Below are 82,695 nucleotides of genomic sequence, written 5' to 3'. Positions count from 1 at the left end.
GTCAATTATAGTGGCACAGCAGAAGACAAAAAAGAAGTTCAGTCTGCCCCCGCTTCCCAGTGAAACCGAATCCGTAATATCGTGAGCCTATCCCTGAGCTGATGCAGGGCCTGTGTTGAACATTCCCAAACGGTGAGCATGATGGCAAACAACAGACGCAGCAAAGCGGTCACCGAAGGCTTTCAGCGCGCCCCCAATCGGGCCATGTTGCGGGCGGTCGGCTTTGAGGACGGGGATTTCGACAAGCCCATTGTCGGTGTGGGCAACGCCCATAGCACCATTACCCCCTGCAACATCGGTATCGGTGCCCTGGCGCAGCGGGCCGACGAGGCCCTGCGCGCCGCCGGCGCCATGCCGCAGCAGTTTGGCACCATCACCATCTCCGATGGCATCTCCATGGGCACCGAGGGCATGAAGTATTCGCTGGTGTCTCGAGAGGTGATCGCCGACGCCATCGAGACGGTGGTCCAGGGACAGAGCATGGATGGCATCCTCGCCACCGGCGGCTGCGACAAGAACATGCCGGGAGCCATGATCGCCCTGGCCCGCATCAACGTCCCGGGCATTTTCGTTTACGGTGGCACCATCAAGCCAGGCAGGTACAAGGGACAGGATCTGACCATCGTCAGTGTTTTTGAAGCGGTGGGCCAGTACGCCGCGGGTAACCTGAGCGATGAGGATCTGCAAGGGGTGGAAAAAAATGCGTGCCCCGGGGCGGGCTCCTGTGGCGGCATGTACACTGCCAACACCATGTCCAGTGCCTTCGAGGCCATGGGCATGAGCCTCCTGGGTTCCTCCACCCAGTCCGCAGAGGACAAGGAGAAGGGCGATTCCGCCGCACGTTCTGCCGAGGTGTTGCTCGAAGCCATCAAGGCGGATCGCAGACCCCGACACATCATGACCCGAAAGGCTTTCGAGAACGCCTTCGCCGTGACCATGGCCCAGGGCGGTTCCACCAATGCCGTCCTGCATCTCCTGGCCATTGCCAATGCAGCAGAAGTGGACTTCTCCATCGACGACGTCGAAGTGATCCGCCGCAAGGTACCGGTGCTATGCGACCTCAAGCCCTCGGGTACATACGTTACCAGCCAGTTCCATGCCGTGGGGGGCACGCCCGTGGTCATGAAGATGCTGCTGGAGGCCGGACTGATTCACGGTGACTGCCCCACCATCACCGGTCAGACCCTGGCCGAAACCCTGGCAACGGTGCCCGCGACACCGCCAGCTCATCAGGACATCATTCGCCCCATTGATACGCCGCTATACAGTCAGGGTCATCTGGCCGTGCTCAAGGGAAACCTGGCCGAAGAAGGTGCTGTGGCAAAGATCACGGGACTGAAAAAGACTGCCATCACCGGTCCTGCGCGGGTTTTCAACTCCGAAGAGGAGTCCATGGAGGCCATCGTCAATGACAGGATCCGACCCGGCGATATCCTGGTCATCCGCTACGAGGGGCCCAAGGGGGGGCCGGGAATGCGCGAGATGCTCTCTCCCACCTCGGCCATCATCGGCGCCGGCCTGGGCGATGAGGTGGGCCTGATCACCGACGGGCGCTTTTCCGGTGGAACCTACGGCATGGTGGTGGGCCATGTGGCACCAGAGGCCTATGTGGGGGGCACCATCGGCCTGGTCGAGGAAGGCGATACCATCACCATTGATGCTGAGCAGAACCTGCTGCAACTCAATGTCCCTGACGCTGAGCTGGCTCAGCGGCGGCAACGGTGGCAAAAGCCCGAACCACGTTACCGCCGGGGCGTGCTGGCAAAGTATGCCAAGCTGGTTTCCTCGGCCAGCCAAGGTGCCGTAACCGACCGGGATCTGGAACTCTAAGGCGCCTGATCCACCGTCAGTCAATCAGGTCCATGCGCAGCTTCCCCCCGGCCTCCCACTGCTGCAGACGCCGGATTGCCTGGTCCTCATCGATCCCCTCATGCGCTGCCAGGATCTCGGCCAGGGCTGCACGCACGCCCTGCCCCAGGCTCCCCGCATTGCCGCACACATAGATCACCGCGTCACGCTCCAGGGCCCAGACCATCAACTCATCGGCGGCGGCATGCAGCCGGTCCTGTACATAGCCGCCCCCGTCTGGATCCCGGGAAAAGACTGCATCCAGCCGGTTTAGATGCCCGGCCTCATGCCAGGCCTGCAGCTGCTGCCCATAGAAGAAATCCCCGGCCCGCTTGCGATTACCGAAGATCAGCCAGGTGGGGCCCGGGCGTCGCAGACAGGCCTGCTCGGCCATAAAGCCCATAAACGGGGCAATCCCGCAACCAGCGGCCAGCATGATCATGGGCTGCTTGGCATCCTCGGGAGGATTGAAGTCCGGATGGGCGCGCAGGTGCCCCTCCAGCACATCCCCCTCCTGGAGTTGCCGGCACAACAGACCCGAGGCCTTGCCCAGACGCTGCGACCCGTCTGTCTGCCGATGGGTCACCAGGGCCACGGTCAGCAGGATGGACCGGGGATCCTCCTGCGGTGTGCTGCCGATGGAATAGGGCCGCGCCGGTTCACCGGCTTCGGGCCGCACCAGCAGCAGGTCCCCCGGCCGGAACGCCAGCGGCTCGGGACTTTCAAACCGCAGGCTCCAGACCTCGTGGGTCTGCGGATCGTTGGGATCATTGAGTTGATGCCGCTCCCGCAAGGTCAGCCGGACCGACGGGTCCCCCTGTGGCGCGGCCACCTTACCCAGCCCGATGCCCAGTTGGGCGGCCACCTGATCCAGCCAGCAGCGCCAGTCCGCCGCAGGATCGCCATCCACCTTCACCATGGGCAGGACCTCCTCCCCCCCGGCGGCCAGCAAGGCTTCACGCAGCTGCTCGCCGCCGCGACAGAAATGGCTATAGCTGCGATCCCCCAGCGCCAGGATGGAAAACCGGCAGCCAGCCAGGTCCGCCCCAGGCAGCGCCTTGAGGAAAGCACGGGCCTGTTCGGGCACCTGCCCGTCTCCCGCGGTGGAGGTGATCAGGAACACCTGGCGGAATCCCTTCAACTCCGCCATGGACAGCCCCGCCACCGAGGCATGGAGTACCCGGCCTCCACCAGCCTGCAGGGCCTGGCGAGTCAGATCCGCCAGCTTCGCGGCCGTGCCGGTCTGACTGGCATGGGCCACCAGGATATCCGCACCCTCGTCCCCGCTGCGCTGGCGCCCCTGGCGGATACGACGAGCCCAGGACCACAGCCCCGTGCCCATCAGCCCCACCAGGGCCAGCGAGGCCAGCAGATTGAGCATGCCGGACCAGGCGCCGGCCCAGGTTCCTTCATGCAGGGCCTTCACCAGGCCCGGAAAGTTTTCCTGCCGGATGACCCCATGGGGGCTCACCACGTGGACTGCCTCACCCGCCGGATCGACACCCCATACGGCGGCGGCCGAGTTCTTGACCCGGGTCACCTCCCGCACCCCCGACAGGTCGCCCGTTGCCATGGCCGCTTCAATGGCAGGCGCCATGCCCATGCGGGGATCATCCGGATGCAGGCGGGGCAACTGCGGAGTGCCGATATGCAGGGACATCAAGATCCCGGTCACGGAAACCATCAGCACCAGCGGCAAAACCAGCCAGCCGCCCAGGGTATGCCATCCCACGAGTGTCCGGCGCAGCCGGGGCCATGCCAGGAAGGGACCAACGATCATCACCAACACCATGAGATAGGTGGCAACCTCCACCACACTCTCGGCCCCCAGCAGAAGATCCTTGTGCAGGTGTTTGACAATATTAAAGAAATCACCCTGCTCACCGCGTTGTTCCAGCTGTTCTCCAGTGTCCAGGTCAAAACTCCTGAACTGCGATCGGCCCTGCTCACGAAACTCCAGCATGACCACACCGCCCTCTTCCACCGCCACGGATCGAACCCGGTGCCCGGGGTCAACCTGATCCAGCAGCCGCACCAGGGTGGCGGCCTCTGCCGGGGCCTCGGCCGCCTGGCCCGAGCGCAGATCATTGAGAATGGGATCAAAAGACAGGATGGCCCCGGTGAGGATGATCAGGGCAAAGAGGGGCAGCAGGATCAGGGTGAGCCAGCGATGCAGCCAGCCCAGCATCCGTCTGTAACGAGGGTTCATGGAGTGCGTCCTTATTGGTTTCGTGTACTGGAGATGCCGTGGATGAGCCACCTTTGAAGCTCTTCGCGGCCGGGGGCCGCTCTCACGAGACCGCACGGTCACTGCCGATGGGAGAGTCGGTCTGCCGCCGAGGGTATTCGCTGCATCTGTCTGCCACATACGCATCAGGGGACAATGCGTTGACACAACCAGCCATCTGCCTGCCCAGGATGGGCTCTATCTGGAAGTCACCACAAGGGGAAGGGACGGAGGAGGCCCCAGGACTGGCCTGAAAGAAGCCTAGCTTTTGAGCAACCGGGTATCGAAAAGGTAGGGTTCAGCAGGACCGAGGGTGATTTTCTCGAAGTCCTCATGGCGCGGGTTGATAATGTAGTTCTCGGTGGTCTGCAGGCTCCCGGCCAGGTTCAGAACACTACTCACCGGAAGCCCTTTGCGTATGTCATTGACCGGCTTGTAATCTTTCTTCACACGACCATACAGCGCACGGGCCACCAGATCGACAGGGTTCCCGCTGGCCTCCGGCGTGCTCGGCAGGACACGGTGTACTTGCGTCTCCTGCCCCTGATGATGGGTTCTCACCAGGATGCTGGAGGCCTTGGAGCGCTGTGCCACCCCGGCATATTCTCCGCACCGGTTTCCCCTATTCTCCCGGCTCAAGCCGGGCACCATCCGCGTGAAAGGATAGCCACAGCACATCACCGGCACAACCCCCGGACTCAGCGCCTGCCCCCTACGGCGGCAATTCGCTGGTTGAGCCAGTCCCGCTCGCCCTGGAACCGGCCGGGTCAATTGAACAGCGGAGCCTGACAAGGCTCATCCGCTGGTCCAGCGCAGGCCTTCCCCGTAACGCCACCGGCAAGGGAACCATGGGACGGAAGCGGCCGCCTTCCGCGGCGACCCATGGGTTAAGATAATGACGCTGATTGTAATTGCAAATCGTTCGCGATTGCATTATCTTCGCACTATCCACGATCCATCCGACCCGGAGGCAGGCATGAATCAGCAATCCCAAGGCTATGCCCTCACCATGGCGCAGGAGGATCAGACCGTGCGCGTCGTCGCCCTGCGCGCCGGGCGCAACCTGGATCGGCGACTCACGGAGTTGGGCATCCACATCGGCAGCGAGCTGCGCGTGGTGCAGCGCCAGGGCAATGCCCTGGTGGTCTCCCGGGACAATGCGCGCATCGCCATCGGCGCGGGCATGGCCATGAAGATCCTGGTGGCGCCGGCAGAGATAACCGCCGCCAGCAACGACACGGGCGCCGGAGAGGCCGCGGCGGGGGCCTGGCAATGACACTGAAGGAACTGAACATCGGGGAGACCGGCACCGTCACCGGCTACGCCCCGGCCGCCCGGGCCTACCGCCGCAAACTCCTGTCCATGGGCCTCACGCCGGGGACAGAGTTTCGCATCACCCGCATCGCCCCCATGGGCGACCCCGTGGAGATCCAGGTCCGCGGGTTCAAACTCAGCCTGCGGCGCGACGAGGCCGACGCCCTGCACGTGGAGAAACGCTGATGTCCGAGAGATTCGTCATCGGGGTGGTAGGCAACCCCAACTGCGGCAAGACCACCCTGTTCAATGCCCTCACCGGCGCCAAACAGCGGGTGGGCAACTGGCCCGGGGTCACCGTGGAGCGCAAGATCGGCCATTACCGCTTCGAGGGGGCCGACTACGAGATCGTCGACCTGCCGGGCACCTATGCCCTGGACGTCACCAGCGAGAACGTCTCCCTGGACGAGAAGATCGCCCGGGACTACGTTCACGGCGGCGAGGCGGACCTGATCGTCAATATCGTGGATGCCTCCAACCTGGAGCGCAACCTCTACCTCACCACCCAATTGCTGGAAATGCGGCGCCCCGCAGTGGTCGCCCTGAACATGATGGACGCGGCCAAAGACGCAGGCATGGACATCGACGTGGACCGCCTGTCCAAGCGCCTGGGCTGCCCGGTGGTCCCTTTGGTGGCCTCGAAACGGGAGGGCATCGACGCCCTGAAACAGGCCCTGGCCTCGGCGGCACGCAGCCGTCCTGTCTCCGACATCCGCATCCCCTATGATCCGGTCCTGGAACGGGCCATCGACGACCTGCTGCCGGACCTGGAACCCGCGGCGAAACGCGCCGGGGCCGATGCCCGCTGGCTCGCCTCCCGGGCCCTGGAGGGGGATGACCTGGCCCTGCGCCTGGCCACCGACGCCGTCAGCCCGGACCATCTGGAGCGTCTGCGGGACGGCCTGGGGGAGGACGTGGACATCCTCCTGGCCGATGGCCGCTACGGCTTCGCCCACAAGGTAAGCGACGAGGCGGTCAAACGCAGGGGGGAAGCCACCCGCAGCCTCTCGGACCGCATCGACCGGGTCCTGCTCAACCGGGCCCTGGGCATCCCTATCTTCCTGGGAGCCATGTACCTGATGTTCATGTTCACCATCAACATCGGCGGCGCCTTCATCGACTTCTTCGACCTGTTCACCGGCGCCCTGCTGGTGGACGGAGCCGGCTCCCTGCTGAACGGCCTGGGCTCCCCCGACTGGCTCACCGTCGTCCTGGCCGACGGAATCGGCGGGGGCATCCAGGTGGTGGCCACCTTCATCCCGGTGATCGCCTCGCTGTATCTCTTTCTCTCGTTTCTCGAGGACTCGGGCTATATGGCCCGGGCCGCCTTCGTCATGGACCGGGCCATGCGGGCCGTGGGTCTGCCAGGCAAGTCCTTCGTGCCGCTGATCGTGGGCTTTGGGTGCAACGTCCCGGCCATCATGGCCACCCGCACCCTGGAGCAACCCCGGGACCGACTCATGACCATCCTCATGGCCCCGTTCATGTCCTGCGGCGCGCGTCTGCCAGTCTATGCCCTGTTCGCCGCCGCCTTCTTCCCGGTGGCGGGACAGAACATGGTCTTCGGACTCTACCTCATCGGCATCGCCGCGGCGGTGCTCACCGGGCTGATTATGAAGAAGACCCTGCTGCAGGGCCAGAGCATGCCCTTTATCATGGAACTGCCCCCCTACCACCTGCCCAGCCTCAGGGGGGTGGTCCTACGGACCTGGGAACGCACCCGGGGGTTCATCGTGCGCGCGGGCATGATCATCGTGCCCATGGTGCTGGTGCTCAACTTCCTCAACGCCCTGGGCACCGACGGGAAATTCGGCCACGAAAATACCGGCCAGTCGGTGCTCAGTGAGGTGGGCAAGGCCATCGCCCCAGCCTTCGGCCCCATGGGGCTGGACAAGGAGAACTGGCCGGCCACCGTGGGCATCTTCACCGGGGTGCTGGCCAAGGAGGCTGTGGTGGGGACCCTGGACTCCCTCTATACCACCCTGGCCGCGCAGGATGCCCGGGAGGCCGGTCTGGACATTGTCGATAAATCTGCCTTCAGCCTCCAGGACGGGCTGGGTGAGGCCTTTGCCACCATCCCCGCCAACCTGATGGATGCCCTGGGCACCTGGGGGGATCCCCTGGGCCTGGGCGTGGGCGAGTTGGGCGACACCGAGAGCGCCGCCGCGGAACAGGGGGTCACCGCCGGCACCTTTGGTGCCATGGCGGAGCGCTTTGACGGTAACGCGGGGGCCTTCGCCTACCTGTTGTTCATCCTGCTCTACTTCCCCTGCACAGCCGCCCTGGCGGCCGTGTTCCGGGAGACCAACCTCCGCTGGACAGCCTTCGTGGCCCTGTGGACCACGGGTCTGGCCTACCTCACTGCCACGGTCTTCTACCAGGCGGCCACCTTCGCCCGCCATCCGATCACCTCGGCCGCATGGATCGGCGGGCTGCTGGGGGCCTTCGGGGTCCTCATCCTCATCCTGCGCTGGTGGGGCGGCCGTCAGACCCGACGCGTTAGCGCCCTGGCGACCCCCTTGGCGGGAGGTGAACGCGCATGATCCTCTCCCAGATCCTGGACTACCTCAGAACGCACCGACGGGTCTCCTTGCTGGACCTACAGCACCGGTTCCATGCCGAACCCGAGGCCCTTCGGGCCATGCTGGCCACCCTGGAACGCAAGGGCCGGGTGCGCCGCCTGCCCCCGGGTACGGCGTGCGGCGGAGGGTGCACTCACTGCGGCCAGACGATCCCGGATCTCTATGAGAGCGCCGAGGGACAGGCCATCCCTGAAGAGGCACAGCCCCTCATGGACCTGCGCCAGGCCCACAGCTGAAAGCCCTGAGCGGGCACGTGTTTCATCAGCACCAAGCTTCCTTCACGGTCGGGGTGTCAACCGTAGGCCAGCACAGTTGGCGTCACCAGCATCAAGAGCCAGCGCGTTGCGCAGATATGCCACCAGGTCAGCCTGCTTCCCGGGATCGTAGGGTTACCGATAAGGTTTTCAGCGCTTGAGCAGCCGCGTGTCGAAAAGATAGGGTTCGGCCGCACCGAGGGTGATTTTCTCGAAGTCCTCATGGCGCGGGTTGATAATAATGTTCCGCTCTTGCGGTACCACGGCGCTGGGGACGATCAGGATGGCGCTTGAACCGCGTTCAATCCACTCCGCGCCCACTTGCTGCAACTCGCTGTCCTCGAAACGGCTCCGCCAGTCCTCCGGCAGGTCGGCCAGTGAGACTTCATCCATGGGGATAGGCTCGGGGATCTCGGCCCTGATACTGACGAAGTGGCTGCTGAAGTGGTTGGGGTCGATGTGTACCAGCGTCTCAAGTACCGCCGTTGAAAGGTTTTCGGAGGTATAGACCGCCAGCAGTCCTTCCGGCACCCAGCGGCTGCCCACCTTGCGATTCCCCATGCCCGAGAAGGCGGTTTTGGCGTGCCTGCTGGACGTCAGCCGCCATACCTGCACTAGCTGTAGACCCCATGTTCGATACGGGTCAGTACGCGCTCCACCATATCGGTACCGGCCTCAGTATCGAGCAGCATCAGCGGGACATCGCCCAGTGCCCGATTCATGGACTTCAGCCAGTCCAGTGCCACGCCCTCATCCTCAAAGACCTCGATGGCGCGGGCATAGACCTTGGCCAGCCGATACAGGCGGTCCGACTCCACTGGATCCAGCAACTTTTTTTCCTTCCGCCGGCGCTGCAGGGTGCGGTCGGAAATACTGATGATCGGCAGCAAGTAGTTCTCGGTGGTCTGCAGGGTCCTGGCCATGTTCAGAACACTACTTGCCGGAAGCCCTTTGCGTATGTCATTGACCGGCTTGTAATCTTTCTTCACGCGACCATACAGCGCATGGGCAACCCGATCGGCATGGCTCCTGTCGATCTCCAGCGATCCAGGCATGACACGGTGTACTTGTGTCTCTTCGCCCTTATGCAGGGTTCTCACCAGAATGCGGGAGGGATCGGAACGCCGCAAGACGTCGGTGCCTTCTGCCTGCTTTGCCTTTGCCGTGCTCATTGCCCGCCCTCCGCGTCACCTGTCTTCAATATAGCGACATCTGTCGCTCCTCTCAATCCCGCAGGGCTTCAAGGCCAACTGCCCAAACCCTGAGACTGCTGGGGAGTTCACCTATTGACCAGACCTGGCAGACTCGCGCAACGTTGGAGGGGGCTGCTCGGCTTGATACCTTTCATGAGGATGATCCCATGCACTTCCGACAACTCATTGAACCAGACTCTTCCACCTTCACCTACCTGCTGGCCTGCCCCGATACCGGGGTCACGGCGCTGATTGATCCCGTACTGGAAACCGTGGAACGGGATCTGGAAGTGCTGCAGTCCATGGGGCTCACCCTGGATTTTGCGGTGGAAACGCATATCCACGCGGACCACATCACCGGGGCGCGGCGTCTCAAGCAGGCCACCGGCTGCCAGATCGCGGGACCGGCCCTGGATGAGATCCCCTGCCGGGATGTGGGACTGCGCGAGGGCGAGCCCTTCAGGCTGGGTAGCATCACCCTGAACCCCCTGTTTACCCCCGGGCACACCGACACCCACCACGCCTACCTGCTGGATCACCATGGCCTCAAGCTGCTGTTCTCGGGCGATGCGCTGCTGATCGAGAGCTGCGGACGCACCGATTTTCAATCCGGCGACGCCCACGTGCTCTACCACAGCATCCAGGACAAGTTCTTCAGCCTGCCTGACGAAACCCTGGTCTACCCCGCCCACGATTACGAGGAACGGCGCATCACCACCATCGGCCAGGAAAAGCTGCGCAACCCCCGCCTGGGGAAAGGCCGCAGCGAGGCCGAGTTCGTGAAGATCATGCACGACATGGACCTGCCCTACCCCCGCAAGATCGACTTTGCGGTACCCGGCAACGAACAATGCGGCGCCTGCCCGGACAACGTGCCCGAAGAAATGCGGGGCTTGTGCGAGGCGAGTCGGCAGGGGTAGTGCGGAACAAGAAACCTTGCTCCGCCGCAGGCAACCGGATCAGCGCGTCGAGCTAGGGTGAAATGCTGAGGTCGTAGCGCAAGGAGACCATGACAGTACTCAGGTCCTTCTGATCGGGCTCATCAAACGAGGTATTCTTGTAACCGAAGTAGGCTGAAGTCCGGCGATCAAAGAAATACCACCCCCTAACTGTCTGGAGGCATTGAGCACGGCCTTGGTCAGCACGACGGCAGGGCTGGGTGCGGTGCTTGGCACTGTCTCACATGCCAGGATAGTTGGGTCCATCTCCACCTTGAGGCACCACCCAGTCGATATTCTGGTCCGGATCCTTGATATCGCAGGTCTTGCAGTGCACACAGTTCTGGGCGTTGATCTGCAGACGCGACCCATTGGCATCCCCGGTCTCCACATATTCATATACGCCCGCGGGGCAATAGCGGGCTTCCGGCCCCGCGTAAACCGGGAGATTCAGAGCAGTAGGCCGACTTTCGTCTCTCAGCTTGAGGTGGATTGGTTGGCCCTCTTCGTGGTTGGTGTTGGAAAGGAAAACCGAAGAGAGGCGGTCGAAGGTGATGGCCCCGTCGGGACGGGGATAATGGATGGACTGGCAGTCCCGGGCGGGGCGCAGGCGCTCATGGTCGGCGTGATGACGCAAGGTCCAGGGAGCGCGACCACGAAAGACATAGGTATCCACCGCTGCGTGGGCCAATCCGGCCCAGAGACCCCAGCGAAAACCAGGGCGGATGTTACGGGCTTGGTGGAGCTCCCGGATCACCCAGGTATTGTCGAGGCGGCGACGGAAATCGCTGGCTTCGGCGCCGCCGGCCGGTGACGAGGTCAGCAGATCGAAAACGGCCTCTGCCGCGGTGATGCCACTCTTCATGGCATTGTCGCTGCCCTTGATGCGTGGCACGTCGAGAAAGCCCGCCGTGTCCCCCACCAGCAGACCGCCGGGGAAGCTGAGTTTTGGCAGGCCCTGCAGGCCCCCCTCCACAAGCGCCCGGGCGCCGTAGGCGATGCGTTTGCCGCCTTCGAACACGGGCCGGATGGCCGGATGGGTCTTGAAGCGCTGCATCTCCTCGAAGGGGCTCAGGTAGGGATTTTCGTAGTCCAGCCCCACGATGAAGCCCACCGCCACCCGGTTGTCCTCCAGGTGGTAAAGAAACCCGCCACCATAGGTGCGGGTATCCAGGGGCCAGCCCACGGAGTGGATCACCTGACCAGGCCGGTGCCGGGCCGGGTCCACTTCCCAGACTTCCTTGATGCCCAGTCCATAGGTTTGCGGCCCCACCCCTTCGCGCAGACCGAAGCGCTCGATGAGCGTCTTGGTCAGGGAGCCATGACAGCCCTCGCAAAACAGCGTCTGGCGGGCATGGAGTTCCACGCCGGGCTCGAAGCGCGGGCCCTCGCTGCCGTCCGGGTTGCGGCCCATGTCTGCGGTGGCCACGCCCTTGACCGCACCCTGCTCATCATGGAGCACCTCGGCTGCTGGAAATCCGGGCAGCACTTCCACGCCCAGGGCCTCGGCCTGCTCCCCCAGCCAGCGACAGAGATTACCCAGGCTGATGATGTAATGGCCCTGGTTGTGCATCTGGGGCGGCGTAGGCAGTCGCAGGGCGCGGCCCTGGGTCAGCAGCAGGAATTGGTCCTCGCTGACTGCGGTGTTCAGGGGGGCGCCCTGTTCTCGCCAGTCCGGCAGCAGTTCATCCAGGGCCCGGGGCGCAAACACCGCACCCGAGAGGATATGGGCCCCCACCTCGGAGCCCTTTTCCAGCACACAGACGGACAGGTCCTGCCCTGTCTGCTCGGCCTGCTGGCGCAGACGGATGGCCGCCGCCAGCCCGGCCGGACCGGCGCCAACGATGACCACGTCGAATTCCATGCTCTCACGTTCCAAAGGGCACCTCCGGGGTTGGGTTCAGGATTTGAGGGCGCGAAGCCCTTCCCGCAGGGCGGGCAGCACCTGGAATAGGTCACCCACCAGGGCGTAGTCGGCCATCTGGACCATGGGGGCCTCCTCGTCACGGTTGATGGCCACCACCACCTTGCTGTCCTTCATGCCGGCCCAGTGCTGGATGGCCCCGGAGATCCCCACGGCGATATACAGCTCGGGAGCCACCACCTTGCCGGTCTGGCCCACCTGGTAGTCATTGGGCACGAACCCGGCGTCCACGGCTGCACGCGAGGCGCCGATGGCAGCATTGAGTTCGTCGGCCAGGGATTCCAGCAGATGGAAGCCCTCGGCACTACCGACACCGCGCCCGCCGGAGACCACCACCCGCGCCGCGCCCAGTTCGGGGCGTTCCGACTCGGTGAGCGATTCCTCCACAAAGCGTGACACGCCCGGGTTCTGGGCCGCCGGCACCGTCTCGATGGACGCCGAGCCGCCCTCACCCACCGGGTCAAAGGCCGTGGGACGTACCGTGATGACCCTGACCGGATCCTCGCAGATCACCCGCGCCATGACATTGCCGGCATAGATGGGCCGCTCGAAGGTGGTCAGCCCCTCAATCCCGGTGATGTCCGACACCTGGGCCACATCCAGACGGGCGGCCACCCGGGGCATGAAGTCCTTGCCCTGAGTGGTGGCCGCGGCCAGCACTGCCGAGTAGTCCGAGGCCAGCGAGATGACCAACTCGGCCAGGGGTTCGGCCAGCTGATGGGCATAGGTCGGGTCATCACATAGCAGTACACGGCTCACCCCCTCCAGTGCCGCCGCCGCTTCACCCACGGCCTGGCAGTCCTGCCCGGCCACCAGGACATCCACGGCATCACCCAGGGCAAGCGCGGCACTCACCGTCCTGCGGGTGGCATCAGCCAGATGTCGATGATCATGTTCCGCCACTACCAGCACTGTCATATCAGATCACCTGTGCTTCGTTCTTGAGCTTGTTCAGCAATTCCCCCACGTCGGCGACGCGCACACCCGGCTTGCGCGCGGGCGGTTCGGCCACACTGACCGTGCGGATGCCGCTGCGGGTCTCCACCCCGAGGGTGTCCAGGGGACGGCGATCCAGGGGTTTCTTCTTTGCCTTCATGATGTTGGGGAGCTTGAGATAGCGAGGCTCGTTGAGTCGAAGATCAGTACTCACCACTGCGGGCAGCCGCAAAGCCAAGGTGCGGGTACCTCCATCCACTTCCCGGGTGACGATCACCTCCCCATCACCCATTTCCAGGCGACAGGCGAAGGTGCCCTGCCCCCAGCCCAGACGCGCGGCGAGCATCTGTGCCGTCTGGTTGCAGTCATCATCGATGGCCTGCTTTCCCATCAGCACGAGATCGGGGGACTCTTCCCCCACCACGGCGGCCAGGGCGCGACTGACCACCACCGGTGCGAGGCTTTCCTCCGTTTCCAGCAGCAGCGCCCGGTCGGCGCCGAAGGCCAGGGCCGTGCGCAGCGTGTCCTGGGCCGCGGTCGGGCCAACGCTGACCGCTACCACCTCGGTGGCCACGCCGGCCTCGCGAAGCCGCACCGCCTCCTCCATAGCGATTTCGTCGAAGGGGTTCATGGACATCTTCAGGTTGGCAATGTCCACATCGCTGCCATCGGAGCGTGGGCGCACCCGAACGGTGTAATCCACCACACGCTTGACCGGTACGAGTACCTTCATGGGCCACTCCTTAGTTAGATTGATATGTCAGACGTTGCCATTTTCGTCGGGGCGCAGCACCAGCACCGGCGAACGGGCCGAGTGCACCACCTCACGGGCAAAGCTGCCCATGATCACGCGCTGCAGCCCCGTGCGCCCGTGGGTGGTCATGGCGATCACCGCCCCCTGTATCAGTGCCGAGTACTCCACCACGGCCCGGGCAACGTCCTTGCCGTGGAGCACGTCCCAGTTGGCCTGCACCCCGTATTTTTCTGGCATGTGGTCCGCCATGCGACGCAGGTAGACCCACTCCCCCGAGTCCGCGCCGGGACCGCCATGGCCAAAGCTGGGCTTGAGCACCTGGATCAGGCGCACATCCGCGCCGATCGAGCGTGCAAAAGCCACCGCCGGCGGTAACACGGCCTCGGAGAGCGGAGATCCATCCAGGCAGATCAGCACCGTGCGGATGGGCCCCGTCCACTCCTCGGAAAGATCCGGACCAGCCAGCAAAACCGGACGACGCGACTGACGCAGTATATTTCCGGCGACACTGCCCACCACGGCTTCCCCGACGGCACCGCGGGCGTGTGTGGACATCACCAGTGGACTATCCGGCTCGGCGCTCATGGCCTGCATCAGTCCTTCGTTCACCGAACTATGCGTGACAACTTCCACCTGAGCGTCGTTGAGTCCGCGAGCGGCCAGAATGCTCTGCAACAAGGCCTTGCGTTCGGTGCTGTCCGCCTCTCGGGGCACCACCGAAACCAGCCGGACGCGTGCACCCAACTGGCCAGCCAGGGAGAGACCGGGTTTGAGGGCTGCCTGGGAACGGGCTGAAGAATCCAGGGGGATGGTAACAGTGGCGGACATGGCACACTCCTTGATAACAGCGATCGAGTCCGGCATCAGGCAAGCCAGCGCTTGCGACGCCGGTAATGTTTGACGTTCAGGTAGTCCACTTTGCCGGACCCACCCAGGTAGAACTCCTGTACGTCGGGGTTCTCCCGCATGACGGCGGCATCGGCACTCATCACGACATGGCCGTTTTCCAGCAGGTAGGCATAATCCACCACCGCCAGGGCGGCCGCGGCGTTCTGCTCCACCAGCAGTACGCTGACCCCCTGCTCCTTATTGATCTCACGGATAATCTCGAAGATCTCCTGCGCCAGCAGCGGCGAGAGACCGAGACTGGGCTCGTCCAGCATGATCAGTTCGGGTTCCGTCATCAGGGCGCGGCCGATGGCAAGCATCTGCTGCTCACCGCCCGACAGGTAACCGGCCTTGCTCCGGGCCCGTTCCTTGAGACGAGGAAAATAATTGAATACCTGCTCCTTGAGCTCCTGGTAACGCTGTCGACTGCCGCGGGTGGCGTAGGCGGCCAGCAAGTTGTCCTCCGGTGACAGGTGCTCAAAGATGCGTCGTCCTTCAAGCACGTGCACCAGGCCGCTGGCAACCCGCTTGGGCGGCGACAACGGCAGCATGTCCTTGCCCTGGAAAGTGAGCGTGCCGCGGGTGACCAGGCCACGTTCCGGGGCCAGCAGACCACTGATGGCCTTCAAAGTGGTGCTCTTGCCGGCTCCATTGCTACCCAGAAGGGCGATCATCTGCCCTCGGTGGATCTTCAGCGAGACGCCCTTGATAGCCAGGAAGACCCGGTCATAGATCACTTCCACATTGGCCAGTTCGAGCAGAGGCTGACCGGTGTCGGCGACCGGCGCGATTTGACTGGCAGTATTCTGCATGGGATTACCCCTTTCCTGTCATGGATACCCTTTAGGCCGCTGGGGCCTTCACCCGCCCCAGCGGCATATGGGGTTCAGCGGCCTTCACGGAAGCCAGCAGCATCCTTCTCGATCTCTTCCCAGACGATGTCCTGGTGGGCTGAGTACCAGTCGGTCAGCGGTTCCCAAGCCTCACCATTCCAGGCGGAAACGCGGCCATACCCTCCCCCTTGATGATCATCAGCGGTGATGGTGATGGGCGGCATCATGCCTCTGGCGTCGAAGTTCTCGATCATGCGGAAGCCGTCACGCAGTTTTTCACCGGTCAGCGGGGCTCCGAACTCCTGCATGGCCAGCCGTGCGGCCTCCACGGCCACGGCCATGGTGGCGACGCCGATGTTGTAATAGGTGGTACCCACGTTACTGGCAGAACCCTGGCCGTGGCCCGGTTCGATCACGTGTTCCATGATGTCCTGGATGACTGCGTGATCAGTGCCCGTGCCTACGGCCTCGAAGCGCTTGACGCCTTTCATATGGTTACCGCCTACGTTGCGCGCATCGGTTTCCGCCAGCCATACCACCGAAAGGATGTTCTCCTGGCGGATACCGTTGCGAATGGCTTCACGTACTGACACCTGCTGGCCACCACCGGCGCCCCAGATAATCACGTGATCAGGCCGATAACGGCGTACATCGGACCAGGTAGCCGACTGCTCCGTGCCGGGGCTAGGATAAGCAAAGGCGCGCAGGTCAAAACCCTTTTTCTCTGCCAGATCCTTCAGTATCGGCATGGGCTCGCGGCCAAAGGGAGAATCGATGTGTACCAGCGCGATCCGCTTGCCTTCCAGTCCCCCTTGGTGCTGATCGATGTAGTCTGCCAGGACCGTGGACTGGGACCAGTAGGTCGCCATCATCGGGAAGACGAAGGGAAACGTTTCCCCCTCACTCGCGTCGCCACGACCGTGCAGTGCCGTGATCATGACCACTTCATCATCCAGTACACGATTGACCGCCGCACGGGAAACGGGAGTACTGAAAAAATCAACCAGAACCGCACCTTCACGACGGGCCCGATTATAGGCCTCGAGCCCGCGCTGAGGTTCGTTGGCCGTATCGCGCACGATGGTTTCGATCATGTGGCCCTCAACGCCACCAGTCTCGTTCACGAACCGCAGATAGTCACGCTGGCCCTGGTGATACTCGTTCGTCACAAAGGTGTAGACAGCAGTAAAGTCCTGCAGCAACGCGAACTTGATGGGCTCCTTCTCGGCCTGGGCGGCACCGCCCAGGCCCAGGGCCGCGGCTCCGGCCACGCTGGCCAGCCATCGGGTGAATGGTTTCATGACACACACTCCTCCAAGTTTTATATGCCCTCCCCTGCGGGGAGGTGTTAGCTCTGGGTATGACGGAATGGCCAAACCACGAAATACTTGCGCAGGTTGTCGTAGATCTTGGCCAGTCCCAGGGGCTCATACAGCAACACACCGATGATCAATGCCCCGTAGACCATCAGCGGAATGTGAGCGATCAGGTTGAACGAGATGGGCATCCACTCATAACTGGCCAGGAAGGCCAGCACATTGGTGAGAACGATGGGTAGCAGGAGCACGAAACCAGCTCCCAGGTAGGCACCGATGACACTGCCCAGACCGCCCACCAGCACCATGGCCACCAACTGAATGGAGACATTGAAGCCGAACTGCTCGGGCGTGACCGCCTGGTAGTAGCAGAAGGCCAGGATGGCGCCGGTGACACCGCCAAGGAAGGAGGCGGCAAAGAAGGCCAGCAGCTTGTATTTCACCGGATCCACCCCAATCACCGCAGCGGCGAAGTCCTTGTCCCGCACCGCAACCAGGGCCCGACCGAAACTGGTGCGCTTGATGTTGAGCAGCAGCAGAGTCACCACCACGGTCCACAACAGTGCCACATAGTAAAGCGAGGCATCACTCTGCAACGGCACGAACAGGAAAGTGACTTCAGGGGTGCTGAGCGTAGCCTGAGCACCCCCGGAGATGGCGGGCACATTGATGATCACCCATTCCACCAGATACTGCATGGCCAGGGTGGCCATCACCAGATAGAGGCCCTTCACCCGCAATGCCGCGGCCCCGAAAATCGCGCCGATGAAGGCCGACATCAGACCCGCCCCCAGCAAAGCCAACTCGAAAGGCACGCCGGCACGCGTAAGATGGATGCTGGTATAGGCACCAATGGCCAGCACGGCGGCAAAGCCGAAATGCAGTTGCCCCGCCATGCCCATCAACAGGGTCAGTGACAGGGCGGCCGCAGTCCAGATCAGCCATGGCAGCATGTAGCTGGTGAGATACAGATCAGACAGTAACAATGGCGCCAGCAGTGCCAGGGTCACTAACGCCAGCATGAGACGGCGGTCGGCGGTCACCGGCCACAGGGCCCGCGACGAGGCATAGCGCGTATGCTTGATTCCGGACAGTCGATAGAACATGACGCTCAGACCCTCTCGATATCTTCACGGCCGAAGATGCCGTGGGGGCGGAAAATGATGGTCAACAGGATGATCAGGGAGGTCACCACGTCACGCGTGCCGCCCCCCACCAGTGGATCCACGAACCCGGGAATGACGCTGCCGAGGATGCCAACGATCAACCCCGCCACGAACACGCCGTGGACGCTGTCCAGCCCCCCGAGGATGACCACGGCCACTGCCGGGAAGAGCAAGGCAGTCAGAGTCCAGTCCACGCCCTGAACCGATCCCCACATGGCACCTGCAGCCACGGCCGAGATACCCGCCAACCCCCAGGAGATGGCCACAGCCCGTTCCACCGAGATGCCCACCGACCAACTGGAGACGTGATCGTCGGATACCGCCCGCAGTTTGGTACCGATGCGGGTGCGGAAGAACAGCAGGGCACCCGCTACCATGAGACCGCCAATGATGCCGCCCACCAGGTATTCACGGTTGATGAACACATCGCCGATGATGATGGGCATCATGTCCAGACCCAGATCCAGGCTCTTGGGTGAGGCCCCCAGCAGGCCCGGACCAAGCCCCCGCAGCAGGCTTTCCAGGCCCAGGGTGAGCATGACCACCATGATGGTGGGCTGCCCTACCATCTTGCGCAGGAGCAGACGCTCGGTGACCATGCCGAACAGGAACATACCCACGACGGCCAGAAGGATGGCAAATACGATCGGCACGCCCATAAGGTGGGCAAACATCCAGATGAGGTAGGCGGCGATCATCACCATGGCCCCCTGGGCCAGATTGGGGACTCCCGAAGACTTGTAAATCAGCACGATACCCAGGGCGACCAGGCTGTACATCAAGCCGGTCAGAGCGCCATTGATCATCAATTCGAGCAGAAACTGTATATCCACTGCTTAAGCCTCCTCTGCAACACGAGCCGGGATGACGTCATGGACCGTCAGGTGGCGCTTGAGCATCCCCGATGCGCCGGTTTCGTAACTGATCCGAGCTTCGTATTCGATAGCCCGTCGACCGCCATACAGGGCATCGATGATCGGTGCGTAGTGTTGGTCGATAACCTTGCGCTTGAGCTTGCGGGTGCGAGTGACCTCGCCGTCATCAGGGTCGAACTCCTTGTGCAGATTGACAAAGCGTCTGATCTGCAGACCTTCCGGTAAAACGGTGTTGACATGAACCACCTCGCCATTGATCAGGTCATACACTTGTGCTTTCTGGGATAAATCGGAAAACGAGGTGTAGGCGACGCCATGTTCCTCGGCCCAGTGCCCCACTGCCTCCATGTCAATGACGATCAAGGCCGCCAGGAATGCCCTTTCTCTACCCAGGATGCAGGCGTCCTTGATGTACTGGCTGAACTTGAGGCGGTTTTCCACGTAGGTGGGAATGAACCGGTCACCCGCCTCGGTGTAGACCACCTCTGATACCCGTCCCAGCACCACGAGTTGACCATCTTCCTCCAGATAGCCAGCATCGCCGGTATGCATCCAGCCATCCTGGAGAGTCTCCTGGGTGGCATCGGGGTTATTGAAGTAGCCGTCGAAGATGTTGTCGGCGCGCACCAGGATTTCGCCATCCTTGTTGATCTTGAGATCCACGCCGGGGAACGGCTTGCCGGCGGTGTGCAGACTGATGGAGTCCGGCGGCTGGGCCACGCACAGGGCGCAGTTCTCCGTCTGGCCGTAGAACTGAAGCAGATTCAGACCCAGAGCACGGAAGAACAGGAACACATCCTCACCAATGGCCTCCCCTGCCGTGTAGGGACGCTCCACCCGGCTCAGACCCAGGTGATCCTTGATGGGTCCGTAGATGAGTACTTCCCCCACGCCACGCCAGAAGCGTTCCAGGGCACCGGGCATCTTGCCTTCCAGGCGACGCCGCTCCAGTTCCACCGCAAAGGGCATGAAGTGATGGTAAAGACGCCGCTTGAACGGCGAGGACTCATTGATGCCCACCTGGATTCGGGTGAGCATGTTGGACCAGGCCCGAGGAGAGCTGAAGTACAGCGTCGGAGCGATCTCACGCAGGTCGTGAAGGGCTGTTTCCTGCTTCTCGGGAATATTGACGCAAAAGCGCAGTGCCAGCGCAGCCCCCACGGTGAAAATGAAGTCCCCCACCCAGGCCATGGGCAGATAGGCCATGTGCACTTCACCCTTGCGGAAATACCCCGCTGTCGAAGCGTTACGCACCCCCGAGAGGATATGCCCATGCTTGAGCGGCACGCCCTTCGGCGCCCCCGTGGTACCTGACGAGTGCAGCAGCACGGCAATGTCATGCACCGACACGCGGCTTTGCAAGTCCGCATCCAGACCCGGACGTTTTTCCCTCTCCTGCTGACCCTGAGCCATCAGATCCAGGGTACTCACCGCCCCCTCGGGCTCTTCTCCCTTCAGACCTCGCTCGTCATCAAAGACGATCAGTTGCAGACGGTCATAGCCGTTCTCGCGGACGGACAACAGCTTGTCCACCTGCTCCTGGTCCTCCACCAGGGCGCAGCGGATGGCCTCCGCCTCCATCTGACCCTGGAGTTCCGCAGGATTGGTGTCCGGGTAGGCCGGCGAGGGAATGGCCTTGAGGCACACGGCGGCCAGCATGCCGAAGTAGAGGGCGGGTCGGTTATCGCCCACCACCAGGATGCGGTCGCCGGCGCGCACGCCACGGGCTTCAAGCCCGGCGGCCAGGTTCATGACATGATCCAGATAGTCCTGCCAGGTGTACTCGTGCCAGATGCCCCGATGACGTTCACGCAGGGCGACCTCGTCACTGTGCTCCCGGGCATTGTGGACCAGTAACTGGATCAGGTGATCATCTTCCCGCCAGTCAGGGTGCAGGGCATCCTCAGGCGGATCTTCGCGATATTGTCTTTCAGGCTGCATCTTGAGTCTTCCCGATGTAGGCCGCGACCACGGCAGGATCATTGATGGCCTCGCGAGTGGGGCCTTCGGCGATCTTCTCCCCGTTATTGAGCACCACAGCCCGGTTGCAAATGGCGGTGACCACGTCCATGTGGTGCTCGATGAGAAGCATGGTGACGCCCATGGCATCGCGGGCATCCAGGATGAAGCGCACCATGTATTCCTTTTCTTCCTGGTTCATGCCAGCCATGGGCTCGTCCAGGACCAGGAAGCGGGGTTCAGCACACAGCGCCCGGGCCAGTTCCACACGCTTTTGCATCCCGAGGGGAATCACATCCACCGGCTCATCGCGCACACTCTCCAGCTGCAGCAGGTCGATGACCTCCTCCACCTTGACCCGGTGCGAGACCTCCTCCTTCTGCGCCCACCACCAGTAGAACAGTGAAGCCAGGGAGCTGGGACGCATGAAGATGTGCCGTCCCAGCAGGATGTTGTCCAGTACGCTCAGCCCCTTGAACAGGGCCACGTTCTGAAACGTGCGGGCAATGCCCTTCTGGGCAATTCGATGAGGCCGCAAACCGTTGATGGGCTCGCCAAGAAAGCGAATCGCACCCTGCTGGGGCGGATAGAAGCCAGTGATGGCATTAACGAGCGTTGTCTTGCCCGAGCCATTCGGCCCCACCAGGCCAAAGATCTCACCCTCTCTAACTGTCAGGGAGATGCCCTTCAGTGCCTGGAGGCCACCGAACCAACGGCACACCTCCTCGCATTCCAGTACGGTCTGCTGGCCGACGATTTCCTGCGTTTTCGTCATGCCTCGTTCCTCCGAGTACCTGATGTGGTTTTCCCGTGCCGGGCCAACGCACCGTTGTGGCTGTTCCCGTCCCCAAGGTCGGGTCACGCACACGGGGCGCGCACCCCTCCGTCGCGCATCACCCGGAGGCGATCCGCGCCCTGTTGTTTTTGTGGTTCCTGAATACCTTGCTTCGCGACGGGACCGACGCTGGCTCAATGCCCCCCGCCAGGATCACGAAGCCCCAAATCCCTGAGGCTCTCGTCACGCAGCATGAATTTGAGCGCTCGCCCGGTGCTGCCGGGGAAGGATTCGTAAAACCGCACGTAGCGCGGGATCTTGAAATGGGCGATCTGCTCGCGGCAGTAGTCCTGCAGCATTTGCGCGGTGAGCGTTGCCTCACCGCTCTGGAGTTCCACGCAGGCGCAGACCACCTCACCCAGACGTTCGTCCGGGACGCCCACCACCACCGCCTCACGAACCCGCGGATGGCCACGCAGATAATCCTCGATTTCCTGGGGATAGATGTTCTCGCCACCGCGAATGATCACGTCCTTGACGCCGCCCACGATCCGGCAATAGCCCGCCTCGTCCAACCGGGCCAGATCGCCGGTGTGCAGCCACCGTGCCGTATCCACGACACGAGCGGTCAGATCGGGGTCGCCCCAGTAGCCCCGCATGACGTTATAGCCGCGCACGCACAACTCGCCCACCTCGCCCAGCGGCACGATGCAGCCCTCGCTGTCGATGATCTTGGCTTCCTGATGCGGGCGAATGGTGCCCACGGTGGACAGTCGGTGCTCGACTGCATCGTCCACGTCGCTCATGAAGGAGATGGGCGATGATTCGGTCATGCCATAACCGATGGTCACTTCGGTCATGTGCATGCGGTTCATCACCTGGTCCATGGTATCCGGCGGGCACGGGGCCCCCGCCATGATCCCGGTGCGCAGGGTGGACAGATCAAAGTCGGCAAACGCCTCATGATCCAGCATGGCCTTGAACATGGCCGGCACACCATACAAGGCGGTACACCCTTCCTTCTGCACCGCTTGCAGGGTGTCCAGTGGCTCAAAGGCTTCCCCGGGATAGATCATGGCACTGCCATGGGTCAGGCAGGCCATGTTGCCCATCACCAGACCAAAGCAGTGAAACAGCGGCACCGGGATGCACACGCGATCCTCTTCGCTCAAGCGAAGCGTGCGACCCACCGTCAGACCATTATTGATGATGTTGTGGTGGGTCAGCGTGGTGCCGGCCGGCTCGCCGCCCATGGCATTGCTGAACTGGATATTGGCCGGCGCATCGAAGTCCACCAGAACGCTCAAGGAGCGCACGCGCTCCAGGGTTTCGGCATTGGGCGCACGCAGCAACTCGGAGAAGTTGATCATCCCGGGCGTGGACGCCGATCCCACCCGAATCACCCGCTCAAGACTCGGTACCGCCTCGCAACGAAGCGCCCCTGCCCCCGCGCTGGCCAACTCCGGGAGGAGTTCGCTCACCATCTTCAGGTAATCGCTGCTCTTGAATTGGTCCTGAATGATCAGTGCGCGTGCTTGCACCCGATGGAGGGAGCGCTGCAATTCCGCCTTGCGAGCACCTGGATTAACGTTAACGGAAACCATGCCGACCCGGGCTGCGGCAAACATGGCCAGCGCCCACTCGCTCCGGTTCATCATCCAGATGGCCACCCGATCGCCCGGCTCCAGACCAAGCTCCAGATAGGCAGCGGCCAGCGCATCCACCTGTTGGTCCAGTTCCGACCATGTCCAGCGCCTTCCTTGCTGGCAGTCCACCAGGGCCAACCCCTCGGGCCATACCGTGGCCAGATGATGGAGTTGCTCACCCACGGTGATGCCCCACAAGGGCTCGGTGCCCGCACCGCACACATAACTAAGTCTCTGACCTGACATCAGGACTGACCTCCTGCCTTTGGTTTGGCGCCGGTTGATCCCGGTCTGATTATGGGGTTATCTGTAATAAGGTTATAGGCAATTTAGTTACCGTTTACGTCTACGTCAACCTTTTTTTGCTGTATTCTGTACGGGCTTGTTCACCAGGCCGCTGACAACCGCTTCCCAGCGCACCATCCCGGTGCATGACGGGAAACCTCGAGCAGCAAGCAGAGAGCGACCGGAGTGGCCGACAAAAAAGATCGCTGCAATGCAGCATGCAGCGCTTCAACCGCTGCCGGTTTCACGTACAATGGAAGCATTTCGGAAAACGCCCCTTACCGGCCCCACAGAAATGACGTTCACGTTTGCGGCATTCCCCCCAAGCCCCCCTCCCCCGGAGTGGCCGGCAGGAGCCGACGGAGGTTCACACATGACTCAACCCCAGCCCGCCTTCAAGGAAACCGATGCCCATGGCACCACGTTCACGATCGGTGAACTGGCCCGGGAGTTCGGCATCACCACCCGCGCCATTCGTTTCTACGAGGATGAAGGCCTGCTCTCCCCCCTGCGCGTGGGCACCAAGCGCCTGTACCGCCGCCGGGATCGTGCGCGCCTGAAGCTGATCCTGCGCGGCAAACGACTGGGATTCACACTGGGCGAGATGCGTGAGGCATTCGACCTCTACGACGATGCCCATGGGGAGTCCCGGCAACTGCGCTATTACCTGAAGGTGCTGGACGAAAAGCGCCAGCATCTCCTCCGTCAACGGGAGGACCTGGAAGAGACCCTCAAGGAACTGGAGCACTCCTACGCTCACTGCGAGCAATTGCTCTCGGCCCAGGAGAAGGAGAAACAGGACCGCACAGCGGAGACGACCAACCCCGGGCGCCCCGGCGACACCGACAGGCCTGATCACAGCAAAACCCGACTCAAAACGGGCTCCTGAGGCCATCACGGAGGATGGCCCATTGCCGACATGCGCCTCTCTCCTGGGTATGTAATGCCGTTTACGTTAACGTAAAACGTTATTGACGTTTACGTGAACTGAATATACGCTTCTGGAAAACCACTGAAAGGACCGTGCCATGAGTCACCACCCTACCCTCGACTTCGACCTGGGCGATGAAATCAACATGCTGCGTGATGCGGTCGCGGAGTTTGCCGCCGCCGAAATCGCACCACAGGCGGCTGAAATCGACCAGAACAACGAGTTTCCTCAGGATCTGTGGCCCAAGCTGGGCGAGATGGGGTTGCTGGGGATCACCGTTAGCGAGAAGTACGGCGGCAGTGGCATGGGCTATCTGGCCCACATGGTCGCCATGGAGGAGATCTCCCGCGCCTCCGCGTCGGTGGCTCTCTCCTATGGCGCGCACTCCAACCTATGCGTCAACCAGATCAAGATCAACGGCAGCGAGGAACAAAAGCAGCGCTACTTGCCCAAGCTGATCACCGGAGAGCACGTGGGCGCGCTGGCCATGTCCGAACCGGGCGCGGGCTCTGATGTGGTGGGCATGCGCCTGCGGGCGCGGCGGGAAGGCGATCGCTACGTACTCAACGGCAACAAGATGTGGATCACCAACGGCCCCGAGGCCAGCACCTATGTGGTCTATGCCAAGACCGATCCCGACGCCGGCCCCAAGGGCATCACGGCCTTTCTGATCGAAAAGGGTACCCCCGGATTCTCCACCGCCCAGAAGCTGGACAAACTGGGCATGCGCGGCTCGAACACCTGCGAACTGATTTTCGATCACTGCGAGGTGCCGGCGGAGAACATCCTGGGCCGTGAGGGTGAAGGCGTGAAGGTCCTCATGTCCGGCCTGGACTATGAGCGCGCGGTGCTGGCTGCTGGCCCGCTGGGCATCATGGCCGCCTGCCTGGACGTGGTCTTGCCCTATGTACATGAACGCAAGCAGTTCAATCAGGCCATCGGGGAGTTCCAGTTGATGCAGGGCAAGCTGGCGGACATGTATGTGGGCCTGAATGCCTCCCGGGCCTATGTCTATAGCGTCGGACGCGCCTGCGACCGGGGACAGACCACGCGCAAGGATGCTGCCGGGGCCATCCTGTTTACCGCCGAGAAGGCTACTGCCATGGCTCTCGAGGCTATCCAGTGCCTGGGGGGCAACGGCTACATCAATGAATACCCCACCGGTCGACTACTGCGTGATGCCAAGCTCTACGAAATCGGAGCCGGCACCTCCGAGATCCGGCGCATGCTGATCGGTCGGGAACTGTTCAAGGAAACCCGCTGAGGCCGTCCTAGTGCGCCCGGCACCCAATGAGCAAACTGGTGGGCAGGGAAACCGATGAGCGTCATCAAAAGCAAGATCGACACAAGATCCGAGGAGTTCACTGCCAACCGGGCAGCCATGTCGACCCTGGTCGAGGATCTGCGCCAGCGTGTGGCACAGGTCAGCGCCGGCGGCAGTGAAGGGGCCCGTGAACGCCATCTGTCCCGGGGCAAATTGCTGCCCCGGGAACGCATACGGGTACTGCTGGACCCCGGCTCCCCGTTCCTGGAGATCTCCCAACTGGCCGCCTGCGGGCTGTACGATGACGAAGTGCCCTCCGCAGGGGTCATCGCCGGCATCGGCCGGGTGTCGGGTCACGAATGCATGATTGTGGCCAACGATGCAACGGTCAAGGGCGGCACCTACTATCCCATCACCGTCAAGAAACACCTGCGGGCACAGGAAATCGCCCAGCAGAACCGCCTGCCCTGCATCTACCTGGTGGATTCCGGCGGCGCCAACCTGCCCAATCAGGACGAGGTGTTCCCGGACCGGGATCACTTTGGGCGCATCTTCTACAATCAGGCGGTCATGTCGTCCCAGGGCATTCCGCAGATCGCGGTGGTCATGGGCTCCTGCACGGCAGGTGGCGCCTATGTGCCGGCCATGGCTGAGGAAAGCATCATCGTCAAGGAACAGGGCACCATCTTCCTAGCCGGACCGCCGCTGGTGAAGGCGGCCACCGGCGAGGTGGTCACCGCCGAGGAACTGGGGGGGGCCGATGTGCATGCCAAGGTCTCCGGGGTGGCTGACCATTACGCCCTCAATGATGCACATGCCCTGGGGCTGGCCCGTCGCTGCGTCAGTCGCCTGAATAGGGACAAGCAGGTGAGTCTGGATCTGCGACCCTCGCGACCGCCGCGCTACAGCCCGGAGGAAATGGGCGGCATCATCCCCACCGACACGCGCAAGCCCTTCGATGTCCGCGAGGTCATCGCGCGCATCGTCGACGGCTCCGAAGTGGATGAATTCAAGGCCTTGTACGGCACCACCCTGGTATGCGGCTTTGCCCATATTCATGGCTACCCCGTGGGCATCGTGGCCAACAACGGCGTCCTCTTCTCCGAATCCGCCCTCAAGGGGGCCCATTTCATCGAGATGTGCAGCCAGCGGGGCATTCCCCTGGTCTTTCTGCAGAACATCACGGGCTTCATGGTGGGTCGCAGGTACGAGTCCGGTGGCATCGCCAAGGATGGGGCCAAGATGGTCACGGCTGTGGCCTGCGCCCGGGTACCCAAGTTCACCGTCATCATCGGGGGCAGCTTCGGGGCGGGCAATTACGGGATGTGCGGACGCGCCTATTCACCGCGCTTCCTGTGGATGTGGCCCAATGCCCGCATCTCGGTGATGGGCGGCGAGCAGGCGGCGGGCGTAATGGCTCAGGTGAGGCGAGACACCCTGGAACGCCAGGGCAAGACCTGGTCCAGCGAGGAAGAGGAAGCCTTCAAGGCCCCCATCCGTGCACAGTACGAGCACCAGGGTCACCCCTACTATGCCACGGCACGCCTCTGGGACGACGGCGTCATTGATCCCGCAGACACCCGCATGGTGCTGGCGCTGGGCATTTCCGCCAGCCTCAACGCCCCCATCGAGGAGACCCGTTTCGGGCTCTTCCGCATGTGACCTGGAGGAAGATCATGGCGAACGATATGTTGCTGGTCCATGCCGAAGCCGGCGTTGCCACCATCACCCTGAACCGCCCGGATCGTCACAATGCCTTTGACGATGCGCTGATTGGGGAACTGACCCGCACCCTGGTGAGGCTGGAGCAGGATCCGGCGGTCAGGGCCCTGGTCCTCACCGGGGCGGGCAAGAGCTTTTCAGCTGGCGCCGACATCCACTGGATGAAACGCATGGTCGACTATAGCGAAGAGGAAAACCATCGCGACGCCCTGGCCCTGGGCCAGCTGATGGACACCCTGTATCGGCTCGACAAGCCCACCGTGGCACGGGTCAACGGTGCCGCCATCGGTGGTGGCGTGGGCCTGGTGGCGGCCTGTGATGTTGCCCTGACGGCCCCCCGGGCCCGATTCTGCCTCTCGGAGGCCCGTCTGGGCCTCATCCCGGCCACCATTTCCCCCTATGTGATCGCGGCCATGGGCGAGCGTCATGCGCGGCGCTACTTCACCACGGCAGAGTTGTTTGATGCGGAGCGTGCCCGGCAGATCGGCCTGGTGCATGAAGTGGCCGTGGACGAGGCAGACCTGGACACAATGCTGACTCAGCTTCTGGAGAAGCTGACCCAGAACGGTCCCCAGGCCATGACCGCCGCCAAGGCGCTGGTGCGGGACGTGGCGGGCCAATCCATTGATGCCGTGCTGCTTGAGGATACCGCGGCCCGGATTGCCCACATCCGCGTCAGTCGGGAAGGCCAGGAGGGGTTGGGCGCCTTTCTTGAAAAGCGTTCGCCGGTCTGGCCCACCTCCAGTATGGCCTGAGTGGGCCCCTTTCACCGCCTCCTTGTGAGGCATCATAAGATTCACCTGACAGGGACTGGAGCATGTTCGACAAGATACTGATCGCCAACCGGGGGGAAATCGCCTGCCGGGTCGAGCGGACCTGCCGGCGACTGGGGATCCGCACCGTTGCGGTGTACTCCGAGCCGGACAGTCAGGCCATGCACGTGAAGGCCTGTGACGAGGCCTGGCCCATCGGCCCGGCCGCGGCACGGGAAAGCTACCTGAACCAGGCGCGGATCATCCAGGTGGCCCGGGAGAGCGGCGCCCAGGCCATTCACCCGGGCTACGGCTTCCTCTCGGAAAACGCCGAATTTGCCCGAGCCTGCCAGGATGCCGGGATCGTGTTCATCGGCCCGCCCCCGGAGGCTATCGAGGCCATGGGCTCCAAGAGCGCCGCCAAGGCCATCATGGCGGAGGCCGGCGTCCCCCTGGTACCCGGTTACCATGGCGAGGATCAGTCACTCCAGCACCTGGCCGCCGTGGCGGAAGAAATCGGTTATCCGATACTCATCAAGGCCTCCGCCGGTGGCGGCGGCAAGGGCATGCGCCGTGTGGACCGCCCCGAGGAACTGGCCGAGGCCCTCAAGGGGGCGCAGCGGGAGGCAGCGGCGGCTTTTGGCGACGCCCGCGTGCTCATCGAGAAATACCTGCTGCAGCCCCGTCATGTGGAGGTCCAGGTCTTCGCAGACACTTGCGGTCAGGTCGTGCACCTGTTCGAACGGGACTGCTCGGTGCAACGGCGCCATCAGAAGGTGATCGAGGAGGCGCCGGCGCCGGGCCTGGACGAAGTGCGTCGCCGGCATTTCGGGGAAACGGCAGTGGCCGCTGCCCGGGCTATCGGCTATGTGGGCGCAGGCACCGTGGAATTCATCATGGATGGCCGGGGTGACTTCTATTTCATGGAAATGAACACCCGGCTGCAGGTGGAACACCCTGTCACGGAACTGATCACCGGTCAGGATCTGGTGGCCTGGCAACTTCAGGTGGCCGCCGGCCAGTCACTGCCCTGTGAACAGTCGCGTCTGAGCTTCAACGGTCACGCCTTCGAGGCACGCATCTATGCCGAGGATGCCGACCGGGAATTCCTGCCCGCCACTGGCGCGATCCGCCACCTGCGCACACCCGAGGAATCCCCCCACGTGCGCATCGACACGGGGGTTCAGGAGGGGGATGAAATCTCCATGCACTACGATCCCATGATCGCCAAGCTGGTGGTCTGGGATCAGGACCGTGAAACCGCCCTCAACCGCCTGCAGACCGCCCTGAGTGAGTTCATCGTGGTGGGTACCACCACCAACGTGAATTTCCTCGCTCGCCTGGCGGCGCATCCGGATTTTCGGGCCGCGCGCATCGACACCGGCTTCATCGAGACGCACCGGGACGCCCTTTTGCCGGCACCGCGGGAGATCAGCCCAGCCCTGCTGGCCGCAGCCACCCTGCACGAACTGCTGCGCGTGGATCGCGATAACCTGGAGAGAGCACGTACATCGAACGATCCTTACTCCCCCTGGCACGGCACCTCCGGCTGGCAGCTCAACGGCGACAGCCACCGTACCCTGCACTTTCTGGACACCGCCCAGGATCTTGATCTCAAGGTGATTGCCCACTACCGCGATGACGGCTTTCTTATTGAATGGGCCGGTCATCGCCACCGTGCCCGCGGACACCTTCATGCCGACGGACGGCTGCGCATGCAGCTGGACGGCGTGCACCTGGACGCCTGGGTCTTACGTGACGGACAACGACTCACCGTGGCCATGAGTTCCGAAACCCGTGAGCTCATGTTGCACGATCCCCTGGCCGCCGGCATGGATGACGAGGTCAAGGAAGGCAGTCTGGTGGCTCCCATGCCGGGCATGGTGGTGGCCGTGAATGTGAAGGTGGGCGATCACGTTTCCGAAGGCGACGCCCTCATGGTGCTGGAGGCCATGAAGATGGAATACGTGGTCAGCGCCTTCAATGACGGCGTGGTGGATACAATTCATTTCAACGAGGGCGACCAGGTGAGCGAGGGGGCTCCGCTTCTGGCCATCCGTCCCGGAGACGCACCATGAGCACCTACTACCTGGAAGATCTACAACCGGGGATGCGTTTCAGCACCGGCCCACAGGAGATGACCGAGGCGGACATCATCCGTTTCGGCGAAGAGTTTGACCCCCAGCCCCATCATGTGGATCCGGTGGCCGCTCGCAACACTTTTTTTCGTGGCCTCGTGGCCAGTGGCTGGCACACCATCTCCGTCATGACGGCCATGGCCATCCGCTCGGACCTGCGCATGGCCGAAGGCCAGATTGGCATTGCGGTGGAAGGCATCCGCTTCATCAAGGCCGTGCGCCCAGGCGATCGCATCACCCTGGACATGGAGATCCGTGAGGTCAAGGCCTCCGAGTCACGTCCCGGCTGGGGGGTGATCAAGGTCTTGTGGATCGCAGTCAATCAAGCCGGTGAACCCGTGCTTGAACTACAGCCCAGCATTCTGGTGAAAGCACGTGAGCGCCTCGGACAATCCGTCGCCAGTGCCGAGTGAAGGAGAGAGCCATGCCCCTGCCCCATGCCGTCAACATCGTCGAGGTGGGCCCCCGGGACGGATTGCAGAACGAGCCCGGCAACATCGACACGAATGTGAAGTTGGAACTCATTGGCCGCCTGGTGGATGCTGGGCTGCGTCAGGTGGAGGCGACGGCGTTCGTCTCGCCACGCTGGGTGCCCCAGATGGCAGACCACACCCAGGTCATGGCCGGGCTACCCAACCGGCCGGGCGTCCGCTTCCCCGTACTCACACCCAACCTCAAGGGTTTCGAGAATGCCGTAGCCGCCGGCGCCCGTGAGGTGGCAGTCTTCGCAGCGGCCTCGGAAGCCTTCTCACGCAAGAACATCAATTGCAGTATCGCCGAGAGCCTGGAGCGCTTCGAGCCGGTCCTGGCTCAGGCCCAGGAGCAGGGGATTCTGGTGAGAGGTTATCTGTCCTGCACTCTGGGGTGCCCTTACGAGGGCGATATCGCCCCCGAGGCCGTGACCCGGGTAGCCAGGCGCCTGTACGATATGGGGTGCTACCAGATCTCACTCGGTGACACTGTAGGCACCGGCACCCCCCTGAAGGCGCAGCGCATGGTGGAAACCGTGGCAGAACAGGTGCCTCTGGCAGATCTGGCGGCTCATTTTCACGATACCTACGGGCAAGCCCTGGCCAATCTATTCGCCGTACTGAAATTAGGCATCAGCACGGTGGACTGTTCCGTAGGAGGTCTGGGGGGCTGCCCCTATGCACGGGGCGCCTCTGGTAACGTGGCCACCGAAGAGGTGGTCTACATGCTCCATGGTATGGGCGTCGAGACGGGCGTGGACCTGCGTGCCCTGGTGGATACGGTCCACTGGATCCATCGGCAACTGGATCGCCCTGTGCAATCCCGGGTCGCGCGCGCCATGGGAGAGTGAGGCGCGCCGGTTCAGTCCATTCTCACCCAGGCGCCCATGACCACCCGAATCCTTTCCATCTCCAGATTACGCATCACGTTGCGCCCCATTTCCAGGAATCTCTGACCAAATATCAGCTCTGGGGATAGCGGCGCTGATTCTCCAGGGCTACTGTCCTCGCGCCCCGCTTCGCGCCGGGTGTGCTTGCGCCGCCATTGCAATGCCACTTGACTGACATCTTCCACATGCACAGGGCGCAAACCGGCGGCACTCAAAAGACTCTGGAGTGCATCCAGGGATAACAGGTGACTGTGGGCCGGATCATCTGCCCAAGGCACCGGGAACAGGGGAGGAGTGGTGGATGGTCCCTGCACCACCTCATGAAGCCACAACTGCCCGCCGGGAACCAGCACCCGACGTACCTCGCTCAGGGCGACGGCTGGATCCGGTACATTCATCAGGGTGTGCTGTGACCACAGCCCATCGAAGGTGGCCGGGGAAAAAGGCAGGTGCTGGGCATCTGCATGCACGAAACTGGTGCAATCCTCGAGCCCGGTGGCCTTGCTCAACCAATCCGCCACCTCCAGATAGGGGCCGGTGACATCCACACCCACCACCCTGACGCCATGCTCCGCCGCCAGCAGGCGAGTGGTACCACCGGTGCCACACCCCAGGTCGAGTACCCGCATTCCCGCCTCGAGCCCGACCCGTGCTGCCAGGGCACGACTCGCAGCACGCCCCCCCACGTGCAACTGGTCAATGGCGGCAATGTCGTCACAGGAGAGGCAGTCTGGATCGAGCCCACGCGTGGTCAGCGCCAGGCGAAGATGGTCGAGCAGACCCGCCTCGGCATACCGGCGAGCCAGGGTTTGCATGTGAGAGGACATCGGCAACTCCTTGCAAGCATCGGGACCGGGTCGCCCGCCAACTTCGGGGGCGACCCGATCAGTGCTTCAGAAACGGGTTCTGAGATTCAGGCTCACAGCATCCACGCTGTCACGCCCGTCGATCAGGTCTGCGGTATCCGCATAGCCATAAGTGGCCCACAGGCTGGTGGACGGTGTCACGTCGTAGTGCACCTGAATGTCACCGAAAACCACATCCTCGGTCCGACCCGGGTCATCCCCCGTCTGTCCCAGATTGGGGGCCATGCCGTCATAGCGCACCGACCCGGCGGCCAGTTTCAGTTGCCAGTTGTCACGGGGGCTATAGGTACCACGCACGGCCAGCAGGTGCCGGTCGATGTCCTGATCATCCAGTGCACTGAATTCCCGTGATACCTCGCCGAGCCCTCGCATGTCCAATGCCTCGACGTACGTCGCGGAGGCATCGTGGCGTGGGCTGCTATGGATCAGACTGGAGAAGGTATCGAAGCCCGATTCAATCAGGGATCCACCGATATTGAAGAAATACTGTGCCTCCAGATTGAAGTTGTCGGACAGTTCGAACCCGCCCCGCAGGAAGCCGGCAAAGGTATCGTTGGTGTAGACCGCGTCACCACCGCCCAGATAATGGGCACCTGTAGTCACCTTGACCGGACCCAGTTCGCCCTGCGCCCAAGGGGAGACGAGCGTGCCATCACGCGGGGCATAGAACCGTCCGCCTTCATAATCTCCGGCATTGTCTTTTTCGTCATCACCCACGTAATGCCCCAGCAGTGCCCCCCATGACCAGTCGTTCGTATTACCCACGAAACCGGCGAACACCAGGTAGCCATCATCCTTGCGGTCATCCAGAGTCCCCTTCTGGCGCTGGTCCCCCCCTGCCAGGAAGGTCACGCCCTCGGCCACTGGACCCAGGATCATGATCCGGTCGCGACGGTCATCGGCCACGGTGATACCGAAGTTCCAGTTGGCGATCTGACGACCGGCGCGCAGGCTCCAGTCCCCCAGAGGGATCTGGACATAACCATAGTCCAGGGTCACCGTGCGATGATCACGTCCCAAGGTGAACGGCTGACTCTGCTGCAGCGTATCCACATCCCCTGAGCGATCCCCGCGCCAGGTGTCGTTGATGAGGTTTACACCCGCGTGAACACTCACGCCATCCTGCAGGCGAATCTCCGACTGCACCCGCAACCGCTGCTCGAAACCGTTTTCATAACTCCCCGCAGCCGGCAGACGGCCGAAGGCCCGTACATCGATGTCTCCGCTGAAGTCATACTCAACAGCCCATGCACTGGGCGCAGCCAACAGGCCTGCCAGCGCCAGATATCCGGACTTGATACCCATCATACCTCATCCTCCCAATGGTGATTTTCGTCGTTATGCCTTTCACTCACCTCAACGCCATTGCGCCAAGACGCAGATAAGGCTAGATTACGTTTACGATAACGTCAATTACTATATTACCCAAACGTAAACGTTGCTTTGTGTAACGGTCAGGCGAGCATGGATCAATCTCAATCAGACGGGGAGGCAGGCATGAGCATGCAGGAGGAGATTCTTTGGCAACCGGGGCCCCGGGAACTCACCCAAAGTGCCATGGCCCGTTATCGGGACTGGCTCGTGGAGCAGGGCCACGGGCCCTTCCAGGACTATCACGAGCTGCATCGCTGGTCCGTGAGTCATCCCTCGGCGTTCTGGGGCAGCATCTGGCGCTATACCGGGGTGCGCGCCAGTCGCGATCCTGACCAGGTGCTCGACTCGACCGCCATGCCCGGAGCCCGCTGGTTCGCAGGTGCCCGGCTGAATTTCGCCGAAAACCTGCTGCGCCACGCCATCCATGGCAACCCCAGTGAAGAGGTGGTACTGGAAACCAGCGAATCCCGGGAAGATAAACGGCTGGATCGTGCCACTCTGCTCGCTCGGGTGGCCTCGCTGCAGGCATGGCTGCAGGAACAGGGCGTGACTCAAGGAGATCGTGTGGCAGGCGTCGTGGGCAATACCCACGAAGCCCTGGTAGGTATGCTGGCCACCACCGGTCTGGGTGCCATCTGGAGTTCGGCATCACCGGATTTTGGTGTCTCTGCCATTGTGGACCGTTTCGGGCAGATTGAACCCAAGGTCCTGCTCCTCACCAATGGCTATCGCTATAACGGCAAGGTCTTTGATCGCACAGACCAGAACCGCGAACTTTCACGGCAGATTCCGGGGATTCAACGTGTGCTGAGTCTATCCATGCTGCCAGAACTGGGCCACCCGGACGATTCTCTATTTGTGCCTTGGGAAACTGCGCTGAGCGCCCACCCCAAGGCCACACCGGTATTTGAACAACTCCCGGCGGATCACCCCGTCTATATCCTCTACTCCTCCGGCACCACGGGCGTACCCAAGTGCATCGTCCATGGAGCCGGCGGCATGCTGCTCAATCACAGCAAGGAATTGTTGCTGCATGCCGATCTAGGGGAGGGAGACACGTTCTTCTATTTCACCACCACCGGCTGGATGATGTGGAACTGGCTCGCCTCCGGACTGCTCACCGGTGCACGCCTGGTCCTTTTCGACGGGTCACCGGCGCACCCGGACCTGGATTGCCTGTGGTCCCTGATCTCCCAGGAACGTGTCACCCATTTCGGCACCAGCGCCAAATATCTGGGCAACTGTCGCAAGGCCGATCTGGAACCCGGCAATGCCCATGACCTGTCGGCCTTGCGCGCCCTCTTTTCCACCGGCTCTCCCCTGCTGCCCGAGGATTTCGACTGGGTGTACCACAGCGTGAAGGCGGACCTGATGCTCAGCTCCATCTCCGGCGGGACCGATATCTGCGGTTGCTTCGTGGGTGGCACGCCCCTGCTGCCGGTACGGCGGGGTGAAATCCAGTGTCGCATGCTGGGTGTGGACGCAAGAGCCTACACCCCGGATGGCCGGGATGCGGGACATGATCGTGGTGAACTGGTCTGCGTGACCCCCTTCCCGGCCATGCCGGTTAGATTCTGGAACGATCCGGACGGGGCCCGTTACCGCAAATCCTACTTCGCCACCTACCCCGGCATCTGGGCCCATGGTGATTTCATCCAGTTCACACCACACGGCGGCGCAGTCATCTACGGGCGATCCGATGCCACGCTCAATCCTGGCGGGGTACGCATCGGCACTGCGGAAATCTACCGGCAAGTGGAAACCATTGCGGAAGTGGCCGACAGCCTGGTGGTGGGGGCTCCCCATGAGGATGGTGATGTGGAGGTGGTGCTGTTCGTGGTCATGGCGCCGGATCAGACCCTCACACCGGAACTGGAGAAGCGCATACGCTCGCGTATCCGTGCCAACGCCAGCCCGCGCCATGTACCGGCCAGGATCCATGCCGTCAGCCAGATTCCCTATACGCGCAGCGGCAAGAAGGTGGAGCTTGCCGTCGCCCGAATGCTTCAGGGCGAAACGGATGTGGAGAACCTGGGTGCGTTGGCCAATCCGGAATCCCTGCAGGAGATTGCACGATGCCTGGCATTGGCGGGCCAGGACAAAAGCCGCCCGGCACGCCCATGATCAGTCAGGGGCGGGTATTCAGCCCGCCCTTTGTCACAACTCGATGCAACGGTCTCGCATCAGGCATGAGCCATATGGCGAACATGGGAGGGTCAGCGGGCCTTATCATGTCCCCATGACCACCACCCTCTCCCTCTTTACCCAACTCCTCCCCCTGTACATCACCATTGCCCTGGGCTGGGTGGCCGGGCGTTATCTCCAGGCCAGCGGGGGGCATATCGCCGGGATCATGCTTTACATCATCACCCCATCGGTGATCTTTGCCGGGGTGATGCAGGCCCCGCTGTCGCCGAGCGTGATCCTGTTGCCGGTGATGGTGTTCGGATTCTGCACCCTCATTGCGCTGAGCCATTTGTACGTCGCCCGGCGCTGGCTTCAGGACAGCACCGCCTCGCTCATCCCCCTGTCGGTGGGCACGGGCAACAGCGGCTATTTCGGCATCCCCGTGGCCCTGCTGCTATTCGGCACCGAAGGCTTGAGCATTTACATCCTGTGCATGCTGGGGACCACCCTGTTCGAGACTTCGGTGGGCTTTTACCTGGCGGCGCGGGGGCGTTTCGGTATCCGCGACTGCATGATCAAGGTGGCGCGACTGCCATCGCTGTACGCCTTTTTGCTGGGCGTGATGCTCAATCTGAACAACATCGGCATCGCGAATACCCTGCACCCCCTGTTCGACAACCTGCGCGGGGCCTATAGCATCCTGGGGATGATGATCATCGGCATGAGCATCCTGGGCCTCCGGGGGGTGGTGGGCAGTGGTCGCTTTACCCTGCTGGCCTTTGCGGGCAAGTTCATCAGCTGGCCGGTGCTGGCCCTGACATTTGCGTGGATGGATACACACTGGCTGGGCATTTACGACCTGGCAGTCCACCAGGCCCTCTTCCTGCTCTCCATCACCCCCGTTGCCGCCAACACGGTGGTCATCGCCAGCATCCTCAAAACCCATCCCCAACAGGCCGCCGGCACCACCCTGCTCAGCACCCTGTTTGCCTTGGCCTTCATCCCGGTGATGGTGACGTGGTGGATGCCACAGGGTTGGGGGTAGCCCGCTCCGCGCCCTCCTACGTCAAGCGCCTCGCCTGGCGGAACAGCCCCTTCAGGGGAGCCTCAAGAAAGTACCTTGCCTCACGAGGCGCAATACCCCTGTCAAGGCAGAAGCACGCCAGGGCGTAGGCGATCTCCGGTCGCCCCAAAGAGGCAGAGCGATCCATCGCCGGGCCGGCGCATTTACCACAACCGCCCACCCGGGCGATGAAGGCAGTGTTGGCCATGAAGATGCCGAACCCCATCCATACGGCCACCAGTTCCGCCACGTGGGCCTCATTGCCCTGCTGGGCCGGGGCTGGACTGGGGCGCGTAAACACCCACCAGGCAGCCAGATCCCGGGCCAGTTGCGCCACCAGGGCCTGTCGGCTGGTCCACAGGCGTGGATCGTATTCAAGCACCAGTGGTTCCGCCTCGCTGGGCCGGGTCGGGAAGTGGGCCCCGGTGCCGGCCGGCACCAGTCGCATCGGCACGCCCTCAAACCCGGCGTGCTGGCGGATGGATTCGAAGGTGGCCACAGCAGCGCTGTGGGGGTCCTGAACTTCAGCCGGAAAATGCTCGCGGATGGGCATCACCAAGTGTGCCTGGTCCAGGGGGCGACAATCGTCCTGTTGCAACAGAGCCCACTCACGGACGTCCTTGATCCAGGCACGGGTGGTGTCATCGATGAAGGGTGTGGGGCGGAACCGATTCAACCAGGCGGGGACAGCAATATTCAAGATCGAACTCCTTGGCATGGTGGGGGATTCTGGTAGCAATCAGCGAGCTGCGGCAACGGCCCGGCACTGCATCGTGAGCGGATTCTCGTTTATGATCCAGTGATGAAAAATCATTCCCCCACCATAACGTCGCTGGACTGGCATTCCATCACCCAGGGCGTGTGTCAGCGGGTGGACCAGTTACTGAACCAGGCCGACCGATCCGGGCACCTGAAGACCGATGGTTCGTGGGTAACCGACACGGATATTGCCATTCAACGCCAGCTGCAGGACTGGCTGGCGGAGCTTCATCCCGGGATCGGGTTTCTCGGTGAGGAGATGACGCCGCAGGCCCAGCAGGAGGCCCTGAAGGGGGAACGCCCCCTGTGGGTGCTGGATCCCCTGGACGGCACCGGCAATTTCCGTGCGGGCCTACCCGCCTATGCCACCGCCCTGGCGCTGATGGATAACGGTCGGGTGGTATTCGGACTGGTCCATGATCCCTGTCGCCGGGAGACCTTCACGGCCGTTCGCGGTGAGGGGGCATGGCTCAATGGGGAGCCTCTCATCATCGATCCGGCTGGCGTCTCCGAGCTGTCCCGGGCGGTGGCCGCGGTGGACTTCAAGCGCCTGCCCCACCCACTGGCCATTAAACTGGCCACCGAACCGCCCTACGCCTCACAGCGATCCATTGGCTCCGTCGCCCTGGAGTGGTGCTGGGTGGCAGCCGGTCGGTTTGCCGTATACGTGCACGGCAAGCAAAACCTCTGGGATTACGCTGCCGGCCAGCTCATCCTCACCGAGGCCGGTGGCCACCACACCACGCTTCAGGGCCAGGCACCCGCTGCGCTGGATCTGGAACCGCGCTCGGCGGTGTGCGCCATGTCCCGGGAGCTGCTGGATGCGTGGGGGCAGGCTCTGCAGGTGTAGCGACTCGCTCCAACCTGAGCTGCCAGCCACATCATTTCCGCCATCATGATAGCGGAAATGATGTGTGTGATACGCCAGATGCCAAGGCAGCCCAACTGCCCGGGCAGACGATCAGAAGCTCAGGGCGTAGCCGGCCACAAACAGATCCTGAGCATCGTTTTCATCGCGCGAGGCATAGGTCAGTGAGATCTCACCCACCTCGACGGCTCGGCTCACACCCACGCTCCAGAAGGTGGTGCCATCATCCTTGTTGGGATCATCGTAGCCCAGTTCGGCATTGAGGTAGGTATCAGGCATGAAGGCATGACTGGCACCAATCACATAGGCGGTGTCGCCTTCCGCATCACGATCATGGGCATGGGTCAGGTAGCCCACCTCAGCGTACATGGAGGCATATTCAACGGCACCGATAATCTCGGCTTCATACCGGTCCTCGAGCTCTGAATAGTAAACGTACTCATAGGCGACGCCGAAATCGAGTTTACCTGCCGTAAAGCCATAACCCAGGAAGGGCGCCACCTCCTGCCCCTCGCCCGGACCCAGAGTGGACATGCCCACACCCGTGAAAAGGCCCGATTCGTGAGCATAGACCACCCCACCTTGCACCACGGCGTTATTGTCCGAGCCACTCTCTCCACTATCGATGTAGTCACTGAACACGCCGACATTGAATTCCAACTCGGCCTGAGCAGTCACAGGTGCAAGCAGTCCTGAAACGAGGGTTGTCACAGCGCCAGACAGCACAAGATTCTTCTTCATTGCGTGAATCATTGGTATAGCCCTTACAGAAAGTGAGCAGGGAAAAATTAGAAATCACTATGAGCGGAGTTGCCTTGATAGGGCTGCATGCCCCACCGCGGCGTCACTGTGAGACCCGCTCACTGCCAATCAGGTAACGACATAGCGAATCATAATCGTTCTCATTGGAAATACCAATACCCGAACATGACAAACCTTTGGGGCCGGCGCTTGCGCCCGGTATACTCACGGGATGCGCCGACTCTTCCTGATGTTCCTCATTGGCTTGTTCCTGCTGGCCATCCTCCTGACCTCAGCGGTATGGGTGCTGGCCCAGACCCCCATGACCACTCTGCAAGAGACCGCCGGGCGTCACCTGCCATTGCCCGCACCACTGGCCAGGATGGATGTGGGGGGATCTTTGGGTCGCGGGCAGATCAAGCAGGTGAGCCTGCCACGGGTTGCCGGAGTGGATCTGGGCCCCGCGGATTTCCAATGGGAACTGCGCCCCCTGCAGACCATCACCGGGCGCATCGTGGCAGATGTGGAGGCAAGCGCGGCAGATGGCCAGTTCCAGGGGGTAGCCAGCCGCGGCCTGTCGGGCTGGCGCGTCGCTGACGGCCAGGGTCGTATGTCCGCCGCCACCCTGGGGCGCATGCTGCGGAGTGCGGGTCTGAACGATGCGGAACTGGGCGGAATCCTGTCCCTGGACCTGCACCGGCTCGAACTCACCGACGAGGGAGAGATCCGTTCCGCCAGTGGCCGACTCCACTGGAACAACGCCGTCATCCAGGCGGATCGATCTGTCAGGCTGGGGAATCTGACGGGTGACTTCATCGCCCAAGGTCACGAATTTGACGGGACATTCACTGACCAGGGGGGACCCCTCGCCTTGCAAGGGAAGATTACCGGCCATCTCACCCAGGGCCGGGTGCATATCGAGGCCACCGCCTCTCCCCGTAACCAGGACGACCCCGCATTGGCCCACGCACTCTCGCAGGTGGGCGAACAACGCGGCAACGCGTACGTGATCCGCCTGCAAAGGCCGTAAGCCCAAACGACTGCCCGAGACTAACCCTTTTTTTTCAAGAAGATAAAAAAAGGTTGACAGTGGCACGCGGGTCTGTAGAATACGCACCCATCAGCGACGCGGGAATAGCTCAGTTGGTAGAGCACAACCTTGCCAAGGTTGGGGTCGCGAGTTCGAGTCTCGTTTCCCGCTCCAAAGTTTCTCAAAACCTCGGCGCTGCCGGGGTTTTTTGTTTGACCATCGGGGATACTGAATTTCCCCGGTAGCTCAAAGGCTGGGTGGCAGAGTGGTTATGCAGCGGCCTGCAAAGCCGTGTACGCCGGTTCGATTCCGACCCCAGCCTCCATTATCTTATCCTGAAAAGGCCCCGAGTCCAGCGCGTGACACGGGGCCTTTTTTTGGTTGAATGTCGTTCTTGCGACATCACTCACAGCACAGCTTCGCCAATCATAGTTCAGTGGAAGGCGGTGGGGAATGAGGCAGATCACGCATCCCCCCAGGGTGCAGAAAACGTGATCAACGGCTCTGCCTTTTGCCACGAAATAGGCATACAATTCAGCGACCCCGTACCCCATTTCTGAATCGTCGGTTGATGCACCGATCAAGGAGATTAGTTATGACACATCGCAAATTGCTTCCGGCCGTCATCACGGGCATTATCACTGCCCTGCCCTTCGCCCTGCTGGTGGGCTGCTCCGATCCGGGTCCGGCCGAAGAGGCTGGCGAATCCGTGGACGAAACCATGGAAGAAGCCCAGGAACGGTTCGATGATGCCGTGGAGGCTACCGAAGAAACAGCCGAAGAGGCAGCCGAGCGCGTGAGCGACATGGTTGATGAACCCGGCCCCGCCGAGGAGGCAGGGCGCGAGGTGGATGATGCCGCCGAGGAAGTGGAAGAGTCCGCCGAAGAGTTGAAGGAAGACTGATACCGTTCGTCGGCCTTATCGTGGGGGGCACTCCAATGCCCCCCATTCAGAGTGTGTTGCACGTCACACTCTGATTGAGGATCGTTTACACTCCCGAAGTCGTCTCTTCACCTCTCTCGGGAGTTCTCTGTGGTCGAAATCACCAGGGCTTTGGATCTGAACGCAGAGCAGGAAGCCCTGATCGACATGCACAGTTTTCTCAATGTGCTCAACATCCTGGCCTGTGAACTGGATCTGATGGCCTACGGCCTGGGAGATTCCCGGCCCATTCAGGAAGCCTTGGCGCTGGTGCATGAATTTGCCAACGCCCTGCAGAACCCGGAACGGGCAGCCCCGTGGCTGGCCGACCCCCAGTCCCTGCAAAACCGCATCCACACCCTGATCACCCAGGGCCTGGAAAATACGCCCCCCGACGCGGAATTGCGTGCCTCCGCCGATAATATCGAGTCCGTTCTTGCGATTCTTGGAACGCGGGTACGCGAGTTGGAGGCCCGCTCGGACAAACCACTTGGCTGGACCTGGCTGGAGGTGGACCCGCTACGCATGGATTTCTGGCACCTGTTGATGGCCATCGAAAAGAACAGCAAGGGCCGGTATCGCATCATCCAGAACATTGCCGAGCAACAGCCAGAGGATTACCTCATCAAGGTGGACATCGACAACCTGGAAGGCGAGCACCTGTATGTGCCCGCCATTTTCCAGGATGTGATGCGCGACCTGCTGGCCAACGCCCGCAAATATACCCCGCCCGGCGGACGCATCCTGGCCGGGCTGAAAGAGACGGATCACGAGGTTCGTTTTGTGGTGGATGACACCGGTGTGGGGATTCCTGCCCATCAGATCGAAGATATCGTGGAGTTTGGCGTGCGCGGCGACAATGTCCGTGACAAGCCCACCCGAGGCGGCGGCTTCGGCCTCACCAAGGCCTACTGGGTGGTGAGCCATTGCAACGGGCGCATGTGGATCGACTCCGACCTGGGGGTCGGGACCCGCATTGAAATCGCCCTGCCCCGACCCAGCCCTCAGGCCACCCCACCTCCACGCTAACCCATCCCCAAGCGAGGCCGCGTGATGGGGCCAGGTTAACGGTTTACATCCACAATGGTACGACCGCGCACCTGCCCTGACAGGATTTTCTCTGCGAGCGGAATGACCTCGTCCAAACCCACTTCAGTCGTCATGGACTCCAGCTTGTTCGTATCCAGTTCCGTGGCGATGCAGTCCCAGGCCTCCACGCGCCGCTCCATGGGCACATACACACTGTCCACCCCCAGCAGATTCACTCCACGCAGAATGAACGGTGCCACCGTCGTGGGCAGATCCATGCCCTGGGCCAGGCCACAGGCCGCGACACTGCCGCCGTACTGGGTGGTGGAAAGCACGTTGGCCAGGGTCTGACTGCCCACTGTGTCTACCGCTGCGGCCCAACGGGTCTTGCCCAGAGGCTTTCCCGGACCCGAGAGTTCATCCCGGTGGATGACTTCCGACGCACCCAGGGCCTTGAGATGACCCGCCTCCTCGATTCGGCCGGTGGACGCCACCACATTGAACCCACGCCCCGCCAGCAAGGCCACGGCCACGCTGCCTACGCCCCCATTGGCACCCGTCACCAGCACATCCCCTTTATCCGGCGTAACACCCTGGCGCACCAGGGCCAGCATGCAGAGCATGGCCGTGTAACCCGCGGTTCCTACTGCCATGGCCCGGCGCGGGGTTAACACGGAGGGCAATGGCACCAGCCATTCGCCCTTCACCCGAGCCTTCTGACTCATGCCACCAGGATGCCCCTCGCCAACACCCCAGCCATTGAGAATGACCGCGTCGCCGGGTTTGAAGTCAGGATGATCGCTGGATTCGACGGTTCCGGAGAAATCGACACCCGGCACCATGGGATATTGCTTCACCACCGGGGCCTTGCCGGTGATGGCCAGACCATCCTTGTAGTTCAGAGTAGAATAGGCCACCTGTACGGTCACATCCCCCTCGGGCAAATCGGCATCCGTGAGAGACTGGACACTGGCGATGACTCCCTCATCGTTCTTGTTCAACACAATGGCTCGATGCATGACGTTTTTTCTCCACAGGTACGGGTATACGGGCCGAGGCATTGAACCCGATCCGCCAGCTTGCCAGACTGTGAAGGTGTGAAAAACCCCTGGCCCGTCTTTCCCGCAAGGGTCTGGACGCGCCGATAGAAACCCCCAAGGCCATGACCTTCCGGGTGAAGGAACTGAAGCGTTAATGCCGCCCATCCCCCTGTGGGATGGATGATGAAGACGCCATGAGGATGGATGCACAGTGACTACCCACGAAATGCCCACGGATCTGACCCGCCGCATCGACGCCGTACTGGAGCAACTCAACACGGTCATCTATGGCAAGGCCACCCCCGTGCGCCTGTCATTGGCCTGCCTGCTGGCCCGTGGGCACCTTTTGGTGGAAGACTTGCCCGGCGTGGGCAAGACCACCCTGGCCCATGGCCTGGCCCGCACCCTGGGGTTGCAGTTCCAGCGAATCCAGTTCACCAGCGACCTGTTGCCGGCGGACATCCTGGGGGTGTCCATGTTCAGCAGCGAGCGCCAGCGGTTCGAGTTTCACCCAGGACCGGTCTTCTCCCAACTGATCCTGGCAGACGAGATCAACCGGGCCACGCCCAAGTCACAAAGCGCCCTGCTCGAAGCCATGGAAGAGCAGCAAGTCACCGTGGAGGGGGTCACTCGACGCCTGCCTGAGCCCTTTTTCGTCATCGCCACCCAGAACCCCCAGGAACAGATCGGCACCTTTCCCCTGCCCGAGTCCCAGATGGATCGATTCCTCATGCGGATTCACGTGGGCTATCCCGATGCCCGGTCGGAACGGGCCCTGTTACGGGGGCGGGACCGACGCGAACTGCTGGAAGAGTTGCCGGCCCAACTGCAGGATGACCAACTGGCCCAGCTCCAGGAACAGGTGACGCGCATCCATGTCTCCGACGCCCTGCTGGATTACCTCCAGGCCCTGATCGCCTACTCTCGCCAGCCAGGCCTCTACCAGATGGGCTTGTCCCCGCGGGCGGGTCTGGCCCTGATGCGGGCCTGCCAGGCCTGGGCCCTGGTGAATCACCGGGATCACGTGATGCCCGAGGACGTACAGGCCATTCTGCCCTCGGTGGCCGGGCACCGGCTACGCTTGGTGGAGTCTCCCACCATGGCACCCGCACAGGTGATCCAGGGCCTGATTGAGGCGGTTCCGGTCCCCTGACATGAAGACCGACACCACTTGGTTTGGTCGAACCCATCAGGCGCTCAGGGAAAGGGCCATCCGCTGGATCCTCCGTCGCCAGCGCCCGGAAGGCCGACAACTCACGCTGAACCGCCGCTGTATCTACATCCTGCCCACCCGCCAGGGGTATACCTTTGCCATGGTGCTGGTGGTGATGCTGCTGGGAGCCATCAACTACAGCAACAGCATGGCCTTCATGCTCACCTTCCTGCTGGCCGCCCTGGGGGCCAATGCCATGTGGCATACGCACCGTAATCTGCTCGGCCTGCGCATCACCCGCCAGCCCGCCACACCGATCTTTGCCGGACAAAGCGCCCAGTTCACCTACACGGTGGACAACCCCAGCCGGGTGTCACGGCGCGGGCTGCTGCTGGAGGCGCCGGGGCAATCCCCCACCGAGTTTGCAGTCAATGCCCGGGAAAGTACCCCGGTCACGCTCAACCTGCCGGCACGGCGGCGGGGTGTACTGCGTCCAGGCCGGCTACGGCTGCACACCCGCTACCCACTGGGGCTGTTCCGCACCTGGTCATGGCTCAATTTCGACGAGTCGGTGCTTGTGTACCCACAACCGATCCCGATGGAACGCCCACTCAGCGGTGAGGGCGAGGATATCGAACCCCAGACCACTCGCAACCGGGCGGGCGAGGAGTTCACCGGCGTACGCGCCTACGCCCCCGGCGATTCCCCCCGGCGGCTGGACTGGAAAGCCCTGGCCCGTACCGGCGACATGTACACCAAGGAGTTTCATGAAATGCAGGGCGGTCAGACCTGGCTGGACTGGGAGGGCCTGCCGGCCGCTGACGTGGAGACCCGACTCTCCATGCTCTGCCACCTGGTGCTGGAGGCCCACCGCAAGAAGCTGAGATTTGGTCTGCGCATGCCCGGCGTGGAGATCGAACCGGCCACCGGCGAGCGTCACCGGCAACGATGCCTGGAGCAGTTGGCCTGCTTCGCGCTGCCCATGGGAGAAAGTCCATTGGGAGAAAGTCCATGAGGCTGTTCACTCCCCGAAACCCCACCAGCGCCCTGCCCCGGGAAGAGCGCCTGCCGCAACGTTCCAACGCGCTGCCCTGGCTGATTTTTGCCTTGTGCTTTGCCATGTTGCCGCACCTGTTCAACCAGCCGCCCTGGGTAGTGGCCATGGCGGCGCTGGCCATGGGTTGGCGCGCCCTGGCCCATTGGGGCCGCATGCCCATGCCGGGGCGCTGGCTCCTGGTCATGCTGACCCTGATAGGCACCGGTCTCGTGGTGACCCAGTACGGCACCTTGTTCGGCCGCGATGCCGGCGTGGCCCTGCTGATCCTGATGACGGGCCTGAAGCTGCTGGAGACGCGTGGCTTCCGGGACGCCATGCTGGGGGTTTTCCTGGGGTATTTCGTGGTGATCACTAATTTTTTCTACTCCCAGGAGATCCCGCTGGCCCTGTACATGGTGGCAGCGGTCTTCACCACCACTGCCGCGATGGTAAGGCTCAATGCCGGTGACGGTGCTCAGCCCTGGCGGGAATCCCTCTCTCTGGCTGGCGTGATGCTGGCTCAGGCCCTGCCCCTGATGATCATCCTGTTCCTGCTCTTTCCGCGCCTGCCCGGACCACTGTGGGGCATGCCCCAGGAGGAGTCCGCGGGTGTCACCGGGCTGTCGGACAGCATGTCACCCGGCTCCATCAGCGAACTGCTGCAGTCCGATGCCCCCGCCTTTCGGGTCTCCTTTGCCGGGGAGATCCCGGGTCAGAACCTGCGCTATTGGCGCGGCCCGGTATTCTGGGAGTATGACGGCCGCACCTGGCGCTTCGGTCGTGATCGGGGGGAGGTGCCACCTCAGCCCGTGGCCATCGAGGAGGACCGCACATTCACCTACACGGTGAACCTGGAGCCCCATGATGGACGTTGGCTCCTGGCTCTGGACGTCCCCCTGACCACCCCCCAGGACGCCCGCATGACCGCCGATCACGACCTGGTCTCCAGGCAGCCGGTGCGCAGTCTCATCCAGTACAGTGTCACTTCCCTGCCTGACCTGCCCCTGGAACCGGTATTGAGTGATGGCCGCCGTCGGGCGGCGCTGGCCCTGCCGGACAACACCGCCCCCAGGGCACGGTCACTGGCCCGGGACTGGCGGGAAGCCCATGAAGAGGATGGCGCGGTGGTGGCAGCCGCCCTGCGTCATTTCAACCAGGAGCCTTTCTTCTATACCCTCTCCCCTCCGCGCCTGCCCCGGGACCCGGTAGATCAGTTCCTGTTCGAGTCGCGGGCCGGCTTTTGCGAGCATTACGCCAGCGCCTTCGTGGTACTAATGCGCGCCGCCGGGATCCCGGCCCGGGTGGTCACGGGCTATCAGGGCGGTGAATACAACCGCATGGGGGATTATCTGTTGGTGCGTCAGTCGGATGCCCATGCCTGGGCGGAAGTGTGGCTGGAAAATCGGGGCTGGGTGCGGTTCGACCCCACGGCGGCGGTGGCCCCGGAGCGCATTGAACAAGGGGTTCGAGCCGCTTTATCCGACGATGCCGGCCTGCCGGACTACATGCTGCGCAGCCTGGACTGGGGCGCCATCCGTCTACAGTTGGAACTCTGGCGGGACAGCCTGGATTACTACTGGAGCGGCTGGGTGCTCGCCTTCGGGCCGGAGCGTCAGGCAGAACTGCTGGAGCGGCTCGGCCTGGGTCGCCTGGACTGGCGGGGCATGATCACGCTGATGGTGGTGCTGATCGGTCTGGTGGTACTGGTGTTCGCGGCGATCTTCCTGTGGCGCAACCGCTTGCCCGTGGCTGATCCCTTGTCACTGGTGTATCGCCGGTTCTGTCGCCGCCTGGGCCGCCGAGGACTGACCCGGGCACCTCATGAGCCACCCATGGCCTTTGCACAACGGGTGAGCCGCGAGCGTCCCGATCTGGCGGACCCCGTAGTGGCATTCACACAAGAGTACGTGGCACTGAGGTATGGCAGCCGGCCGGATCCTGAGCGGTTCCGTCGTCTGCGGCGGTTGTTGAGGGAAGTGCGTCCTCGGCGAACACGGCAATAGCGCCTCTCGCCTTTGGGGGAGGGGAAGAAATGGCAACGCGGCCGCCGTTCCCCTCATCCCCGACCCTTCTCCCCTGAGGGGAGAAGGGAGCTTTCAGACTAAACAAGAGAGCCCCTCTCCCCTCAGGGGAGAGGGGTCGGGGTGAGGGGCAGGAGGGGCACAACATCAGGTAGAACCCCCTACGCCGGAATCCGCTCCCCCTCCGGCGCGGCGGGTTCACCCACCTCGACGGCTGCCCCCCCCTTGCGGCGGTAATCATCAATGGCCGCCTTGATGGCATCCTCGGCCAGCACCGAACAGTGGATCTTCACCGGTGGCAGCGCCAGTTCCTCGGCGATCTGGGTGTTCTTGATGGAACCCGCCTCATCCAGGGTCTTGCCCTTCACCCATTCAGTGAGCAGGCTGGAGCTGGCAATGGCGGACCCGCAACCGTAGGTCTTGAACTTGGCATCCTCGATCACGCCAGCGTGATTGACCTTGATCTGCAGTTTCATCACATCGCCGCAGGCGGGGGCGCCTACCATACCGGTGCCCACGGAGGCATCCCCCTTGTCCATTGCCCCCACGTTGCGGGGATTTTCATAATGGTCGAGCACTTTGTCGCTATAGGCCATGTTCTATCACCTCTTCGTTCGCGCGTGTGTCAGGCCTCAATGGGCCACCCACTCCACGGATTTCAGATCGATCCCGTCCTGGTGCATTTCCCACAAGGGAGACAGGTCACGCAGTTTCTGCACTGCCGCCTTCACCAGCGAGATCGTATGGTCCACTTCCTCCAGGGTGGTGTAACGCCCCACGGAGAAGCGGATGGAACTGTGGGCCAACTCGTCATCCCGGCCCAGGGCGCGCAGCACGTAGGAGGGCTCCAGGCTGGCGCTGGTACAGGCAGAACCGGATGAAACAGCAATATCCTTCAGGGCCATGATCAGGCTTTCACCCTCCACGAAGTTGAAGGACACATTCAGGTTACCGGCCACGCGGTTTTCCAGATCGCCGTTGAGATAGACCTCCTCCATCTCGGACAGGCCCGCCCAGAGTCGATCACGCAGCATCCGCAATCGTTCGTTTTCGGTCCCCATTTCCTCTCGGGCAATACGGAAGGCCTCACCCATGCCGACGATCTGGTGCGTCGCCAGGGTGCCGGAGCGCAGCCCCCGTTCATGCCCCCCACCGTGCATCTGGGCCTCCAGACGCACCCGGGGCTTGCGGGATACGTACAGCGCACCCACACCCTTGGGACCATAGCTCTTGTGAGCGGAAAAACTCATCAGGTCCACGGGCAGCCTGGAGAGGTCCAGCTCCACCTTGCCGGTGGACTGGGCGGCATCCACATGGAAGACAATCCCGCGTGAACGGGTCAGGTTGCCAATGGCCTCCAGGTCCTGGATGACGCCAATCTCGTTATTCACATGCATGATGGACACCAGAATGGTGTCATCCCGAAGCGCGGCCTCGAGCTTATCCAGATCAATCAGGCCGCTGGGGTCCGGTTCCAGATAGGTCACTTCGAAACCTTCACGTTCCAGTTGGCGACAGGAATCCAGTACCGCCTTGTGTTCGGTCTTCAGGGTGACGATATGGCGTCCTTTCTTCTGATAGAAATGGGCAGCCCCCTTGATGGCCAGGTTATCGGCCTCGGTGGCACCACTGGTCCAGATGATCTCCCGGGGGTCGGCGCCTACCAGGGCGGCCACATGTTCGCGGGCCTGTTCCACGGCCTGCTCCGACTCCCAGCCGAAGCTGTGGGAGCGAGAGGCCGGGTTGCCGAAGGTTCCTTCCCGGGTCAGAAAACGGCTCATGGTCTCAGCGACCCGCTCGTCCATGGGCGTGGTGGCGGCGTAGTCCAGATAGATGGGCAGTTGCAAGGCCATGATTCCTCCTCAGGCGGCGGTGCGGCGGAAGATGAAGTGCTGGTGGGCACGCTGATGCTGGGCATCCTGACGTTGAGCCACCTGCTGCACCTCCGGACGGTTGGAGAATTGGTCCAGCGTGATACCGTCCAGAAAGCTGTACAACTGCTCACTCAGGTCGTCCCACAGCTGGTGGGTGAGGCAGCGCTCGCCATCCTGACAGGTGCCCTTGCCAGCGCAACGGGTCATGGTCACGTTTTCGTCAACGGCGCTGATGATGCGCGCCACGGTGATCTCATCCGACGGCCGCGACAGCCGATAGCCACCGCCCGGGCCACGAACCCCTTCCACCAGACCGTTCTTGCGCAGCTTGGCGAAGAGTTGCTCCAGATAGGACAGGGAGATCCCCTGGGATTGGGAAATGTCTGCCAGGGTGACCGGGCCGATCTTGTCATGGATGGCCAGGTCCAGCATGGCGGTCACTGCATAACGGCTTTTCGTCGAGAGTTTCATGACGGGCCCCTTCCTCGGTTGTCAGGCTGCTTAATTCCTGAGCTAACTAGTCAGGATTTAGACTGGTTTTACGATAACCTAGTAAAGAAGTCAAGAATTAGGGCAAAAAAAACCACCCCCATATCAGAAACGATGCCCTTGGCGCAAACAGTAACCCAGCCACTTGAAGAGGAAGCGATTGAAACGCCAGCGGCACTGCAGGGCCTGCCAGTCGGGATGGTCCCCCAGACTCACCTCCTCGCCTGTACATCGACTGTGACGGCCCAGCACCTCCACCTGTCGCGCATCGTGATACACCCTCACCCTCAGGTTGGGGCTGCGGCGTGCGGAACGATCCCCATCCGCATCAAAGTGGTAGGTGAGCAGCAGTGTGGTGGTGTAGGGACAGCACTCCAATACCTCCAAGTGCAGATCCATGACGCCGGGCACATGGGACACCCGAGGAGATGCCAGCGACTGGGGCTCGGGGCACAGCTGCCGCAGGCGAATGTAGTTCACCTCATACAGATCCATCAGCGCCGCAAAACTGCGAGGCACCGGATCCAGGTAGGCGGGCTTGGAGGCTTCGAGCAACATGGCGGGATGTTAGCACAGGGACAGGGCGCCCAGTATTTGCTAACTTTATCCCCACAATTCATGCAGGAAGGCCGATGTCCATGAAGATCCGTCGTGTGGAAACCACCCCCTTCTCCGACCAGAAACCCGGCACCTCCGGTCTGCGCAAGAAAGTGAAGGTCTTCCGGCAACCCCACTACCTGGAAAACTTCGTCCAGGCGGTGTTCGACGTGCGCCCGAGCCTCAAGGGAGGCGTACTGGTGCTGGGGGGAGATGGCCGTTACTTCAACCGTGAAGCCATCCAGATCATCCTGCGCATGGCCCTGGCCAATGGGGTGGCTCGGGTCATCGTCGGTCAGGGCGGCATCCTGTCCACACCCGCTGCCTCCTGCCTGATCCGCAAGTACAAGACGCAAGGCGGTCTCATCCTCTCGGCCAGCCACAATCCCGGTGGCCCGGAAGAGGACTTCGGCATCAAGTTCAACACTCCCAACGGCGGCCCGGCCCCCGAAAAGGTGACGGGGGAGATCCATGAGCGCGCCTGCGAGATCACCCACTACCGCATCGCCGACATCCCGGATCTCGACCTGGACACCCCCGGACGCACCACGGTGGGCCCCATGGTGGTGGCGGTGGTGGATTCGGTGAACGATTATGCCGAACTGATGCAGTCCCTGTTCGATTTCGACCGCATGCAGGCCCTGTTCAAGGAAGATCGGTTCTCCATGCGCTTTGATGCCATGCACGCGGTGACCGGCCCCTATGCGCGCCGCATTCTCGAGGACATGCTCGGCGCCCCGGCCGGTACCGTGATGAACGGGCAGCCCCTGGAAGATTTCGGCAAGGGGCATCCCGATCCCAACCTGGTGCACGCCAAGGGGCTGGTGGACACCCTGTTCAGGGACAATGGACCCGACTTCGGCGCGGCTTCCGACGGCGACGGGGACCGCAACATGATCCTGGGACGACACTTCTTCGTCACCCCAAGCGACAGCCTGGCGGTGCTGGCTGCCAATGCCCACCATGTGCCCGGCTATGCCAAGGGCATCCGCGGCATCGCCCGCTCCATGCCCACCAGCCAGGCAGCGGATCGGGTGGCCGAGAAAATGGGCATCGAATGCTTCGAAACCCCTACCGGCTGGAAGTACTTCGGCAACCTGATGGATGCCGGTCGGGTCACCCTGTGCGGCGAGGAAAGCTTTGGCACCTCTTCGGATCATGTACGGGAAAAGGACGGTCTGTGGGCCGTGCTGTTCTGGCTCAACCTGCTGGCCGTGCGGGGTGAGTCGGTGGCGGACATCGTGCGTGATCACTGGCGCCAGTTCGGGCGCGATTTCTACACCCGGCACGACTACGAGGGTGTGGATGCCGCTCAGGCCGAGGCGGCCATGAACCAGGTACGTGGGCAACTGACCGCACTCAAGGGTCGCCGCTTCGGCGACTTCACTGTTGCCCAGGCCGATGATTTTGCTTACACGGACCCGGTGGACGGCTCGGTGGCCGAGGGTCAAGGCCTGCGGGTGCTGTTCGAGGGCGGTGCACGGCTGGTGTTCCGGCTCTCCGGCACCGGGACGGCGGGTGCCACGCTACGACTGTATGTGGAGCGCCATGAAGCGGATCCGGCGCGCCACGGAGAAGACACCCAGGAAGCCCTGGCGCCCCTGATCGGGATTGCTGAGGAGATTGCGGGCATCCAGACTCACACGGGCCGCGAAACGCCCAGCGTCATTACCTGAGCCAGCATTCCCGGTAAACGGCTAAAAGTATATAATTCAAGGGAATTTTACGATCCCGCCTTGCGGTGCGCTGGCAGACCTGCTATCTATAAGCGGATTTGATGCAGCGCGACATTTCGGATGCCCACCCGGGGACCTCTCCTCGGGCGGGCTGCATCCACCCTGTCAGTATCTCCAAGCGAACGCTGTGCCTCCGCCCGCTGTCGGTCATTCCACTCCGGGCGATCAGGCATTCACCGTTAACCGCCCCCTGATCGGGCGCACCCAGGCGGAGCCGTCGATCCATGCCAAACGATAACCGACCGTTATCACCCCACCTGCAGGTGTACAAGCCGCAGCTGACATCGATCCTCTCGATCTTTCACCGGGCTACCGGCGCCATACTCAGCCTGGCCAGCCTCCTCCTGATCTACTGGCTCGTCTCCCTGGCCTCGGGTCCGGAGGCCTTTGCCCGCGCCGAAGCCTTGCTGCATAGCGGATTCGGACTGTTTGTCCTGTTCGGTGTCACCCTCTCCCTGTTCTACCACCTGGGCACGGGCATCCGACATCTGATCTGGGACACCGGGCGTGGCCTGGAGATCAAGCAGGTCTACCTGAGCGGCATCCTTGCACTGGTGGCCACCCTTATTCTCACGGCGATCTTCTGGATCTTCGTGCTTATCTGATCGGGGAAAGCATCATGAGTCTTCGCACACCATTGGGGCAGGCACGCGGACTGGGTTCCGCCAAAGATGGCACCCATCACTGGTTTGCCATGCGCCTGAGTTCCATCGCCATGGTACCGCTGATGCTGTGGCTGATCTTCAGCCTGGGCAGCCTGGCTGGTGCCGGCTTTGCAGCCACCACCGCCTGGGTGGCGGCCCCCCTGAACACTGTATTGCTGATCCTGGCCGTGGGGACGCTGTTCCACCATGCCCACATGGGGCTGCAGGTCATCATAGAGGACTACGTGCACAGCGAAGGCATCAAGTTCGCAAGCCTCATCGCCGTGAAATTCCTCATGTTGCTGCTGGCGGTCACCGGGATCGTCGCCATACTGCGCATTGCTTTCGGGAGCTGATTGATGAAGGGCGACTACAAGATAATCGACCATGCCTACGACGTGGTGGTGGTCGGTGCCGGCGGCGCCGGCCTGCGGGCCACCTTCGGCATGGCGGAAAAGGGCCTCAAAACGGCCTGCGTCACCAAGGTTTTCCCCACCCGCAGCCACACGGTGGCAGCCCAGGGGGGCATTTCCGCGGCCCTGGGCAACATGGGCGAGGACGACTGGCGCTGGCATATGTACGACACGGTCAAGGGCTCTGACTGGCTCGGTGACCAGGACGCCATCGAATACATGTGCCGTGAGGCCGCCCCGGCCATCATCGAACTGGAACACTATGGCGTGCCCTTCTCCCGCACCGAGGACGGCAAGATCTATCAGCGCCCCTTCGGTGGCATGACCACCCGCTTCGGTGAAGGCCGCGCTCAGCGCACCTGTGCTGCCGCCGACCGCACCGGCCACGCCATCCTGCACACCCTGTATCAGCAGGCCCTGGCCCATCAGGCCGAGTTCTATATCGAACACTTTGCCACCGACCTGATCATGGACGGTGACACCTGCCGAGGCGTACTGTCCCTCGACCTGGTGAACGGCACGCTGCACCGTTTCAACGCCCACCTGGTGGTGCTGGCCACCGGGGGTTACGGGCGCAGCTACTTCTCCTGCACCTCGGCCCACACCTGCACCGGCGACGGCATGGGCATGGCGCTGCGCGCCGGTCTGCCCATGCAGGACATGGAATTCGTGCAATTCCACCCCACCGGTGTCTATGGCGCCGGCTGCCTGATCACCGAGGGCGTTCGCGGCGAGGGCGGCTATCTCACCAACGCCAAGGGTGAGCGGTTCATGGAACGCTACGCCCCCAATGCCAAGGATCTGGCCTCCCGTGACGTGGTCTCCCGCTCCATGACCGTGGAGATCAACGAAGGCCGCGGTGTGGGCGCCAAGCAGGATCACATCCACCTGCACCTGGAACACCTGGGGCCGGAAGTCATCAATGAGCGCCTGCCGGGCATCGCCGAGACCGCGCGCATCTTTGCCGGCGTGGACGTGAGCAAGGAACCCATCCCGGTACTGCCCACAGTGCATTACAACATGGGCGGCATCCCCACCAATTACCGTGGTGAGGTGGTTACCCTCAAGGATGGCAACCCGGATCATATCGTGCCGGGCCTCATGGCTATCGGTGAAGCGGCGTGTGTTTCGGTGCATGGCGCCAACCGTCTGGGATCCAACTCCCTGCTGGACCTGGTGGTGTTTGGTCGTGCCGCTGCCATCCGCGCCAGCGAAATCGTCAGCGACATCGGCGCCGCCGTCAAACCCCTGCCTGACGGTGCCGCCGACAAGGCCCTGGAACGCCTGGACCGCCTGCGCTACGCCGATGGGGCACGCTCCACCGCCTCCATCCGCGATGACATGCAGCAGTGCATGCAGCGCTACGCTGCCGTGTTCCGCACCGGCGAAACCCTGCAGCAGGGCTGTGATCGCATGGACGAGGTCTTCACCTCCTTCGGCGATGTGCGCGTGACCGATCGTTCCCTGATCTGGAACTCGGACCTGGTGGAAACCCTGGAGCTGGACAATCTGCTGGGCTGTGCCGTGAGCACCATCCGCTCGGCGGTCAATCGCCCCGAGAGCCGTGGCGCCCACGCTCGCGAGGACTGCCCCGACCGGGATGACGACAACTGGATGAAGCACACCCTGTCCTGGGTGGACGACCAGGGCAAGGTCCGGCTCGACTACCGCCCGGTGCATCTGTACACCCTCAGCGACGATGTGGACGTCGTGCCGCCCAAGGCACGGGTCTACTGATCCGCGGACTCAGGAGAACGCAAGACCATGGCTCAGTTCATACTGCCCATCAAATCCCGGGTGCAAAAGGGTAAGACCTTTAAGGCCGAGGGTGCTTCCAGCACGAATATCAAGCGCTTCGTGATCTATCGCTGGAATCCGGATACGGACGACAATCCGCGCCTGGATACCTACGAAGTGGATCTGGACGCCTGTGGTCCGATGGTGCTCGACGCCATTATCAAGATCAAGGACGAGATCGACCCCACCCTGTCCTTCCGTCGTTCCTGCCGCGAGGGGATCTGCGGGTCCTGTGCCATGAACATTGATGGCACCAACACCCTGGCCTGCACCAAGGCCATCGAGGACATCAAGGGCGATGTGCGCATCTACCCGCTGCCGCACATGAACGTGGTCAAGGATCTGATCCCGGACATGACCCACTTCTACGCCCAGTACGCCTCCATCAAACCCTGGATCCGCACTCAGACGCCGCCGCCCCCGGACAAGGAACGCCTGCAGTCGGTGGAAGACCGGGCCAAACTGGACGGTCTGTACGAATGCATTCTGTGTGCCTGCTGTTCCACCTCCTGCCCCAGCTATTGGTGGAACGGAGATCGCTACCTGGGCCCGGCCATCCTGCTGCAGGCTCAGCGCTGGATCGTCGACAGCCGCGACGAGGCCACCGGCGAGCGCCTGGACGAACTGGAAGACCCCTTCAAGCTCTACCGCTGCCATACCATCATGAATTGCACCCGTACCTGCCCCAAGGGACTGAACCCGGGCCAGGCCATCGCGGAGATCAAGAAAAAGATGGTCTTGCGCAAGTGATGCACGCATGAGCGAGCTTTCCCGACTGCGCTGGCGTTGCCGGCGCGGCACCAAGGAGCTGGACCTGATGCTGGAGGGCTTTGTGCTTACCCAGGGGGAAACCCTGTGCGCCGAGGATCTGGATCGCTTCGAGCAGGTGCTGGATCAACAGGATGATGACCTGCAACGCTGGTTGCTGTATGGCGAGCCGGTGGAGGTGGAAGCGATCCGGGGGATGATTCAGCGGGTTCGGGAGCACTTCCTGAATCACTGAGGCCCCGGGCTTTCCGGGGCCTGGGCATTCGCGGCCAGGGGCCGCTCCCACGGGGGACTCAGAAGGTATTGACCACCTGGGCCACCCCGGGCACTCGGGCGCGCACCAGGCGCTCCACCACCTGCTTGAGATCCAGCGCGGATCGGGGGCAACCCACGCAGGCGCCCTTGAGGCGAACCCGCACGGTGCGATCCTCGATGTTCACCAGCTCAATATCGCCACCATCCTGCATGAGGATGCGCCGAGCCTCCTCCACTGCCAGTGCCACCTGCTCGAACGCCACGGGGCCGTCAGTGGGCAGGATTTCCTGCTCCCGCGCCGCCAGTGTCTGGGCGCGATCCAGGCGCAGGGCCAACTCCGTGTCCACCTCTTCGATGGCGTCCAATTCTGCCTCGCTGTACACATGACCGAGATCCGGATGCAGTAGCACCTCCAAGGGTTTGGATTCATCGGCCATCAGCACCCTCCCGCCGGGACCACCGGCTTGTCAGTCGAGTCAGCATACCCGCTCCCCCGCCCTGGGTCACCGACACCGTTGCACCCGCAACCCCCGCCCTGAGTCGAACCCTGAGATGCCGAAAATCGTCTGCATCCAGGGCATCCGCCATCAGCGGCAGACGATGATAGCGGCCGCGCTCACAACGCATGGACAGCAGTACCAGTCGGGGAAGCACCACCGTGTCCGGCAGTATGCACACCATGACATGCGCCTCACCAGCCTGCCTTATCCACCACTGTCCATCACCATCACAGCCCAGCACGTCGATACGTGCACCATGCCCGAGCATCTTGGCCAGCAGGCCACCCAGCAGCAATATCACCAATCCTGCCTTGACGGCCATCGGTGCACCACTGATGAGTACCGTTCCTGCCGCGGCCCAATACATGGCCCTCATGACCCGGCCCGCCCACTTCGAGGGGTTCACCATCACGTAAAGCGCTTTATTGTCCCGCTTCCTGTCCACGATCAATCATCCCTGTTGACACCCAAGGCACCCCCCGCGCAATGTCCTCATGCGGAGCCTGGGAACCCGACCGACATGGGGCCTCCGACTCCGTCCGGCGTGAACAGCCAGAAGAATGCCCTGGGGGGTGCACCATACCTTATCTTTTTACTGGGCTAACAACCAGTTAAAGTCTTCCAAGGTGCAGCATACGCGGCGATTCTTGTGCATAATGTGCATGCCGGATAGCATCATAAAAACTGCGACTCAGTGGAGCAATCAACGTGCGGTCGTCCAAGGACGCCGCGGGCTAACCGCCGCTGCGGATCCCCGTCTGGGCGCGGGGCCATCGGCGGCCTATCTGCAGGAGATATCTATGTCATCATCAGAGATAGCCGCGAATTTACGCGACTTCATTACACTCGGTGGAAATGTCCTCACCGTGGCCGGTTTCGTCGGCGCTGGTCTACTGGGCTTCTGGTTCGGCCGTCAGCAGGGCGATGCGGGCCGCGTGCTGGAACTGCAGTCCGAGGTGGAAAATCAGCGCCGCAAGCTGGAAAGCTACCGATCACAGGTGAACAGGCACTTCGAGAAGACCGCCACCCTGTTCACGGGAATGGCCCGTTCCTACCGCGACCTCTACGAGCACCTGGTGGATAGCTACGACCGCCTGGGCGAGGGGCCCTCACAACAGTTCCTGCCGCGTCGCGCTTCGGCCCTGCTGGAGTTGTCCCGCGAGGAACAGCGCCGCGCCATCCCGAGCACTGCCCGCCCAGCTCAGCCTGAACCCAAGCCTGAACCCAAGCCGGCCGCAGCCGCTCCGCAGCAGGCCGCCAAACCGCAGCCCCAGGCCAAACCGGCCGCCCCACAGGCTCAGGCCAAACCCCCGCAGAAGCCGGCTGCCACCGCTGCCAAGGCCACTGATCCGCGTGGCGCCACCGCCTTCAAACCGGAACAGCAGGCTGCCAAGCCCGCCGCAACCGCCGCCAAACCGGCAGCTGCCAAGCCTGCGGCGCCCGCCAAGCCCGCCGCAACAGCCAAACAGCCCGCTGCCGCCGCGGCCAGAGCGGCGCAAAAGCCCGGTACCGCGGGCAAGCCTGATCCGCGCGGCGCCACGGCGTTCAAGCCCGAGGCCCAAAAACCGGCAGCCAAGCCGCAACCGACCCGACCCGCTGCCGCCAAGCCGGCTCCCAAGCCTGCTGCTGCACCAAAGCCCGCGGCTGCCCAGGCCAGCCGCCCCGCACAGCGCAGCACCATGACCTTCAGACCCGCAGGTAAGCCCGGCACCATTCCCGGCGCCACCGGCGTCCTGAAGGAGCCTGGCCAGCCCGACCGCATCCGTGTCAAGGGTGGCAAGGGCCGCAGAAAGTAAGTAGACCAACCGGTCTGATCGGGCTAGCAAGGCCCGTGGAAGCGAGGCCCCGCACTGTCGGGGCCTCGTTTCGTTCAGGCTTCGCTCTGGTTACGCAGAGGCCGACTGGCGAGAACGCCATTGCATGGTCAGTTCGTCCTTGCCCATCTCCGCATGCTCATGCCGTTCCAGCACTTCGAACCCATGGTGTCGCAAAAATGCCACGGCACGATCATTATCGGCGAATACCGCCGCCTCCAGGGCCGGGCGACGGTCTTTTACAAAATCCAGTAATCGGCTCCCCAGGCCTACACCCTGGCAACAGGTAGCTACCATCACCTCCAACCGTGACGCCTGCAACCAGCAAAACCCCCGCACCTCGCCCCCTTGCTCCAGCACCCAGATCTCTGCCTCCTTTGGTGGCGCATCCGGCATCTGCTCCACCTGCTGTTCCCAGAACTCCCGTGGCAGAAACCAGTGGGCCTGGGCTGCGGACTCCAGGCGGATTTGCCTGATATCGGCAAAGTCGTCTGCGGTTGCTTCACGAATCATGGATGCTCTCCGGCGAGATAGGTCCTCGCGATTCTGAACGATGGCCTGTGTGATTTGGTCGTAACAGTGTATCGAGGAACGCAGCCCCCCTGCCATCCCCGATGCAGTACCAGGTCATCATGGCAACCGGTTGTGGTAGTGGCTTTATGCCGGGCCTCCTTAGTAAGATGACACCCCTGAATTGAACCCTGTCAAAGAGGCATAGACTCCGATGAAACCCGAGTGGAAGGACTTCCTGCTACAGGCGGGTGCCGAGATGGATGAGCAGCGCGTCTCGGATTTCGGCAACCCGGAGCGGGAAATGAGCGTGGCGATCACCGGCGATGTGATCTGTGACCTGTCCCATCACGGGCTGATTGGCGCCTACGGGGAGGAGACCGTTCAGTTCCTTCAAGGCCAACTCAGCAACAATGTGCCGGAAGTGGACGAACGCACCAGTCGCATGGGTGCCTATTGCAGCCCCAAAGGACGCATGCTGGCCAACTTCCGGCTCTTCAAACGCGGCGAAACCTACTACCTGCGTCTGCCCCGGGAACAGGTTCAATCAACACTCAAGCGTTTGTCCATGTTCATCCTGCGCGCCAAGGTTACGTTGGAGGACGCTGATGACGCCCTGGTGCGGATCGGGGTCTCCGGCCCGCATGCGGTGGAACAACTCCAGGCAGCACTGGGCAAGGCCCCACCGGAAGCAGTGGATCAAGTCACTCAGGAACGGGGGCTCACGGTGGTCCGGGTGCCTGGCCTGCACCCGCGCTTCGAGATCTATGGGGAACTGGATGCCGTGACCCGGCTGTGGCAGAACCTGAGCGTCCGTTCGGCGCCGGTGGGTGCCGATCGCTGGGGGCTCCTGGATGTGATGTCCGGTGTGCCGCACGTGTACCCGCAGACGGTCGAGGCCTTCCTGCCACAGATGGCCAACCTGCAATTACTGGGAGGCGTCAGCTTCAACAAGGGCTGCTTCCCGGGTCAGGAAGTGGTGGCCCGTACCCAGCACCTGGGCAAGCTCAAACGCCGCATGTACCGCCTGCACCTGCCGGTAAATCAAGCACCGCCCCCGGGGGCCACGTTGCATGACGCCTCCGTGGACGCCACACAACCGGTGGGACGTATCGTGGAAGCCTATCCCCACCCCGATGGCGGCGTGGAGGCTCTGGCGGTGTTACAAGTCGCCAGTGCCGAGGCGGGTGAACCTCGCCTGGAATCAACCAGCGGGCCCGCCGCCAGGGTCCAGCCGCTACCCTACTCATTCGATCTGGCTGCGGCCACTTGAGACCGGATCGGAGGACACCGTGAGATTCCTCTTCTTCCTTTTCGTCATCATCCTGCTGCTGTTGTGGGCGGCCTTCTACAGCCGCCCCAACAGTCGCAAGCTCTCCAACACCCTGTATGGCACGGCAGCCTTCCTGGCGGTGTTATTCGTGGCAGGGTACCTGCGATGGGTCTGACGGGCTTTAACGCCCCTTCTTCACGTGGCGCATCATCCGCTTGCGCTTGTGCTGCTGACGCGGCGTAAGGGTGTTGCGCTTGTCCTTGTAAGGATTGTCGCCGGTGCGAAACTCCATACGAATGGGCGTACCCACCAGTTGCAGGTGCTGGCGGAAGTAGTTGGTCAGGTAGCGTTTGTAGCTGCCGGGCAATTGATCGGTCTGGTTCCCGTGAATGACGATCACCGGCGGGTTGCGGCCGCCCTGGTGGGCGTAGCGCAGCTTGATGCGACGCCCCCGCACCAACGGTGGCTGATGCTCGGTCACGGCCTTCTCCAGCAGGCGGGTGAGCAGCGAAGTGCCCATGTCCGCACTGGCGGATTCGTGGGCGCGTTGCACCGCCCCGAACAAATCCCCCACCCCACTGCCGTGCAACGCCGAGATGAAACGCTTCTCGGCAAAATCCAGGAACGGCAGCTTCAATGACAACTCCATGCGCACCCGCTCGCGATCATCCTGTGTCAGCCCATCCCACTTATTGATGGCCAGCACCAGGGAACGACCCGCCTCCATCACCATGCCCAGCAGGTGGGCATCCTGCTCGGCGATCCCCTGACGAGCATCCAGCAGAAAAATCACCACATGTGCAGCCTCGATGGCTTGCAGGGTCTTGACGACGGAAAACTTCTCCACGGTCTCATGCACCCGCGCACGACGCCGCACACCGGCGGTGTCGATCAAGGTGTAGATCCGCTCATCACGCTCGAAGGGCACATAGACACTGTCCCGCGTGGTGCCCGGCAGCGCCGTGGCCAGTACCCGCTCTTCCCCCAGGATGCGATTGATCAAGGTGGATTTGCCCGCATTGGGACGCCCGACAAAGGCAATGCGAACACCGGGCCAGCGCTCCTCGTCTTCCTCCCGGGCCTCCGCTTCCGGCAGCAGATCCCGTACCCGCTCCATCAGGCGATTGACCCCCCGGCCATGGGCGGCAGCGATGGGCACCGGCGTGCCCAGACCCAGGGAGAAAAAGTCGGTGGCGGCACTGTTGGCATCAATACCGTCGGTTTTGTTGAGCACCAGCAGCAACTGCTTATTGAAGCCACGCAGTTCCTCGGCAATGGTCTGATCAGCGGCACTCAGCCCTTCCCGGCCATCCACCAGAAACAACACCACATCAGCCTCGCGAATGGCCTGCAAGGTCTGCTGGGCCATGAGGGTATCCAGGGTCTCGGCCTCGCCGCTCAGTCCCCCCGTATCCACCACCATGTAGCCAAATTCACCCACACGACCGATGCCATACTGGCGATCCCGGGTGAGCCCCGGCATATCGGCCACCAGGGCATCCCGGGAGCGGGTGAGTTGGTTGAAGAGGGTGGATTTACCCACGTTGGGACGCCCCACCAGGGCGATGACCGGATTCATCTCAGTTCTCCGATGGCAGGGTGAAGGCGCTCAGGCGCCCTCCCCGGCCCAGGGTATACATCACCCCGTCGCGCACCTGGGGCACGCCCATGATGCCTTGATGATCTCCCCGGGCACGCCCCACCAGGGCGCCATCCTCAGGAGAGATCCAGTGTAGATAACCTTCGTAATCGCCCACCACCAGGTGCTCTCCCAGAACCACGGGCAGGGTCACCCGACGCAGGCGCAAACGGTCCTGTTGCCACAGGGTGGCACCATTACGGCGATCCAGGGCCCAGACATGACCCTCGCTATCGGTGAGAAACAGCATTTGACCCGCCAACGAGACCCCTCGATAGGACGATAGATCCCGTTGCCACAGAACTCGCCCATCGGACAAGGCCAGTGCCATGACCCGGCCTTGGTAACCCGCGGCATACAGCACGCCATCCTCCACCGCCAGCGCGCCATCCACATCGGCCATGCGCTCCAACTCCGAGCGACCACTGGGGGTGGATACCGTCGCTTCCCAGAGTCCGTTGCCCCGGCCGAGGCCGAGCATGACCACCCGTCCATTATCAAACCCCGCCGCTACGCGACCGGAAAGCATCAGCGGTGCCCCCGTTCCCCGCAGGCTCAGGGCGGGCGTGGTGCGCCCTGCGGTCCAGCCTGTCTCACCGGTACGCGCATCCAGGGCATGCAAGCGGCCATCGTTGGTACGAAAGATCACGGCCCCCTGGTCCACGCGGGAGATGCCCTGGACTTCGCTGGTGAGGGTGCGTCGCCACAACTCGTCCCCGGTTTCAAGACTCAGGGCGATAGCGTGCCCCTTGCCCGTCCCCACAATGACCCGGTCCCCGCCGCCGCTCACGCCGGCGGTGATGGGTTCATTCAGGTTCACCTGCCACAGACGGTCGCCGTCATCCAGCGCATGGGCGCTCACGCGCCCATGCGCATCCACGGCCACCACGGACTCCGGCCCCAGGAAAGGAGACAATTGCAGGTACTGTCCATCCGATCCGGCGCCGGTATTGCGGGACCAGAGCCCCTGCGGCTCCAGCGTCGCCTCGAATTCCGGCAGGGGTGCCGGTGGCTCGGACGTATCGCTGCTCCACAGACCACACCCGGTGAGCAGGGCGGCGGCCAGCAACAGCACCAGGATTCTTTCACAGGCTTTCATCCAGACCCTCACAATCCTCACTGGGCACCCGTTGCATCAGCTTCACTCAGGTCATCCCGTTTCATGCGCAGATAATCCGCCACACCTGCGGAGGCAAGGATGGCTCGATCGTAGGCCGCCCGTGCCTCCGTGGGCTCGTCGAGCCCCCGATGGGCATCACCGCGCAGTTCCTCCACCAGGGCCAGAAAGCCTTCCGGTATCTCACCATCCAGGGTATCCAGGGCATCCTGATAGCGGCCATCGGCAATGAGCACTCGTGCCAGTCGCGCCCGGGCCAGATGCTTCTGATCATCGTGACGGGTGCGGTCAATCACCCAACGCAGATGCGTCTCGGCGCCTTCCAGATCCTCGGCCTCAGCCGCCATTCGGGCCAGATCCAGGGCCGCCAGCATGGCGTAGGGTGTGCCCTGGAAATCCTCCTTCAGCATCCGACCCTGCTCGGAGGCAGCCTCGGCATCCACGCGGGCCAGGCCCTGCATGGAAAGGTAGATCTCGGAAGCCTGGATGGACTGGTTCTCCACGTAGCCGGTCCACATCCTCCAGCCCACGAGGCTGCCAATCCCCAGCAGCAGGCCCAGGATCATCGCCGTGCCATTCTCGCTCCACCATTTCTTGATGGCCTCAATGCGGTCCTCATCGGTGGGTTGTGACATCAATCATTCTCCGTCGGTCTAGTTTCAGCCGTGGCCAGGTCCAGAGCCTGGGCCAGATGGTGTGCCAGCGCTTCCTGGGTCACGGTGTGCTGTTCAGTCTGCCCTTCCCGCAACGGCTTGACGGTCACCCGGCCTTCGGCCAGTTCAGTCTCACCCAGGATCAGGGCCAGCTGGGCGCCGCTGCGATCCGCCCGGCGCATCTGCGCCTTGAAGCCGCCGCCACCGCAGTTCATCTGCAGACGCAGGCCAGGAAATTGGTCACGCAGCTGCTCGGACAGTTCCACCCCGGCCGAGCCGGTACCCTCCCCGGCCAGCATGAGGTAGACATGGGGCGACGGGGCCATTGGCAGACCGCCGTCAGCTTCCAGCAGGCTCAACAGGCGTTCGATGCCCATGGCGAACCCGGCTGCCGGCGTGTGACGCCCGCCCAGCTGTTCCACCAGGCCATCGTAGCGGCCACCCGCGCAGACGGTGCCCTGGGCACCCAAGGCGTCGGTGATCCACTCGAACACGGTGCGGCAGTAATAGTCCAGCCCCCGCACCAACCGCGGATTGATGGTGAACGGCACATCCGCTGCACGCAGCAGGCACTGGAGCTGCTCGAAGTGTTCTCGCGACGATGCATCCAGATGATCCAGCAGGCTCGGGGCCTCCTGAATCATCGCTCGCATCTGAGGATTCTTGCTATCCAGGATACGCAGTGGATTGGTCTCCAGACGCTGCCGCGCATCGTCATCCAGTACCTCCGCATGGGCCTTGAAATAATCCACCAAGTGCTCACGGTAGGCGGCGCGCGCCTCGCTGGAGCCCAGGGTGTTGATTTCCAGGCGTACGTTGCGAAGCCCGAGACGTCGCCACAGGCGAGCAGTCAGGAGAATCAATTCGGCATCAATATCCGGCCCTTCCATGCCGAAGGCCTCCACGCCGATCTGATGAAACTGCCGATAGCGGCCCTTCTGGGGGCGCTCATGGCGGAACATGGGGCCGGCATACCACAAACGCTGCTGCTGGTTGTGCAACAGGCCGTTCTCCACGCCGGCGCGCACGCAGCCGGCCGTGCCCTCGGGACGCAGGGTCAGGCTATCGCCGTTGCGATCCTCGAAGGTATACATCTCCTTTTCGACAATATCCGTGACCTCGCCAATGGACCGGGCAAACAGATCCGTCTGTTCGACGATGGGCATGCGGATTTCCTGATAGCCGTAACTGCTCAGGGTCTCGCGCACCTGTGCCTCAAACCACTGCCAGGCGCCCGTTTGTTCTGGCAGGATGTCATGCATCCCGCGGATGGATTTGATCTGCCTACTCATTCACTGTCCGAAAACTGGATGGGTCAAGAAAATTGGGGATGGTTGGAGGATCAGGGGTTGGCCGGCCTTCGCCTTCAAGAGCCACCCACGGTGAAGCGCGCGGTGTTGTCGCTGCGTACCCGGCCTTCCAACTCAACGGGCCGGTGATTGTATTCCAGACGCACGCCCGGCGCGTTGCCCAGGAAGACGCGGATGGGGGTGGCCCCCTCAATGCGGCGCTCACTGCCCTGGCGCATGAGGCCCACCAGCAGGCGGCCACCGTCGGCGCCGGAGATTTCCACCCAGGAGTCCTCTTCAAAGCGCAATTCCAGCCGCCCCTGCCCCGGGGGCAGGTCCGGGGGGGCGCGTTCCTGGTCCTGCTCCTGGGCCTGGGGCACCGGCTCCGGAGGCGCCGACGCAGGCTCGGGCTCAACCGATGCCGAAGGGGCCTGGGGCTCCAGCGAGGCGAGTCGCTCCGGGGACTCCGGTGGGGCGTTGACAGGTGGCTGTGACGATTCCCTGAGGGAAGGCGACGACAGGAGGGGCTCTGGCTCATCACCCGGAACATCCTGGACGCCTGAGGGTGCAGACGCCGTCGCATCCGTCTGCTGGGGGGAGGACCCCAGGGTGCTCACATACCAGACCACGGCACCGAGCACGCCGGCCAGCAGCAGTCCCACCAGCGCGATCCAGGTCCCACTCACAGAGGCCCGCTGCAGTCCCGGCGGTGTCTTCGGGCGGGATTGAGCGGGACGTTCAGAGGCCACTGGACCGGGTGTCCGGGCCGTGGATCGGGGTCGCTCGGAGGCTACCTGCCCCGCTCCCTGGACACAGGCCTCATAGGCCTCCACCAGCGGTGCCGGATCGATCTCCAGTACCTTGGCCAGACCGCGTAAATAGCCGCGCACGAAGGGCGGCTCGGGGAGTGCATCGAAGCGATCCTCCTCCAGTGCGGCCATGGTTCTGGGATGCAACTGCAGGCGACTGCCCAGGTCATCCCGGGACATCTCTGCGGCCTCACGGTAACGCCTCAGCAGTTCGCCGGGCGTCACCTGTTGGTGGGATTCTGCCACATTGAAGTCATCCTGCATCTTATCGTCCGCCACGGGCTTCACGTTCCAGCACTCGTTGGGTTTCCTGGGCATCCGGGAAATCGTTCTTCAGGCGCAGGGCACAATCCCCCGAAGCGTCCCGGTTACCCAGGGCCAATTCAGCACGATAACAGACCCAGAGAATCTCCGGCGTCGGGTTCGCCACCTCCATGAGTCGCTGCACATAGGCTCGCGCCTGCAGGTAACGATCGTTCTCGTCCGCCAGACGCATCATCTCGTAGAGGGCATCGGCATGATTGGGATTGACCTCCAGGGCACGCCGGAAATACTGTTCCGCCAGTTCCTCGTCGGGATATTTGAGGGCGCAGATCCCGGCATTGGTCCAGGCCACCTCGGGGGTGGAATACAGCGGGTCTTCGGCTGCCTTGGTGAAGGCCGTTTCCGCCTCTTCCAGACGGTCCTGTCGACACAGGAAGGTGCCGTAGTTATTGCGCACCACGGCATTATCAGGGTCCAGGTCCAGCGCTCGCCGAAAATGGCGGTCGGCCTTTTCGGGTTCGCGTATGCGCTGCTGCAGTAGCGCATACGCTGCATGCACTTGGGCAGAACCTGGATCCTGCCCCAGGGCGCGTTCCAGATTGGACTTGGCCTGCTGGAGTTGATTCTGACGCATGTAGTGCAGGCCCAACTCCACGTTGACCCTGGCTGCACGGTGCTGCTGGTCCTGCACCTCCGGCGCCGCGGCACACCCGGTCAATACCAGGGCCAACAGCAGGATGGTGGCCGGAATCAGGCGCGAGACACTCATGGGGGTGTCACCCCGGAGGCATTCGGTACCTTCGCATAGCGCAGTGTACGCCGGGTGCGGTCTTCCACCCGTCCCACCAGTTGTCCGCAGGCCGCATCGATATCATCTCCGCGCGGGCGGCGTGTGATGGTGGTGTAACCGGCCTGGATGAGAATATCCCGGAAGCGGGCCAGCGCTGCCTCGCTGGAGCGTCGATAGCCGGCATCCGGGAAGGGGTTGAAGGGGATCAGGTTGATCTTGCAGGGCACGTCGCGCAACAAACGCGCCAGTTCCCGCGCATGCCCCGGGGTATCGTTGACGCCATCAATCATGACGTACTCCATGGTGACCCGGCTGTGGTGCCCGCCCTTGCCCACGTAGCGGCGACAGGCGTCCATCAGGGGCCCCAGGGGGTATTTGCGGTTGATGGGCACCAGTTCATTGCGCAGGGCATCGTTAGGGGCATGCAGGCTCAGCGCCAGGGCCACGGGCAGGGTTTCATGCAGGCGATCCATGGCGGGGATGATGCCCGAGGTACTCACGGTCACCCGGCGCCGGCTGAGGCCATAGGCATTGTCTTCCAGCATGAGGGACACGGCGCCCAACACGGGTTCGAAGTTGAGCAAGGGCTCTCCCATCCCCATGAGGACCACGTTGCTGATCACCCGGCTCTGTCCGTCTTCCGGCTGCATTCGACCGCGGGCCACCTGCAACTGGCCGATGATCTCGGCAGATGTCAGGTTACGGTTGAAGCCCTGCCGGGCGGTGGAACAAAAGCTGCAGTCCAGGGCGCAACCCACTTGGGAGGACACGCAAAGGGTGCCACGGCCGTCCTCGGGTATGAAGACGGTCTCGATGCAGTTGCCGTCGTCCAGACGCAGCAGCCATTTATAGGTGCCGTCGGCAGCAGACTGTTCCAGGACGATCTCGGGGGTACGGACTTCGGCCTCGTCGGCCAGCCAGCCACGCACGGCCTTGGAGAGGTCGGTCATGGCGGCAAAATCGGTGCAGTCGCGCTGATGAATCCACTTGAGCACCTGCACGGCTCGAAATGGCTTCTCACCCCGCTGGGCGAAGAAGTCTGTCAGTTCCTGCCGGGACATGCCCAGCAAATTGATTTTGGCCTTGTCAGTCATGGCTCGATCCACCGGCATCGGGCCGGGGTTGTGGTCGGGGGCCGGGTCCCGCCCCCCGGGCCTGCGGGCGCCGAAGGGGCGCCCGTGGCTTTGACTGCTCGGGTTCCGCGATCTTCAGCGGATACGCTTGCAGACTTCTTCGGGCTTGAAGAAGTAGGCGATTTCCTGCTTGGCGGTATCGGCGCCGTCGGACCCATGCACGGCGTTTTCATCGATGCTCACGGCAAAGTCGGCGCGAATGGTGCCGGGTGCGGCTTCCTTGGGATTGGTGGCGCCCATCAGTTCGCGGTTCTTGGCGATCGCATCCTCACCTTCCAGGGCCTGCACCATGACGGGGCCACTGATCATGAAGCTGACCAGGTCGTTGAAGAAGGGGCGTTCCTTGTGTACGGCGTAGAAGCCTTCGGCCTGTTCGCGGGTGAGCTGCATCATGCGGGCGGCGACGATGGTCAGGCCAGCCTTTTCGAAGCGGCTGTAGATCTCGCCAATCACGTTCTTGGCAACGGCGTCGGGCTTGATGATGGACAGGGTTTGTTCAACGGCCATTCGGCAACTCCAGCGATGATATAGGAAACACGAAGACGGCGGGGACCAATGGGGGCCCTCGCCGGGAGAGATGTAGAGGGGGAATATTACCCTGTGGCGGGGTGTTCAGACAATGCGGATCATGGGAGCTAATCCTCTTCTTCCATCCAGGCCAGTTGCACGGCCTCGAGGATGCGCTCACCGCAACGGGCGGGGTCGTCATCGAACTCGGGCAGGGCCATGATCCAGTTGCGCAGATCCACAAAGTTGACGTGTTTGGGGTCCACGTCCGGGTGGGCATCCTGCAGGGCGATGGCCAGGTCCAGGGTGTCGGTCCATTTCAGCGACATGGCGGCGTTCCTCCCTTAGTGTTGTTCAGACACCTGATTGAGGGTGTATTTGGGGATTTCCACCACCAGATCCTTGTCGGCCACCCGGGCCTGGCAGGACAGGCGAGAGTCGGGTTCCAGGCCCCAGGCCTTGTCCAGCAGGTCTTCCTCATCCTCGGTGGGATCTTCCAGGGAATCCATCCCCTCGCGCACGTAGACGTGGCAGGTGGTACAGGCGCAGGATTTCTCGCAGGCGTGCTCGATCTCGATGCCGTTGGCCAGGGCCACGTCGCAGATACTGGTGCCTGACTCGGCCTCGATGGAGGCCCCTTCCGGGCAGATCTCTTCATGGGGCAGGAAGATGATGTTTGGCATGTGATGCTCGGCTCCGGGGGTTATTCGAATTCTTCGACGCGATGGCCGGACATGGCCTTGCGCACGCTCTGATCCATGCGCCTGGCCACAAAGTCCTCGCTGGCCCTTTCCAGGCCTTTGATGGCAAGGGCAATAGCCTCGTGGTCCTCGCCTTCGCGGGCGGCCGCCAGTTGTTCGCGGGCATCGCGGATGTCCTTGAGTTCGTCCTGGCTGAGCAGTTCACTGTCAGCGCCCAAGGCGGAGTCCAGCGCTTCGAGAACCCGATCGGCCTCCACCTGCTGTTCACGCAGGCGCCGTGCCAGCATGTCTTCCTGGGCGTGACTGCGCGAGTCGGTGAGCATGGTCTCGATCTCGTTATCGGTGAGCCCGTAGGAGGGCTTGACCTCGATGCTGGACTGCACGCCACTGACCATCTCCCGGGCGTTGACGCTGAGCAGGCCATCGGCGTCCACCTGGTAGGTGACGCGCACCCGGGCGGCACCGGCCACCATGGAGGGAATGCCGGAGAGGGTAAAGCGGGCCAGGGAGCGATTGTGGTCCACCAGGTCGCGCTCGCCCTGAATCACGTGCAGGGCCATGGCATTCTGGCCGTCCTTGAAGGTGGTGAATTCCTGGGCACGACTGACGGGGATGGTGGTGTTGCGAGGGATGATGTGCTCCACCAGCCCCCCCATGGTCTCGATCCCCAAGGACAGGGGAATCACGTCCAGCAGCAGCATCTCGTCACCGGGCTTGTTACCGGCCAGGATGTCCGCCTGCAGGGCGGCGCCCACGGCGACCACCTTGTCGGGATCGATATCCACGCGCGGCGCACGACCGAAGAACTCGCCCACCCGTTCGCGCACGCGGGGCACCCGGGTGGACCCCCCGACCATGACCACGTCCAGGATGTCTTCGGGCTTGACCTTGGCATCGCGCAAGGCACGGCGACAGGCGGCCAGGGTCTTGTTGATCAGAGGATCGATCAGACAGTTCATCTGCTCGCAGGTGATACAGCCGGACCAGTAGTCGGAATCCGACAACGCCACCTTGAGTCTGGCCTCCTCGCGTTCGGAAAGGGCCTCCTTGACGGCACAGGCATCCATCATCAGCTGACGCATGCGATGGTGGCCGGTATCCCCTTCGATGCCCGCTTCCTGCATCATCCAGCCGGCGATGGCCCGGTCGAAATCATCGCCGCCCAGGGCGCTGTCACCCCCGGTGGCCAGCACCTCGAAGACGCCCTTATTGAGGCGCAGAATGGAGATATCGAAGGTGCCTCCGCCCAGATCAAAGACGGCAATCACGCCTTCCTGGCCCTTGTCCAGCCCGTAGGCGATGGCGGCCGCAGTGGGCTCGTTGAGCAGCCGGTAGACGTTCATGCCAGCCAGGCGCGCGGCATCCTTGGTGGCCTGGCGCTGGGCATCATCGAAATAGGCGGGCACGGTGATCACCGCACCTTCCAGCTCGCCGCCCAGGGAGGCCTCGGCCCGGGCACGCAGGGCCTTGAGGATCTCGCCGGAGACCTCCACGGGGGTGACATCGCCCTGGCGAGTGCGGATGCGCGGCACGCCGCCATCACCGGGCACAAAGTCATAAGGAACATGACCCGCCACGGTCTTGAGGTCACTCACACCGCGGCCCATGAGGCGCTTGACGGAAGAAAGGGTGTTCAGCGGATCCAGGGCCGAATAGCCGCGGGCCTCCTGCCCCACTTGGGGCGGCCCCTGATCGGGGTAATGCACCACCGAGGGCATGAGGTGGCGACCCTTTTGGTCGGGCAATGTTTCGGCCACGCCGTTGCGCACGGTGGCCACCAAGGAGTTGGTGGTCCCCAGGTCGATGCCCACCGCCAAGCGATGCTGGTGGGGGTCGGGAGACATGCCCGGTTCGGAAATCTGTAATAGCGCCATGGCGATAGAACCCGTGTTTGAAGTGCGTCGCGACCCGTAACCGACGTGGGCTCAGCCCAGCAGTTGGTCTTCGAGCCGCTCGGAAATGCGCGCGACTTCCTCGCGCAGGCGGTCGAAAAAACGGAGCTTCAGGACTTCCTGTCGGGCGGCCTCCAGGTTGTTGGATTCAAAGGCCACCTCGAAAGCGGCCAGCATCTGCGTGTAGCGCATTTCGATATCCCTGCTCAGGGCATCCAGCGCCGCCAGGGGGTCGGCAGCCTGGTCCACTTCCTCCAGGGCCTCGCGCAACTCCATCTGATCCAGGAGAAATTGCGGGTCATGGGCGGATTCCTTCTCCTCGTCCACCACCGTCCCCTTGAGGCTGAGCAGGTAGCGGGCCCGGCGACCGTCATCCTTGAGCGTGGCGTAGGCCTCGTTCACGTGAGAGGCCCCCTGCACTGCCAGGCGACGGGCCTGATCGTCCGACTGGGCAAAGCGGTCCGGGTGCAGCTCGGACTGCAACGCCCGGTAGGCGGCCATCAGGGCCGCGTCATCCACGCGGAACTGCTGGGGCAGGCCGAACAGCTCAAAATAGTTACGAGTGAAGTCCAGATCCACCTACGTGCTCCCGTGACGACTGTCAGACACCAAAGCTCTCGCCACAACCACAGCGCGAAGACTCATTGGGGTTGTTGAACTTGAAGCCCTCGTTCAGACCCTCCCGGGTGTAGTCCAATTCCGTGCCGTCCAGATAGACCAGGCTGCGCGGATTGACGATGAGCTTGACGCCCTTGTCTTCAAACACCGTATCGCCCTCTTCCAGCTCATCGGCAAACTCCATGACATAGGCCATGCCGGAGCATCCGGTGGTCTTCACCCCCAGACGCAGGCCAACGCCCTTACCGCGTTTTTCCATGAAGGTGCGCACCCGCTGGGCGGCGGTATCGGTCAACTGGATGGCCATGCCTGTCCTCCTTCGCTTCTCTGGCAGTTCAAGGATTTACGCGCTTTCTTGCGCGGCATCGGGGGTCTTGCCGCCTTTCTTGCGGAAGTCGTCAATGGCGGCCTTGATGGCATCCTCGGCCAGCACCGAGCAATGGATCTTCACCGGTGGCAGGGCCAGTTCCTCGGCGATCTGGGTGTTCTTGATGGCGCCCGCCTCTTCCAGGGTCTTGCCCTTCACCCACTCGGTGAGCAGGCTGGAGCTGGCAATGGCTGAGCCACAGCCGTAGGTCTTGAACCTGGCGTCCTCGATGACCCCCGCCTCGTTCACCTTGATCTGCAACTTCATCACGTCGCCGCAGGCGGGGGCACCCACCATGCCGGTGCCCACGGCGGTGTCGTTCTTGTCCATTGCCCCCACATTGCGGGGATTCTCGTAATGATCGAGTACTTTGTCGCTATAGGCCATGCGTGCTTACCTCACTATTCAGATCTGACGGGGGATCAATGGGCCACCCACTCCACGGATTTCAGGTCGATCCCCTCCTGGTACATCTCCCATAGGGGCGACAATTCGCGCAACTTGTTCACGGCAGCCTTGACCAGTTCCACGGTGTAATCAATCTCATCGGCGGTGGTGTAGCGACCGATGGAGAAGCGGATGGAACTGTGGGCCAGCTCATCGTCACGCCCCAGAGCGCGCAGCACGTAGGAAGGCTCCAGGCTGGAACTGGTGCAGGCGGAACCGGAGGAGACGGCGATGTCCTTCAGCGCCATGATCAGGCTCTCGCCCTCCACGAAGTTGAAGGACACGTTCAGATTGCCCGCCACCCGGTGCTCCAGATCACCGTTGAGATACACCTCTTCCATGGCGTCGAGGCCATTCCAGAGACGATTACGCAACTCGAGCACACGCGCTGCTTCCGCATCCATCGCCTCGCCAGCGATACGGAAGGCCTCGCCCATACCCACGATCTGATGCGTGACCAGGGTACCGGAGCGCAGACCCCGCTCATGCCCGCCACCATGCATCTGGGCCTCCAGGCGTACCCGAGGCTTGCGAGAGACATACAGAGCACCTACGCCCTTGGGCCCGTAGATCTTGTGCGCGGAAAAACTGGCCAGGTCCACCGGCAGGGCGGAGAGGCTCAGAGGAATCTTGCCGGCGGACTGGGCGGCATCCACATGGAAGACGATACCCCGGGCCCGGGTCAGATTGCCGATGGCCTCCAGGTCCTGAATGACACCGATCTCATTGTTCACATGCATGATCGACACCAGGATGGTGTCTTCCCGCAGGGCAGCCTCAAGCTTGTTCAGATCCAACAGACCACTGGGCTCCGGATCCAGATAGGTGACCTCGAAACCCTCACGCTCCAGCTGCCGGCAGGGGTCGAGCACAGCCTTGTGCTCCGTCTTCAGGGTGACGATATGGCGCCCCTTCTTCTGGTAGAAGTGCGCAGCCCCCTTGATGGCCAGGTTGTCGGCCTCGGTGGCGCCACTGGTCCAGATGATCTCTCGGGGGTCAGCACCCACCAGGGACGCCACCTGTTCACGGGCGGTCTCCACAGCCTTTTCGGCCGTCCAGCCAAAGCTGTGGGAACGGGAGGCAGGATTACCGAAGCAGCCGGAACGGGTCATGAAGCCGGCCATCTTCTCGGCCACGCGCTCGTCCACCGGGGTGGTCGCCGAATAATCCAGGTAGATGGGTAATTGGATAGTGCTCACTGCTGTCTCCTCACAAACGGCCCCGCACGCGGCCAGGCCAGAGCTATTCCACCGATTCCGAAGCGGCGCTCACCGGAGCGACCGAAGCGCGGGATATGCTCACAGGCTGACCGCCCATGGCCCTGTCCTGGCGGGCCGCCACTTCCTGCACACCATTGCGCTTCATCACATCACCCAGGGTGATGTTGGCCAGAAAATCGTAGATCTGACGACTCAAGTCCGACCACAGGTCATGGGTGAGACAGCGCTCATTATTCTGGCAGTCGACCGTACCGCCACAGCGGGTGGTATCCACCTTCTCATCCACCGCGGAGATCACATCGGCAATGGCCAACTCGCTGGGGGGGCGGCTCAGGGTATAACCTCCGCCAGGACCCCGCGTACTGAGCACCAGGCCGCGTTTACGCAGGCGGGCGAACAGTTGTTCCAGATAAGACAGTGAGATACCCTGTCGTCCGGAGATATCCGCAAGGGATATCGGGCCCTGGTCGTTGTGTATCGCCAGGTCCAGCATGGCGGTGACGGCGTAGCGCCCCTTGGTTGTCAGTCTCATTGCCCTCTCTCCCGTATGATCCGTCCGGGTATAGTAGCTATACCCTATCTTTTTAGTCAAGTATTATTCCGGCGATCCACCACCGTCGTGTGGTGCCTCACCTCATCGGTATCCAGCGCCAATCCGCCCAGCTCTCCCGGTTCGATCTCGCGGATATGGGAATCGTCCACGTCGCCACCCAGCTCCCTGAGGGCGTGACTGTTCTCATCCAGACGCTGATCCAGGGTGTGCAAGTGGTCGAGAATGCGATTAATGGCCACGGCCACCGGGTCGGGCATGTCCTCGGTCATGCCATAGGCGTCAAACCCCATCTTCTGGGCCATGACCTCCCGGCGTTTTTCGTCGTCGGAGCGCGGGGTGATAATCCGACCGGGAATGCCCACGACAGTGGCACCGGGTGGAATCTGCTTGAGCACCACGGCGTTGGAGCCGATTCGAGCCCCCTCTCCGATCCGGATGGGCCCGAGGATCTTGGCACCTGCCCCCACCACCACGTTATCTTCCAGTTGCGGATGACGCTTGCCCTTGTCCCAGGTGGTACCGCCCAGGGTGACGCCATGATAGAGGGTGCAATCATCACCGATCTCGGCCGTCTCGCCGATGACCACACCCATTCCATGGTCGATGAAAAAACGTCGACCAATGGTGGCACCGGGGTGGATCTCGATACCTGTGAGCCAGCGACCGAAATAGGCCAGGAAGCGAGCTGGCCAACACAACCCGTGGCGCCACAAACCGTGACTCATTCGGTGAATCAACAGCGCATGCACACCCGGATAGGTGGTGAGCACCTCAAAGGTGTTGCGCGCCGCCGGGTCGCGTTCGAAGACACAGCGGACATCCTCTCGCAGACGCTGAAGCATAGACTCCCTGGTACCCGAGTTCCTCAGTGTGGAATGGGCATTGTACTACTTCACGAGGACGGGATCGAAACCGGGTGGAACGCCAGGCACCCGGCAGCTTACAACGACGAGTCTTTCCGGCCCTTGGCGGCGTGGGCAAGGATGCCGCGCAGGATGTTGACCTCGTTGATGGTCAGGCGCGTGCGACCGAACAAGCGGCGCAGGCGACGCATCAGATGCCGGGGATTGTTCGGGTCCAGGAAGTCCAGCAGCCGCAGGGTCTCCTCCAGATGGGTGTAGAAGCGCTCCACCTCCTCATGTGCGGCGGGTAACTCGCCGTCCGATTCCACCGGCACTGAGGCAACCTGTCCTTCCAGGGCAGTCATGCGCAGCTCATAGCTGAGCACCTGGGCTGCCGCTGCCAGATTCAGGGAGCTGTACTCGGGATTGGCAGGGATGTTCACCAGGGCATTGCAGCGATCCAGCTCCTCGTTGGTGAGGCCGGTGCGCTCGCGGCCAAACAGCAGCGCCACGGGGCCCGAGCGGGCCGCGGTGAGCAGTTCGGCGGCCGCCTGCCGGGGCTCGTACTGAGGCCAGCGCAGGGTGCGTTGGCGGGCGCTGGTGCCGAGCACGAACTGACAGCCCTCCAGCGCCGCATCCAGGCCATCATGCACCCGAGCCCGGGCCAGCAGATCATCCGCCCCGGAGGCCCGGGCGGTGGCCTCGGCACTGGGGTAGCCCTGAGGGTTCACCAGGTGCAGATCACTCAGCCCCATGTTCTTCATGGCCCGGGCCACGCCACCCACATTACCGGGGTGTGTGGTGTTCACCAGAACGATGCGTACCTCGTTCAGGATGTTTGTGTCTTGGTTTGCTTCAATTGTCATCGCAGGTTGTGTATGGTTCGCCATCTTCCCGTACCCTTCGCGGATACGACGTCGTTTCCTTCAAAATCAGTCGGACACCCTCGCCATGCATCCGTTTTTGAACACCGCCATCAAGGCCGCCCGTGCTGCGGGCCATGTCATCGCACGTAGTGCCAATCGGGTGGATACCCTGCAGATCCAGGACAAGCAGCCCAACGATTTTGTCACGGAAGTGGATCGCAATGCCGAGCGTGAGATCATCCGCGTGATCCAGCGGGCCTACCCGGATCACGGCATCATGGCCGAGGAAAGCGGTGAGCAGCACATCGACAGGGAATTCGTCTGGGTGATCGACCCCCTGGACGGTACCACGAATTTCATCCATGGCATCCCCCAGTTTGCCGTTTCCATCGCCCTGAAGCAGCGCGGGCGCCTGGAGCAGGCGGTGGTGTACGACCCCATCAAGGAAGAGCTATTCGTGGCCACCCGGGGTGCCGGCGCCTTCCTGAATAATCGCCGCATCCGCGTGACTCAGCACAAGGATCTCTCTGGCACCCTGTTGGGCACCGGCATCCCCTTCCGCCAGGATCAGGACCTGGACTACTACCTGCGCACCCTCAAGGCCCTGCTGCCCGGCACTGCCGGCGTACGCCGCCCCGGCTCCGCCGCCCTGGACCTGGCCTATGTGGCCTGCGGGCGTCTGGATGGTTTCTGGGAGATTGGCCTGAATGAATGGGACATGGCCGCGGGTGTGCTGCTGATTCAGGAAGCTGGCGGCCTGGTGGGCGACCTGCGCGGCGGCCCGGACTACCTGACCCATGGGAACGTGGTGGCCGCCGGCCCGAAGGTGTTCAAGGCCATGCTGCAGCGGTTGCATCCGGTGGTGACCCGGGAGGGGTGAAGCCAGTCCGAGCCCCTCTCCCGCTGGCGGGAGAGGGGTTGGGGTGAGGGTGGAGGGCTGCGAGCAGGAAGCCCAAACGGCGCCTTACGGCCGATCGTCCAACTCCTCTCCCTCCTTCTTCACCGGCAGCATCACGGTGCGATCCACACCCAGCACCAGCGCCAGGGCGGCGGCCACGTAGATGGACGAATAAGTCCCCACCAGCACGCCGATGATCAAGGCCAGGGCGAAGTTCTGGATGACCGCCCCGCCCAACAGGAAGAGGCACACAAGGACCAGCAGCGTGGTCAAGCTGGTGATAATGGTCCGCGACAGGATCTGATTCACGGACTTGTTCATCACCTTTTCCACAGCATCCTTACGCAGTCGCCGGAAGTTTTCGCGAATACGGTCATAAGCCACAATGGTGTCGTTCAACGAATAGCCGATGACCGCCAGCATCGCCGCCAGCACCGACAGATCAAACTCAAGCCACAGCAGCGAGAAAATCCCCAGGGTGATGACCACATCGTGGATCAACGCCGCCACCGCGCCGAGGGAAAATCGCCATTCAAAACGCAGAGCCACGTAGATGAGAATGCCGATCAGGGCATAAAGCATGGCCAGACCGCCTTGCTCGCGCAGCTCATCCCCCACCTGCGGGCCCACAAATTCCACCCGGCGCAGATCCACACCCTCGGGTCCCCCACTGCGCAGAACCTGCAGCACCTCTTCCGAGAGCTCGGCACTCTCCTCCCCTTCACGCGGTGCCAGACGGATCAGTACATCCCGGGAAGTACCGAAGTTCTGGACTGTAGCCCGATCAAAACCACCGGCCTCCAGCTGGTCGCGGACCTCCTCCAGTACCACCGCGTCCGGATAGCCCACCTCGATGAGGGTGCCGCCGGTGAAATCGATCCCGAAATTCAGCCCGCGAAACACCAGCAACAGGATGGACACCACCAGCAGAATGGCTGACAGAGTCAGGGCGATGCGCCGCTGGCCCAGAAAGTTGATATTGGCGTTGGCGAAATTAAGCTTCATCGTTTTGCCGCCTTCAGATGGAGAGCGTCTTGAGGCGACGCTGACGACCATAGGTCAGATTGATAATGGCGCGAGTCACCATCAAGGCTGTGAACATGGATACCAGGATGCCGATGGACAGGGTAATGGCGAAGCCCTTGATGGGGCCCGTGCCGAACATGAACAGCACCACTGACGCAATCAAGGTTGTGATGTTGGCGTCGGCAATGGTGGACAGCGCCCGCGCATAACCCGCCTGGATGGACGCCTGGGGCGAATTGCCGTTGCGGAGTTCTTCGCGTATTCGTTCAAAGATCAGTACGTTGGCATCTACGGCCATGCCCACGGTCAACACGATACCGGCGATCCCCGGCAGGGTGAGCGTGGCCTGCAGCATGGAGAGTATCGCCACGATGAGGACCAGATTCAGGGCCAGCGCCACGTTGGCCACCAGGCCAAAGGCCCGGTAATACAGGGCCATGAAGATCAGCACCAGCACAAAGCCGATCACCACCGAGTTGAAACCGCGCTCGATGTTGTCCTGACCCAGGCTGGGGCCCACCGTGCGCTCCTCAACAATACTCATGGGCGCGGCCAGGGCACCGGCGCGCAGCAACAGGGCCAGGTTGTGGGCCTCACGAGTGCTGTCCAGACCGGTAATCTGAAAGCGTCGACCCAACTGATCCTGGATGCGGGCCACATTGATGACTTCTTCGGAGCGGGAAACCTGGCGAACCATTTCCCCATCCTGCTCCACCAGGTCCGTCGTGGTCTCGATGAAGACCACGCCCATGAGGCGACCAATGTTCTCCCCCGTCACCCGACCGAAGATCCGGGCCCCCTGGCCATCCAGATTGATGAACACCGCTGCGCCACCCGTGTCCTGAGCAAGCCCGGAAGTGGCATCGTTGATGAAGTCACCGGTGAGCATCACCCGACGCTGCAGCAGCACCGGGTTGCCGTCACGCTCATGGTAGAGTCGGGAGTTGGCCGGCACGCGACCGGTGCGCTCCGCCTCGTAGGGGTCATTGGACTCGTCCACCAGGCGAAACTCCAGGGTGGCCGTGGCACCGAGGATCTCCTTGGCGCGGGCAGTGTCCTGCACGCCCGGCAACTGGACAACGATGCGATTCTCTCCCTGCTGCTGAATCACCGGTTCGGCCACACCCAGTTCATCCACCCGGTTGCGCAGCGTGGTGATGTTCTGCTGCAGGGCCAGACGCCGTTGAGCCTCAAGCTGATCATCACTGATGCTTGCCGTGAGGATATGCACCTCACCCGACTGGCGCGTACTGAAATCCAGGTCCCCGCGATATTCCCGTCTCAGCAGATCACGGGCCTCGTCCCGGCTGGCCGGATCCTCAAAACGCACTTCCACGGCACTGCCGTCCCGCTCCACCGCCAGATAGCGGATGCGTTCATCCCGCAGCACGGTACGGAACTCGCTGGTGTAACGCTCGGCCACGTTGTCACCGACAGCATCCATGTCCACTTCCATGAGGAAGTGGACGCCGCCGCGTAGATCCAGCCCCAGGGACATGGGGCGAGCATTGATAGCCCGCAACCAGTCGGGCGTGGCCGGCGCCAGATTCAGCCCCACGGAATGATTGTCCGTCAGCGCATTGCGCAGGATGTCCGCGGCGCGCATCTGGTCATCGGTGGAATCGAACCGCAGCATCATCTGGCTGCCGTCGAACTCCTCGGCCTTGATATCGACGCCCCGCCCTTCCAGGATCGCCCGGATCTGCATCCGGGTATCTTCATCCACCTCGTCGGTGACGGAATGAGCGATCTGCACCACCGGATCCTCGGGATAAAGGTTGGGCAGCGAGTAGACCAGGCCCACCAGGATCACAACCACGATGAGCAGGTACTTCCAGGAAGGGTAAGCGTTCATGACAAGACCAGCGTTGAGAGATCGGCGTGGAGGATCAGATATCCTTCATCGTGCCTTTCGGCAGAACGGTGGCCACCGACTGGCGCTGGATGTTCACCGTATTGCCTTCGGAGACTTCCACCTTGATGAAATTGTCCGTCACATGGGTCACCTTGCCCACGAGGCCGCCCTGAGTCACGATCTCGTCGCCCTTGTTCAGCCCATCCACCATCGCCTTGTGTTCCTTGGCGCGCTTGCTCTGCGGCCGGATGATCAGGAAGTACATGATCGCAAAGAAAATCACGATCATGATCAGAAACTCGATGAAACCGCCCCCGGCGGGCTGGCCCTGCTGGGCATACGCGTCGGAAATCAGGAAGTTCATGCGTGGGACTCCTTAGCAGTTGACAGATCGACCGGGCCTGAGCCCGTTAAAGGCCGGCATTATGGCATAGACCGTGGGGTTTGCGCGCGCCGCCCATGGAACTCGGCCACCCAGGCGTCCAGCTGCCCCTGCGCAATGGCTTCGCGCATCTCCCGCATCAGGGTCTGGTAGAAATAAAGGTTGTGGAGCGTGGCCAGGCGACTCGCCAGCATCTCGTTGCACTTATCCAGATGCTTGAGATAGGCACGGGAGTAGTTTCGGCAGGTGTAGCAGTCGCAGTGAGGGTCGATGGGTCCGATGTCATCCCGGAAACGGGCATTGCGGATGCGCATCACACCCTCGCGGGTATAGAAAAAGCCATTGCGGGCATTGCGGGTGGGGATCACGCAATCGAACATATCCACCCCGCGCTGCACTGCCGCAACGATATCCTCGGGCCGACCCACCCCCATGAGATAACGGGGCCGCTGCACCGGCATGTGCGGCATCAGGCCATCCAGCACCCGATGACGCTCCTCCTCCGTTTCCCCCACGGACAGACCGCCGATGGCGTAGCCGTCGAAGCCGATCTCCACCAGACCATCCAGGGAGCGGCGGCGTAGCCCGTCGTACATGCCGCCCTGGACGATGCCGAACAGGGCCGCCGGGCTGTCGCCATGGGCCTGCCGGGAGCGGGCGGCCCAGCGCAGGGAGAGTTCCATGGACTCCCGCGCCTGATCCTCGGTGGCCGGATGGGGCGTGCACTCATCAAAGATCATGACGATATCCGAGCCCAGGGCGCGCTGCACCTCCATGGACCGCTCCGGGGTGAGCAGGATGGGGGAGCCATCCACCGGGGAACGAAAGCGCACACCCTCCTCGGTGATCTTGCGCAGTTCCGCAAGGGAAAACACCTGAAAACCACCCGAGTCCGTCAGGATCGGCCGCTCCCAGTGCATGAAGTCATGCAGATCCCCATGGGCCTGGATCACCTCCGTGCCGGGCCTGAGCATCAGGTGGAAGGTATTGCCCAGGATGATCTCGGCCCCGAGGCCTTCCAGTTCCTCGGGCGTCATGGCCTTCACGGTGCCGTAGGTACCCACCGGCATGAAGGCTGGAGTCTCCACGGTGCCGCGATCAAAGCGAAGTCGCCCGCGACGCGCGGCACCCTCCTGGCCAATCAACTCAAACTGCATTGTGTTGCATCCCGCGCTGGGCTGTCATGAACATGGCATCCCCGTAACTGAAGAATCGATACCCCTGGCTGACCGCATGGGCATAGGCCGCCAGCACTGCCGCCTGGCCGCCGAAGGCGCAGACCAGCATCAGCAGGGTGGACTGGGGGAGATGGAAATTGGTAACCATGGCATCCACCGTCCGGCATTCAAAGCCAGGGGTGATGAATAAACGCGTGTCCCCCTCAAAGGGAGCCAGTGCACCGCCCGCCGCTGCGGTCTCCAGGCAACGTACGCTGGTGGTCCCCACCGCCACCACGCGGCCACCCCGGGCTCGGCAGCGGGCCACCTGATCGCAGGTCGCCTGGGTGACCCGCACCCATTCGGCGTGCATGACATGATCCTGGGTATCGGCCACGCGTACCGGCTGGAAGGTACCGGCCCCCACGTGGAGGGTCACTGAGGCGGTTTCCACCCCTCGGGCACGGATGGCCGCCAGCAAGGCATCATCGAAATGCAGACCCGCCGTCGGGGCGGCCACAGCACCGGGTTCCCGGGCAAACACGGTCTGGTAGCGCTGCCGGTCTTCCTCGGTATCTTCCCGGGTAATATAAGGTGGCAAGGGCATATGACCATGCTGTTCCAGTTGATCCAGCACCGGCGCATCGAAAACGAGCACGAACAGATCCCCGTCCCGACCTTCCACCGTTGCCTCCACCACACCCTCCAGGCATAGCCGGGTGCCGGGTCCGGGGGCCTTGCTCGCCCGCACATGGGCCAGGGCCGCCTGGCGGCCGGTGATGCGCTCCACCAGGACTTCCACCTGCCCGCCAGTCTCCACCTTGCGGCCCTTGAGACGCGCCGGGATGACGCGGGTGTCGTTGAACACCAGCAGGTCATCGGGAGACAACAACTCTGGAAGATCACGGATCTGCCGGTCGGCCAGTTGTCCAGTTGGCCCATCCAGGCACAGCAGACGGGCCCCGCCGCGATCGGGCAGCGGGGCCTGGGCAATGAGTTCCTGAGGGAGGAAAAAGTCGAAGTCGCTGACTTGCATGGCGCGCGATGGTAGCAGGATTGGGGTCAGGGGGCGACTGAGGCGTCCCCCACCC

80 protein-coding genes, 2 tRNA genes and 1 pseudogene are annotated in these 82,695 nt (G+C 62.7%); 34 read left to right on the top strand and 49 right to left on the bottom strand.

Annotation, left to right across the window (positions count from 1 at the left end; translation table 11 throughout):
• Positions 1-138: 138 nt before the first annotated feature.
• A complete protein-coding gene (ilvD, locus tag LPW29_RS04865; RefSeq protein WP_238627099.1) occupies positions 139-1,830 on the top strand; it encodes a dihydroxy-acid dehydratase in 1,692 nt (563 codons plus the stop codon).
• A 16-nt stretch (positions 1,831-1,846) separates the two neighbouring features.
• Here the strand turns inward: ilvD and LPW29_RS04860 are convergent, their stop codons facing one another.
• Together LPW29_RS04860 and LPW29_RS04855 are read right to left on the bottom strand one after the other, a co-directional pair.
• Positions 1,847-4,057, bottom strand: coding sequence for a PepSY domain-containing protein (locus LPW29_RS04860; RefSeq protein WP_238627098.1), 2,211 nt, complete (start codon positions 4,055-4,057; stop codon positions 1,847-1,849).
• Positions 4,058-4,336: 279 nt separating this feature from the next.
• Positions 4,337-4,669 (bottom strand): hypothetical protein, encoded by a 333-nt coding sequence (locus LPW29_RS04855; RefSeq protein WP_238627097.1) that lies wholly within the window; start codon positions 4,667-4,669, stop codon positions 4,337-4,339.
• 382 nt (positions 4,670-5,051) lie between these two features.
• Between LPW29_RS04855 and LPW29_RS04850 the strand changes: the two genes are divergently transcribed.
• Genes LPW29_RS04850 through LPW29_RS04835 form a run of 4 tightly spaced genes read left to right on the top strand, consistent with a single transcriptional unit; the run spans position 5,052 to position 8,207 of the window.
• On the top strand, positions 5,052-5,351 hold the full coding sequence (locus tag LPW29_RS04850) for a FeoA family protein (RefSeq protein ID WP_238627096.1): 300 nt from the start codon (positions 5,052-5,054) through the stop codon (positions 5,349-5,351).
• Positions 5,348-5,575 carry a FeoA family protein gene (locus tag LPW29_RS04845; protein ID WP_238627095.1) on the top strand — a complete coding sequence of 76 codons (228 nt, stop codon included), beginning with the start codon at positions 5,348-5,350 and terminating at the stop codon, positions 5,573-5,575. Before LPW29_RS04850 ends, LPW29_RS04845 begins: the two co-directional genes overlap by 4 nt.
• A complete protein-coding gene (gene feoB, locus LPW29_RS04840; RefSeq protein ID WP_238627094.1) occupies positions 5,575-7,932 on the top strand; it encodes a Fe(2+) transporter permease subunit FeoB in 2,358 nt (785 codons plus the stop codon). Before LPW29_RS04845 ends, feoB begins: the two co-directional genes overlap by 1 nt.
• Positions 7,929-8,207, top strand: a complete 279-nt coding sequence (locus LPW29_RS04835; RefSeq protein WP_238627093.1) for a FeoC-like transcriptional regulator — start codon at positions 7,929-7,931, stop codon at positions 8,205-8,207. Before feoB ends, LPW29_RS04835 begins: the two co-directional genes overlap by 4 nt.
• A 168-nt stretch (positions 8,208-8,375) precedes the next feature.
• On the opposite strand, the gene LPW29_RS04830 is transcribed toward LPW29_RS04835, so the two are convergent.
• Complete coding sequence (locus LPW29_RS04830) at positions 8,376-8,840, bottom strand: RES family NAD+ phosphorylase (protein ID WP_338018676.1); 465 nt, start codon at positions 8,838-8,840, stop codon at positions 8,376-8,378.
• Complete coding sequence (gene parS, locus LPW29_RS04825) at positions 8,840-9,397, bottom strand: type II RES/Xre toxin-antitoxin system antitoxin (RefSeq protein WP_238627092.1); 558 nt, start codon at positions 9,395-9,397, stop codon at positions 8,840-8,842. Before parS ends, LPW29_RS04830 begins: the two co-directional genes overlap by 1 nt.
• Positions 9,398-9,585: 188 nt before the next feature.
• Here parS and LPW29_RS04820 point away from each other — a divergent pair, with 188 nt between their 5' ends.
• Complete coding sequence (locus tag LPW29_RS04820; protein ID WP_238627091.1) at positions 9,586-10,338, top strand: MBL fold metallo-hydrolase; 753 nt, start codon at positions 9,586-9,588, stop codon at positions 10,336-10,338.
• 259 nt (positions 10,339-10,597) lie between these two features.
• Here the strand turns inward: LPW29_RS04820 and LPW29_RS04815 are convergent, their stop codons facing one another.
• The 11 genes from LPW29_RS04815 to LPW29_RS04765 form a co-directional block, all read right to left on the bottom strand.
• The gene (locus LPW29_RS04815; RefSeq protein ID WP_238627090.1) at positions 10,598-12,235 is read right to left on the bottom strand and encodes an electron transfer flavoprotein-ubiquinone oxidoreductase; all 1,638 of its coding nucleotides are present in this window, start codon (positions 12,233-12,235) and stop codon (positions 10,598-10,600) included.
• A gap of 21 nt (positions 12,236-12,256) precedes the next feature.
• Positions 12,257-13,198: an electron transfer flavoprotein subunit alpha/FixB family protein gene (locus LPW29_RS04810; protein ID WP_238627089.1), complete on the bottom strand. Its 942-nt coding sequence runs from the start codon at positions 13,196-13,198 to the stop codon at positions 12,257-12,259.
• A 1-nt stretch (position 13,199) separates the two neighbouring features.
• Positions 13,200-13,949 carry an electron transfer flavoprotein subunit beta/FixA family protein gene (locus tag LPW29_RS04805; protein WP_238627088.1) on the bottom strand — a complete coding sequence of 250 codons (750 nt, stop codon included), beginning with the start codon at positions 13,947-13,949 and terminating at the stop codon, positions 13,200-13,202.
• 27 nt (positions 13,950-13,976) lie between these two features.
• Complete coding sequence (locus LPW29_RS04800) at positions 13,977-14,798, bottom strand: universal stress protein (RefSeq protein WP_238627087.1); 822 nt, start codon at positions 14,796-14,798, stop codon at positions 13,977-13,979.
• A 35-nt stretch (positions 14,799-14,833) separates the two neighbouring features.
• Positions 14,834-15,670: an ABC transporter ATP-binding protein gene (locus tag LPW29_RS04795; RefSeq protein ID WP_238627086.1), complete on the bottom strand. Its 837-nt coding sequence runs from the start codon at positions 15,668-15,670 to the stop codon at positions 14,834-14,836.
• A 74-nt stretch (positions 15,671-15,744) separates the two neighbouring features.
• The gene (locus LPW29_RS04790) at positions 15,745-16,992 is read right to left on the bottom strand and encodes an ABC transporter substrate-binding protein (RefSeq protein ID WP_238627085.1); all 1,248 of its coding nucleotides are present in this window, start codon (positions 16,990-16,992) and stop codon (positions 15,745-15,747) included.
• 47 nt (positions 16,993-17,039) lie between these two features.
• Entirely contained in the window at positions 17,040-18,113 is a 1,074-nt protein-coding gene (locus tag LPW29_RS04785; RefSeq protein WP_238627084.1) for a branched-chain amino acid ABC transporter permease, read from the bottom strand.
• A gap of 5 nt (positions 18,114-18,118) precedes the next feature.
• A complete protein-coding gene (locus LPW29_RS04780) occupies positions 18,119-19,006 on the bottom strand; it encodes a branched-chain amino acid ABC transporter permease (protein WP_238627083.1) in 888 nt (295 codons plus the stop codon).
• A gap of 3 nt (positions 19,007-19,009) precedes the next feature.
• On the bottom strand, positions 19,010-20,989 hold the full coding sequence (locus LPW29_RS04775) for an AMP-dependent synthetase/ligase (protein WP_238627082.1): 1,980 nt from the start codon (positions 20,987-20,989) through the stop codon (positions 19,010-19,012).
• Positions 20,979-21,782, bottom strand: a complete 804-nt coding sequence (locus LPW29_RS04770; protein ID WP_238627081.1) for an ABC transporter ATP-binding protein — start codon at positions 21,780-21,782, stop codon at positions 20,979-20,981. Before LPW29_RS04770 ends, LPW29_RS04775 begins: the two co-directional genes overlap by 11 nt.
• Before the next feature lie 194 nt (positions 21,783-21,976).
• A complete protein-coding gene (locus LPW29_RS04765; RefSeq protein ID WP_238627080.1) occupies positions 21,977-23,674 on the bottom strand; it encodes an AMP-binding protein in 1,698 nt (565 codons plus the stop codon).
• A 412-nt stretch (positions 23,675-24,086) separates the two neighbouring features.
• On the opposite strand from LPW29_RS04765, the gene LPW29_RS04760 reads away from it, so the two are divergent.
• From LPW29_RS04760 to LPW29_RS04730, 7 genes are all read left to right on the top strand, one after another.
• A complete protein-coding gene (locus tag LPW29_RS04760) occupies positions 24,087-24,602 on the top strand; it encodes a MerR family transcriptional regulator (protein ID WP_238627079.1) in 516 nt (171 codons plus the stop codon).
• A 139-nt stretch (positions 24,603-24,741) separates the two neighbouring features.
• A complete protein-coding gene (locus LPW29_RS04755; protein ID WP_238627078.1) occupies positions 24,742-25,908 on the top strand; it encodes an isovaleryl-CoA dehydrogenase in 1,167 nt (388 codons plus the stop codon).
• Positions 25,909-25,962: 54 nt separating this feature from the next.
• Positions 25,963-27,570, top strand: coding sequence for a carboxyl transferase domain-containing protein (locus LPW29_RS04750; RefSeq protein WP_238627077.1), 1,608 nt, complete (start codon positions 25,963-25,965; stop codon positions 27,568-27,570).
• Between the two features lie 14 nt (positions 27,571-27,584).
• Positions 27,585-28,385, top strand: coding sequence for an enoyl-CoA hydratase/isomerase family protein (locus LPW29_RS04745; protein ID WP_238627076.1), 801 nt, complete (start codon positions 27,585-27,587; stop codon positions 28,383-28,385).
• 62 nt (positions 28,386-28,447) lie between these two features.
• On the top strand, positions 28,448-30,460 hold the full coding sequence (locus LPW29_RS04740; protein ID WP_238627075.1) for an acetyl/propionyl/methylcrotonyl-CoA carboxylase subunit alpha: 2,013 nt from the start codon (positions 28,448-28,450) through the stop codon (positions 30,458-30,460).
• Complete coding sequence (locus LPW29_RS04735) at positions 30,457-30,933, top strand: MaoC family dehydratase (protein ID WP_238627074.1); 477 nt, start codon at positions 30,457-30,459, stop codon at positions 30,931-30,933. Before LPW29_RS04740 ends, LPW29_RS04735 begins: the two co-directional genes overlap by 4 nt.
• Before the next feature lie 11 nt (positions 30,934-30,944).
• Positions 30,945-31,841 carry a hydroxymethylglutaryl-CoA lyase gene (locus LPW29_RS04730; protein WP_238627073.1) on the top strand — a complete coding sequence of 299 codons (897 nt, stop codon included), beginning with the start codon at positions 30,945-30,947 and terminating at the stop codon, positions 31,839-31,841.
• Between the two features lie 11 nt (positions 31,842-31,852).
• On the opposite strand, the gene LPW29_RS04725 is transcribed toward LPW29_RS04730, so the two are convergent.
• Together LPW29_RS04725 and LPW29_RS04720 are read right to left on the bottom strand one after the other, a co-directional pair.
• A complete protein-coding gene (locus LPW29_RS04725) occupies positions 31,853-32,707 on the bottom strand; it encodes a class I SAM-dependent methyltransferase (protein WP_238627072.1) in 855 nt (284 codons plus the stop codon).
• Positions 32,708-32,773: 66 nt separating this feature from the next.
• Entirely contained in the window at positions 32,774-34,054 is a 1,281-nt protein-coding gene (locus tag LPW29_RS04720) for a hypothetical protein (RefSeq protein ID WP_238627071.1), read from the bottom strand.
• Between the two features lie 189 nt (positions 34,055-34,243).
• On the opposite strand from LPW29_RS04720, the gene LPW29_RS04715 reads away from it, so the two are divergent.
• Both LPW29_RS04715 and LPW29_RS04710 read left to right on the top strand, forming a co-directional pair.
• Positions 34,244-36,244 (top strand): acetoacetate--CoA ligase, encoded by a 2,001-nt coding sequence (locus tag LPW29_RS04715; RefSeq protein WP_238627070.1) that lies wholly within the window; start codon positions 34,244-34,246, stop codon positions 36,242-36,244.
• Positions 36,245-36,359: 115 nt separating this feature from the next.
• Entirely contained in the window at positions 36,360-37,292 is a 933-nt protein-coding gene (locus LPW29_RS04710) for an AEC family transporter (RefSeq protein WP_238627069.1), read from the top strand.
• Between the two features lie 16 nt (positions 37,293-37,308).
• Here the strand turns inward: LPW29_RS04710 and LPW29_RS04705 are convergent, their stop codons facing one another.
• Positions 37,309-38,010 (bottom strand): hypothetical protein, encoded by a 702-nt coding sequence (locus LPW29_RS04705; protein ID WP_238627068.1) that lies wholly within the window; start codon positions 38,008-38,010, stop codon positions 37,309-37,311.
• Positions 38,011-38,112: 102 nt separating this feature from the next.
• On the opposite strand from LPW29_RS04705, the gene LPW29_RS04700 reads away from it, so the two are divergent.
• Positions 38,113-38,919, top strand: a complete 807-nt coding sequence (locus LPW29_RS04700; protein WP_238627067.1) for an inositol monophosphatase family protein — start codon at positions 38,113-38,115, stop codon at positions 38,917-38,919.
• Positions 38,920-39,030: 111 nt separating this feature from the next.
• Here LPW29_RS04700 and LPW29_RS04695 read toward each other — a convergent pair whose 3' ends face one another.
• On the bottom strand, positions 39,031-39,678 hold the full coding sequence (locus tag LPW29_RS04695) for a TorF family putative porin (protein WP_238627066.1): 648 nt from the start codon (positions 39,676-39,678) through the stop codon (positions 39,031-39,033).
• A gap of 232 nt (positions 39,679-39,910) precedes the next feature.
• Between LPW29_RS04695 and LPW29_RS04690 the strand changes: the two genes are divergently transcribed.
• The 5 genes from LPW29_RS04690 to LPW29_RS15600 all read left to right on the top strand — a co-directional run bounded on the left by LPW29_RS04690 (position 39,911) and on the right by LPW29_RS15600 (position 42,659).
• Positions 39,911-40,708: a type II secretion system protein N gene (locus tag LPW29_RS04690; RefSeq protein WP_238627065.1), complete on the top strand. Its 798-nt coding sequence runs from the start codon at positions 39,911-39,913 to the stop codon at positions 40,706-40,708.
• A 98-nt stretch (positions 40,709-40,806) separates the two neighbouring features.
• Positions 40,807-40,882 (top strand) — tRNA-Gly (locus LPW29_RS04685).
• A 77-nt stretch (positions 40,883-40,959) separates the two neighbouring features.
• Positions 40,960-41,033: transfer RNA gene (locus tag LPW29_RS04680), tRNA-Cys, on the top strand.
• A 270-nt stretch (positions 41,034-41,303) separates the two neighbouring features.
• Positions 41,304-41,612 (top strand): hypothetical protein, encoded by a 309-nt coding sequence (locus LPW29_RS04675; protein WP_238627064.1) that lies wholly within the window; start codon positions 41,304-41,306, stop codon positions 41,610-41,612.
• Between the two features lie 129 nt (positions 41,613-41,741).
• Positions 41,742-42,659: a sensor histidine kinase gene (locus LPW29_RS15600; protein ID WP_238627063.1), complete on the top strand. Its 918-nt coding sequence runs from the start codon at positions 41,742-41,744 to the stop codon at positions 42,657-42,659.
• 35 nt (positions 42,660-42,694) lie between these two features.
• Here LPW29_RS15600 and acuI read toward each other — a convergent pair whose 3' ends face one another.
• A complete protein-coding gene (gene acuI / locus LPW29_RS04665) occupies positions 42,695-43,678 on the bottom strand; it encodes an acrylyl-CoA reductase (NADPH) (protein ID WP_238627062.1) in 984 nt (327 codons plus the stop codon).
• Between the two features lie 247 nt (positions 43,679-43,925).
• Between acuI and LPW29_RS04660 the strand changes: the two genes are divergently transcribed.
• The 3 genes from LPW29_RS04660 to LPW29_RS04650 are packed head-to-tail and all read left to right on the top strand — an operon-like array spanning position 43,926 to position 47,891.
• Positions 43,926-44,852, top strand: a complete 927-nt coding sequence (locus LPW29_RS04660) for an AAA family ATPase (protein WP_238627104.1) — start codon at positions 43,926-43,928, stop codon at positions 44,850-44,852.
• Between the two features lies 1 nt (position 44,853).
• Positions 44,854-45,867, top strand: a complete 1,014-nt coding sequence (locus LPW29_RS04655; protein WP_238627061.1) for a DUF58 domain-containing protein — start codon at positions 44,854-44,856, stop codon at positions 45,865-45,867.
• Complete coding sequence (locus LPW29_RS04650; RefSeq protein ID WP_238627060.1) at positions 45,864-47,891, top strand: transglutaminase TgpA family protein; 2,028 nt, start codon at positions 45,864-45,866, stop codon at positions 47,889-47,891. The genes LPW29_RS04655 and LPW29_RS04650 overlap by 4 nt, the downstream gene beginning before the upstream one ends.
• A 179-nt stretch (positions 47,892-48,070) precedes the next feature.
• On the opposite strand, the gene iscU (LPW29_RS04645) is transcribed toward LPW29_RS04650, so the two are convergent.
• The 4 genes from iscU (LPW29_RS04645) to LPW29_RS04630 form a co-directional block, all read right to left on the bottom strand.
• Positions 48,071-48,505: a Fe-S cluster assembly scaffold IscU gene (gene iscU / locus LPW29_RS04645; protein WP_090249906.1), complete on the bottom strand. Its 435-nt coding sequence runs from the start codon at positions 48,503-48,505 to the stop codon at positions 48,071-48,073.
• 36 nt (positions 48,506-48,541) lie between these two features.
• Complete coding sequence (locus LPW29_RS04640; RefSeq protein ID WP_090249904.1) at positions 48,542-49,765, bottom strand: IscS subfamily cysteine desulfurase; 1,224 nt, start codon at positions 49,763-49,765, stop codon at positions 48,542-48,544.
• 6 nt (positions 49,766-49,771) lie between these two features.
• Entirely contained in the window at positions 49,772-50,254 is a 483-nt protein-coding gene (locus tag LPW29_RS04635; protein ID WP_090249901.1) for a Fe-S cluster assembly transcription factor, read from the bottom strand.
• A gap of 123 nt (positions 50,255-50,377) precedes the next feature.
• Entirely contained in the window at positions 50,378-50,830 is a 453-nt protein-coding gene (locus LPW29_RS04630; protein WP_090249898.1) for a DUF1249 domain-containing protein, read from the bottom strand.
• A gap of 80 nt (positions 50,831-50,910) precedes the next feature.
• Here LPW29_RS04630 and LPW29_RS04625 point away from each other — a divergent pair, with 80 nt between their 5' ends.
• The 6 genes from LPW29_RS04625 to LPW29_RS04600 all read left to right on the top strand — a co-directional run bounded on the left by LPW29_RS04625 (position 50,911) and on the right by LPW29_RS04600 (position 56,462).
• Entirely contained in the window at positions 50,911-52,545 is a 1,635-nt protein-coding gene (locus tag LPW29_RS04625) for an alpha-D-glucose phosphate-specific phosphoglucomutase (protein WP_090250518.1), read from the top strand.
• Between the two features lie 284 nt (positions 52,546-52,829).
• A complete protein-coding gene (sdhC, locus tag LPW29_RS04620) occupies positions 52,830-53,210 on the top strand; it encodes a succinate dehydrogenase, cytochrome b556 subunit (protein ID WP_090249895.1) in 381 nt (126 codons plus the stop codon).
• Positions 53,211-53,224: 14 nt separating this feature from the next.
• A complete protein-coding gene (gene sdhD / locus LPW29_RS04615; protein ID WP_090249894.1) occupies positions 53,225-53,605 on the top strand; it encodes a succinate dehydrogenase, hydrophobic membrane anchor protein in 381 nt (126 codons plus the stop codon).
• Positions 53,606-53,608: 3 nt separating this feature from the next.
• Positions 53,609-55,399, top strand: a complete 1,791-nt coding sequence (gene sdhA / locus LPW29_RS04610; protein ID WP_238627059.1) for a succinate dehydrogenase flavoprotein subunit — start codon at positions 53,609-53,611, stop codon at positions 55,397-55,399.
• 27 nt (positions 55,400-55,426) lie between these two features.
• Positions 55,427-56,209, top strand: coding sequence for a succinate dehydrogenase iron-sulfur subunit (locus LPW29_RS04605; RefSeq protein ID WP_090249889.1), 783 nt, complete (start codon positions 55,427-55,429; stop codon positions 56,207-56,209).
• 7 nt (positions 56,210-56,216) lie between these two features.
• Positions 56,217-56,462, top strand: coding sequence for an FAD assembly factor SdhE (locus tag LPW29_RS04600; protein ID WP_238627058.1), 246 nt, complete (start codon positions 56,217-56,219; stop codon positions 56,460-56,462).
• Positions 56,463-56,520: 58 nt separating this feature from the next.
• On the opposite strand, the pseudogene LPW29_RS04595 reads toward LPW29_RS04600, so the two are convergent.
• Positions 56,521-57,349: pseudogene (locus tag LPW29_RS04595) on the bottom strand (protein YgfX).
• Positions 57,350-57,782: 433 nt separating this feature from the next.
• Here LPW29_RS04595 and LPW29_RS04590 point away from each other — a divergent pair.
• Entirely contained in the window at positions 57,783-58,778 is a 996-nt protein-coding gene (locus LPW29_RS04590; RefSeq protein ID WP_238627057.1) for a YhcB family protein, read from the top strand.
• Positions 58,779-58,868: 90 nt separating this feature from the next.
• On the opposite strand, the gene LPW29_RS04585 is transcribed toward LPW29_RS04590, so the two are convergent.
• Positions 58,869-59,309 (bottom strand): GNAT family N-acetyltransferase, encoded by a 441-nt coding sequence (locus LPW29_RS04585; RefSeq protein ID WP_238627056.1) that lies wholly within the window; start codon positions 59,307-59,309, stop codon positions 58,869-58,871.
• Between the two features lie 211 nt (positions 59,310-59,520).
• Between LPW29_RS04585 and ygfZ the strand changes: the two genes are divergently transcribed.
• Both ygfZ and LPW29_RS04575 read left to right on the top strand, forming a co-directional pair.
• The gene (gene ygfZ / locus LPW29_RS04580) at positions 59,521-60,579 is read left to right on the top strand and encodes a CAF17-like 4Fe-4S cluster assembly/insertion protein YgfZ (RefSeq protein ID WP_238627055.1); all 1,059 of its coding nucleotides are present in this window, start codon (positions 59,521-59,523) and stop codon (positions 60,577-60,579) included.
• Positions 60,580-60,598: 19 nt separating this feature from the next.
• A complete protein-coding gene (locus tag LPW29_RS04575) occupies positions 60,599-60,754 on the top strand; it encodes a hypothetical protein (RefSeq protein WP_177169794.1) in 156 nt (51 codons plus the stop codon).
• A 6-nt stretch (positions 60,755-60,760) separates the two neighbouring features.
• Here the strand turns inward: LPW29_RS04575 and der are convergent, their stop codons facing one another.
• The 18 genes from der to trmJ all read right to left on the bottom strand — a co-directional run bounded on the left by der (position 60,761) and on the right by trmJ (position 76,286).
• The gene (gene der / locus LPW29_RS04570) at positions 60,761-62,158 is read right to left on the bottom strand and encodes a ribosome biogenesis GTPase Der (RefSeq protein ID WP_238627054.1); all 1,398 of its coding nucleotides are present in this window, start codon (positions 62,156-62,158) and stop codon (positions 60,761-60,763) included.
• Position 62,159: 1 nt separating this feature from the next.
• Positions 62,160-63,317, bottom strand: a complete 1,158-nt coding sequence (gene bamB, locus LPW29_RS04565) for an outer membrane protein assembly factor BamB (protein WP_370642791.1) — start codon at positions 63,315-63,317, stop codon at positions 62,160-62,162.
• 17 nt (positions 63,318-63,334) lie between these two features.
• The gene (locus tag LPW29_RS04560; protein WP_238627053.1) at positions 63,335-63,970 is read right to left on the bottom strand and encodes a YfgM family protein; all 636 of its coding nucleotides are present in this window, start codon (positions 63,968-63,970) and stop codon (positions 63,335-63,337) included.
• Entirely contained in the window at positions 63,970-65,280 is a 1,311-nt protein-coding gene (hisS, locus tag LPW29_RS04555; RefSeq protein ID WP_090249871.1) for a histidine--tRNA ligase, read from the bottom strand. Before hisS ends, LPW29_RS04560 begins: the two co-directional genes overlap by 1 nt.
• Positions 65,281-65,354: 74 nt before the next feature.
• Positions 65,355-66,404, bottom strand: coding sequence for a helix-turn-helix domain-containing protein (locus tag LPW29_RS04550; protein ID WP_238627052.1), 1,050 nt, complete (start codon positions 66,402-66,404; stop codon positions 65,355-65,357).
• The gene (pilW, locus tag LPW29_RS04545) at positions 66,352-67,119 is read right to left on the bottom strand and encodes a type IV pilus biogenesis/stability protein PilW (RefSeq protein ID WP_238627051.1); all 768 of its coding nucleotides are present in this window, start codon (positions 67,117-67,119) and stop codon (positions 66,352-66,354) included. Before pilW ends, LPW29_RS04550 begins: the two co-directional genes overlap by 53 nt.
• Positions 67,116-68,234, bottom strand: coding sequence for a 23S rRNA (adenine(2503)-C(2))-methyltransferase RlmN (gene rlmN / locus LPW29_RS04540; protein ID WP_238627050.1), 1,119 nt, complete (start codon positions 68,232-68,234; stop codon positions 67,116-67,118). Before rlmN ends, pilW begins: the two co-directional genes overlap by 4 nt.
• 114 nt (positions 68,235-68,348) lie before the next feature.
• On the bottom strand, positions 68,349-68,780 hold the full coding sequence (gene ndk / locus LPW29_RS04535) for a nucleoside-diphosphate kinase (protein WP_238627049.1): 432 nt from the start codon (positions 68,778-68,780) through the stop codon (positions 68,349-68,351).
• A gap of 128 nt (positions 68,781-68,908) precedes the next feature.
• Positions 68,909-69,103, bottom strand: a complete 195-nt coding sequence (iscX, locus tag LPW29_RS04530) for a Fe-S cluster assembly protein IscX (protein WP_090250513.1) — start codon at positions 69,101-69,103, stop codon at positions 68,909-68,911.
• A 21-nt stretch (positions 69,104-69,124) separates the two neighbouring features.
• Entirely contained in the window at positions 69,125-69,463 is a 339-nt protein-coding gene (gene fdx / locus LPW29_RS04525) for an ISC system 2Fe-2S type ferredoxin (RefSeq protein ID WP_090249861.1), read from the bottom strand.
• Positions 69,464-69,483: 20 nt separating this feature from the next.
• A complete protein-coding gene (gene hscA, locus LPW29_RS04520; RefSeq protein WP_238627048.1) occupies positions 69,484-71,355 on the bottom strand; it encodes a Fe-S protein assembly chaperone HscA in 1,872 nt (623 codons plus the stop codon).
• A gap of 51 nt (positions 71,356-71,406) precedes the next feature.
• Positions 71,407-71,952 (bottom strand): Fe-S protein assembly co-chaperone HscB, encoded by a 546-nt coding sequence (gene hscB, locus LPW29_RS04515; protein ID WP_238627047.1) that lies wholly within the window; start codon positions 71,950-71,952, stop codon positions 71,407-71,409.
• Positions 71,953-71,974: 22 nt separating this feature from the next.
• On the bottom strand, positions 71,975-72,298 hold the full coding sequence (gene iscA / locus LPW29_RS04510; RefSeq protein ID WP_063465887.1) for an iron-sulfur cluster assembly protein IscA: 324 nt from the start codon (positions 72,296-72,298) through the stop codon (positions 71,975-71,977).
• Positions 72,299-72,334: 36 nt separating this feature from the next.
• Positions 72,335-72,745 (bottom strand): Fe-S cluster assembly scaffold IscU, encoded by a 411-nt coding sequence (iscU, locus tag LPW29_RS04505; protein WP_238627046.1) that lies wholly within the window; start codon positions 72,743-72,745, stop codon positions 72,335-72,337.
• A 35-nt stretch (positions 72,746-72,780) separates the two neighbouring features.
• Positions 72,781-74,004, bottom strand: a complete 1,224-nt coding sequence (locus LPW29_RS04500; RefSeq protein WP_338018675.1) for an IscS subfamily cysteine desulfurase — start codon at positions 74,002-74,004, stop codon at positions 72,781-72,783.
• Positions 74,005-74,047: 43 nt separating this feature from the next.
• The gene (locus tag LPW29_RS04495) at positions 74,048-74,557 is read right to left on the bottom strand and encodes a Fe-S cluster assembly transcription factor (RefSeq protein ID WP_090249848.1); all 510 of its coding nucleotides are present in this window, start codon (positions 74,555-74,557) and stop codon (positions 74,048-74,050) included.
• A 56-nt stretch (positions 74,558-74,613) separates the two neighbouring features.
• Positions 74,614-75,420 carry a serine O-acetyltransferase gene (cysE, locus tag LPW29_RS04490; RefSeq protein ID WP_238627045.1) on the bottom strand — a complete coding sequence of 269 codons (807 nt, stop codon included), beginning with the start codon at positions 75,418-75,420 and terminating at the stop codon, positions 74,614-74,616.
• Positions 75,421-75,518: 98 nt separating this feature from the next.
• Positions 75,519-76,286 (bottom strand): tRNA (cytosine(32)/uridine(32)-2'-O)-methyltransferase TrmJ, encoded by a 768-nt coding sequence (gene trmJ, locus LPW29_RS04485; protein ID WP_238627044.1) that lies wholly within the window; start codon positions 76,284-76,286, stop codon positions 75,519-75,521.
• Between the two features lie 85 nt (positions 76,287-76,371).
• On the opposite strand from trmJ, the gene LPW29_RS04480 reads away from it, so the two are divergent.
• Positions 76,372-77,166 (top strand): inositol monophosphatase family protein, encoded by a 795-nt coding sequence (locus LPW29_RS04480; protein ID WP_090249843.1) that lies wholly within the window; start codon positions 76,372-76,374, stop codon positions 77,164-77,166.
• An 84-nt stretch (positions 77,167-77,250) separates the two neighbouring features.
• Here the strand turns inward: LPW29_RS04480 and secF are convergent, their stop codons facing one another.
• Genes secF through queA form a run of 5 tightly spaced genes read right to left on the bottom strand, consistent with a single transcriptional unit; the run spans position 77,251 to position 82,640 of the window.
• A complete protein-coding gene (gene secF, locus LPW29_RS04475; protein WP_090250508.1) occupies positions 77,251-78,189 on the bottom strand; it encodes a protein translocase subunit SecF in 939 nt (312 codons plus the stop codon).
• Positions 78,190-78,202: 13 nt separating this feature from the next.
• Complete coding sequence (secD, locus tag LPW29_RS04470; protein ID WP_090249841.1) at positions 78,203-80,065, bottom strand: protein translocase subunit SecD; 1,863 nt, start codon at positions 80,063-80,065, stop codon at positions 78,203-78,205.
• A 34-nt stretch (positions 80,066-80,099) separates the two neighbouring features.
• On the bottom strand, positions 80,100-80,429 hold the full coding sequence (yajC, locus tag LPW29_RS04465) for a preprotein translocase subunit YajC (protein WP_090249838.1): 330 nt from the start codon (positions 80,427-80,429) through the stop codon (positions 80,100-80,102).
• 59 nt (positions 80,430-80,488) lie between these two features.
• Positions 80,489-81,604, bottom strand: coding sequence for a tRNA guanosine(34) transglycosylase Tgt (gene tgt, locus LPW29_RS04460; protein ID WP_238627043.1), 1,116 nt, complete (start codon positions 81,602-81,604; stop codon positions 80,489-80,491).
• Positions 81,594-82,640: a tRNA preQ1(34) S-adenosylmethionine ribosyltransferase-isomerase QueA gene (gene queA, locus LPW29_RS04455; RefSeq protein ID WP_238627100.1), complete on the bottom strand. Its 1,047-nt coding sequence runs from the start codon at positions 82,638-82,640 to the stop codon at positions 81,594-81,596. The genes tgt and queA overlap by 11 nt, the downstream gene beginning before the upstream one ends.
• Positions 82,641-82,695: the final 55 nt, after the last annotated feature.

Source organism: Ectothiorhodospira sp. 9100 (genome assembly GCF_022227565.1).
GTDB lineage: Bacteria > Pseudomonadota > Gammaproteobacteria > Ectothiorhodospirales > Ectothiorhodospiraceae > Ectothiorhodospira > Ectothiorhodospira marina.
Note: the sequence above shows the minus strand (reverse complement) of the source record. Positions and strands in the feature narration are given on the sequence as shown.

Excerpts from the sequence above, each read along its gene's own strand:
- ilvD (WP_238627099.1), top strand. The coding sequence starts at position 139 with ATGATGGCAAACAACAGACGCAGCAAAGCGGTCACCGAAGGCTTTCAG.
- LPW29_RS04860 (WP_238627098.1), bottom strand. The coding sequence starts at position 4,057 with ATGAACCCTCGTTACAGACGGATGCTGGGCTGGCTGCATCGCTGGCTC.
- LPW29_RS04850 (WP_238627096.1), top strand. The coding sequence starts at position 5,052 with ATGAATCAGCAATCCCAAGGCTATGCCCTCACCATGGCGCAGGAGGAT.
- LPW29_RS04845 (WP_238627095.1), top strand. The coding sequence starts at position 5,348 with ATGACACTGAAGGAACTGAACATCGGGGAGACCGGCACCGTCACCGGC.
- feoB (WP_238627094.1), top strand. The coding sequence starts at position 5,575 with ATGTCCGAGAGATTCGTCATCGGGGTGGTAGGCAACCCCAACTGCGGC.
- LPW29_RS04835 (WP_238627093.1), top strand. The coding sequence starts at position 7,929 with ATGATCCTCTCCCAGATCCTGGACTACCTCAGAACGCACCGACGGGTC.
- parS (WP_238627092.1), bottom strand. The coding sequence starts at position 9,397 with ATGAGCACGGCAAAGGCAAAGCAGGCAGAAGGCACCGACGTCTTGCGG.
- LPW29_RS04820 (WP_238627091.1), top strand. The coding sequence starts at position 9,586 with ATGCACTTCCGACAACTCATTGAACCAGACTCTTCCACCTTCACCTAC.
- LPW29_RS04810 (WP_238627089.1), bottom strand. The coding sequence starts at position 13,198 with ATGACAGTGCTGGTAGTGGCGGAACATGATCATCGACATCTGGCTGAT.
- LPW29_RS04805 (WP_238627088.1), bottom strand. The coding sequence starts at position 13,949 with ATGAAGGTACTCGTACCGGTCAAGCGTGTGGTGGATTACACCGTTCGG.
- LPW29_RS04800 (WP_238627087.1), bottom strand. The coding sequence starts at position 14,798 with ATGTCCGCCACTGTTACCATCCCCCTGGATTCTTCAGCCCGTTCCCAG.
- LPW29_RS04795 (WP_238627086.1), bottom strand. The coding sequence starts at position 15,670 with ATGCAGAATACTGCCAGTCAAATCGCGCCGGTCGCCGACACCGGTCAG.
- LPW29_RS04790 (WP_238627085.1), bottom strand. The coding sequence starts at position 16,992 with ATGAAACCATTCACCCGATGGCTGGCCAGCGTGGCCGGAGCCGCGGCC.
- LPW29_RS04785 (WP_238627084.1), bottom strand. The coding sequence starts at position 18,113 with ATGTTCTATCGACTGTCCGGAATCAAGCATACGCGCTATGCCTCGTCG.
- LPW29_RS04775 (WP_238627082.1), bottom strand. The coding sequence starts at position 20,989 with ATGCAGCCTGAAAGACAATATCGCGAAGATCCGCCTGAGGATGCCCTG.
- LPW29_RS04770 (WP_238627081.1), bottom strand. The coding sequence starts at position 21,782 with ATGACGAAAACGCAGGAAATCGTCGGCCAGCAGACCGTACTGGAATGC.
- LPW29_RS04765 (WP_238627080.1), bottom strand. The coding sequence starts at position 23,674 with ATGTCAGGTCAGAGACTTAGTTATGTGTGCGGTGCGGGCACCGAGCCC.
- LPW29_RS04760 (WP_238627079.1), top strand. The coding sequence starts at position 24,087 with ATGACTCAACCCCAGCCCGCCTTCAAGGAAACCGATGCCCATGGCACC.
- LPW29_RS04755 (WP_238627078.1), top strand. The coding sequence starts at position 24,742 with ATGAGTCACCACCCTACCCTCGACTTCGACCTGGGCGATGAAATCAAC.
- LPW29_RS04750 (WP_238627077.1), top strand. The coding sequence starts at position 25,963 with ATGAGCGTCATCAAAAGCAAGATCGACACAAGATCCGAGGAGTTCACT.
- LPW29_RS04745 (WP_238627076.1), top strand. The coding sequence starts at position 27,585 with ATGGCGAACGATATGTTGCTGGTCCATGCCGAAGCCGGCGTTGCCACC.
- LPW29_RS04740 (WP_238627075.1), top strand. The coding sequence starts at position 28,448 with ATGTTCGACAAGATACTGATCGCCAACCGGGGGGAAATCGCCTGCCGG.
- LPW29_RS04735 (WP_238627074.1), top strand. The coding sequence starts at position 30,457 with ATGAGCACCTACTACCTGGAAGATCTACAACCGGGGATGCGTTTCAGC.
- LPW29_RS04730 (WP_238627073.1), top strand. The coding sequence starts at position 30,945 with ATGCCCCTGCCCCATGCCGTCAACATCGTCGAGGTGGGCCCCCGGGAC.
- LPW29_RS04725 (WP_238627072.1), bottom strand. The coding sequence starts at position 32,707 with ATGTCCTCTCACATGCAAACCCTGGCTCGCCGGTATGCCGAGGCGGGT.
- LPW29_RS04720 (WP_238627071.1), bottom strand. The coding sequence starts at position 34,054 with ATGATGGGTATCAAGTCCGGATATCTGGCGCTGGCAGGCCTGTTGGCT.
- LPW29_RS04715 (WP_238627070.1), top strand. The coding sequence starts at position 34,244 with ATGAGCATGCAGGAGGAGATTCTTTGGCAACCGGGGCCCCGGGAACTC.
- LPW29_RS04710 (WP_238627069.1), top strand. The coding sequence starts at position 36,360 with ATGACCACCACCCTCTCCCTCTTTACCCAACTCCTCCCCCTGTACATC.
- LPW29_RS04700 (WP_238627067.1), top strand. The coding sequence starts at position 38,113 with ATGAAAAATCATTCCCCCACCATAACGTCGCTGGACTGGCATTCCATC.
- LPW29_RS04695 (WP_238627066.1), bottom strand. The coding sequence starts at position 39,678 with ATGAAGAAGAATCTTGTGCTGTCTGGCGCTGTGACAACCCTCGTTTCA.
- LPW29_RS04690 (WP_238627065.1), top strand. The coding sequence starts at position 39,911 with ATGCGCCGACTCTTCCTGATGTTCCTCATTGGCTTGTTCCTGCTGGCC.
- LPW29_RS04675 (WP_238627064.1), top strand. The coding sequence starts at position 41,304 with ATGACACATCGCAAATTGCTTCCGGCCGTCATCACGGGCATTATCACT.
- acuI (WP_238627062.1), bottom strand. The coding sequence starts at position 43,678 with ATGCATCGAGCCATTGTGTTGAACAAGAACGATGAGGGAGTCATCGCC.
- LPW29_RS04660 (WP_238627104.1), top strand. The coding sequence starts at position 43,926 with ATGCCCACGGATCTGACCCGCCGCATCGACGCCGTACTGGAGCAACTC.
- LPW29_RS04655 (WP_238627061.1), top strand. The coding sequence starts at position 44,854 with ATGAAGACCGACACCACTTGGTTTGGTCGAACCCATCAGGCGCTCAGG.
- LPW29_RS04650 (WP_238627060.1), top strand. The coding sequence starts at position 45,864 with ATGAGGCTGTTCACTCCCCGAAACCCCACCAGCGCCCTGCCCCGGGAA.
- iscU (WP_090249906.1), bottom strand. The coding sequence starts at position 48,505 with ATGGCCTATAGCGACAAAGTGCTCGACCATTATGAAAATCCCCGCAAC.
- LPW29_RS04635 (WP_090249901.1), bottom strand. The coding sequence starts at position 50,254 with ATGAAACTCTCGACGAAAAGCCGTTATGCAGTGACCGCCATGCTGGAC.
- LPW29_RS04630 (WP_090249898.1), bottom strand. The coding sequence starts at position 50,830 with ATGTTGCTCGAAGCCTCCAAGCCCGCCTACCTGGATCCGGTGCCTCGC.
- LPW29_RS04625 (WP_090250518.1), top strand. The coding sequence starts at position 50,911 with ATGAAGATCCGTCGTGTGGAAACCACCCCCTTCTCCGACCAGAAACCC.
- sdhC (WP_090249895.1), top strand. The coding sequence starts at position 52,830 with ATGCCAAACGATAACCGACCGTTATCACCCCACCTGCAGGTGTACAAG.
- sdhD (WP_090249894.1), top strand. The coding sequence starts at position 53,225 with ATGAGTCTTCGCACACCATTGGGGCAGGCACGCGGACTGGGTTCCGCC.
- sdhA (WP_238627059.1), top strand. The coding sequence starts at position 53,609 with ATGAAGGGCGACTACAAGATAATCGACCATGCCTACGACGTGGTGGTG.
- LPW29_RS04605 (WP_090249889.1), top strand. The coding sequence starts at position 55,427 with ATGGCTCAGTTCATACTGCCCATCAAATCCCGGGTGCAAAAGGGTAAG.
- LPW29_RS04600 (WP_238627058.1), top strand. The coding sequence starts at position 56,217 with ATGAGCGAGCTTTCCCGACTGCGCTGGCGTTGCCGGCGCGGCACCAAG.
- LPW29_RS04590 (WP_238627057.1), top strand. The coding sequence starts at position 57,783 with ATGTCATCATCAGAGATAGCCGCGAATTTACGCGACTTCATTACACTC.
- LPW29_RS04585 (WP_238627056.1), bottom strand. The coding sequence starts at position 59,309 with ATGATTCGTGAAGCAACCGCAGACGACTTTGCCGATATCAGGCAAATC.
- ygfZ (WP_238627055.1), top strand. The coding sequence starts at position 59,521 with ATGAAACCCGAGTGGAAGGACTTCCTGCTACAGGCGGGTGCCGAGATG.
- der (WP_238627054.1), bottom strand. The coding sequence starts at position 62,158 with ATGAATCCGGTCATCGCCCTGGTGGGGCGTCCCAACGTGGGTAAATCC.
- bamB (WP_370642791.1), bottom strand. The coding sequence starts at position 63,317 with ATGAAAGCCTGTGAAAGAATCCTGGTGCTGTTGCTGGCCGCCGCCCTG.
- LPW29_RS04560 (WP_238627053.1), bottom strand. The coding sequence starts at position 63,970 with ATGTCACAACCCACCGATGAGGACCGCATTGAGGCCATCAAGAAATGG.
- hisS (WP_090249871.1), bottom strand. The coding sequence starts at position 65,280 with ATGAGTAGGCAGATCAAATCCATCCGCGGGATGCATGACATCCTGCCA.
- LPW29_RS04550 (WP_238627052.1), bottom strand. The coding sequence starts at position 66,404 with ATGCCCAGGAAACCCAACGAGTGCTGGAACGTGAAGCCCGTGGCGGAC.
- pilW (WP_238627051.1), bottom strand. The coding sequence starts at position 67,119 with ATGAGTGTCTCGCGCCTGATTCCGGCCACCATCCTGCTGTTGGCCCTG.
- rlmN (WP_238627050.1), bottom strand. The coding sequence starts at position 68,234 with ATGACTGACAAGGCCAAAATCAATTTGCTGGGCATGTCCCGGCAGGAA.
- ndk (WP_238627049.1), bottom strand. The coding sequence starts at position 68,780 with ATGGCCGTTGAACAAACCCTGTCCATCATCAAGCCCGACGCCGTTGCC.
- fdx (WP_090249861.1), bottom strand. The coding sequence starts at position 69,463 with ATGCCAAACATCATCTTCCTGCCCCATGAAGAGATCTGCCCGGAAGGG.
- hscA (WP_238627048.1), bottom strand. The coding sequence starts at position 71,355 with ATGGCGCTATTACAGATTTCCGAACCGGGCATGTCTCCCGACCCCCAC.
- iscA (WP_063465887.1), bottom strand. The coding sequence starts at position 72,298 with ATGGCCATCCAGTTGACCGATACCGCCGCCCAGCGGGTGCGCACCTTC.
- iscU (WP_238627046.1), bottom strand. The coding sequence starts at position 72,745 with ATGGCCTATAGCGACAAAGTACTCGATCATTACGAGAATCCCCGCAAT.
- LPW29_RS04495 (WP_090249848.1), bottom strand. The coding sequence starts at position 74,557 with ATGAGACTGACAACCAAGGGGCGCTACGCCGTCACCGCCATGCTGGAC.
- cysE (WP_238627045.1), bottom strand. The coding sequence starts at position 75,420 with ATGCTTCAGCGTCTGCGAGAGGATGTCCGCTGTGTCTTCGAACGCGAC.
- trmJ (WP_238627044.1), bottom strand. The coding sequence starts at position 76,286 with ATGACAATTGAAGCAAACCAAGACACAAACATCCTGAACGAGGTACGC.
- LPW29_RS04480 (WP_090249843.1), top strand. The coding sequence starts at position 76,372 with ATGCATCCGTTTTTGAACACCGCCATCAAGGCCGCCCGTGCTGCGGGC.
- secF (WP_090250508.1), bottom strand. The coding sequence starts at position 78,189 with ATGAAGCTTAATTTCGCCAACGCCAATATCAACTTTCTGGGCCAGCGG.
- secD (WP_090249841.1), bottom strand. The coding sequence starts at position 80,065 with ATGAACGCTTACCCTTCCTGGAAGTACCTGCTCATCGTGGTTGTGATC.
- yajC (WP_090249838.1), bottom strand. The coding sequence starts at position 80,429 with ATGAACTTCCTGATTTCCGACGCGTATGCCCAGCAGGGCCAGCCCGCC.
- tgt (WP_238627043.1), bottom strand. The coding sequence starts at position 81,604 with ATGCAGTTTGAGTTGATTGGCCAGGAGGGTGCCGCGCGTCGCGGGCGA.
- queA (WP_238627100.1), bottom strand. The coding sequence starts at position 82,640 with ATGCAAGTCAGCGACTTCGACTTTTTCCTCCCTCAGGAACTCATTGCC.